Genomic DNA, 115,343 nt, shown 5'->3' on the forward strand with positions numbered 1-115,343 from the left:
GCGGCGTAATCGTCGCCGGGCTCGATGCCGTCGATGTTGAACCGCCGGTAGTCGGACTTGATCGGCCCCTCGGGCCCAAACACCACACAAGAAGCGACCGTGCGCTCGCCGCCGGTGTGCGAGATGTCGAAGCACTCCATGCGCTTCGGGGGATTCTCCAGATTCAGTTCGGCGGTGAGGGCGTCCAGGCGCGCGGTCTGTCCGGCCTGACTGGCAATGCGGGTCTTCAGCGCCAGTTCGGCATTGCGCCGCGCCATATCCAGCCAGCGCGCCCGATCCCCGCGCAGCGACCAGGCGACCTGGACCTTGCGGCCCCCGCGGCGCTCCATCAGGAAGGCCTCCAGCGCCGGCGCGCCTTCCGGCTCGTGCGACAGCAGCACGCGCGCCGGCGGTTCGCGTTCGGCGTAGTACTGCGCCAGCACCGCCGCCATGATCTCCCCGGTGTCAGTGGCCTCCGGCACGTTCGGGAACAGCTCGCGGTTGCCCAGGTTCTGTCCGCCGCGCACGAAGAAGATCTCCACGGCCACCGCGCCCGCCTCCTGCGCCAGCGCAATCACGTCGGCATCGCCCTCGCCGCCGGAGACAAACTGCTGCTCGGAGATCTGGCGCAGCCGCGCGATCTGGTCCCGCAGCCGGGCCGCATGCTCGAAGTCGAGACGCTCGGAGGCCGCCTCCATGCGCTGCATCAGATCGGCGATCACCACCTCGCTCTTGCCCTGCAGGAACTGCACGGAAGACTCGACGTCGCGGGCATACTCCTCGGGCGTGATGTAGCCCACGCAGGGTGCCGTACAGCGCCCGATCTGATACTGCAGGCAGGGCCGGGAGCGGTGCGCGAACACGCTGTCCTCGCACTGACGCACCTGAAACAGCTTCTGCAGCAGCGCCAGGCTCTCGCGCACCGCCCCGGCCGACGGGTACGGACCGAAATAGCGCACGCCCTTCTTTTTCGCGCCCCGGTGAAAACCCAGACGCGGGTACTCCTGACCGGACACGAAGATGTAGGGGTAGCTTTTGTCGTCGCGCAGCAGCACGTTGTAGCGCGGCCGGTGGCGCTTGATCAGGTTGGCCTCGAGCAGCAGGGCCTCGGCCTCGGTGTGCGTGACCGCGACGCGGATGTCCGCGATCTGGCGCACCATCGACCGGATCCGCGGCCCGCGATCATCCGAACCGCGAAAGTAGCTGGCCACACGGCTCCTGAGATTGCGCGCCTTGCCGACGTACAGCACGCCGCCGCTGGCATCCAGCATCTGATAGACGCCGGGCGACTGCGTCAGCGTCTTCAGGAAGGCCTTGGAATCGAAACTGGTGTCGGAGGCACTCATGACAGCTTCAGGATACCGGAACGGCCAAGGGAGTCGGCCAAACCTGCAGGGCAACTGGGCGTGAGAGATGTCAGCAGAGGGCGTTCAATGCCCTTCGCACGTTGGTACCTCGACACCTTTGGGCCCCACGCCATCGCGAGCAGCCGGACCAAACAGGCTTTTCTACTCGAGGTGGGTACGGATGCGGGCGAAGAGTTCGCCGAACATGGCCGGGGTGAGGCGGCGGGTCTGGGTGTTGTAGCGGGAGCAGTGGTAGGAGTCGATCAGCCGCATGCCATCCAGTGCATGCTCGGCGCCGTGGGCAAAGCGCAGGCTGGACAGCGGCAGGCCGCAGGCCCGCAGCACCGCGTCATGGGCGATCTTGCCCAGCGCCAGGATCACCCGGGGCTGCATCGCGTCCATCTCCGCGGCCAGGAAACCGTTGCAGGTGCGGATCTCCTCGGTGGTGGGCTTGTTCTGCGGCGGCAGGCACTTCACCGCATTCGTGATGCGGCAGTCCAGCAACTGCAGCCCGTCGTCCGCGCGCACGCTCTCGGGGCCGGTCGCAAAGCCGTACTGGTGCAGGGTCTCGTAGAGCAGCACCCCGGCGTAGTCCCCGGTGAAGGGCCGCCCCGTCGCGTTGGCCCCGTGCATCCCCGGGGCGAGTCCAACGATCAGCAGGCGGGCATCCAGCGGCCCAAACGAGGGCACCGGAGCGGCATGGTAGTCCGGGTGCTTCGCCCGCACGTCTTCCAGAAAACCGGCCAGGCGCGGGCAGCGCCGGCAGTCCGGATCGAACACGGGAAAGGAATCAGCTTGCATCGGGCCAGTCGCGGTAGGGGTTCCGGGCCAGCTCGGTGTTGTAGTAGCGCGGGTCATGCGAGACCTCCTCGCCCAGCCATTCGGGGCGCGGGAAGTCGGCATCGCTCGCGGGCAATTCCAGCTCGGCGACGATCAGGCCGGCATTGGCGCCCTCGAACACGTCGATCTCGTATTCCCAGCCGTCCACATCCACCCAGTAGCGCGTCTTCTCGACCTGCGGACCCGCGAGGGTGTCGAGAAGGCGATGGGCCTCTTCGACCGGGATCGCGTACTGGTACTCGTCGCGCTCGACCCCCAGGGTCGCGCTCTTGATGTTCAGGTTCGCGCCCTCCTCGTCCACGCGCACGCGGATCGAGGCGCGATCATTGCCGCACAGATAGCCCTGGCGCATGCGCTGCGAGCGCACCACGGCCTCGCGCCAGGTATCACTGGCCAGCAGAAACTTGCGTTCGATCTCGCGACCCATGTCGTCGACTCCCGTCTTTCGGCGAACCGCTTCGTATCAGGCTTTGGCAGGGGCTTCGCCTGCAAGCAGGCTCCCACAGGAATGGAATCGCGAAGCGGCGCGCGCTACATCCGGATCAGCGCGGAGCCCCAGGTAAAGCCGCCGCCAAAGGCCTCAGTCAGGATCAGGTCGCCCTTCTTGATACGCCCGTCGCGCACGGCGGTATCCAGCGCCAGCGGAATCGACGCGGCGGAGGTGTTGCCGTGCCGGTCGACCGTGACCACGACGTTATCCATGGACATGTTCAGCTTCTTGGCCGTGGCCTGGATGATGCGGATGTTGGCCTGGTGCGGGACCAGCCAGTCCAGCTCGGACTTCTCGATCCCGTTGTATTCCAGTGTCTCGTCGACGATCTGGTCCAGGGTGTTGACCGCGACCCGGAAGACCGCGCGGCCTTCCATGCGGATAAACTCGAGATCCGGGTTGTCGCCGGGCTGCGAGACCCCGCCCGGGACCTCCAGCAGGCCCTTGTGGTGGCCATCCGCGTGCAGGTGGGTGGAGATGATGCCCGGGTCCGGCGAGCGCGACAGCACCACCGCGCCCGCGCCATCGCCCCACAGGATGCAGTTGCCGCGGTCGGTGTAGTCGGTGATGCGCGAGAGCGTCTCGGCCCCGACGACCAGCACATGCCGGATCTCGTCGCTCTGCATGAAGCGATCGGCCGTGGCGAGTGCATAGACAAAACCGGAACACACCGCCTGCACGTCGAATGCCGGACAGCCGCCGATACCCAGCTTCGCCTGCAGGATGCAGGCGGTACTGGGGAAAATCTGGTCCGGGGTCGTGGTGGCGACGATGATCAGGTCCAGGTCGGCGGGACGGATGCCCGCGGCATCCAGCGCACGCTCGGCGGCCTTCAGCGCCAGGTCGGAGGTCACCTGGTTTTCGGCCACGATGTGGCGCTCGCGAATCCCGGTGCGCTCCTGAATCCACGCATCCGAGGTATCCACCATGGCCTCGAGATCGGCGTTGGTCAGGATCCGCTCGGGCAGGTAGCTCCCGGTCCCGCTGATGCGTGCATGCTTCACTGCGCGTGCTCCTGCCCCAGTAGCTGACCCAGCTGCTTGTCGATGCGGCTGGAGATGTTCGCCTCCGCCTCGACCCGGGCGATGCGGATCGCGTATTCGAATGCCAGCGCATCGGCACTGCCGTGGCTCTTGATCACCACGCCCTGCAACCCCAGCAGCGAGGCCCCGTTATAGCGTCGGTGGTCAAAGCGGTGGCGCAACCGGCGCAGCACGGGCAGGGCAAACAATCCGGCCAGACGCGAGTACAGCGAGGCACGGAATTCGGCCTTCATGTTCGTCGAGATCATCTTGGCCACGCCCTCGCTGACCTTCAGCGCGACGTTGCCGACAAAGCCGTCGCAGACGACCACATCGACATCACTGCAGTAGACGTCGTTGCCCTCGACGAAGCCGACATAGTTCAGACTGGATTCCTCCAGCATGCGCCCGGCCTCGCGTACCCGATCGTTACCCTTGATGGCCTCCGACCCGATATTGAGCAGTCCCACCTTGGGGGCCTCGAGCCCGTCCACCGCATTCGCCAGCACCGAGCCCATCACCGCGAACTGGTACAGGTGTGCCGCCTCGACGTCCACGTTGGCGCCAAGATCCAGCATGTGGGTATGGCCGTAAAGCGACGGCAGCGCGGTCGCGATCGCCGGACGATCGATCCCCGGCAGGGTCTTCAGCACATAGCGCGCAGTGGCCATCAGCCCGCCGGTGTTACCGGCGGACACACAGGCCTGGGCCGTGCCTTTCTTGACCTGATCGATGGCGACCCGCATCGAGGAATCGCGCTTGGTGCGCAGGGCGACGGCCGGCGACTCCTCCATGCCGACTACCTGGCTGGCATGCACGATTTCCACACGGTCGCGCTCGGCAGGCGTCCAGTCGGCAAGACCGGACTCGATCGTCGCCTCGTCCCCCACCAGCAGCAGGCGGAAGTCGTCCGCCACCTTCAGCGAACGGCGGGCGGCCGGCAATACCACGGGGGCCCCATGGTCGCCACCCATCACGTCCAGGGCGATGGTGAATTCTCGGCTCATGCGCGCGCCCGCGAGACACCCAACGACCGGGCCCGATTAAACGCGGAAAGGCCACGGTGCAGCCGCAGCCGTGGCCCCAGCAAGGTCATCACGCCGAGCTTAGTCTTCGTCGTCTTCGACTTCGACGTCCTGCTGGATCACCTGACGACCACGGTAGAACCCGTCCGGGGTCACGTGATGCCGGCGATGGACCTCTCCGGTGGTCGGATCGGTGGACAGGGTCGCGCCCTTCAGCCCGTCGTGGGAACGGCGCATATCGCGCTTGGAACGGGTCTTGCGGCGTTGTTGCACAGCCATGATGAATCTCCAGATTAATCAAATCCCGCCTGTGCGGGGTTAGCCCGAATCAAAAACGGGCGCAAGTATAGCGTTTCGAGCCGGGCGGCGCCCTGCTCCGCCCGGCCTACCGATCCTCGCCGTCGCTCGAACTGCCCTTTAGCTGCTCGAGCACCGCAAACGGGTTGTCCTCGCGCTGCCCGGGAACAAACTCGGGTTCCACTGCGGGCTCGCAGTCCACGTGGCGCGGCACCAGCGGCCAGGCCAGCAGCACCTCGTCCTCGGCCCAGACCGCCGGGTGCAGCCGTCCGTCGTCCTCGAGTTCGAGGATGTCCTCGTCCGCGCCCAGGCCTTCTACGGAGCCGCCCGCCGGCAGGATCACCGCATCGGTCTCCAGCCGGAATTCCCAGGCCATCGGCTGCAGGCAGCGCTGGCAGGTCTGCCAGAGCTCGCCGGTGATCACACCGGCCAGCCGCACCTCGTCCAGCGCACCGCGCTCCAGCCCGAAACGGACATGGACTCGCAGCGGGTGCTCGGCCAGCGCCTCGTCCCGCAGGCGCGGCAGGTCCTCCGCAGACAAATCGCCTTCGAATTCCTGGTGCCGGGCCCGTGGCTGCCACGGGTCGAGAGATACGGGAATACGACTCATAGAACACTCAAATACAAGGGCGCGGAATATACGCGCGAGAGGGCCGTTCTGTCAAAGCGAAACAGAAACTTGCAGGCCTTCGACTGCATGCCGATACTCGGGCTTTCACTGACCTTCCCAAGGCCTTCCGTTTGATCCGCAAGCTGCTCATAGCCAACCGGGGCGAGATCGCCGTACGCCTGATCCGGGCCTGCGCGGAGATGGGGATTACCTCGGTCGCGGTGCATACCGACGCCGACCGCCACGCCCTGCACGTTAAAAAGGCGGACGAGGCCTACGCGATCGGCCCCGACAGCATGGGTGGCTACCTGAGCATCCACCGGCTGCTCAGTGTGGCCCGCGCGGCCGGATGCGACGCCGTACACCCGGGATACGGCTTTCTCTCGGAGAACGCGGATTTCGCCGCGGCCTGCGACGCGCGCGGGCTCACCTGGGTCGGCCCGGACGCCAGCGTCATCCGCCGCATGGGCGACAAGGTGGCCGCGCGAAAGGCAATGATCGAGGCCGGGGTCCCGGTCACCCCAGGGTCGGAGGGCAACCTGGAAACCCTGGAGGCCGCACTGGAGGCCGCCGAGGCCATCGGCTATCCGGTGATGCTCAAAGCGACCAGTGGCGGCGGCGGGCGTGGCATTCGCCTGTGCGACGACGCGGACGCCCTGCGGCGCAACTTCGACCGCGTGCGTTCGGAGGCGACCCGTGCGTTCGGCAGCACCGAGATCTTCCTGGAAAAGGCCGTGGTCAACCCGCGCCACATCGAGGTACAGATCCTCGCGGATACGCAGGGCAATGCCGTGCACCTGTACGAGCGCGACTGCTCCGTGCAGCGGCGCCACCAGAAACTGGTGGAGATCGCCCCCTCGCCGCAGTTGAGCGAGGCCCAGCGCGAGCACCTGGGCACACTGGCCGTTACCGCCGCCCAGGCCGTCGGCTACCAGAACGCCGGTACCGTCGAGTTCCTGATGGACGGCGATGACACGTTTTATTTCATGGAGATGAATACGCGCCTGCAGGTCGAGCATCCGGTGACCGAGATGATCACCGGCGTGGACATCGTGCAGGAGCAGTTGCGCATCGCCAGTGGCGACCCCCTGCGTTACGACCAGTCGCAGATCACGCGGCGCGGCTTCGCCATGGAGTTCCGCATCAACGCGGAAGACCCGACCAACGACTTCCTGCCAAGCTTCGGTCGCATCACGCGCTACTTCGCCCCCGGTGGCCCGGGCGTGCGCACCGACGGCGCGATCTACACCGGCTACGAGATCCCGCCCCACTACGATTCGATGTGCGCCAAGCTGATCTGCTGGGCGCTGGAGTGGGACGACCTGCTGGCGCGCAGCAACCGGGCCCTGCGCGACATGGGCGTGTTCGGGGTCAAGACCACCATCCCGTATCACCTGGCGATCGTGAACCACCCGGATTTTCGCCGCGCGGATTTCAATACCGGCTTCATCGCCGAGCACCCAGAACTGACCGAGCTACCGGCCAAGCGCTCCGACCGCCAGCTGGCCGTCGCAATCGCCGCCGCAATCGCCGCCCACCACGGGCTTTAGGGAAACACTGCCCCGCCCGAACACCGGACTAGCCATGGATCGAGTTCACATTACGGATGTCACCCTGCGCGACGGCCACCAGAGCCTGATCGCCACGCGCATGCGCACCGAGGACATGCTGCCGATCTGCGAGCAGATGGACGCGATCGGCTTTCACTCCCTCGAGGCCTGGGGCGGGGCCACGTTCGACGCCTGCGTGCGCTTTCTCAAGGAAGACCCGTGGGAACGCCTGCACCAGCTCAAGGCCGCGCTGCCCAACACGCCGCTGCAGATGCTGCTGCGCGGGCAGAACCTGCTCGGTTACCGCCACTATGCCGATGATGTCGTGCGCGCCTTTGTTGAACGGTCCGTGGCCGGCGGCATCGACATCATCCGCATCTTCGATGCGATGAACGATGCCCGGAACCTGCGCACGGCGATCGAGGCCACGCGCGAGGCCGGTGGTCATGCCCAGGGCACGCTGTGCTACACCACCGGGCCGGTACACTCCGCCGCCCAGTTCGTCGCCCTCGCCCGCGAGCTGGTGGCAATGGGGGCGCAGAGCATCGCGATCAAGGACATGGCCGGGCTGCTGACCCCGACGGCCACCCGCGAACTGGTGACCGAGCTGGTCGACGCGCTGGATGTCCCGATCCACCTGCATGCGCATGCCACCTCGGGTCTGTCCGAGCTGTGTCACTGGCAGGCGATCGAGGCCGGCTGCCGCCACATCGAGACGGCGATCTCCGCTTTTGCCGGGGGCACCAGCCACCCCCCCACGGAGAGCCTGGTTGCGGCCTTGTCCGGCACCAAGCACGACACAGGGCTGGACCTCGTGGCCCTGCAGAAGATCGGCCTGTATTTCCACGAGGTGCGCAAGAAGTACCAGCGCTTCGAGAGCGAATACACCGGCGTCGACACCCGCGTGCAGGTGAACCAGGTCCCGGGCGGCATGATCTCCAACCTCGCCAACCAGCTGCGCGACCAGAACGCGCTGGATCGCTTTGATGCCGTGCTGGAGGAGATCCCGCGCGTGCGCGAGGATCTCGGCTACCCGCCCCTGGTCACGCCGACCTCGCAGATCGTCGGGACCCAGGCGGTGATGAACGTCCTCGCCGGGGAGCGCTACAAGACCATCACCAACGAGGTGAAGCAGTACCTGACCGGGCACTACGGCCGCGCACCGGGTCCGATCAATCGCGTGATCCAGCGCAAGGCGATCGGCAACGCCGAGGTCATCGACGTGCGCCCGGCGGACCTGCTGAAGCCGGAGATGGACCATCTGACCCGGGAGATCGGGGACCTCGCGCAGGGGCCGGAGGACGTACTGACCTTCGCGCTGTTTCCCGAGGTGGGACGTTCCTTCCTCGAGCAGCGCCGCGACGGGACACTGGAACCGGAACCATTGAACCTGCCCGAGAACACCCAGGCGGGCTGCCCGGCGCCGGTCGAGTTCAACGTCACTTTCCACGGGGAGTCGTACCATATCCGCGTGAATGGCAGCGGCCACCACCGCGAGGACACGCGGCCGATGTACGTCACCATCGACGGCATGCCGGAAGAGGTCCTGATCGAGACGCTCGACACCATCGACACCGCCGGCGGCGGTAGCGGTGGCGCCGAGTCGCCGCGCACGGGCAAGAAATCCCGCCGCGCCACCCGCCCGGGGGATGTCACCACGTCCATGCCGGGCACGATCATCGACGTCCTGGTGGCCGAGGGCGACACCGTGGAGGCCGGCCAGCCGGTGCTGGTGCTCGAGGCGATGAAGATGGAGTCCGAGATCGCCGCGCCCATCGCCGGCACCGTGCGCGCGGTAAACGTGGCCAAGGGTGCGGCCGCCAACCCGGACGATGCCCTGATCGAGATCGACAGCCCGGATGCGTAAGCCCCATGCGTGAAATCGTCCTCGCCTCGACCTCGCCCTATCGCGCCCAGCTGTTGCAGCGCCTGCATCTGCCGTTCGCGACGGCCGCCCCGCAGGTCGACGAGACGCGGCTCCCGGACGAAGACGCGGCGGCCCTCGTGCAGCGCCTCGCCGAGGCCAAGGCCCGAGCAGTCGCTGGGACCCACCCGGGCGCATTGATCATTGGTTCCGACCAGAGCGCCAGCCATCAGGGCCACATCCTCGGCAAGCCGGGCGATCCCGAGCGCGCCCGCGAACAGCTGGCCTCGCTGTCCGGCGGCACGGTCACCTTTCACACCGGGCTGTGCCTGTTGGATGCCTCCAGCGGCGAGGCGCAGGTGGAGGACGTGGAATACGTCGTCAGCTTCCGCCGGCTGTCGGACGCGGAGATTCGGGCCTATGTCGCGCTGGACAATCCCGTGGACTGCGCCGGAAGTTTCAAGTCGGAAGGCCTGGGCGTCAGCCTGTTCGAGCGCATGGAGGGTTCGGACCCTACCGCCCTGGTGGGTCTGCCGCTGATCCGCCTGTGTCACTGGTTGCGGGAAGCCGGCATTGCCATGCCTCCCACCGAGGAGCGCTGATCAGGTCTCCGACGTGCGCCGGGAAACCGGGAGCCCCAGATCGGCATCGCGCCACATCGCCTGCAGGCGCGCATGATCCTCGCGCAGCGTGCCATCGACGCGCGAAGCCTGGGCCGTCGACGCCAGCACCTCGCGGGCCCACCCCGGCAATTGCGGATGCAGCCGGTAGTAGATCCAGTTGCTTTCGCGCCGGGTCGTCACCACGCCCTGCTGACGCAGCGCGGCCAGATGACGCGAGACCTTCGGCTGCGAGATTTCCAGCGCAGTCATCAACTCGCACACACAGAGCTCGCGCTCCAGGTGAATCAGCAGCAACGAACGCAAGCGGGTGTCGTCCGCCAGCAGGCTGAACAGGACAGTGGGGGTCAGAGACATAGGAAATCCGCTTTGGCCGATCCGGCCTTTATAAGTCGACCATTTCGCACAAGTTTAGCACGCTCGGGAGCGTGGAACCCCCAATGCGTGCAGGCATTCAGCAAAACCGTCAGCGATGGGCTTGGCGGTACACGCTGTCACTGAGCCCGGAAAACGCCTTCCAGCGCGCCGACTATCGTCATTCCGCCCCTTAGAGCCCCCAACCAATACGCCTCGCCCTTCGGGCCGTCACCTGCGGTGACGTTCGGGTACCGCTGCGCCTCACCCGTCGAACCATCATTTTCGATATCTCGGGTTCGAATCCCGATACCGCGGGGGCCAGCTGTGCGAAAGGGGCCACTTGGGGCCCCTTTCTGGATCTGGCGAAGAGTGAGGATTACTCGGCGCGACGCGCGCCTCGCCCTTCGGGCCGTCGCCTGCGGCGACGTTCGGGTGCCGCTACGCGTCACCCGTCGAACCATCATTTTCGATATCTCGGGTTCGAATCCCGATACCTCGGGGGCCAGACGTGCGAAAGGGGCCACTCGGGCCCCTTTCTGGATCTGGCGGAGAGTGAGGGATTCGAACCCTCGATGGGCTTTTGACCCATACTCCCTTAGCAGGGGAGCGCCTTCGACCACTCGGCCAACTCTCCGGAATGCGCGGCACAGGATACGGACTTGTGCCCATAAAGAAAAGGCCCGGCGGCCACTGGGGCCGCCGGGCCTGGCAACCTCTGTCAGTCGTCGCGCGAGGAAGCGGCCACGCTCCCCCCCGGGGCGGACCCACCGCCGGACGAACCCTGATCGTCGCCCGCTACGTTGGATTCGCGCTGGATGCGCTGGAAAATCTCCTCGCGGTGGACAGCAACGTCCTGAGGCGCGTTGATCCCGATACGAACCTGATTGCCCTTGACCCCCAGGACGGTGACGGAAACGTCCTCGCCGATCATGAGGGTCTCGCCCACACGTCGAGTCAAAATGAGCATGCTCTTCTCCGCAGTGCCTGTGTCGGACGCAGTCGGTCGTCCGGTAACCGTTTTACGGTCTGTCATCCTTAACCGTCCTCCTGTTGACCGACAGGTTCCTGCTCAAGTTCAAAGGCATCGTGCAGAGCGCGTACTGCAAGTTCGAGGTACTTCTCATCCACGACCACCGAGATCTTGATCTCGGAGGTCGAAATCATCCGAATGTTGATCGTCTCACGCGAGAGCGCCTCAAACATCTTGCTGGCAATCCCCGCGTGCGAGCGCATACCGACGCCGACCACCGAGATCTTCACGATGTGGGTGTCCCCGGAGACCTCACGCGCACTCAGCGCCCTGCAGGCATCCTGCAGAATCGCCAGCGCCTTGTCGTAGTCGTTGCGATGAACCGTAAAGGTGAAGTCGGTGGTCTGATCCGCGCCCACGTTCTGCACGATCATGTCCACCTCGATGTTGGCGTCCGCGATCGGGCCGAGGATGCGATGCGCGACCCCCGGTTGATCGGGGACGCCCTGAACCGTCAGCTGGGCCTCGTTCTGATTGAACGCGATACCCGCAACCAGCGCCTGTTCCACCTGCGCATCCTCCTCCGTGGTAATCAGGGTCCCCGGTCCTTCCTCGAACGAGGACAGCACTCTGAGAGGGACGTTGTACTTGCCCGCAAATTCCACCGCGCGGATCTGCAGCACCTTGGACCCGAGGCTCGCCATCTCCAGCATCTCCTCGAAGGTGATGCTGTGCAGGCGTCGCGCATTCGGCACCAGGCGCGGGTCGGTGGTGTACACACCATCGACATCCGTATAAATCCGGCACTCGTCGGCCTTCAGCGCGGCCGCGAGCGCGACCGCCGTGGTATCCGATCCGCCGCGGCCCAGCGTGGTGATCGCGCCGTGCTCGTCCACGCCCTGGAAACCGGCCACAACGACGATACGGCCGGCCTCCAGATCCGCGCGCACACGGGCATCGTCAATACTGCGGATACGCGCCTTGTTATGCGCGCTGTCGGTGCGAATCGTGACCTGGGCGCCGGTATAGGATCGCGCCGGGCAACCATGCGCCTCCAGCGCCATCGACAGGAGGGCAATCGTCACCTGCTCGCCGGTGGATAGGAGTACATCCAGCTCGCGGCCATCGGCCCGCGGGTTCAGCGCATGCGCGAGCCCCAGCAGACGATCCGTCTCGCCACTCATCGCGGAGACGACGATCACCACCTGGTGGCCCTCCTCGCGCAGCTTCAGCGCCCGCTCCGCGACCGCCTGGATGCGCTCGGTGGTGCCCACCGAGGTGCCCCCGAATTTCAGTACCAGCAACGCCATTGCACGATTCCATTCACCGCCACCCGGAAAGGCGGCGCATTAAACATCATTCAGTTCTTCATTGCGAGAACCCACGGGCACGCGCGTAAAGCGCCCCGAGGGTGGCGGACAGACATCCCCGCGGCGCTGGCCCCGCGGTGACGGATGGTCTTCAGGCGCGCTCGCGTACCCAGTCGGCGACCGAGGCCAGCGCGGCCTCCAGCTTGTCCGGGCTCTGGCCGCCGGCCATCGCCATGTCCGGACGGCCACCGCCCTTGCCGTCCACCTGCGCGGCGACGTGACCGACCAGATCGCCGGCCTTGAACTGGCCGGTCTCGGCCTTGGTGACACCCGCCACCAGGCTGACCTTGCCCTCGCCGGTCGCGGTACCCAGGACCACAACCGCCTTACCGAGTTTCTGCTTGAGCTGATCGACCATGTCGCGCAGGGCCTTGGGCTCCACGCCCTCGACCTTCGCGGCCAGCACCTGCACGCCGCCGACCTCCTGCGCCTGCGAGGCCAGATCGCTGCCGGCCTGGCTGGCCAGCTTGCCCTTGAGCTGATCGATCTGTTTTTCCAGTTCGCGCGAACGCTCCTGTAGCTGGGCGACCTTGTCGGCCGCCTCGCCGCGCCCGGCGCGCAGGCGATCGGCGATCGCATCCAGGTACCCCAGCTGCCGGTCGACCCAGCGCAGCGCCACCTCACCGGCCACCGCCTCGATGCGGCGGATACCGGCGGCCACCCCGCCTTCGGAGGTGATGCGGAACAGGCCGATGTCGCCCGTGCGGTGCACATGCGTCCCGCCGCACAGCTCCACGGAGGTGCCGATCTTCAGCACCCGCACGCGGTCGCCGTACTTCTCGCCGAACAGCGCGACCGCGCCGGACTCCATCGCCGACTCGATGTCCATCACGCGGGTATCGGTGGCCTCGTTGGCCAGAATCTCGGCGTTCACCTGGGCCTCAATGGAGCGCAGCTGCTCGTCGGTCAGCGGCTCCATGTGGGTGAAGTCGAAGCGCAGCCGATCGGGGTCCACCAGCGAGCCCTTCTGCTGGACGTGGTCGCCCAGCTGGTCGCGCAAGGCCTTGTGCAGCAGGTGGGTCGCCGAGTGATGGCGGCGGATGTTCTCGCGACGCGGGCCTTCGACTGCGGCCTGCAGCGTCTGGCCGACCTCCAGCGTGCCGGCACGCACCTGGCCCACGTGGATATGTGCCGCGCCCTGCTTGCGGGTGTCGGCGACCTGGAAGCGCACGCCGGAGCCACTGAGCGTGCCGACATCGCCCACCTGGCCGCCGGACTCGCCGTAGAACGGCGTGCGGTCCAGTACCACCAGGCCTTCGGCGCCGACCTCGAGTCGTTCGACCGGCTCGCCGTTCTGGTACAGCGCGACCACGCGACCCTCGTCGTCGACGGTCTCGTAGCCGGAGAATGTGGTTTCGACGTCGACTTGCGGCAGGCCGCCGTCGTCCATGGAGAAGTGACTGGCCGCGCGGGCGCGGGCGCGCTGATCCGCCATCGCGGACTCGAAGCCCGCCATGTCCAGCTCCAGACCGCGCTCGCGGGCGATGTCACCGGTCAGGTCCACCGGGAAGCCGTAGGTGTCATACAGCAGGAAGATGGTCTCGCCCGGGATCACCGTGCCCTTCAGGTCACGCAGATCGTCTTCCAGGATCTTCATGCCCTTGTCGAGCGTCTCCAGGAACTTGCGCTCTTCCTTCTCCAGCACCTGCTCGACCCGGGCCTGTGCCTCTGCCAGCTCCGGGAAGGCCTCGCCCATCGCGCGCACCAAATCGCCGACCATCTGGTAGAGGAAGGCGTCCTGCGCGCCCATCTTGAACCCGTGGCGTGCGGCGCGGCGGATGATGCGGCGCAACACGTAGCCGCGGCCCTCGTTCGACGGCAGCACGCCGTCGGTGATCAGGAAGGCGATAGAACGGATGTGGTCGGCGATCACGCGCAGCGAGGCGGAGTCCTGCTCCTTTGCCCCGGTCACTCGCGCGGCGGCCGCGATCAGGTCCTGGAACAGGTCGATCTCGTAGTTGGAGTGCACGCCCTGCAGCACCGCGGCCAAGCGCTCGAGGCCCATGCCGGTATCCACCGACGGGCGCGGCAGCGGGTTCAGCGTGCCGTCCGCGTCGCGGTCGTACTGCATGAACACGAGGTTCCAGATCTCGATATAGCGGTCGCCGTCCTCGTCCGGGGAACCGGGCGGGCCGCCCTCGACCTCCGGGCCGTGGTCATAGAAGACCTCGGTGCAGGGGCCACAGGGGCCGGTGTCGCCCATCTGCCAGAAGTTGTCGGAACCGCCGCCTGGCTTGTCGCCGATGCGCACGATGCGCTCGGCTGGAACCTGGATCTCGTTCGCCCAGACGTTGTAGGCGTCGTCGTCGGTCTCGTAGACCGTGACCCACAGCTTTTCCGGCGGCAGACCGATGGTCTCGGTCAGAAACTGCCAGGCGTAGTGGATGGCATCGCGCTTGAAGTAGTCGCCGAAGCTGAAGTTGCCCAGCATCTCGAAGAAGGTGTGATGCCGCGCGGTATAGCCGACGTTTTCCAGATCGTTGTGCTTGCCGCCGGCGCGCACGCAGCGCTGGCTGGACACCGCGCGGTTGTACGAACGCTTCTCGCGGCCGAGGAACACATCCTTGAACTGCACCATCCCCGCGTTGGTGAACAGCAGCGTGGGATCGTTGCCCGGTACCAGTGGGCTGGAAGACACGATCGTATGACCATGCCCTTCAAAGAATTCGAGGAAACTCCGGCGAATGTCGGCGCTTTTCATGCGGTTCCGATTGAATATGGGGTCAAAACCGGAATCCTATCACGCAAGCCCCCAACCCGCGTATTGCCGCCCCCGCCTTCGGGCCATGTTGCCTATCATCACCAGGCTCCGAAGAGGGTGTGGCAATCGGCTGGGCCTGGCCAGAATCGGGATCAGGTGGTTCCGTAGAGCGATTGCTTCGCTGCGCTCGCAATGACGGGACAATGACGACGTCATTGCGAGGAGCAACGCGACGAAGCAATCGGCATCCACGGCCACCTGATCCAAGCGCCGAGTGACCCACCAACGACTGCCACGGTCCCTCCAACGCCTCGCAATGACGCACCATGATCGCGGTCATTGCGAGGAGCCCGGCGACGAAGCAATCGGCAAGTACCTCCCCAGCCGCGTTCAACCCACAATGTCGTCGAACAAATCCCGCCACCCGGGATTCACCTGCTCGATCAGCGCAACCTTCCTGCGCCGCGGACCCGCCTTCAACTGCTTTTCGCGTTCGATCGCGGATTCCATCTCCACGCATTGCTCGAACCAGACGAGCCGATGCAGACCGTAGCGGCTGGTGAACCCGGATACCTCTCCCGAACGATGCTGCCAGACCCGCTGCACAAGGTTACTGGTCACACCCACTTAGAGGGTCCCGTCACGACGGTTGCTCATCATGTAGACACAGGGTTGTTTCATCGCTCCCTCCGTGGGCGACTGCACATTGGTACTCAGCGGCCGAGAATCCTTTCGGCCATTCACCACCGGTGACACTCGCGTGTCCTCGATACCAGCACGTCATTGCGATGGCCTGAAGGGGCAGTGGCAACCGCTGGTGGATCACTCGGCGTCTGGGCCGGGTGGTTCTGGACACAGATTGCTTCGTCGCAGGGCTCCTCGCAATGACGGGTTTGGAGGAACGTCATTGCGAGGAGCAACGCGACGAAGCAATCGGTCAGGAACCACCAGCGTCGTCTTTCCAGGCGGCGAGGGCCTGGTGGGCGACACCGCCGGGGAAACCGCGCCCGGCGAGGTGGCGCAGGTAGCGGGCCTCGTCCTCGCGGGTCTCGGGGGGGTGGCGGAAGTGGCGTTCGAGCTGGCCGCGGGCCTGGTCGGTCCAGTCGACCTCCAGGGCGTCGATGGCGGCACTGACGGTCTCGCTGCCGATGCCGTTATGGGCGAGTTCGGCACGGATGCGCTGCTCGCCGTAACCCTGCTCGGTGCGGTGGCGGGCGATGAAGTCCGCGTAGCGGGTGTCGCTCAGGTAATCGAGCTCGCGCGCACGCTCAAGAGCGGCATCCACCGCGTCGCGCTCGAACCCGCGCTCGGCCAGCTTGCGCGCGAGCTCCAGCGCGGAGTGCTCGCGCCGCACCAGCAGCCGGAGCCCGGCCTCCAGTGCGGCGTCCGGATCAGCCGGGTCAGCCCTGCTCCTCGACCGGGGCATCGACCGGCTCGTCCTCCACCGCAGCCTTGTTTCGCTTCGGCAGCAGGCGTTCGCGCAGGGTCTTTTCGACTTCCTCGGCGATGTGCGGGTTGTCCTTCAGGTACTGGCGGGCGTTTTCCTTGCCCTGACCAATCCGCTCGCCGTTGTAGCTGTACCAGGCGCCGGCCTTGTCGATCAGGCCTTCCTTCACGCCCATCTCGATGATCTCGCCGACCCGCGAGATGCCCTCGCCGTAGAGGATCTCGAAGTAGGCCTCGCGGAACGGGGGTGCCATCTTGTTCTTGACGACCTTCACGCGGGTCTCGTTGCCGATCACCTCGTCGCCCTTCTTGATCGCGCCGATGCGGCGGATATCCATGCGCACGGAGGAGTAGAACTTGAGCGCGTTGCCGCCGGTGGTGGTCTCGGGGCTGCCGAACATCACGCCGATCTTCATGCGGATCTGGTTGATGAAGATCACCAGGGTGTTCGACCGCTTGATGTTGGCGGTCAGCTTGCGCAGCGCCTGCGACATCAGGCGTGCCTGCAGGCCGACGTGGGAGTCGCCCATCTCGCCCTCGATCTCCGCCTTGGGCGTCAGCGCGGCCACGGAGTCGACGATCACCACATCCACCGCGCCGGAGCGCACCAGCATGTCGGCGATCTCCAGCGCCTGCTCGCCAGTATCCGGCTGCGAGACCAGCAGGTCGTCGACGTTCACGCCCAGCTTCTCGGCGTAGGTCGGGTCCAGCGCGTGCTCGGCGTCCACGAACGCGGCGGTGCCGCCCAGCTTCTGCGCCTCGGCCACCACCTGCAGGGTCAGGGTCGTCTTGCCCGAGGACTCCGGGCCATAGATCTCGACCACGCGCCCGCGCGGGACGCCGCCAATCCCGAGCGCGATATCCAGCGCCAGGGAGCCCGTGGACACGGCCGGCACATCCACCGCCTGCTGATCGCCCATGCGCATCACCGCGCCCTTGCCGAATTGGCGTTCGATCTGCCCCAGTGCGGCGGTCAGGGCCTTCTTGCGATTCTCGTCCACGGTATGCCTCCCGATACTTGCAGCGATGGTTTCCGATCCGTTGCGGGGCGGATACGGGGCCGCAGTATCCCACAGGGCGGGGAGCGACCCAACCCGGGTTCACGGCTCGAAGGGAATCACCGGGGCGCCATGCCCCGGGGGATGGTCGCGGGGTCAGGCCGCCTCGTGCGCCAGCAACGCACTGAGCGCGTGCAGCATCGCCTGCAGGCGTACATCGTGGCGCTCGCCATCGAAATGGAGGGTCTCGACGCGCGCGTCCCGCCCGCGCTCCTGCCAGCCGAAGCAGACCGTACCCACCGGCTTGTCCGCGCTGCCGCCACCGGGCCCGGCGATGCCGGTCACCGACAGCGCCAGGTCGGCATCGCAGTGGGCAAGCCCGCCCTCGACCATCGCGCGCGCCACGGCCTCGCTGACCGCGCCATGCTGCTCGATCAGTTCGGCCGGCACCCCGACCATCCGCGTCTTGGCCGCGTTGGAGTACGCCACCCAGCCGCACTCGAACCAGCCCGAGCTGCCCGGGACATCGGTAATCGCCTGGGCAATCCCGCCGCCGGTACAGGACTCGATGGTGCACAGCTTGCGTTCGCTGGCGAGCAGCCGCTCGCCCAGGTCGTAGACCAGCGCCGAGAGCCCGGCCAGATCAGCCTCGCGCGGGCTTGCAATCAGAGTCGATTCCGCTTCCATGTCCGGATCATCCCTCGCTGTCAAAGGCTATGGCCACACGCCAGATCACCCGCTCTTCGCCCAGGGGCTCGCTGCGCACCACCTGGCCGGCCCGCTCCAGGGAGGGCAGTCGCCCGTCCGGGCTGTTGACCGCGATGCTCACACGCTCGCCCGCCTGCGGTGCATGCGGCCAGCGAAAGGCACAGCCGCTGGCCGAAAGGTCCTCCAGCCGCACCTCGTCCGCCGCACCAGTCGCCATCCAGGTCACTCGTGCGGGGGTGTCGACCTGCATGCGCCGGAAGCCCCGGCGGTCATCTTCTCCCAGCATGCGCATCCTCCATGACTCCACCCGAGTGTGGCACATCACGTCTCGTGATGGTGCACCTGCCACACGGGCCCGCGCATCCGTATACTGCGCGGCAGGGAAACACTGATTAATGTACACGCTCGCGTTGGTACCCCAGGTTTTCCGAGACAAGGCGCGTCGTGCAGCGGGTAGTGGTTCTACCCGCAAGCGGCGCAACGCAGAATCGGGGAACCTGGGGTGCCAACCCCAAGGGGCTCGGCCGCTTTTGCGTGGGAACGGCGTTGCGGTTCCCTTGTGCAGAATGACTGCACGACAGTCACCGCGCCTTGTTCGCACGCAAAAGCGACTCGAGCGCGAACGTGTACATTAATCAGTGTTTCCCCAAGCCCGGATCGACCGCAGCCGAACCGATGAGCACCGCCGAGCCCCTCTCCGCCCATACCCCGATGATGCAGCAGTACCTGGCCATCAAGGCCGAGTACCCGGATACGTTGCTGCTCTACCGCATGGGGGATTTCTACGAGCTGTTCTACGACGACGCCGAGCGCGCCGCGGGGCTGCTCGACATTACCCTGACCCGGCGCGGCGAATCAGCCGGGGCGCCCATCCCGATGGCCGGGATCCCCGTGCACACGCTGGAGAGCTACCTGGCCCGCCTGCTGAAGATGGGCGAGAGCGTGGCGATCTGCGAGCAGACCGGTGCGGTGGGCGCGCAAAAGGGCCCGGTCAAGCGCGAAGTCGTGCGCATCGTGACTCCGGGCACGGTTACCGAGGAGGCCCTGCTGGATGCCCGCCAGGTGAACCGCCTGGTCGCCGTCTGCCCGGCCGCCTCCGCCGCCGTAAAGGGCCGCAAGACCGGCTACGGCATCGCCAGCCTGGAGTTCGCCAGCGGCCAGTTCCGCGTACTGGAGGTCGGCGACGAAACCGAGCTGGCCGCCGAACTGGCGCGGCTCGACCCGGTGGAGCTGCTGATGCCGGATCAGGCGGGCGCGATCCCGGGCACCGAGTCCTTCGCCCCCCAGCGCCACGCCGACTGGCATTTCGACGCCGTGTCCGCCCATCGCCTGCTGATCACCCATTTCGGCACCCGCGACCTGTCCGGCTTTGGCTGCGAGGGGCTGGCCCTGGGCATCGCTGCCGCCGGGGCCCTGCTCGCCTACGTGCAGAACCGCCATCGCGGCGATCTCGCCCACATCACCAGCCTGGCGCACGAGCAGCGCAGCCAGATGCTGGTGTTGGACCCGGCCACCCGCCGCAATCTGGAACTCACGCGCACCCTGACGGGCGAACGCCGCGGCTCCCTGCTCGCCCTGCTGGACACGACCCAGTCCGCGATGGGCGCCCGCCGCCTGATGCAGTGGCTGCACCAGCCGCTGCGCGAGCGCGCGATCATCCGCGAGCGCCAGACCGCGATCACCGCCCTGCTGGAGCAGGAGGCCGTCACCCCGATCCGCGACGCCCTGGCCGGCAGCGCCGACAGCGAGCGCATCCTCTCGCGCATCGTGCTGGGCAGCGCGCGCCCGCGCGACCTGACCGCCCTGCTCGCCAGCCTGGAGCGCCTGCCGGCCCTGCACACCGCCCTGGCGCCGCTGGCCGATGCCGCCGAGCGCCTGTCCGCGCTGCATGCCGCGCTCGCGCCGGAGGATGAGCTGACCGCGCGGCTCGCCGCGGCCCTGGTGGAGGAACCACCGCTGCGGGTGACCGACGGCGGCATGATCCGCGCGGGCTACGACCCCGAGCTGGATCGCCTGCGCGCGCTGGAAAGCGACGGCGACACCTTCCTGCGCGAGATCGAGGCCCGCGAGCGCGAGGCCACCGGCATCCCCACGCTGAAGGTCGCCTACAATCGCGTGCACGGGTACTACATCGAGGTCTCGCGCAGCCGCTCGGCCGAGCTCCCCGGCCGCTTCATGCGCCGCCAGACGCTGAAGAACACCGAGCGCTATACCACCGAGGAGCTCAAGCGCTTCGAGGACGAGATCCTCTCCGCCCGCGAACAGGCCATGCTCCGCGAGCGCGCGCTGTTTGACGACCTGATCGCCGACCTGCAGGCGCGTGCGCCGCGTCTGCGTACGATCGCGGACGCCGTGGCCGAACTGGACGTGCTCGCCTGCCTGGCCGAGCGTGCGGCCCGCCTCGACTGGCACTGCCCGGAGCTGGTCGGCGAACCCGGCATCCAGATCGAGCAGGGCCGGCATCCGGTGGTCGAGTCCGGGCTCGACACCCCGTTCGTCGCCAACGACACCGAGCTGGACCCGGAGACGCGGCGGCTGCTGGTGATCACCGGCCCCAACATGGGCGGCAAGTCCACCTACATGCGCCAGACGGCGCTGATCGTGCTGCTCGCCTGCATGGGCAGCTTCGTGCCGGCCGCGCGTGCGCAGATCGGCCCCGTGGACCGCATCTTCACCCGCATCGGCGCCTCCGACGACCTGACCTCCGGACGCTCGACCTTCATGGTGGAGATGACCGAGGCCGCGAACATCCTGCACAACGCGGGCCCCGAGAGCCTGGTGCTGATGGACGAGATCGGCCGCGGCACCAGCACCTTCGACGGGCTGGCGCTCGCCCTGGCCTGCGCCGAGCGCCTGACGCGCCACAACCGCGCGCTGACCCTGTTCGCCACGCATTACTTCGAACTGACCGCGCTGGCCGAGCGCGAGCCGGCCGTGGCCAACGTGCACACGGACGCCATGGAGCACGAACACAGCATCGTGTTCCTGCACCAGGTCCGCGAGGGCCCGGCGAATCAGAGTTACGGGTTGCAGGTCGCGCAGCTGGCCGGCGTCCCGGCCGACGTACTCAAGCTCGCGCGGGAACACCTGCGCGAACTGGAGGATCGGGCGGCCGCGACGGACTCGCCGCAACTGGGGCTGTTCGCCGCCGCCCCGGACACCGCGACCGCGGCCCCCGAGTCGGTTGCCGAAGACTGGCCCTCGGAAGAACGAGCCCTGAAGGCCCTGTTCGACACCCTGGAGCCGGACGAGATGAGCCCGCGCGAGGCCCTGGACGCCCTCTACCGCATGAAGGATGCCCTGCGCGATCGGCAATAGGCGTCCTGGCGGTCAGTCTTCCGAATCGGCCGGAACGATGATTTGTTCCTCGGCCTCCGCCTCGGCGACATCCGGATCGCCGTCCTCCAGCACATCATGCGGAATGGCGGCGCTATCCCAGCCACCGCCCAGGGCGCGGAACAGTGTCGCGGTGGCCGCCAGGCGATCGCGCGAGGCCTCGGTCAGCGTCAGGCGCGCATCCAGCAGGGCCCGCCGCGCATCCAGCACCTCCAGATACCCCACGAACCCGCCCAGATAGCGGCGCTCCGCGAGATCCAGGACCTCGACCCGCGCCCCGACCTCGCGCTGGCGCACCTCCACCCGTTCGTGCGCTGCATTCAGCACGCTCCAGGTGTTGGCGACCTCCTCCAGGGCCTCCTGAATCGCCGCGCGGTATTCCAGCTCGGCGATATCGCGCTCGGCCTCCACGCCTTCAATGGTGGCGCGCCGACGGCCGAAATCGAGAATCGGCACCGTGGACTCCGCCAGGAACTCCCAGAAGAACGAATCACTGGAGGAAAACTGACTGACCCGGCTGACCTCCTGCCCGAACAGCGCGGCCAGGTTCAGGCTGGGCAGCCATTCCGCGCGGGCCACACCGATATCGGCATTGGCCGCAATCAAGCTGGCTTCCGCCGCGCGGATATCCGGCCGGCGGATCATCAGGTCCGACGGCACCGAGTGCGGAAGCCCGGAGATCGTATCCGGCAGATCCTCCAGACCCTCGTCACCGAGCCCTTCCAGGCCCTCGACCACGGCCTCGGTATCCCCCACCAGGACTGCCAGCGCCCGGCGCTGCTGTGCGGCATCGGCGCGCAGGTCGGGCAGGCCCGCGCGGCTGGTCTCCAGCTCGGCCTGAGCCTGGCGCACGGTCAGATCCGTCGTGGCACCGCTCTCGAGGCGCGAGCGCTCCAGCTCCAGGGCCTCGATCTGGGACAGGATCGTCGCCTCGGTGGTCTCGATCTGCTCCTGCGTGGCGCGATAATCGAAATAGGTGCTGACCACATCGCTCACGACCGCCAAACGGGTGGCATCACGGGTAAACGCGGTGTTCAGCAGCTGCGCGCGGGCCGCTTCTTCCGAACGCGACAGCCGGCCCCAGAGATCGACCTCGTAGCTTAGCAGGGCCCCAATCGTCATCTCGGTCTCCGGGTCGGCATCCCCCGCGGGGTAGTCGCGCTCGACCGACGCCATGCCTTCCAGTTGGGGAAACTGCTCGGCACGGCTCAGGCCCAGCACCGCGCGTGCCTGTACCACCCGCGCCGCGGCGATCTCGGCATCCACGTTGTTCTCCAGCGCCTCGCGCACCAGACGATCCAGCAGCGGGTCCTCGAACATCTCCCACCAGAACTCGGCATCGGCGTAGTCGGCATCCATCTGGTCACCGATCTCCTCCGGCCACTCGTCCGGGAGCGTGACCTCCGGGCGCTCGTAATCCGGCCCGACTGCACAGCCCGCCAGCAGCGCGGCCGCAGAAACCCCCAACAACGTCCTACGCATGCGTTCCGGCCTCCTTCGAGTCGTCCGTGTCGCGCGGGCGCTTGTGCAGGCGCTCCAGGCCACTGGAAATGACGAAATAGAACAGGGGTACGAACAGCAGCGCGAGGAAGGTCGCGCTCAGCATGCCGCCGATGATGCCGATACCGATCGCGTGCTGGCTGTTCGCCCCCGCCCCGGAGGCCAGCGCCAGCGGCACCGCGCCAAGGATGAACGACATCGCCGTCATCATGATCGGCCGGAAACGCAGCCGGGCCGCCTCCACCGAGGCATCGAACAGGCTCAGTCCCTCTTCGCGCTTGTTCTGCGCAAACTCGACGATCAGGATCGCGTTCTTGGCCGCCAGCGAGATCAGCACCAGCAGGCCGATCTGGAAGTAGATCCCGTTCTCCTGCCCGGTCAGCCAGATCGCCACCAGGGCCCCGAAGACCGCAAAGGGCACGGCCATCAAGACCGCCAGCGGCAGGCTCCACCGCTCGTACTGTGCGGCAAGGATCAACACCACGAAGACCACGCCCAGCACGAAGGCCAGCACCGAGGTCCCGGCCGCCTGCTGCTCCAGATATTCCGCGCCAGTCCAGCTCAGCAGGTAGTCGTCCGACAGGGTCTCGTCGACCACCTCCTCCAGCGCCTGTATCGCATCGCCCGAGCTGTAGCCGGGTCCCGGATCGCCCATGATCCGCGCGGCCGGGAACACGTTGAAGCGCTCCACCTCGTCCGGCCCCTGTACCCGCTCGACCGACACCAGGCTGGACAGCGGCACCAGGTCGCCGGCATCCGAGCGCACAAAGATGCGGTCCAGGTCATCCGGGCTGCGGCGATAATCGGCCTCGGCCTGCATCTGCACCTGCATCACCCGGCCGAACAGCGAGAAGTCGTTGATGTAGACCGCACCAAAGGTGCTCTGCATCGCATCGAACACGTCTCCGAGTGGCACTCCGGCCGCAAAGGCGCGTTCGCGATCCACATCGGCGTCGTAACGAGGCACCTCGACATTAAGCGAGGTACGCACATCCGCCAGCTCCGGGCGCTCCGCGGCTGCCTCAATGATCTCTTCGGCCCGCGCCCGCATGGTCTCCGAGTCATCCCCGACCCGGCTTTGCAGGTAGGCCTCGAATCCGCCGGTAGTGGAGATCCCGGAAATCGGCGGCGGATTGAACGCGCGGATCGTCGCCTCCGGCTGGCGCTCGCCATCGGCGACCAGACGGTCGATCACCGCATCGCTGCTCTGATCATCGCCGCGACGCTCGGACCAGTCATTGAGCGTCACATAGGCCGCACCGGCATAGGTCTTCATGCCGTCCGACAGCAGGTCCATCCCGGAGAAGGCCACGACATCCGCGGTGTCGTCGTACTCCAGTGCCTCCTCGCCCAGGCGATCCATCACGCCACGGGTACGCTGCAGCGAGGCCGCAGCGGGCAGTTCGGCGGCCGCGAACACATAGCCCTGGTCCTCCTGCGGCACCAGCCCGCCAGGCACGATCCGGAACAGCACCACGATCGCCACCAGCAGCAGCGCGAACAGCCCCATGCCCACAAAATTGCGTCTCAGCAGGAAGCGCACCCCCACCATGTAGGCGGCGGTGAAGCGGTCGAACGCGCTGTTGAACCAGCGAAACGGAAAGGCCGGGCGGCGTGGCTTATCGGACAACAGCCGCGCGCACATCGCCGGGCTCAAGGTCAGCGCGACGATCCCCGAGATCCCCACCGACACGGCGATGGTGATCGCGAACTGCTGATACATCTGCCCGCTGAATCCACCAATAAAGGCCACCGGCACGAACACGGCGATGGTGACCAGTGTCATCGCGATAATCGGCGTGGCCACCTCGTCCACGGTCTGGTAGGCCGCATCGACGGCCTTCATCCCCTGCTCGCGCATCAGCCGCTCGGTGTTCTCGAGCACAATGATCGCGTTGTCCACCACAATCCCGATCGCCAGCACCAGCCCGAACAGCGTCAGCATGTTCGCGGAGAAGCCGAGCACGTACATCCCGGCCAGCGTCCCGATCAGCGACACCGGTACCGCGATAATCGGGACGGCCGTGGCCCGGAACGTCTGCAGGAACAGATACACCACCGCGACCACCAGGATCAGCGCCTGCACCAGGGTCAGCAGTACGCGCTGCACCGACTGATCGATGAAGATCGTGGTATCGAACGGGATCGAGTATTCCAGCGAGTCCGGGAAACGTGGCTCCAGCTCCTCCAGGATCTCGCGCACCCCGCGCGCCGTCTCCAGCGCGTTGGCGCCGGGCTCCAGGTAGATCCCCACCGGCACCGTGGACTGGCCGTTGTGCTTGGCCTCGAAGTTGTAGAAGTGCGCGCCCAGCTCCACGCGCGCCACATCCCCTAGCCGCAACGCGGAGCCGTCCGGTGCGCTGCGCAGGATCACCTGCTCGAACTCCTCCTCCTCGGAGAACCGTTCGGGGGTCGTCACCGCGTAGGTAAAGTCGATCGCGTTGTCCATCGGCTCGGCCCCGAACTGGCCGGCCGCGTACTGCTCGTTCTGCTCCTGGATCGCGGAACGGATGTCACTGGCGGTCAGGTCGTACTCCGCCATCTGGTCCGGCTGCAGCCAGATCCGCATCGAATAGATCTGCGCGCCAAAGAAGGTCTGGTCGCCAACCCCCGGCGCGCGACGCAGCTCCGCATAGACGTTGCGCCAGACGTAGTCACTGATAAAACGGTTGTCGAGGCTGCCGTCGGACGAGGTGAACGTGATCATCTGCAGCATCGACGGGGCACGTTTCTCCACCGCGATCCCGGCGCCGGTCACCGTCTCCGGCAGGCGCCCCATCGCGCCCTCGACTTCGTTACTGACGTTGATCGCGGCGATATCAGGGTCGGTCCCCACCTCGAAGGTGACGATCAGCTCCATGTCGCCATCATCGGTGGACTTCGAGCGCATGTACGCCATGTTGTCCACGCCATCGACCGTCGCCTCGATCGGGGCGGCCACCGTCTCCGCCACCGCCTCGGCGCTCGCGCCCGGATAACTGGCGGTCACGATCACCTTCGGCGGCAGGATGTCCGGATACTGATCCACCGGCAGCAGCAGGGCCGAAGACAGCCCGGCCAGCACGAACAGGATCGAGATGACCGAGGCCAGTACCGGCCGGCCGATGAAGAAGCGCAGCATTAGTCGGACGCCTCGTCGGCGTCAGAATCATCCAGACCCGGCTCGGCGCCATTGCCCAGCCCATCCAGGATGTCCTCGACCGCATCGGCCTCGGTCTCCGGATCCATCACCTCATCCAGCAGATCCGGCGCCACCTCCGGCAGCACGCCCGGCGACACGGGTTCTTCCGTCTCGCGCGGGGCGTCCCGGGGATCGATCCGTTCGCCCTCCTCGACGCCCTCAACGCCCCGGACCACAATCCGGTCGCCATCGCTCAACCCGGCGGTGACCAGAAAGTCCTCGTCGAGGTCCATGCCAATCTGGATCGGCCGCACATGCGGGATGTCATCGGCGTCGACGACATACACCGCGGCCCCGTCAGAGCCCTCGATGACCGCGGCATGCGGCACGCGCATGCCATGCCCCGCCATCAGCCCGCTCAGGGTCACGCGCACGAACTGCCCCGGCAGCAACTGGACCTCGCGGTTGGGGAACAGCGCGCGTACCTCGACCATGCCCGTGGCCTCGTCCACCGCGGCCTCGGTCACGTCGATCTGCCCCTGATGCGGGTACAACGAGCCATCCGGCAGGGTCAGCACTACGGTCAGGCCAACGCCGGAACGGATCTGCGGGCCATAGGCCGTCAGATGGCCCTCGGGGATCGCGAAGTCGGTACGGATGGGGTCGAGTTGGGTCACGGTGGTCAGCAGGTCACCCGCCTGCAACAGGCTGCCTTCCGGGCGCTCCTCCAGCCCCGCAACCCCTTCCAGCGGCGCCGTCACGGAGGTGTAGTCGAGATCCAGCTGGGCCTCCGCCAGCGCCGCCTCGGCCTCCGCGACCGCGGCGTCACCCAGCTCCAGTTGCGAGCGGGCCTCATCGCGCTCACGGCCACTGGCGGCGTTGTCCTCGTACAGGTCCAGCACGCGCTCCCACTCGCGCTCGGCCTGGCGCTTCTCGGCCTCGGCGCGTTCAAGGCTGGCCTGCGCGCTGCGCACCTGGACGGCATAGGGCGAGGGGTCGATGCGGAACAGCTCGGTACCGCGCTCCACCATCTCGCCCTCTTCGTAGCGCCGGCTCTCCAGCACGCCCGCGACCCGCGCGCGCACCTCCACCTCGCGCGGGCTGCGGGTGCGCGCCGTATAGGTTCGGGAGATCGAGACCAGTTCGCTCTCCATCTCCCGTACCGGCACCTCGACCGCCTCGGGTTCAGCATCGTCTTCGTCGTCGGATTCCGCCGCGCAACCGGGCAGGACAAGGGCCAGCAAAAGGGCCAGTAGAGGAATGCTCAGGGCCGAAAGGGGGGCGGCCAGTCGCAGGTGGTGCATGAATGCTTCTCCCGCTGATCCGGGCGCGCCCGGAGTCCACCCCCGTCAGGGGCGCAAAACTGTGATTTCCGTCACGCCAAAAAGTCGCAGTCGTCGAAAATATGGGCCGGCATACGATCGTTACCCGGCCGAAACGGCGCCATGACGGTGCTTGGAACCACGGTAGCGTGCCCCGATGTCGCACGTAAACAACCCTTGTTATTGCGCACCCACTCCAGAAAGGGCCGCTACAGCCAGGTCAGCAAGCCGCCACTGCGCCGGGTCGGTTGCCGGCTCGCCTGCTGCAGCCCCCCCGCCTGTGGCTCGAACAGGCTCAGCCAGCCGCTCGCGCGCGTGATCGCGGTGTAGGCCAGCTCGCGCGTCAGCAGCGGGCTCTCCGGCGGGGGCAGCAGGAAGGCCACATGCTCGAACTCCGAGCCCTGGGACTTGTGCACCGTCAGCGCGAACGCCGTCTCCACGGACTCCAGGCGCTGCGGGATCATCCAGCGCACATGCCCGTCCGCCGCGACAAAGGCGACCCGCAGGGCGGTTTCCGCCGCATCGTCCGCGCCCGGTTCGGCATCACCCCGGGCCAGCCAGGCGGGCACGCGCAGGGTCAAGCCGATGTCGCCGTTGATCAGTCCCAGCGCGTAGTCGTTGCGCGTGACGATCACCGGGCGCCCCTCGTACCAGACGCCCTCCGCCTGCAATACACCCCTCGCCGTCAGCGCCCCGGCAACGCGGCGGTTCATCCGGTCCACACCCCAGGGCCCCTCGCGCACGGCGCACAGCAACTGGAAGCGCCCGTGCTCGCGCAGCGTGCCGCGCGCCCATTCCTCCCACGTGCCGCGCGCATCGCGGGATGCCGGGCGTCCGGCCGTCAAATGCTCCAGATAGCGGACGACCCCGAACGGTGCCGCGTCGGCATGCCCGGCCCCGTCCAGCACGCGCCGCAGCAGGGCCGGATCGTCCGGGCCCTGCAGCACCGCCGCGTGGACATCCTCGCCCGGGTGGCCCGCCACCTCGGCCGTGCCGTCGTTCACCGCCGCGGCCAGACGACCGATCCCGCTGTCCGCGCCGAATCGCCGGCTGCGGCGCAGCATCGCCACGTGCTGGTCCAGTGCCCGCCCGTCCTCGTCCACGTAGCCGGCCGGCAGCGCCAGCCCGGCTACCTCGCGCAGCCAGGCGACCGTCTGCGGTGTGTATTGCCCGCCGTCCGCCCGCGCGCACAGCTCGCCCAGCACCGCCCCGGCCTCTACCGAGGCGAGCTGGTCGCGATCCCCCAGCAACACCAGCCGCGCATGCGCCGGCACCGCGGCCATCAGGCTGGCCATCAGCTCCAGATCCACCATCGAGGCCTCGTCCACCACCAGCACATCCACCGGCAGCGGATTGCGCGCATCGTGGCGGAAGCGCCGGGTATCCGGTCGCGCGCCCAGCAGGCGGTGGAGCGTAACCACCTCGCGCGGGATCGCGGCGCGCAGGCGCTCACCACCGGGGAAGCGTTCCAGCCCCAGCGCATCCACCGCCCCCGCGACCGAGGCATTCAGCCGCGCGGCGGCCTTGCCGGTCGGCGCCGCCAGGCGGATGCGCAGCGGCTCGCCCTCCCCCTGCAGGCCCTGCAACAGCGCGAGCAGTTGCAACACCGTGTAGGTCTTGCCGGTACCCGGCCCGCCGGTGATCACGCTGAACGCGGACCCGGCCGCCAGTACGCAGGCCAGACGCTGCCAGTCCGGTTCGCCGTCGCCCTCCTCGGCCGGACCGAACAGCCGATCGAGCCAGGTGCGCAGCGCATCCGTATCCAGCCCGTCGCGCCAGGCGGGCTGCTCGCGCAGGCGTCCGGCCACCGCCTCCCCGATCCGGCGTTCGGCCTCGCGGTAGCGGCGCAGGTACAGCCGGTCCTGTGCCCGCACGAGGGGGGTCCCCGTGTCCGCGTCGACGCCGCAGATTCGATGGCCTTCCAGCGCGGTGTCGAGTGCCGCACGGTCCAGGCCGCGCAGGACATCCGAGGGCCGCGGCAGTCCCCGCTCCGCGCCCTCCGGCGGCAACGACAGCATCCGGTCCGGGGCCTCCAGCAGGCCGTCGAGGTCCAGACAGACATGCCCGCGCCCGGCCTGATGGCTGGTCAGCGCCGCCAGCAGCAGTGTCAGTGGCGGTGCGGCGGGCACCTGTTCGCGCAGAAAACGCACCAGCACGCGGTCGACGCCGCGCAGCCAGCCCGCATGCTCCCACTCCTCGAGCAGATCCAGCAGCGCCCCGGTGTCCTGCAATGCGCGATCGGCCGTCATGCCCGCGCCTCCTGCGGCCGGTCCGGCCCCTCGGCAAACCAGCCGTCCAGCTGCTCGATCAGCGCCCGTGGCGGGCAGTCATGGAACACGCCGCGCCCCGGCGCATCGATCCCGCGCAGGAACAGGTATACCCCGCCGCCCATGTGGCGGTCGTAGTCGTACCCCGGCATCCGCGCCTTCAACTGGCGATGCAGGGCCAGGGTGTAGATCACCAGCTGCAGGTCGTAGCGGTGTTCCAGCACGGCGTCGCGCAGGCGCTCGGGCACATAGGCCTCGGGGCCGGGCCCCAGCCAGTTGGACTTGTAGTCGGCGACGTAATAGCGGCCCTCGTGCTCGAAGACGAGATCGACAAAGCCCTTGAGCATCCCGTTCAGCAGCCGGTCGCCCGCCGGCGGCCGGGGCTGTCCGGGCAGCAACTGCTCGCACACGGCGGCATCCAGCCGGCGGCTCTGCAGCCAGCGCGTCCCGAACAGGAACTCGAGCTCCGGCTGATACACGCCCAGCCCATCCAGGCGGAACGCGCCACCGGAGGCGAGCGCGTACTCGGCCGTGATCAGCCGGCGCATCCAGTCCTGCACGACGGGGGTCCAGTCGCCCCAGTCGCGTTGTTCGCAGCGCTTTTGCACCTCGTCGTCCAGCCGGGCGCGATCGGCGACGACCGCCGACCAGCCCTGCTCGGCCGCCCACTCCAGCAGGCCGTGCAGGAAGGTCCCCGGCGCCGGGCCGCGCGGGAAGTCGTGCAGCCCGCCGGCCACCGGGACCTCGGGCAGCGGCAGCGCCCGCGACGGGTCGTGCCCGGTCCGGGAGTCAGCAGCGGGGCCGGCCGCGCTCTCGCGCAGCATGTCCTCCAGCGCGGAATCCGGGGCCACCGGGTCGGCGGCCAGCGGCGCCGGCGCATCCGCCTCGTCCGGGTGCGCAATGGCGCTGTAGCTGGCCACCCACCAGGGCTCGCGTACCGGGCGTGTCGGGGTACGCGCCCGCCCGGGGGCGGCCGTGTGCTGTGCCAGTCGCACGCCCGCGCCCGTGATCTCGGGCAGGGGTTCGATCGCAATCGCGGCCTCGTCGCCACGGGCCGCCTGCAGCCGGTCCTCCAGCTCGCCGTTCGGCATCGGCTCCGGGCCATTCAGCAGATAGCCGACCGCACTGCGGTGCAGCTCGTTCTCCTTGCTTCGCCCCGACACGATCGGCACCAGCCCCATCCAGCAGGCGTGGCGCGCACGGGTCATGCCCACATACAGCAGGCGCAGGTCCTCGGCCAGGCGCTCGCGATCGGCGCGCTCCTGGGCACGTGTATCCATACGAAAGATCCAGCGCGGCCTGCCGCCCGGCGGGCGATCGATACGCGGCACATCCTTCTTCGGGTCGACCGCGCGAAACGCGCAGACAAACGGCAGGAACACCAGCGGGTACTCCAGCCCCTTGGACTTGTGCAGCGTGACCACCTTGACCAGGTCCTCGTCACTCTCCAGGCGCAGCACCTGCTCCTCCGCGGTCGCGCGCTCGCCCTCGCGGTGCTCCACCAGATGCCGGATCAGGGCCTGCTCGCCATCCAGCTCCGCGGCCGCACGCTGCAGGAGTTCGCTCAGGTGCAGCAGGTTGGTCAGCGCGCGCTCGCCGTCGGCACTGGCCAGCAGCCGGCGCGGCACGTCGAAGTCATGCAGCAGGCGGCGCAGCATCGGCAGCACACCACGCGTCTGCCACAGGCGGCGATACTCGCGGAACTGCTCGACGCGGTGCTCCCAGCGCAGTTCGTCGGTGGTCAGCCGGTGCAAGTCGGCCAGCGACTGCCCCAGTGTCGGGGTCGCCAGCGCCGCGCGCAGCAGGCGCTCGCTGGTCGGCTCGGCACAGGCCCGCAGCCAGCGCAGCAGGTCGCCCGCCTCCGGGGTCACGAACACCGATTCGCCCTCGGACAGGTACACGCTGCGCACCCCCCGCGCGCGCAGCGCCTCCTGCATGATGCGGGCCTCCACCTTGCTGCGCACCAGCACGGCGATATCCCGCGGACGCACCGGCCGCAGCGCGTCTGAATCCCGAAAGCCGCAGGTCCCGTCCGTCCCGCCAGTGAGCAGGCGCACCATCTGCTCGGCCGCGGCCGTGGCCATCTGTTCGCGATAGACACCGGTGCCGACCGGTGTGCCCGGGTCCATGCACCACAGGGTCAGCGCCGTCACCTCGGCGCCGTCCTGTTCCAGGCGCTCGCCGCGATCCTGGGCATCCACCGCGTGGAACGGCAGCTCGCCGTCATCGCCCTGGCCAAACAGGAACGCCCCCTCCGACCAGCCGTCGGCATGGGCAAACAGGCGGTTCACCGCGCCGACCAGGCGCGCGGTCGAGCGGAAGTTGCACGGCAGCGTGTAGTGACGCCCGGCGGTCGCGCGACGCGCCTTCAGGTAGCTGTGGATGTCCGCGCCGCGAAAGCCGTAGATCGCCTGCTTCGGATCGCCGATCAGCAGCAGGCCCTGCTCGGACGGGTTGTCCTCGATGCGGTAGACGCGTTCGAGGATGCGGTACTGCACCGGGTCGGTGTCCTGGAATTCGTCCACCAGGGCGACCGGGAACTGGCGCCGCAGGGTCTCGGCCAGCGCCTCGCCGCCGGGCCCCTCCAGGGCATCGCGCAGGCGCAGCAGCAGGTCGTTGAACCCCATCTGCACCCGCACGCGCTGGGCCTGGCGGAACTGGAGATCGATCTCCACCGCCGCCGCCTGCAGCAGGCGTTCGCTGTCGTCCGCGCAGACCTCGGCGGCCGCATTGAGCGCGGTAAACGCCGGGTGCAGGTCGTCCGGCAGGGACTTGCCCTTCTTCAGCCGCTCGGCCATCCCCGCCGCGCACATGCGCTCCAGCACAGGCGTCGTGCCGACCTTGTCCGGCAGCAGTGCGGCCGGGTCCTCGGCCCAGGCGCGCATCACTTCGATCAACTCGTCCGGCTTCTGGTACTTCGTGCCGAGCAGCACGTTCGCCAGCAATTCGCGGAACTGTCGCTCCACCTCGGCGGCATCCTCGCGCCAGACGGCCTTCAGCTCGGCCAGACGTGCGAGGCGCGTGGCCAGCTCCGCATACAGCCCGTCCGGCGTGCGGTAGGGCTCCAGCCCCGCCGTGTCTGTCAGATGGCCGAGAAGCGGCCGCACCCGGGCCTGCAGTTCGTCGGGTCCTTCGCCAAAGGCCTGGCGCAGCAGCTTCAGGTGATCCGCCGGCTGCGGGTAGACAAAGCGGCGCCAGTAGTCGCGTGCCGCCTCGGCCTGTAGCTCGCTCTGGTCCGCCTCCAGGCGCTGGTTGAACAGGCTTCCGCTGTCGAACGCATGCTCGCGCAGCATGCGATAGCACCACGAGTGGATGGTCGAGACCGCCGCCTCGTCCATCCACTCGGCGGCCAGCTCCAGCCGCCGCGCGGCCCCGGCGCGTGCGGCCGGATCCGGGTAGGCGGCCAGCAGCGCCGGCCACAACGCCTCGTGGGCCGGGGCCGGTTCGCCGCGCAGGATGCGCGCCCCGCGCGCCAGCACCGCGCGGATGCGCTCGCGCAGCTCGCGGGTGGCCGCCTCGGTAAAGGTCATCACCAGGATCTGCGGCGGGGTCAGCTCGCAGGTACCCTCCGGCAGCTCGCCGTGGCCCAGCACCAGCCGCAGATACAGCGCGGCGATGGTGTAGGTCTTGCCGGTGCCGGCACTGGCCTCGATCAGGCGGCTGCCGTGCAACGGCAGTTCCATCAGCTCCAGCGGCTGCGCGCCTGCACTCATTCCATCTCCTCCCCGGCGGCCAGCGCCTCGAACAGCGGCCGGTACAGCCGGTCGCGCCAGTGCCCGAACGCCGGATCCTGCAGCAGCGCCTCCGGGTCCGGCCAGGCACGCGCCAGGGCCGGGCTGCGCGCCCATTCTCCGGGGCTGAAGTCGTCCCCGACCAGCACCTTGCGCGCCCGCGCCAGTGGGTCGGGGTCGTCCTTCGCCTCGGCCTGCAGCCAGGCGAAGGCAGTGGCGCAGGCCACCGGCAGCGGCCGCTCCAGCCCGGCCACCCAGCCCTCGACCAGGGCCCCGAGGTGCTCGCGGGCCTGCTCCGGCCCCACGCCCGGCAGGCGCATCCCGGTATCCAGCCCGATCACCTCGGTGGCAACCCGGCCGCCTGCGCCCGTGCCCTGGTTCGCCAGCAGGTGTTCGAGCCAGGGCTTGGCCACCTTGTCCACGCGCCAGTCCTTTTTCTGTTTCAGCCGGCTCACGGTGTAGTCCAGCAGCACGGCCTGCCCGGCCCCGCCGCGCAGGGGCGGGGCGGCACCCTCCAGCATCCAGCCACCCTGCCCCAGACGCACGGCGGGCGATGGCGGCAGCCGTTCCGGCCAGGCGGCCAGGCGCAGGCCGATGCGCTCCACCAGACGTGCGGCCTCGGCGATCATCGCCTCGCGTTCCAGCTCGCCAGCCGCGCCGAGCGGCAGCGCACCGGCGCGTTGCAGCCGCGCGGCCTCGGCCTCCAGCACCGGGCCCCAGGCCTCGGGGTCCTCGCCGTGGTCCAGCGCGGCCGCGACCAGGGCCTCGCGCACCTGCCACTGTTCCAGCCCGGCCAGGGTGAACGGCTCCAGGTCCTCGCTCGGGGCCTCCTCGCGATCGAACACCACGCCCAGCCGGTGGCGGAAGAACGCCTCCGCCGGATCGCGCAGGAAGCGCATCAGCGTATCCGGGCCCAGCACGCGTTCATCGTCGGCTTCGTCCGGCGGCGGCAGTTCGAGCGCGTCCGGCGCCGGGGTCTCGTCGGCGTGGTGGACCGCCTCCCACTCACGCGCGTAGGTGTAGTGCCGGGCGTGTGACGGGTCGGGCGGGAAATTGGCCGGCGAGAACGGCTGCAGAGTGTGCACGGTGGTCAGGTGATCCAGCAGCGGGTCGTCCTTGGTCGGCTCATCGACCTCCTCCGCACCCTGGAGCCGCCAGCCGGCGGCCAGATGATCGCGCAGCTGCGCGACCAGCACCGAGGGCGGCTGCGACTCGTTGTCGCGCGCGCTGTGGCCGACCCAGCTGACATGCAGCTGTCGCCGCGCGGACAGCAATGCCTCCAGGAACAAGTAGCGATCGTCCTCGCGCCGCGAGCGATCGCCGGGGCGGTAGTCGCGGCGCATCAGGTCGAAGTCCACCGGCGTCGGGCTGCGCGGATAGTCGCCGTCGTTCATGCCCAGCAGGCAGACGATGCGAAACGGGATCGCGCGCATCGGCATCAACGTGCCGAAGTTGACCGAACCGGCCAGGAAGCGCTGGCCCAGCCCGCTGTCCTCCTGGCTGGCCAGCCACTGCTCGCGCACGACACCCAGCGGCAGGGGGTCGTCCAGTTCCGCGTCTGCGCAGTCGGCCTGCCACTGGTCCAGCGCCTCGCGCAGGCGGCCCAGGGTGAACAGCTCGGCGTCGGTCTCGCCGGCGAAGAAGGTATCCAGCAGCTCGCGCAGCCGGGTGTTCCATTCGCCGGGGGTATGGGCGTGGCGCAGCCAGCCCCAGGCCTCCGCCAGCGCGGTAATCAGGTCATCCATCGGGCCCAGCAGCACGGCATCCAGCCCGCCGATCTCGCCGAACGGCTCCAGCCCCTGCCAGGCCCCGGCGCCCCCGGACGCATAGCCCAGCAGCATCCGCCGCAGGCCGAAGCGCCAGGTGTTCTGCTCCAGCCCGTCCGGCAGGCCGAGGCCCGCGCGCTGCTCGGCATCCAGGCCCCAGCGCACGCCCGAGCCCTCGGCCCAGCGGTGCAGCGTGGTCAGGTCCTCTTCCGCGATCCCGAATCGCCGGCGCAGCGCGGGCACATCCAGCAGGTCCAGCACCTCGGCCACGCCCATCCGGCTCTCCGGCAGCGACAGCAAGCGCTCCAGCGCGATCAGCACCGGGTCGCGCCCGCGCGGCCCCTGGTCGGACAGGGTGTAGGGGATGTAGCGCGGGTCGTCCGGCGGGAGCTGGCCGAACACGGCCTCGATATGCGGGGCGTAGGCGTCGATGTCCGGCACCATCACGATCACGTCGCGCGGGCGCAGGCCCGGGTCGGCGTCGAAGTGCGCGAGCAGGCGGTCGTGCAGGATCTCCACCTCGCGCAGCGGGCCATGGGCGACATGGAACTGGATGGAGTCGTCGTCCGCCGCCACCGCCGGCCAGGCCTCGCGGGTCTCGCCCAGCGGGCGCAGCTCGCGGATGTCCTCCTGCAACTGGTGCAGCAGGCAGCCGCCGCCGTGCGGCTCGAAGTAGTCGACTCGCTTCCAGGCGAGGGTCTGCAGCACCGCGTCGTAGGCGGTGGGGTCGTCGTGTTCGTCCAGCAGGCCGATGTAGTCGCGGCCCTGCTTGCCCCAGGCGGCCAGCAGCGGGTGCGCGTGCTGGTGCAGCTCGGCGTCGTCCAGCACGCTGGGCATGCCGGCCTTGCGCGCCTGGCGCTGACGCGTCGCGCGCAGCAGGTCCTTGTCGGCGACGATGTCGGCCCAGTAGTGCTCGCAAGGGTTGTGCACGCAGACGAGGATCTGGCACACGCCGGCCAGCCCCTCCAGGGCCTCCAGGATCTGCCCGGGCATGGAGGAGATGCCGAACACGATCAGCCGCCGCGGCAGCCCCGCCGGGCGCTCGCTCAGGCCCTGCACGGCCTCGCGGTAGCGGGCGTGGACCGTGGCCCGGCTGGTGTCGGCCGCGCCCTCGCCGATGTCCTCGCGCAGCAGGCGCCACAGCGCGGCCTGCCAGCGGTCGTCCTCCGAAAGCGGGGTCTCGCGGCCACGCGCGTCGCGCAGGACATCGCGCCCGGCGGCCCAAGAGGTCAGCCAGTCGGCGCGATAGACCTGATACTGGTCGAACAGGTCGGCCAGGCGCTCGGCGAGCTGGTGGCGCTTGCGCAGGTCGCCGCCGTCGCGCGGGTCGTCATCGGCGAGAAAGCGCGCCAGCGGGGCGAACTCGGGGTGCGTCAGGCACTCCGGCAGCAGACGCATCAGGCGCCAGATCAGCGGGCGCTTGGCGTACGGGGATTCCAGCGGCACGGCCTCGAGCCCGAGCACCGCGCGGTAGGCCGACCAGACAAAGCGCGACGGCAACTGCATGTCCAGCGCGGCGGCGATGCCACAGCCGGGCGGGTCGGCATCCGGGTGCGCGGCCAGGGCGTAGCGCAGCCACTGCGCCATGCCGTTGCTCTGCACCAGCAGGGTCTCGTTCTCCAGCGGGCCGAGCGGCGCACGCTGCATCCAATCGACCACCAGGGCACGCAGCGACTCCAGATGGTTGCCGTGCAGCACCACCATCCCTGGCTGCAAATCGCCGGACTGCGTCACCCCTGCTCCTTGTGCCCCATGTGAGCGCCGTGTAATGGGCCTACCCTACCAATGTGCACGCCCCTGCGCCCGCCCCCATTGGCATCCGGCCCAAAGCCGGTATCCTGTGCGGTTTTTGAACGCCGTCACAGAATAAAGGAAGGCGCATGCTCGCACTGCAAGCCGGGCTGGGACTGCTCGTATTCGTGGCCATCGCCTGGCTGCTGAGCGAACACAAGACACGCTTCCCCTGGCGCGAGGTGCTGGCCGGGCTGGCGCTGCAGTTCGGTATTGCCGTACTGCTGTTGAGCGTCCCCGGCGCACAGCATGCGTTCCTGTGGCTGAACCAGGTCGTGATCGCGCTAACCGATGCCACCCAGGCCGGCACCTCATTCGTCTTCGGCTATATCGGCGGGGACGACCCGCCGTTCGCGGTCGACGACCCGGCCAACAACTTCATCCTCGCGTTCCAGGCGCTGCCGCTGGTGCTGGTGCTCTCGGCCCTGTCGGCGTTGCTGTTCTACTGGCGCGTGCTGCCGGTGCTGATCCGCGGGGCCTCGCTGGTGCTGCAGCGGGCGTTCGGCATTGGCGGTGCCCTGGGCGTGGGCACGGCGTCGAACGTGTTCCTCTCCATGGTCGAATCCCCGCTGGTAATCCGCCCGTATCTGCGCCAGATGAACCGCAGCGAGCTGTTCGCGCTGATGAGCGTGGGCATGGCGACGCTCGCCGGCACGATGCTGGTGCTGTACTCGACCATCATCGGCACGGTGCTGGACGATGCGCTGGGCCACCTGATCGTCGCCTCGCTGATCAGCCTGCCGGCCGCGCTGCTGATCGCCACCGTGATGATCCCGCCGACCGCGCCCTCCACCGCCGGCGATCTGCTCCCCGAGACCGAGAGCGCGACCAGCGCCATGGACGCGATCACCCGCGGCACCCTGCGCGGGCTGGAACTGCTGCTGCAGATCATCGCGCTGCTAATCGTGGTGATCGCCCTGGTCGCGCTGGTCAACGTGATGCTGGGGGCGCTGCCCGAGGTCGCCGGGGCCGCGCTGAGTCTGGAGCGCATCCTGGGCTGGGTCTTCGCCCCGCTGGCCTGGCTGATGGGCATCCCCTGGGCCGAGGCCACCACCGCCGGCTCGCTGCTGGGGGTCAAGACGATCCTCAACGAGATGGTCGCCTTCCTGCAGATGGCGGAGCTGGGGGACGATGCGCTGTCCGCGCGCAGCGAGCTGATCCTGATCTATGCGCTGAGCGGCTTCGCCAACCTGGGCAGCCTCGGCATCCTGATCGGCGGCCTCGGCGCGCTGGTGCCGGAGCGGCGCAGCGAGATCGTGAGCCTGGGCATCCGCGCCATCGTCGCCGGCACGCTGGCCACGCTGATGACCGGCGCCGTGGTCGGCATCGTGCATATCGCCTGACACGCGGCGGGGTCCGCCAAACCGTTGGCAGCCGGAGGCCGTTCCGGTGTAGGCTTCTGTCTGGCGATATGCAAACTGAAATATAACGACCCGCATATCCCCAGCCTCACCGTCACTGCGAGGAGCACCGCGACGAAGCACAAAAGCAGCGAAGCTGCGTTGAACGGCCGAAGGCCGGCCCGAAGGGCGAGCGCAGCGAGTAATCGCGAATGGAACCACCCGAACCCACCTGGACCCAACCACCGGGAAGCCCCCACAGCATGCACCTGCGCGCCCTCCTCCTGACCCTCGTCCTGCTGCTGCCCGGCCTGGCGCACGCCTCCGGCCCGCTGACCATCGCCGCCGCCTCCGACCTGCGCTTCGCCCTGGACGAGATCGTGGAGGCCTACCGCGAGGCCTATCCGGACGACCGCGTGCGCGTGACCTACGGCTCCTCCGGGCGCATGACCACACAGATCCTGAACGGCGCGCCCTACGACATCTTCTTCTCCGCCGACATCGCCTACCCGAAGCGGCTCCACGCGGAGGGTGCCGCCGTCACCGAGCCGTCCGTCTACGCAATCGGCCGCATCGTGCTGTGGAGCAACCGCATGGATGCCTCGGAGCTGACGCTGGAGGACCTGACGCGCGACGACATCCGCCGCGTGGCCATCGCCTCGCCCACCCACGCCCCCTACGGCGTGCGCGCGCAGGAGGCGCTAAAGGCCGCCGGCGTCTGGGACGCGCTGCAGCCGAAGATCGTCAACGGCGACAACATTGCCCAGACCGCGCGCATGGTGCAGGCCGGCGGCGCGGACATCGGGATCATCGCCTTATCGCTCGCCAAGTTTCCCGATCTGGCCGAGCACCCGCACCACCTGATAGACGATGCCCTGCACGAACCCCTGACCCAGGGCTTCGTGATCACCCGCCGCGGCGCGGACAAGGACTCGGCCCACCGCTTCGCCGAGTACATGAATCGCGACACCGCACGGGACATCATGCGCCGCTACGGCTTTGTCATGCCCGACGATGAAGCCGCCGAGAACGCCTCCAAAGGCGCCGACCGCGAGGCTATGTAGAGCTGTATGTTCGACCTGAGCCCCACGGACTGGATGGCGATCGAGGTCACCCTCAAGCTCGCGCTCTACACCACGCTGATCCTGCTGGTGATCGCCACGCCGATCGCCTGGTGGCTGGCCAACGGGCGCGGCTCGCCCGGCGTGCGCACCGCGGTGCAGGCCCTCGTCGCCCTGCCGCTGGTGCTGCCGCCCACCGTGCTCGGCTTCTACCTGCTGGTGCTGCTTGGCCCGGCCGGGCCAGTCGGCAGCACGCTGGAGAACTGGGGCCTGAACCACCTGGCCTTTACCTTCCAGGGCATCCTGATCGGCTCGGTGATCTACTCCCTGCCGTTCGCCGTGCAGCCGCTGCAGCAGGCCTTCGCCAACCTCGGCCGCCGCCCGGTGGAGATCGCCGGTTCACTGGGCGCCGGGCGCATCGACCGCTTCGTCACCGTGATCCTGCCGATGACCCGCGGCGGCTTCATCGTCGCCGCCACGCTCGCCTTCGCCCACACCCTCGGCGAGTTCGGCGTGATCCTGATGCTGGGCGGCGCGATCCCCGGCGAGACCCAGGTGCTGTCCATCCTGATCTACGACCACGCCGAGGCGATGGACTTCGACTCCGCCCACCGCCTGTCCTTCGGGCTGCTGGTGTTCGCCTTCGCCGTGCTGTTCATCGTCTACGCGATCAACCGCCGCTTCGACACGGTGCGCCTGTGACCCGGCCCGATCCCGACACGCTGCGCATCAAGGCCCGGCTGGAACGCCCCGGCTTCGCGCTGAACGTGGACACCGCCTTCCCGCTGGAGGGCGTCACCGCACTGTTCGGCCGCTCCGGCTGCGGCAAGACCACGCTGCTGCGCATCATCGCCGGGCTGGAACATCCACCCGGCGGCGAGGTGCACTTTCGCGATGCCGCCTGGCAGTCCGGCAAGACCTTCGTCCCGCTGCACCGCCGCCGCGTCGGCCTCGTGTTCCAGGAATCCACCCTGCTCCCGCACCTGTCCGTACGCGGCAACCTGCTCTACGGCTACAAGCGCACGCCGGAGCCCCAGCGCCGCCTGCACCTGGACGAGGTCGCCCGCCTGCTCGGCATCGACGACCTGCTCGAGCGCCGCGCCGACCAGCTCTCCGGCGGCCAGCGCCAGCGCGTCGCCCTCGGCCGCGCCCTGCTCACCAGCCCCGACCTGCTGCTGCTCGACGAACCGCTGAACGCCCTGGACACCCAGACCAAGCGCGAGATCATGCCCTTCCTCGCCCGCCTGTCCGAGGAGACCGGCATCCCCAGCCTGCTCGTCACCCACGCCCCGGACGAGGTCGAACGCCTCGCCACCCGCGTCGCCTTCATGCAAGACGGCCAACTCGAACGCCTGGAACCCCTGCGCGAGGCACTGGCCCGCGCCGACTCCCCCCTATTCCGCGACGAAGGCGCCGTCTCCGTCCTGCAAGGCACACTGGGCCCGGCCGACGCCCACGGCCTGCACCCCTTCGGCCCGCCCGAGGCCCGCTACCGCGTACCGTCCACCCCCGGCTCCACCAACGGCGCCGGCCGCCCCGCCCGCCTGCGCATCGATGCCCGCGACGTATCCATCGCCCTGACCCCGCCTCAGGACGTCTCCATCCTCAACATCATCCCCGCCACCATCGAATCGCTGGACGAGGCGCCTGGGCACCACGGACCCGCACGGGTCCTTGCCGTGTGCCGGCAGGACGATGGGCAGACGTTGATGGCGGAGTTGACGCGGTTATCTACCGAGCGGCTTGGTCTCAGGCCCGGCGCTCGCGCCCACGCACTCGTCAAATCCGTCGCCTTTCTCGACTGAACGTCCCGGCCACGCCCAACACCACTACACCGTCCAACCACTTCGCAAACCCACACCATCCATGCCAGAATCAGCCTAAAAACAACCCAAAGCTGACCTACCGCCGACACCATTACGCCAACCAGCACTGCCGAAACTCGCCACGGCGCACTCATCAGTCATACGCCATAACCACCTCATAACAACGCACAATATGACGCCCCATCATCCAGAAAATATACGTCAGACGCTCACCCTACATCAACGCCCGAAACCTAATCACTTTAGTTCGAACACCTCTGCAACCCAAACTGACAACCCCATGGACGAAATAGATGACTAGACTTTCTCAAAAAGAAAGGGTGGTCTCGCTAGGGATAGACCTTCTACTACTTTTAGTAATATGCCTTTTGGCGTTCGGCACCCCTTACCCTCCGGTTGGCGATACAGGGTTCTGGTTTTATACGGCACTCTTGAGCATCTTGGTCGGATCGAAAATTGTCACCCCATTTTACGTTAAACCCGTGGACGCAGTCGCATACTCCGTCCCTGCGTTTGTATCTCTCATGGTCGTAAACGATTGGAACCTATGGCCAACAGCGACAAAGTCTGCATTTCTAGCTGTCACGGCTCTCCCCGCCTCCGTTCTTGCTCTTGCATTAATCACCATTACTCTAAATAACTGGAGAGACGACCGCCTAAAACAAGTCTCCAATAGAATTCGCATTCTTCTTGAAGTATTCGCAAAGCCCCAGGTTATCTACACCCCGATAGTCATTTTTGCTATGTACGCCTACCACATAGGTAGCCCACACGAACTCATTCTCATCTCCATCGCTGTGTTGCTCACCGTCGCGATGTCGTCTGGCGATGTCATGATCAAGGCATATAACCGAATGCAGCGAGCCGCCAGCACCGACTGGAAACTATCAAATGTCGCGGAGGTCGCCGCTTATCAAGACCCAAAAGTCATTCTCCTACGGAAAATGAATGATGGCGATATCCCCCCGAAATCTATTGTTTACATAAAAGACCGGGACTCAAGGTCGAAGTTAGCCCTGACCCTTGACTTCGTCGGCAGGGACAATGGTTTATTGATACGGTCTGTCGAGATCGCGGGAGCCGATTCCACCACATTCAATGAGATTGAATCGTCGATACCCAATAACTCGGTCGCAACAATCGAACCAACACACCTCAAAAAGATCTGCGATTCGGGGAACATTAATCTTCCGCAGAAAGATTCCGTGGTCGGTATTGTAGCCCCAGACACGTCAATACAACGGCTGTTCTTTGAGGTCGTCGATAACACCAACCTCGAAGAAGGTCGCTTAGTCAGCGTATACATACAAAACCAGCAAGTTCTATATCAGATCGTTGGCGGCTTAACAAAAGAAGAAATCGTCCATCAAAAGAATACGTATGGGTACCTCCGCGCTCAAGCCCAGCAAATCGGGCTCTGGGATCAAGACCGGAAGAAGTTCGCTCAGTTTAGCTGGCTACCGAACATTAACGAACCGGTATACCTAGAGAGACAAGACATTTATACACCAGAACCCGACACCATTGGGCACTTCCCAAGTAGCAATTACCAGATAAGAATTGGCAACCTCAACCATCTGGTAACTCACAATACCGCTATCCTGGGAATCCTTGGCGTGGGAAAATCAATGCTAGCCATTGAACTGCTCGAGAGAATGATGGCTGAAGGCATTAAAGTTGTATGCTTAGACCTCACCAACCAATATTCTACGGAGCTATCGGAATACTATGACTCACCCCATGAAAAAACTTGCATAGATAAGCTTCGTGCAGCAACCGAAAAGGACAGGAATGCATGGCAAGAAAACCCAGAACAAGGAGGAAGCCTGCCTAACCTTAAGAGCGCATTCTATCGAGATCTTCACGAGTTCATTAACAATACGAGAGGCCATGTTCTAAAAATTTACAATCCAGCAGAGTTTGTGGCTACTCGGCAAGAACGCGCTCCTGGTAGCTATCAGTCCGGCGGGCAGTGGCAACGAGGGGCGGCACTATTTAGTGTTACGCCTGTAGAGGTCACACAAATAGTGTCCGAATCTGTCCTGGAGATACTGTCTTCAGAAATGTCTGACAATGCTAGAGTCTGCCTAGTCTATGAAGAAGCTCACTCTTTGGTTCCGGAGTGGAACTCCGTTGTTGCAGACCGTGACAAGCACGCAACGAGTGGTACAGCTAGGGCGATACTTCAGGGCAGAAAGTATGGGTTGGGTTGCATGCTTATCACCCAAAGAACAGCCAACGTCACCAAAACCATACTCAATCAATGCAATACGATATTTGCGATGCGGACATTTGACGATACGGGTAAGGACTTTCTTGGAAACTATATTGGAAAAGATTATGCAGAATCGCTCTCAGCAATAAGGGAGCGGCATGCTGTCTTTTTTGGTAGGGGTTCAAGTTGTGAGAATCCCGTATTGCTGAGATTGAATGACAGGGACGAATTCCTACGATCCTTCCGGCCCCTCCATCGCCCGCCTCAGTTTCCGCAGGAACACGAAGGCACACCTGAGAGCCACGAATTGCAGGCAGACAACCAATCAGAAGATGAGATTCCGTTCTAAGGAAAAGTCGGGACACGAGTAGAGGACACCCACTATTCTGCGCGAAAAATGGGGACAGATTTATTTTCTCACGCCCCGAGTAGAGGACACCCACTTTCTGCGGGCTTGCCCGTACGCAGCACGTAGGGGACACCCACTTTCTGGCCGCCTACCCGAAAACGAACTCGGCGCCCGGAGGCGCCGATCGATGTGAGTGGGAAAGTGCCGGGCCCTAGCTAGCCCCAGATGTCCTGGGTGATCCCAGCGTACCAGGCGCGGGTGTGTTCGGCCTCCTGGCGGCGGAAGGTTGAAGACTGGCCGAGCGGGCTTACGCCACCGGAGCCTTCGACCGCCGCCTGGGCGCCGTTCTGGTACTGGTATACGGCGGCGATGCTGATGCCGTAGTCCGGGGTGATCAGGCCGTAGCAGGTGCTGGCCGATGACGGCTCCAGGGGCTCCTGGCCCGATAGCTCGCGCAGGATGGCCGCCGCGACGATCTTGCCCTGGTTGTTGGCCGCGTGGCCGGACTTGGGCATGGCACCCGCCACGCTGGCATCCCCGATCACATAGATGTTGTCGTCCATGACGGACTTGAAGGTCCGCTGATCGACCGAGGCCCAGCCTTGTTCGTTGGTGAGGCCTGCATCGTGGGCAATCTGTCCGGCGCGCTGGGCGGGGACAAAGTTCATCACGTCCGCGCGGACACGCTCCTGACCACCATCCGCGTGGGCGGTCTTCCCGCTGACGTCGATCTCCTCGACGCGCCCACCGTTGGAGCCGCCCCGCCATTCGATCATGTCTCCGTAGTGCTCGGCCCATCCCTCCTCGAACAGGCCCTGCTTGGCGAAGTTCTCCTTGGGGTCGAGGACGATGACCTTGGAGCGTGGTTTGTGCGTCTTGAGGTAGTACGCCACCATCGAGACGCGCTCGTACGGCCCCGGCGGACAGCGGTACGGGTTGGGTGGGGCGACCATGACGTAGACCCCGCCGTTGGGCATGGCCTGTAGCTGCGCGCGCAGCAGCTCGGTTTGCGACCCGGCCTTCCAGGCGTGCGGGATCGTCTCCGCATCGGCCTCTTCGATGCCGGGCATGTCGTCGTACTTGAAGTCGATCCCCGGAGACATGACCAGCTTGTCGTACTGCAGGCTGTCGCCGCTTTCGAGCCGGACGGTGCGGCTGTCGGCGTCCACGCCAATGACCTTGTCCTGTATGACATCCACACCGTCGCGATCGCGCAGGTTGTCGTAGCCGTGCGTGATCGCCTCGATGCTCTCGAAGCCGCCAAGCACCCAGTTACTGCCGTAGCACGTGACGTAGGAGGCGTTGGGCTCGATCAGCGTGACCGCCATGCTTGGCGAGAGTTGTTTCAGGTAGCGCGCCGCGGTGGCACCGCCAGTGCCGCCCCCGACCACGACTACATGGGCCTTGCCAGCGCTATGCGCAGCATGAGGCGTTAAACCGATTCCGGTCAGGGCAGCCGCGCTGGTGATCCCGAAGGCCTTGAGGAAGTGACGTCGCGTAAAGTTATGCATTGTTGTTATCCCCCGTGATCAGAAGCGCGCGAAGTAGACCGACATGGCTTCGATCTCCTCGTCGGTGTAGCCCCTGGCGTGACGATCCATGATGGTCGCCTCACGCTCGCCATCGCGGAATGCGCGCATCTGGCTCTGGATGACACCCGCCGAGACACGGCCGAGATCGGGAACGCCGTTTTCGGCCGCGGCCGCGTTATGGCAGGCCATGCAGGACGCGGCCATTAGCTGGCCACGGGTGATTTCGTCATTGTCGGCGATGGCCTGGGATGCGGTGCCGACCATCGCCAGCGAGGCGACCAGCCCCGCCGCGAACAAGCGTGAGTGCTTCATGCGAACGAACTCCTGACGGTTGGGGTTCATGGTTCCCCGGCATTCAGCCGGGCCACTCAACCCCAGTGCAGAAAGCGCGCCAAGAGCCCCGCCGCCCCTTGCTACGGCTGTTTTCGCCGCATACAGGCCAGAACCGTCGGGGTAGCGAACGGACAATTCAGCACTTTGTCGGCCAAAGTGACCGGTTTGGCCGCTTTGTCAGCACAGGACAAACGAGGGACGGCCCTTGCATCTGATCCGAGCGCATGGCGCCAAACCGGTTGGTAACGGGCAACGAACCGCTCCATGGGCTTTCTATTGGGTCTCGTGAGCCTGCACTAGACTCACAGTAGGCCCCCACATCGGGAGAAGAGGACATGCTGCTCGAAGGGTCCTGTCACTGCGGCGCGGTGCGCTTTCGTGTGGAATCGCCGCATCCGTATCCCTACCAGCGCTGCTACTGCTCGATATGCCGCAAGACGGCTGGGGGTGGCGGCTATGCCATCAACCTGAGCGGACGCGCCGAGACGCTGGAGGTCGAGGGTGCCGAGCACACGGGTATCTACCATGCAGTGATCGACGGCGAGCCGAGCGTCGGCGAACGCCACTTCTGCCGCCACTGCGCCAGCGCCCTCTGGGTCTATGATCCGCGCTGGCCCGCCCTCGTCCACCCCTTTGCCTCCGCCATCGACAGCGAACTGCCGACCCCGCCCGAGCACGTCCATATCCTGCTCGACAGCAAGGCCAACTGGGTGGAGGTGGAGGCAGACGACACCAGTCAATGTTTCTCCGGTTTCCCGGAGGAGAGCATCGCCGAGTGGCATCAGCGGTTGGGGCTAGAGATGAACAACGAGAGCAATAATGAAAACTGAAGCGGCTAGGCTGTATCGGACATTACTGCTCAGCGGCAGGAGACCCATCTTCCTTCGCGCTTAACACGGCTGCCGTAGGCTTCGAGGATTACCACTGATGACCATACACAAGCCTCCGCATCCGGGCGCGTTCATTCGCGAGGTCTATCTGGCACCGTTTGGACTGAGTGCCCGCCAACTGGCCAGCAAGCTCGATGTCTCGCCTTCCACCCTGGGGCGCGTCCTGCAGGGACGTAGCGGGGTGAGCGCCGAAATGGCACTGCGTCTGTCTAGAACGCTCGGCCGATCGCCGGAAAGCTGGCTGGCCATGCAGGATCAGCACGACCTCTGGTGTGCACGGAAGAGCGTGAAGCTGGACGCCGTGCAGCCGATGCGGTTCGACGGGCACAGAGAGAACGGGCAGCCAGCCGCGTAGCTGCAGAAAACGCGCACTAACGGCTTAGGACCAAGTAGGAACAAGAGGACACCCATCTTCTTGATACGCTGCTTACCGGGCCGCCTCGGCTTCCAGCATATCCACGAGTTCGGCGGCGGAGACAAGGCCGTACCTGATCCGGCCCTGGGGGGTGATGATGGTGGGGGTGCCCCGGAACCGCTGCTCCCGGGCGATGGCCAGATGGTCGGCCACGGGATGCGGGCAGTCTTCCGCCTTTATGGTCTCGCCCAGCTTGGCCCGGGTGATGGCATTCTGCCGGTCGTCGCTGCACCACACCGCTTCCATCTGCTCGAAGGCGTTGCCGATGACGGGGAACGCCGCATAGCGAATGCGGATGTCCCATAAGAGGTAGTCGTCGATTTGCTGATGGAACTCGCGGCAATAAGGGCAGTTGACGTCGGTAAAGACCGTCACGGTGTACTGGGCATCGTCCGGCTCAAAGACGATGAGCTCGTCCTCGTCCAGGCCTTCCACCAGTTGCACGATCTCGGCCTCCCGTTCCCCGGCGGCCGCGTTGCCGCTCAGGCCGAACACGAGAAGCGCCACGGCCACCAGAACCATGGGGCATGCGCAGATCCTGTTCCGTATCACGTCCACCGTCCTTCCGGCTTGATGCGCTGACAGCCGGTGTTTGTCGGCCTGCCGGATCCCCTGCCCCGATACTTATACCGATGGACCATTGCGAGAAATCCGGGTTCCGCCTGACCGGAAGGCGAAAACCAGCGGGAAACGGGCTCGGACCTCGATAGCATCATTTTATTGCCCGTTAGGGCGAGGCCCCGGGGGGCGTGGCAATCTCCGAACGCAACTCCTGACGTTTGCCTCTGCCAGTGGTGATAGAGAGGACACCCAGTTTTTTCTGGCCGTCATGGCGAGGTCCCGCAGGGGCCGTGGCCATCTCCGAACGCTACCTCCCGCGTCCGCGCTGGCCAGCGCTGGGGACAAACCCTCGGAGATCGCCACGGCGCTGCGCGCCTCGCGATGACGGTGTTTGGTTGCGAAGACGGGTTGAGAAGGCGACGAAGATAGAGAGGACACCCAGTTTTTTCTGGCCGTCATGGCGAGGTCCCGCAGGGGCCGTGGCCATCTCCGAACGCTACCTCCCGCGTCCGCCCTGGCCAGCGCTGGGGACACACCCTCGGAGATCGCCACGGCGCTGCGCGCCTCGCGATGACGGTGTTTGGTTGCGAAGACGGGTTGAGAAGGCGACGAAAAAGAGGACACGCACCTTGTTGAGGTTTGCCCGCTTCGCTAGACGTAGCTGCTGCCCGCCTGGGCGCAGACGCTGGAAGAAGAATTGACCGGCGGCCCGCTCAGTCCGACAGCAGCCGCGAGAAGATGGACGGCGCCGGCCCGTCCACGGCGACCTCGTCCCCCACGAAGGCGGGCCGGATCACGGCACGGTAGTTGCGGATGCGCTGCACGTAGTACACCGGCTGGTAACCGCGCGCGTAGCCGAACCGCAGATCGCGGTAATAGCGTTCCTCGGTCAGCAGCGGCAGCACCTCGCGCATGTCCGCCCAGCGGTCTGGGTCGCGATCCAGTTCTCTCGCCAGGCGCCGTGCATCCAGCAGGTGCCCGCGGCCGATGTTGTAGGCCGCCAGCGCGAGATACGTACGGTCCGGTTCCGGGATGTCCTCGTCCAGGCGCTCGTGCATCTGGTGCAGGTAGCGCGCGCCACCACGAATGCTCTGCTCCGGATCCAGGCGGTCCTCGATCCCCAGCTCCTGCGCGGTGCGCTGGGTCAACATCATCATCCCGCGCACCCCGGTGGGACTGCGCGCCTGCGGATCCCAGTGCGACTCCTGGTAGGCCAGCGCGGCCAGCAGGTCGGCTGGCAGTTCGTACTCGTCAGCGGCCTCCTCGAACACCGGGCGGAAATCCGGCAGCCGCTGGTCGATGCGCCGCGTCAGTGCACGCAGGTCCACGAAGTCGAATTCCGGGACGTAGGCATAGTACTGCTCGTCCACCCGGGCACGCACCTGCGTCCCCTCGTCGGTGTCCATCCACGCACCCGCCTGCGCCGCAAGTTCCTCGAAATCGGGGTGCAGATACCAGCCGATCGCGCGTTCATCACTCACGTCGAAGGCCACTTCCAGGTGCGGGAAGATCCGCTGGTTGAGGTCGACGATATGCGAGTCGGCCACTGTACAGTCGAGTTCGCCCTCTTCCACGGCCGCCAACAGCCGCTCGGTGCCCTCCGGCTCGGCGCGATGGGCCACCGGCTCGTCCAGCGCCTGCAGGGTTTCGACGTAGGCGCTGCCGGCGCTGACTGCCAGCTCCAGCCCGTCCAGATCGGCGGCCGACTCCGGCAGCGAGCCGCGATCGCGGTGACACACGACCTGCTCGGTCACCTCGGTATGCTGCGGCCCGCGGAGGAAATCCGCATCGCGCGATTCCAGATGCGTGAGACCGGCCGCCGCCATATGGACCTCGCCGGAGGCCAGGCTCTTCAGCACCTCGCCCACCGAGTCCACCACCTTCCATTGGACCTCCCAGCCACGCGCGGCTGCGAAGGCTTCCACCAGGTCGTGTTCCGGGCCTGCGGTCTCGGTGTGGCGGTCGTAGAACCAGGCGGTGGGGGCATTGCGGGTCACCACCACCAGTTCACCGGTGCCCTCCGGATGTTCCAGCGACGAGCCCGACACCCCCGGCACTTCCGACTGCCCATCCCCGGGACCACAGGCCATCAGCACGACCGCCGACGCGGTCACCAGACCTGAACGCCGCCAGCGACGCGGATGCAGCAAATGGATGTACGAATCAGTGGACATGAGATCCCTCCCCGAGCGGCGTCTCCTGACAGCCGGCTGGCCCGAACGGCCCGAAAGCTACCCTAGACCTTCGGTAGATGCGGTCCGCCCCACAACCAACCCCGATTTCATGAGGGTTGTGACGCGGAACCCCGCCGCGCCCCCTAGGGGTATCTACCAGGCAAACACCGACCGCCCGAAGGGAGACATTCGATGCAAGAAGTAGAGAAGGAAGAAGAGGACACCCACCCTCTTGATGCTGCAGCTACTCGTCGTTCAGCGCCAGTTGTCCCCCCACCTGACGGCGGACGAACCAGAAAGCCCAGCGGCGACAGGCTGGCGCGGACGGTTTACCCTCAAGGGGCATTGATCGAGTAAGGGCCTGCCCATGCCGTTTCCCGCACAGAAGACAAAGATAGTGGCCACCATCGGGCCGGCGTCCGACTCCCCGGACACGCTGCGGCGGATGATGCAGGCCGGGCTCAATGTGACACGGCTGAACTTCTCGCACGGCGATGCCGCCTACCACACCGAGCTAATCAGCCGTATCCGCGAGGCGGCGCAGGAGACCGGCGCCCGCGTCGCGATACTCGGCGACCTGCCGGGGCCCAAGATGCGGATCGGCGAGCTGGCCGAGGAGCCGATCGAACTGGAGCCCGGCGCGACGATCACGCTGACCACGGAGGACTGCGTCGGCGATGCTTCTCGTGTCAACGTGTCGTTCTCCGAGCTGCCGGAGGCGGTACAGCCCGGTGATGCGCTGTTTCTGAATGACGGCTACATCGAACTGGAGGTGGTATCGGTCGAGGGCCGCGAGGTCGCCTGCCGCGTGCTGACCGGCGGCGAGCTGCGCTCGCGTAAGGGCCTGAACCTGCCGGGTATCGACCTGGGCATCCGTGCCTTTACCCTGGACGATCACGACTGGCTGCGGTTTGCGGCGGAACATGGCGTGGATGCCGTGAGCCAGAGCTTCGTCGTCGACGGCGACGACATCCTGGCCGTGCGCAAGGCGGCGGAGGCGCTGGGCTACAACCCCTTCATCATCGCCAAGATCGAACGGGCCGCGGCGCTGGAGCAGCTCGACGGCATCCTCGAGGCGGCGGACGGCATCATGGTGGCGCGCGGGGATCTGGGGGTGGAGATCCCGATCGCGAGCATCGCCCGCGCCCAGCGCCGCATCACCCGGCGCGCCAACCAGCACAACCGTCCGGTGATCACCGCCACCCAGATGCTGGAGTCCATGGTCACCTCACGCCGGCCCACGCGCGCCGAGGCCACCGACGTGGCGAATGCCATCCTCGGCGGTACGGACTGCGTAATGCTCTCCGGCGAATCGGCCATGGGGCGTTATCCGGTGGAATCCGTGGCGATGCTGGCCGCTATCGCCCGCTCGATCGAACCGGAGCGTGACAGCGGCATGGCCCCGGATAGTCCAGACGAGCCCGAAGAAGCCGGGCACGATCGCGCGGTCGACCTGATCGCGCGCAGCGTATTCCACACCGCGCAACGGCGCCTGCCGCGCGTCACCCTGGCGCCCACGCTCAGTGGCGCGACCGCCCGGCGCATCGCGCGCCTGCGCCTGCCCTGCTGGGTCGCCGCCTTCACCCCGGATCCGGAAACCGCCCAGAACCTGCAGTTCTCCTACGGCGTCCAGCCGGTGGCAGTCGCCGAGGACCGCAGCGACTGGAACGACTTTGCGCGCCAGTGGCTCGCCGAGAACGCCATCCACGACGGTCTCGCCCTCCTCGTTCAGGGCCCCTCGGGCCCCAACCCCACCGGCAATCATCGCCTGGAGCTGCTCGAACTCGACAGCCCCCGCCAGGGACACGCACCAGGGCATACCTGAGCAAAGGTCAACAAGAACACATCCTTCTTCCCTGCCGCGTCATGGCGAGGTCCCGCAGGGGCCGTGGCCATCTCCGAATCCAACCCAAACGTCCGCCTCGATCAACGCCGGGGACATCCACAGAGATCGCCACGGCGCTGCGCGCCTCGCGATGACGGTGTTTGCTTCTCCGCCGTGATGAAACCTCAAAGGGGCGACGAAGACGAGGACACCCACCTTCTCTGCCGCGTCATGGCGAGGTCCCGCAGGGGCCGTGGCCATCTCCGAATCCAACCCAGACGTCCGCCTCGATCAGCGCCGAGGACATCCGCAGAGACCGCCACGGCGCTGCGCGCCTCGCGATGACGGTGTTTGCTTCTCCGTGTGGTGAAGCCTCACGGGGGCAACGAAGACGAGGACACCCATCGTTTCCGCTCCGCAACGGGGTGGTCAGCGCCCGGGGTTGCTTGCGGCCGAGTGCCCAGGCTGTATGCTCGGGCGCTCCGCAAACACTGCCAGCGAGAACCACCACCATGGGTACGCCTGCCGACTCCCCGGACCCGGAACAGCCCGAAGGTCCGAGCATTGCCGATCAGGACGGCTTTGCCGCGTTTGAACGCGGCGACTATCGGACCGCCGGGGAACTGTGGGCGGCCAGCGCCGAGGCCGGCTCGGCCTGGGCCCAGTTGGGTATGGGGATTCTGTATGCCGACGGCCTGGGGCTGGAGGCCGATGCCGAGCGTGCGCGCGGGTACTGGGAACAGGCCGCGGAGCAGGGGCTGAGCGATGCCAGCTTCAACCTCGGCGTGATGGCGGAGAAGGCCGACCCCGCCGATGCCGACGCGGCCCGACACTGGTACCGCCATGCGGCCGAGGCGGGTCACGTCGTGGCGCAGAACAACCTGGCCGTGCTGCTGCAGAACGCGGGCGACGAGGCCGCCGCCACCGAAGCCGTCCAGTGGTGGAAACGCTCTGCGGAACACGGCGACCCCGATGCCCTGAACAGTCTCGGTGTCGCGCACCAGCAAGGCAGCGGATGCGCGCGCGATCGGGCCGCGGCAGCCGAGTACTACGCCCAGGCCGCCGAGGCGGGACACCGCGACGCGGCCTTCAACCTCGCCCTGGCCCTGGAACAGGGCGACGGCGTGGCGACGGACATGGCCGGGGCCGCCCACTGGTATCGGCAAGCCGCCGAGGCCGGGGACCCGGACGCCGCCGCCCGCCTGGGGAACCTCTGCCGCGACGGCAACGGCACGCAGGAAGACCTGACGGCGGCGGCCCGCTGGTATCGCGCCGCGGCCGATGCCGGCCATCCCCTGGCTCAGGCGAATCTGGGCGTCCTCCTGGAACGGGGGCTAGGGGTGGCTCAGGACGAGGCGGCCGCGGCCGCCTGGTACCTGGCCTCGGCGCGGCAGGGGCTGGCCCCGGCGCAGTACAACATGGGCATCGTGCTCGCCGAGGGCCGTGGCGTGGAGGCCGACCTGCCCGGTGCCTGGGTCTGGTTCGCGCGCGCAGCCGATCAGGGCCACAAGCCGGCCGCGGAAGCCCGCGACTACGTCCACCAGCAGCTCACCCCGGAGCAACGCAGCGAGGCCGAGGCGCGCAAGACCGAGACCTCCCGCTAGTCCACCAGCGCGGCAACCAAAGGGCAGCAAGCCCAATCCCCGCCTCGTCATGGCGAGGCCCGGAGGGGCCGTGGCCATCTCCAAACGCAACCCCGGACCTCCGCCTCGATCAGCGGCCGGGCATCCCTTCAGCGATCGCCACGGCGCAGCGCGCCTCGCGATGAAGGAGCCGGCCCGTGAAGGCGACCGCCACCCTCGGCCGACGCCGCGCGACGCGGCGCGACGCGGTAACCGCAACATCCGCTCCCCCGCCGCAAGATTGTGGAAGCGACCCCGACCGGCCCAAGCCAGAATCCTGGATACAGGCCGCGCACACCAATCTCTGTGGCGGGGCCGCCATGCCAAAGCCAAGGTCACGCCCGGCCCGCGGCCGCGCAAGCCATGGACCACAGGAGGTGCATCATGTACGACCACTCGACCCGGCCCGCGGGAGCGCTTCGCCACCTGGCCACGGCTGCCGCCGCGCTCGCCCTGGCCGCCCCCTTGGCGAGCCTGGGGGCCGACGACGGCCAGGCCTTCATCTGGGATCCGGACTCCCCCGACCTCGAATGGAACCCCTGCCCGGCGTTTATGCCCGACGACTGCCGCCTGGCCGTCCTCCAGGGCGACCCGGCCGAACCCAACGCCGATGTGTTCTTCCTGCTGCCGGGCAACAGCACCGCGCCCCACCACTGGCACACCAGCGCCGAACGCATGGTGCTCGTTCAGGGCGAGATGCAAGTGGATTACGACGACCAGGAGCCGGTTGTACTCCGACCGGGGACCTACGCCTACGGCCCGCCGCGCCTGGCGCACACCACCCACTGCATCTCGGACGAGGACTGCATCCTGTTCATCGCGTTCGAAGACCCGGTGGATGCGCACGAGACCCACGACCACTAAGCCTGCCGCCCTCAACGGTTGTTGCCGGATGCGGTGCCCCCGCACCCGGCTCCTCCACCCGGATGGTGCAGCCGGTTGCTGAAGCAGAGGACCTTCGCATTTTCGAGAACTGCGAAGGGACACCCACTTTCGAAAAGTGCGTAGGGAAACCAATTTCGAAGGTGCGTGCTTTGTATGGCCCCAGCCTTGCGAGTAGCCCTTGCCCTATCCATTAGCATGTGCTTATCTTGTGATTCGCTCATACGAAGACCGAAGGAGATTCTATGCGAACCCTCAAGACGCTCGCCGCTTCCGCCGTTCTCGCCATTGCCGGTGCCAGTGGTGCAGCTCAGGCTGCCGAACCCAACAAGCTGTTCGTAAGCCTGACCTCGGCCGACGACCACACCCAGTTCATGTCCATGGTGCTGGCGAACCAGACCATGAGTCAGGGTCAGGAGATCCGCGTGCTGCTGTGCGGCCCGGCCGCTACCATGGCCACCGAAGACTTCGACGGCCCGACCATGGAGCCCGCCGGTCGCAACGCCCAGCAGCTGCTGATGAACCTCATCAACAACGGTGCCAAGGTGGAAACCTGCGCGATCTTCCTGCCCAACACTGACTACACCGAGGCGGACCTGCTGGACGGCATCACCCCCGCCGATCCGGAAGAAGTCGGCGCCTACATGGCCGACCCGAGCGTGCGCTTCTTCTCCAACTGATCCCCCGCGCAGGATCACGTCAGGGCCCTCTTCGGAGGGCCCTGTTGTTTTCGACTCCAAACCTGGCGAGCAACCGGCTGGGCATTACGGCCCTCCACTTCGGGTCCCTTCTCGGCGTCTGCGGAATGGATCCATCTGCGTAACCCGGTGAAACGAGCCCGGCAGGGAAATCCCAGCGTCACACAGCTCGAGCTTGTCTTTTCGCTGGTACCCTGAAAGCATCTGCGAAGAACCACACAGCGCCTTCGCCGCCACGAGAACAATGCCATGAACAGCGGTCGAGACCTGCTGGACGGACTAGCCCAACTGACGGGCATACGTGATGCCCAGCGACTGGAACACAGTCTGCTCAAGACCCTGGACGACATCTACGAGTCCGCCTGCACCCGGACCATCCGGTTCGATGCCGAAGGCCGCCCCCGGAGCCTGCATTTCTACGATCGCAAGCGCGACGCGGTGATGAGCGTGCCCTTCGACCCCGAACATCCCTTTGTACCTGCGGGGCTGCTGGATCAGGCACTGGCCAGCGGACACTGGGTCGCGGATCAGGACGAAGCGGGTCGCGCGATATCGATCTTCCCGATGTCGGGACTCAAAGAATTCAGCATCTGCCTGGTATTCGCCTTTGACCGGCACCTGGGCAGCAAGCGAGTGGACCAGCGCCTAGTGGAAAGCTTTCTCCTGGTCTATCGCAATTTCGTCAATCTGATTGATGATGCCCAGACCGACGCGCTCACCGGGCTGCTCAACCGCAAGACCTTCGATGACAATTTCCATGATCTGACAACGCTCGAGCGGATCAGCCCGATGCCGGGATTGCCGGAAGACCGCCGCCAGCTGCAAGAGCCGGGGCAGACCGGCGTCTGGCTGGGCGTGATCGACGCCGACGACTTCAAGAAGATCAACGACGGTTTCGGCCATGTGTATGGCGATGAAGTACTGATCCTGCTCGCGCGCCTGCTGAAACAAAGCTTCCGCGAGAACGACCTGGTCTACCGCTTCGGCGGCGAGGAATTCGTGGTACTGGCCGAGTTCGCCGACGCCAGCCAGGCCCTTGCCACCTTTGACCGGCTGCGCCGCGCTGTAGCCGAGTACCCACTTCCACGGGTAGGGCGGCTCACCACCAGTATCGGCGTGACGCGGCTGGCACCCTACAAGACCGCCAGCGCGGCACTCGACGAGGCCGACCAGGCCCTGTACCACGCCAAGGCGCACGGCAAGAACCGAGTCTGCCTGTATGACCGGCTGGTCGAGGAAGGTGCAATCAAGCCCACGCCAATCGAGGCGGGCGAGATCGAACTGTTCTGACCCCGCAGCCGTGCGGGACACTGCACGGCCTGCCGGAATACTGGGCGACCTACATCGCCCGTGGACAGCGGGGAAGTCGAGCGCCGCCTGGCCGCGCTGGCGCATAACGTAGTCGCGCACAACCTCCTCTGAATGCAGCTTGAGCTTGCCGACCCACAGCACATCGCTGTTTCACCTTCACCGAAGTTGCACGCATCCTCCTCGGGCAGGGCGCGCTAGACCCTTACGGAGCCTCCACCTCGTCGACGTCCTGGCGCAGCAGGTCCAGGCGCTCCTGCACGGCCTCGGGGTAGTCCGCCTGGTGGCGGCCGCCCAGGTGTTCGGCCAGGAAGGTCTCCAGCCCGGCGAAGAAGGCGAGCCGGTTGGTCTGGTCGACCAGGCCGTGGCCCTCGTCCGGGGCCAGCAGGTATTCGACCGGGTGCCCGGCCTCGCGCAGCGCCGCGACGATCTGGTCGGATTCCTGCTGCTTCACGCGTGGGTCATTCGCGCCCTGCCCGACCATCAGCGGGACCTGGATGTTCTCGACGTGGAACAGCGGCGACTGGGCCTTGAGGCGCTCGCGGTCTTCGGCGTCTTCCGGGTCACCGACGCGGCCGTGCATGCGGCGGATGCCGGCCTCCCAGTACGGCGGGATGGACTCCATCAGCGTAATCAGGTTGGACGGCCCCACCATGGAGACGCCGGCGGCGTACAGCTCGGGCGTCCAGGTGAGCCCGGCCAGGGCCGAGTAGCCCCCATAGGAGGCCCCGAAGATCGCGACCCGGTCGGGATCGGCGATGCCCTGGTCGATCAGGTATTTCACGCCGTCGGTGACGTCGTGCTGCATCACGCCCGTGCCCCACTCCTGGTTGCCGGCGTTGAGGAATTCCTTGCCGAAACCGGAGGAGCCACGGAAGTTGGGCTGAAATACCGCATAGCCGCGGTTGGCGAGGAACTGCACGGTGCCGCTGTAGCCCCAGGTATCGCGAATCCACGGGCCGCCGTGCGGCATCACCACCAGCGGCAGGCCTTCCGGCTCCACGCCATGTGGCAGCGTCAGGTAGCCGGGGATCTCCTGGCCGTCGCGCGCGGTGTAGCGGATCGGCTCCATCGGCGCGAGGTGCTCGCGCGGCAGATCCGGGCGCCCCTCGTACAGTAGTTCGATCTCGCGCGCCTCGACGTTCGCGAGATACACGCTGCCCGGGTCGGTGTCCCGGATGACCCCGACCGTCCAGAGGGACTCGTCACGGGTGCGCGAGGTGATCTCCAGCTCGCCCTCGCCCAGCTCTTCGCGCAGCCACTCCAGGTGCGACTCGAAGTCCTCGTCATGGGCATAGATGCGCTGGCGATCCCCGGTGTACACGGTGGCCAGTAGGCGATGGTCCCGGTCGGAGAACTTCGCGCCACCGAGGTCGACTTCGCCCTCCGGGTCGCGGTGCACCAGCTCTTCTTTGCCGGTGGCCGGGTCAAACAGGACCAGCTCGACCAAGTCACGCTCGTCCCCCGCGTTGGTGCGCATATAGAGCCGCTCGCCGTCGGGGTGGAAGTTGGCAATGGAGCAGGTCTCGCCGAACGCGCAGGTGTAGATGGACTCGAACTCGTCCTGCGACTTCACGCGCAGGATCTCGGTGCCCGCGTCGTCCGTGGTGCGCACCGCCTTGCGCAGTTCGCCTTCGTGGAAGCCCCAGCCCTCGATCTCGGCGGTGTTCTTCGCCACAAGCGTCTTCTCGCCGGTCTCCAGCGATACGCGATAGACATCGTGCAGGCGCGGGTCGCGTTCGTTCAGCCCGACGAAGATGTACTCCGGGGTCGAGCGCGGGACATGCTGCACCCGCGCCTGCACGCCATCACCCCCGGCGAGCCGGCGTGACTCGGGGATGCCATCCTGCCCGGCGGCGTCCTCCAGCGCGATCACGCGCAGCTCCAGGTTCTCGTCGCCGTCGCGATCGCGCACGAAAATCAGGTGCCGCCCGTCGCGCGACCAGAAAAAGCCCATGATCGAACGCGGCTCCTCGGTCAGCGGACGCGCCGACTCCAGGGGCTCGCCCCGCTCCATCAGGTGCAGGTTCATCGCACCCTCGTGGGCGCTCACCAGTGCCACGTAGTCGCCATCCGGCGAGATGCGCCCGGCGGCATGCTGCGGATCGCGGAAGAACTGCTCCAGCTCGAGCAGCGGCGGCGCCTCGCCCTCGGCCCACGGGCCTTCGTTACCCTCCACGAGTTCGGCCTCGACCTCGGTCTCGGCAGCGCCAACGGCCGGTACGGCGAACAACGCCAGCGACACGCTCAACGCGATGGCCGCAGGCGACCTGCGCCGCTTCGTGATCCAGTGATTCGCCAACCGCTCACCCGTGGACTGCATGCCTGTCTCCCGTTACGTGCTGCACCAGCGACAGCCACGCACGCCCACGGGTTCCCGACAAGGCCCGGAATCGCCGGACAGTCAACGAATCGCCAAAATACGACAGGCCCCTAGTCCTTCCAGCCGCGAAAGCCCTCACGTACCGAGAGACAGCGTGCATAGCCCAGCTCCCGCAGCAGTTCGGCGGCGCGCAGGCTGCGCCGACCGCTGTTGCACAGGCACAGCAGGATCTGATCCTGCGTCACGTGGTAGCGATTGATCAGCGAGAGGAAGTGCTGAAAGTCGCGATCATCCGGCTCGTCCGCGTCCAGCAGTTCCTGCTCCTCCTCCGAGATCTCGCGCCCCAGCAGCTGTTTCAGCCGGAACAGCGGCACCGACACCGCGCCTTCCACCTCACCCTCCAGCTCCAGCTCGAAGGGCTGGCGGATATCCAGCAACACGGCCAGGCCGATATCGACCAGTTCGCGCGCCGAACTGACGCTGATTTCCAGTTGCGGGTCGTTCGTCTCGTTCGCCATGAAGGCTCCTTTGCACTCGGGATCGAAAAAATCGGGATTAGGCACACTAAAAATGCCACGATTCACATGGATTTGCCTTTTTCGGGGTGCCTGGGTAGCATCCTTATTTCTTTAATTCTAACAGACACTTATCAAACGATGGAGCTCACGATGACGGGAACCCTCACTTAGGCCGGGCGCCGAATGTTCCGCGCCCGGCCCATGCCTTCTTCTAACACCTGAACAGGAGATGCGACCGTGGCGCGCAAGAATTCGTCTTACCTTCGTCAAGCCTACGATTCCCAGGTCAATCGCTGGGTCCGCCAGGACTACTGGGGCGCGATTGGCACACCAGTCGACCTGGCCTCGCTACTCGAGAAGATCGAGAGCGAGACACCCCATACGGACACAGCTCCCCAGTGCGGGAAAGTCATCCAGGCTGGCTGCTGCGTCCGGTTACTGGACCTGCAGACCGAGGAAACCTATCTGGTCGAGCTTTGCGAGCCGGAGCATGCCCAGCCCGAGCGCGGCAAGATATCGATCCTGTCCCCTCTGGGCTCGCGTCTGCTGGGGCTGCGCAAGAACTCGCTGGCCGAGATCACGCTGCTCCGTAGCCGACTGCGATTCCTGGTGATCGAGATAGTGGCACCGGGGCACAATCCCGACCAATAATCCATACATGCCTGCCGGAGGTTCACGCCCCGGCAGGCAGAATACCGTGTCCGTGTGCTGCCTCTTCATCTTCGCGAGAGGCTTTGGGCACAATCATTCCATAGCGGGGCCGCCACCAATTCCTTGCACCCTGCCCGAGGAGGATGCGTGAGGCTTTGGTCGAAGTGGAAAAAAGGCGGTGCGCTGCTGGCCGACGTGCTCAAGCGCAACGGGATCGACCCTACGGCCGCCGCTGCCCAGGAGGTGTTCAGCAAGATCCTGAACGAGGCCGAGGCGGCAGCCGATACACGCCTGAAGAACGAGCCGGCCGACGGAAGCCTCTCGCCCGACGAGCACAACACACGCTGGGAGGCGCTGTTCTTCGAGGAGATCCGCGCCCGGGCCAAGGGCTACGCCCAGTCGGTGCGCAACCCGCGCAAGGATTAAACCGGCCACATTGCCTGGTCCATTTCGTGGCGCCCGTCGCACTTCGTGCTACCCTCCGCCGCGTTTCCCGTTCCTCCGGTCCCTCCCATGAAATTTTTCCGCCTGATCAGCGTTCTCGAGGGTTTGTCGCTCATTACCCTGCTGTTTATCGCGATGCCTCTACGCACCTATGCGGATATGCCGCTGGCCGTCACCTATGTCGGCTGGGTGCACGGCATCCTGTTCATCATCTACGGCGCGACTTCCCTGATCGCCAGCCACCTTAGCGGCTGGCCGGTGTGGAAGTGGCTACTGGTCCTGTTCCTCGGCGTCGTGCCGTTCGGCTTCCTCTACGTGGATTACCTGATCCGCCGCGAGGCTTCCCCCAGCGGGGAGGCCGAGACGGCCTGAACCCGCCTGTCATCGCTCGGGGCCCTGCCTCGAGCGGCGGTCGCCACACCTGGTCATCCCGGCCGAAGCGAAGCGTAGAGCCGGGATCTCATGCACCGGCAAGCCCCACCGACCGCACCCGTCCCGCGAGCGGAGATCCCGGATAACCGCTGCGCGGTTTCCGGGATGACTAGCGGGTGCTGGGTGACGGGTGCGCCGTGGGTCACAGGTGCGCCGCGGCTTCCGCACAATGGGCTTTGGCGTGCTTTAATCGGCGCCTCATCCCGCCGATAGCGAAGCCGCCATGATTGCCGTGATCTTTGAAGTGGAACCGCATGCCGAGCGCAAACAGGACTACCTGGATGCGGCCGCGCGCCTGCGCGAGCACCTGAAGGACGTGGACGGCTTCATCTCCATCGAACGTTTCGAGAGCCTGAGCCAGCCGGGCAAGGTGCTGTCGCTGTCGTTCTGGCGCGACGAGCACGCGGTGCGCCAGTGGCGCAACCTGGAGGCGCACCGTCAGGTGCAGGCGGCCGGGCGCGGCGACATCTTTGTCGACTATCGCCTGCGCGTGGCCGAGGTCGTGCGCGACTACGGCATGCACGACCGCGACCAGGCACCATCCGACTCCCGCGCCGCCCACGGCTCCTGAAGCCTGCCTGCGGCGCGGCGATCATCGCCGCCTGTTGCGGGCGCTGTCCCGCTCGGGCCGGAGTCAGTCGCTGTCGCGCACGATGATGCGGCCCTGCATGTAGGGGTGCGGGGCGCAGATGTAGTCGTAGGTGCCCGGCTCGGTCAGGGTGACGCTGTCGCTCTCGGCGTGTGCCAGCAACTCAGTGGCGAACGACTGCGGACCGCTCAGGGCCACCGCGTTGTGCGCACCGGAGGTCTCGCCGTGTCCGTAGGTGAAGACATCCTCGTTAACCCAGGTGATCTTGGTGCCGGGCGCCACCTCGACGATCTTCGGGTAGAAGGCATTGCCCTTCATCTCGATCACGACTTCCTCGATATCCGAGCTGAACCGAACCGGCCGATCGGCCCGCGCGGGTACCGGGTTGGCATCGGCGTCCGGGATGCCGAATGGCGAAAGAATTCGCCGCGCTTCGCCAATCCGCTCTTCCAGTTCCGCCGGCTCGTAGCTCGGGCCCTCGGCCAGGATCTCGGAAGGCGTATCGGCGTCCGCACGGGCATCCAGCAGCCCAATGGCACCGCGACTGGTGCCCCCCACGCCATGATCCAGCATGGTGTAGACGCCCTCCTCCGGCGGTATCCGGAACTCGATCACCCAGGAGTCCGAGGGACCCGCGGTGACCGTCTGCCCGCCGGGCCACATGGCCTCGGGGTGGCCCTGCCAGTACACGTAGTCCCAGACGATGCCGACGATATGGAAGGTCGAGAGCAGGTTGGGCCCCACGTTCAGGAAGTACATGCGCACGTAATCACCGGGGCGCACCGGGATGGGGTTTTCCACGTAGCGGAACAGCTCGCCATTGAAGGCGGTGTAGCTGGGATCCCCTTCCACCGCCTCCTTGCCGCTGGCGTACAGCTCGTGCTGCAGCATGTAGAGCTTCAGATCGGGTTCCTGGCCCAGGTCCTCTTCCAGCTGGTACGGCTTGTCGCGCGGCTCGACCACCATCATCCCGTACTGGCCGAACATCACGTGCATGGGGATCGCATGGCCGCCCGGCGCACAGTGATACATGAAGACCCCCGGCGTGGTGGCGCGGAAGGTGATCGACTTGGTCTGCCCGGGCATGATGGAACCGACATGCTTGGAGGTCTGGGTGTAGGCGGCATGGAACGACGCCCCATGCATCACCGCCCCGCTATTGGTGATCTCCATGCGCACGATGTCGCCCTCGGTCACGCGCAGGGTCGGGCCCGGCAATTGGCCGTCGATCAGAAAGCCGTCGTAGACCACGCCCTGCCCGATCGGCACCTGGCCCTCGTTGAGGTCGATCCGGAGCACGTGGTCCGGTTCGACATCCTGCGAGACGTACCCGGTCGGCCGCGTCTCCAGCCCCTCGTCGCGTTCGATGATCTCGATAAAGTCGCTGTCACCAAAGAGCTCGCTGAAATCCGGGCCCGGCGACGCCTGCGCCGCGGAGGCCACCCACCAGAACAGTCCGATCACGCACCAGAGCACGAGGTGCATATCCCGATGGCGGTGACCCATGGTCGAAGATGCTGCTTCTGTGTGTTTCATGGCGCTTTCCCCCGGGCCGCGTGCACGGCACCCCATACAAACCTGTATTGCCTATATACCTATTTCTAGACGCACGGAACGAAGTTGCGCAAGTCACGCGCCCATGGGGCTACCGATAATTGCCTTGAATACGGCCCGTCACCGCCCATGGAAACGGCCTTAGCGCTGGCCTATAGGAACTTCTTTACCTCCGGGAATGGAGAACGGTCATGGGCATCGTCGAGGAGTTCAAACAGTTTGTAGCGCGCGGCAATGTCATCGACATGGCCGTAGGCGTGATCGTGGGGCTGGCATTCGGGCAGATCGTGTCGTCGCTGGTGTCGGACGTGCTGATGCCGCCCATCGGCCTGCTGGTCGGCGGGGTCGATTTCTCGGAGCTGGTGATCGTGCTGCGCGAGGCGGAGAACGGCGTCGCCGCGGTGACGATCAATTACGGCATCTTCATCAAGCGCGTGGTGGATTTTCTGATCATCGCGATGGTGGTGTTCGCCGCGATCAAGATGATTGGCCGGCTGCAGCGCAAAAAAGATGCCGCGCCCGCCGAGCCGCCCGCCCCCAGCAACGAGGAAAAGCTGCTCGCGGAGATCCGCGACCTGCTGAAGTCGAAGTAGCGGCGAGGGAGGCCCCCGCCGCCAGTTGGCATCAGAAGTCCTCGAACTCCATGGTGCGGAAGACGCGGCCGGCGTTTTGCCGGTGGAGCTCGTCGTAGGTGTCCAGGTGGCGGTAGGCCGACTGATCGATGTTGTAGGCGTCGTTCAGCGTGCCACCGGTATCGAGAATCTCCTGCACCTCCTCGCGCAGGAAGACGAGGTAGTCGCGGGTGTACTTGCGCAGCTGCTCGAAGTCGGTCACCGGACCGCCGTGGCCGGGGATGATGTAGTCGGCCTCGATCGCCTCCAGCTTGTCCCAGGTCTCGATCCAGCCGGCGGTGTCGGTGTACTCGAAGATCGGCAGCATGCGCTCGTGGAAGGCGAGGTCGCCGGTGATCAGCGTCTTGCGTTCCGGGGCCCACAGGGCGATGTCCCCCGGGGCATGCGCGGGACCGAGGTAGAGCACCTCGATAATCTCGCCCCCCATGTCCAGCTCGACGCGATCCTCGAAGATCTTGTCCGGCGTGCCGAGCTCGGTCAGAAACGCCTTGTCGCGGGTGCGGTTCGGGGCACCCTCCAGGCTGCGCTGGCCGTTCTGCTCGATCTCGCGCGCGGCGTCCTCGTGTGCGATCACCGTTGCGCCCTGCTCCTGCCAGTAGGTCATGCCGAGCATCGCGTGCCCCTGGGCGTTCTCCAGCACCACATACTTCACCGGCTGATCGGTGCGCTTCTTGATCTCCTCGTGCAGGGACTGAGCCAGCAGATAGTTGTCGCCGGCGTTCATCACCACCACGCCATCGTCGGTGATGATGAACGACAGGTTGTTGTTGTGGCCCGAGTTCTCGTAGGTGGAGGGCTGGGTGGCACCGATCGCGGACCACACGCCATCGGTCACTTCCTGCGGCATGTCGTAGAGGAAGGAATCCAGCGCCTTGTCGAGCACGTACAGCGGCAACTCGGCCTCCTTCCACTCGGGGAAGCCGCCGGCGTAGTTGTGCACGTTGGTATACCCCATGCGCTCGAGCGTCTGCGCCGCGAGGGCGGAGCGGCGGTTCTCGTCGCTGTAGACGACGATCGCCGTGCCCTTGTCAGACACCGCACCCGGGATGCGAAACTCCAGCTCGCCCCGCGGGATGTTGAGCGTGAGGTGCGAGCGGATCTGCCCGCCGCCCAGCTCGATCTCCTGGTGCGAGCGCACGTCGATCAGGACATGGTCCGGCTCGTTCGCGATCAGCTCGCGCAGGCCCTCCCGGTCGATATCGGTGACCTCGGACCGGGCATCCTCGACCAAGGAATCCGCGGTGATCTCGTCCCCCTGCGCGACGGTTGCCGCCGCGAACAGGGCCAAAGCCAGCCATGATGTACGCATCGGGGTGTCCTGTTGTTGCCGGATGTGATTCCCTGAACATAGACAGCCACGGCGCGAGCTTCCATAACAGCGCCCGGCAACGGAACGCCCAGCCCAAGGGGTACAGGAGAAACCACCATGACAGACGCCGCCGAGCTGGCGCGACTCAAGGAACGGATCGATCAACTGGCCGGGATGGCCGCCGATGAACATGCGGCTGCGGCACGCACGCTCGCCGACGAGCTGAAGGGAGAGCTGGCGGCACGGTCAAGTGGCGATAAACCCGCCTCGGGAACCAGCCAGGCGGACCATTCAGGGGAGTTGCGGGCACCCCGGGAGACGAATCTGAGATGCCCGCGCTGCACGCTGCATTCGTTCAACTTCCAGCCCGGCTCGATGCGCACACGCGATGACGGCGCGGGCTACGAGGCGCGCTTTCACTGCATGAGCTGCGGCTTCGAGGACTACGCGCCGGTCAAGCCCCGCTGAGGGAAACGCTGAGCGGGCCTGGGGCCGCGTGATCAGCGTGGATGCGTGTGCAGCCAGGTGCGCAGGCGGCGGGTCTTCTCGACCATGCGCCAGAGGGAACGGCTGTTGTTGTAGCGCGAGACGTGCTGCAGCGGTACCCAGAGGATGTCGTGCGATTCGTGGCTGCCGGGGACCGGAAGGCGGTCGTCGATCTCCAGCAGAAAACGCACGTCGATGTGCTCGTGCATCGGGAAATGCGGGCTCGCCGGGATCGTGTGGATGTCGAGGTCGAAGACGTCCTCGGCCACCAGGTGGATATGTTCCCGCGCCAGGCCCGTTTCCTCGTGGATCTCGCGCAGGGCGACCTGCAGGATGTCCGACTGGCCATCGGCATGCCCGCCCGGCTGGAACCACCGGTGGTGCTTGCCATGCAGCAGGAGCAGCGCGCGCTCGCGATCCGGGCTGACCACCCAGGCCGAGCCGGTCACGTGCGCCGGCAGGAGATCGCAGTGGAAGCAGTCCGGATGGGCCTGCACGAAGTCCAGTGCGCGGCGCACAAAGCCGGCTTCCTCGATGAACGGGGTCTGGTGATGGGCGAGCAGCTCGAGCAGTTGCGCGCGATGCATCTTATGTTCCGGCGGGGTTGTGCAGGGCGTGGATCGCCGCCCGCGCCGCCTCGTCGATGTCCGCCTCGGAGCCGGCCAGCGTCAGGCGGCCAAACGCGCCCACCGCGCGCACGTCGATCAGCGAGACATGGGAGGCCTTCAGCGCCTGATTGGCCGCATAGATGATGTAGCCGGCCGGCTCCGCCTCGAGGATGAACATGCTCTGGTCGGGCAGGATCATGTTGCCGCGCCGGTTCTGGCGGTTGATCAGCACCGTGTGGTCCGGCGTCATGCCGCGGATCGTCTCCTGCCACGGGATACGGCAGGGCTGGCGATCGGACTGATCCGCCCCCAGGCGCTGCAACAGCACGCGACCGGCCTCCTGCACATCGCTCTGGTCGCGATGGTGGATCACCATGGAACCGAACTCGCGCTCCACCACCTGCTGCGCGAGGTGCACCCGGGTGGCCTTCAGCGCGACGTCGGTCAGCCGGTGCACGGCCATGCCCGGCGACACCTCCACCCACAGGCACGCGTCCCCCGGCACGGGCAGAAAGCCCTGGGAGACGGTGGCCATGTATTCCGCCAGCTGGGGCTGGAGGGAATCCATGTAGACGTAGGTGCGCAGTTTGATCATCGATTCGCTCAGGGCCGGGGCAACGCCCCGTTAGCCCCCGCGCGGCGCGGCCCGGGCCCGCGCGGGAATCCGCACACACGAATTTGAGCCGCCAGAAAACCGCCGGCTTGTTCGCGCACACGGGAGATATAGAGGGGCGTATTGTGAACGCAGCGGCCCCGAACCTCAACGCCAGACGCTCCTGCGCTGCGCGAAACGGCGCATTTTTGTGACACGGCGGAACGACAGTGAGGGTGGCTGACTCTACTCTCGAGACAGGACATCCATGGTTTTGCGCCCTGCCCGGGAGCCTGTATGAGCATCAACCAGGAAACGGACCTGAGTCGCCATCACGAACCGCGCGATTTCTCCGACCGTGTCGCACGCGCCTTCACATCGCTGATGCGCCTGTTCGCCGACACCTTCTTTGCCCGCCGCTACGGGCACCGCGCCGTGGTGCTGGAAACCGTCGCGGGGGTCCCCGGCATGGTCGGCGCCACACTGCAGCATCTGCGCTCGCTGCGCCGCATGGAGGACGACCACGGCTGGATCCGCACGCTGATGGACGAGGCCGAAAACGAGCGCATGCACCTGCTCACCTTCATCGAGATCGCCTCGCCCAACTGGCTGGAGCGGCTCCTGATCATCGTGGCGCAGGGGTTCTTCTACACGCTGTATTTCCTGATTTACGTGGTCTCCTCGCGCACCGCGCACCGGATCGTCGGCTACTTCGAGGAGGAGGCCGTGATCAGCTATACCGATTACCTGGAGGAAGTGGAGACCGGTGCGATCGAGAACATCCCGGCACCGGATCGCGCCATCCAGTACTGGGACCTGCCGGAGGGCGCACGCCTGTCCGATGTTATTCGCGCCGTACGCGAAGACGAGGCCGGCCATCGCGACGTCAACCACGGCTTCGCCGACCTGCTCAACAACAAAACCTGAAGCTGCGACACACACCCGCATGCCCTTCCGCCCGCCACATGCGGATCGCCCCCTTCCCTGACCACTCCCTAAAAACGGGCTTGACCCTGCCGTTAAACTCTCTGCCCCGAGCACAATCGCCCGGGATCGAAGTACTAACGAAAGGACTTGCCCATGCCCCGTTCGCTGAATATCCGCTCCCGACTGGCGATCACCATCATCGTCCCTGTGCTGGCACTGCTCGTGGTCGCGCTGATGGCAGGACGCGGCATCGCGACCATCGAGGATGGGGTGCAGAGCATCTACGACGACCGCGTAGTGCCGCTGCAGCAGCTCAAGACGATCGCGGACAACTACGCGATTCTAGTGATCGACGCGGTGAACAAGGCCGACAACGGCCTGATGTCGGCCGAGGAAGCCCTCGACGGGGTCCAGACCGCCCGCGCCGAGATCGACGAAATCTGGGAGCGCTACATGGCCACGACGCTCACCCCCCGAGAGGAAGAGCTGGCCACCGCCGCCATCGAGGAATTCCAGGCAGCCAATGCCGATCTCGACCGCCTGGAACAGGCCCTGTCCGGGATGACCGGCAACGTCGAGGGCGAGCTGGGCGCGTTCAACGGCCCGCTGTACGACACCATCGACCCAATCAGCGACCGCATAACCGAACTGGTCGACCTGCAGATCGAGGTTGCCGGCGTGGAGGCGGAGCGTGTATCGGAGGTCTACGGCCAGGTACTCCTGCGCACCGGCATCGTGCTGCTGATCGTGCTGATTGCGGTCGTCGTGATCGGCACATGGACCTACCGCGCGATCGCCACCCCGGTGTCGCGGATGCGCGAGACCCTTTCTGCAATCGTAGAGAATCACGACTTGTCACAACGGGTCGAGATCGGGAACGACGACGAGATCGGGGCCACTGCCCGAGCCCTGAACGGCATGCTCGAGCAGTTCGAGGGATCGATCCGGGAACTGCGGGGCCTGACCGACCAGATGGCCTCTGCCGCGGAGCAGCTCTCTGCCGTCAGCAGCCAGACCAACAGCAACGTCGACCAGCAGCAGTCGCAGACCGAACAGGTCTCCACGGCGATGAACGAGATGGCCGCCACCGTGCAGGAGGTCGCACGCAATGCCTCCGATGCCGCCTCGTCCAGCCAGGAAGCGGATCAGGAATCCCGGGACGGGGGCGAGGTCGTGCGCTCGGTGGTCAAGGAGATCGGCCGACTGTCCGGCGAGGTCGCGACCATCGAGGGCACCGTCCGCAGCCTCGACGAAAAGGGCCAGCAGATCGGCTCGGTGCTGGATGTAATCCGCGGGATTGCCGAGCAGACCAACCTGCTGGCGCTGAACGCCGCGATCGAGGCCGCCCGCGCGGGTGAACAGGGTCGCGGCTTCGCGGTGGTCGCCGACGAGGTGCGTACCCTCGCCTCCCGCACCCAGGACTCCACCGCGGACATCCAGGCCATGATCGAGGCCCTGCAGGCCGGCACACGGGAGGCCGTCAACGCGATGGGGCGCGGGCGCGAAATGGCGGAATCGACCAGCCACGACGCGGAACGGGCCGGCGAGGCACTGGAATCGATCGTTCAGGCGGTGGGACGCATCAGTGACATGACGACCCAAATCGCCAGCGCGGCCGAGGAACAGAATGCGGTGGCCGAGGAGATTAACCGCAATATCGCCACCATCAACGACCTCACCGGCGATACCTCCCGTGGCGCGCAACAGACCTCCACGGCCAGCCAGGACGTCGCCGGCATCGCCGCCCGCGTGCGGGACCTGGCCTCGGCCTACCGCATCGCCTGACGCGGCATGGGCACAAAAAAGGCCGTCACATCCCTGTGACGGCCGGAAAAGGGACCGTGTGAGAGGTCCCGGAGGTGCTCAGTAGACCGGAACCAGCGCGTAGCCCTGATTCTGGTAGCCCATCACGGCGATGAAGCCGCTGCGGACCGGCTTGATCGCATCGAGGACCTTGTCGTTGTCCACTCCATAGGCACGCGTGGCCGCGGCACAGACCTCCATGCGCACGCCCAGCTCGTCCAGGCGTTCGACGGCCTTCGCGATCTCCTCCAGCGTGTCGCCGTGGTCCATCGCGATCTCGGGCTCGGGGTCGGTGGTGATGAACTTGACCGCCTCGGCGATGAACACCATGCGCAGGTCCGGTTCCACGCCTTCCTTCACCAGATTCTCGTGATTGGTGGCGATGCCACGGAGGTAGGCGAGCATCACGTCGGGGTCGGACTTGCGCATGTCGTAGACCGCGCGCATGGTCTCGATGCCCTGGGTGGCCTCGCGGTTGTCCAGGCCTTCTGCATTCGCCTTCGAGATCAACCCGAGAGGCAGCAAGGCGGCCAGCAGCAGGATCAGGATTCGGTTTCGCATGAGCTATGTCTCCTTTGGGGTTGGGGCCCGCTTGTCTTGTTTTCGGGCCCGGTGTGGCCGCATTAGGCGGCTCAGTAGATCGGGATCACTGCGTAGCCCTGGGCCTGGTAGCCGGTCAGCGAGACGAAGGTGTTGCGCACTGGCTCGATGCCCGGCAGCAGTTCGCCGTGATCCACCCCGAACAGGCGGGTGGCAACGGCGCACGACTCCATCCGCACGCCCTTCTCCTTCAGCGCGGCAATGTGTTCCTCGATCGCATCCAGATGGTCGAACTCGGTCAGCTCGAAGCGCTCGCGATCCTCGCTGACCATCGTCACCGCCCGACCACGAAAGGCGAGGATCATGTCCGGCTCGACGCCCTGATCGGTCAGGTCGTTGAAGGTCTCGCGGATTACCATCAGATACAGCGCAAGCAGCTCTGGGTCATTGTTGTTCAGGTCAAACACGACCCGGCCCTGGTCGACACCCTCCAGGGCCCGGGTATCCGTCGGTTCCGCATGCGCGGACAGTGACACCACGGACAGCGTCAAGATCAGGGAAAGAACAGCCAGCATTTTCATTCTTCGGTCTCCTAGGTAGGGTGGTTTGTGGCCGCAGGCGGATCACTCGCAATCGCCCGCCAGGCCGCGTCCTGCATCGACGCGAGGTAGCACGACAGGGGCTCTTCGAGGACGCCGTCCAGATGAAGGTGGAGCAGGCGGATCGCCCCGCCAAACGCCACGGTGGCAGCGACCGGGACTTCGATAGGGCGAACCTCGCCGGAGGCAATGCCCTGCTCGATGCACTCGCGCATCCGCAGGAAGGGCCGCGACGAACAAACGGGCGGCTCGTTTGGCAGAAACTCCCGATGGCGCGCCTCGAGCACGAAGCGCATGGTGCGGGGATCGTCGGTCGCCGCCCGGAACATGAAGGCGATGATGCCGTCGCAGCGCGCGCGGCACGTCCGCTGCTGCTCCATCACCTCGCGCAGCCCACTATCCATCCGCTCCAGCAGGTCGTCGTACAGGGCCTTGGCCAGCGACTCCTTGTTGCCGAAGTGGTGGTAGATCGAGCCGATCGAGACCCCGGCCTCGCGCCGAATGTCGTGAATCGAGGTGTTGAAATACCCGGCCGTGCCGAACAGCTCCAGCGCCGTTTCCAGCACACGCTGGCGCAGCGCATCCCCGCGCAGATTCTCCTGTACCGCAGCCGACATGTCGCACCCTAGAACGAACGTTCGTTCTACCCTATGACAGAAACACGGCGATTGCCATCCCCAACGCGGCACGCGCGAAAACGTGTCGCTTCTGCCAACATCAGGGCTCAGGGGGAATCAATGACCGATTCAGATAATCCGCACACCCAGGCCATGACGCCTGGATCCGGCCGACGCCAATGGCTTGTGTGGCTGGCGATCGGGCTTGTGGCCACCATTGCCTATGTGGCCATGCCTTACGGCCACACTGCCGCGGCCTTGTATGTAGCGGCAAGCCTTGGCGCCGCCGCCGTGGTTGCGGCCTCGCTGTTTCGTGACCGGGGCCCCTGGTGCCGTTCGGCCTGGATCCTGATCGCGACCGCCCTGCTCCTCGGAGGTACCGGGCACCTGATCTGGTATGTCCTGGATCTGCAGGGCCTTGAGCCGTTTCCGGCGGCGCCGGACTTCCTGTACCTGGCGGTGTATCCGCTATTCATTGTCGCCCTGTGGCGACTGGGCGGCCCCACGGACCGGCACGATGGTGCCCTGGGCGACGCCCTGATCGTCGGCATCTCCGCGGCGGTGCTCGCCTGGGCGCTGCTGATCCAGCCCTATGTGTACGATCCGGAACTGACCAGCCTCCAGCTGCTGGTGTCGGCCGGCTACCCAGTGTTCGACCTGATGCTGCTGCCACTGGTACTGCGCCTGGTGTTTCGCTACAACACGCACATTGATGGCCAGCTGTTGCTGCTGCTCGGCGTTCTGGCCTATCTGAGCGCCGACCTGCTCTACGCCCATGGGAACTCCACCGGCTGGTATCAGCCCGGCGGACTGACCGATGCCGGCTGGCTGATCGCCTATACCCTGTTCGCCGCAGCCGCCTGGCACCCCTCGACCCAGGTAAATCCGGAGGACCGCACCGGCAGCCATGAGCTCTCCCGCCGCAGGCTCTACATCCTGGGTTCTGCGGCGGTACTGGTGCCGGGGATCATCCTGTTCACCGCCGGGGTGGATACCGACACGGTGCGCGTCGCCGCCGGTGCCTCCATCCTGATCTTCCTGCTGGTTCTGGTTCGCATGAGCGGCCTGATCCGGGAGACCCAACGCCAGGCCCAGGCGCTGGAGCAACTCTCGCGCACCGATCCTCTCACCGGCGCGGCGAACCGCCGACAGCTGGAAACCGTTCTCGAGGAAGAACTTGCGCGTGCCCGGCGTCTGGACACACCGCTCACCCTAGCCTTCATCGATCTGGATTACTTCAAGCAGTACAACGACCAGCACGGCCACGCGCAGGGTGATCGCCTGTTGCGCGACCTGGTCGCCGCCTGGCATCAGGAACTGCGCCCCAGCGACACGGTCGCCCGCTACGGGGGCGAGGAGTTTGTGGTGGTGCTCCCTCACACCGGTCCGGATCAGGCGCGCACGGTCATCGAGCGCCTCCGTCAGCGCACCCCGAACCAGCAGACCTGCTCCGCTGGTATCGCCTTCGCCGAGCCGATGGAAACAGCGGAAGGCCTGCTCCGGCGCGCGGACCGGGCCTTGTACCGGGCCAAGGACGAGGGCCGCAACCAGTCGCGGTTCGCCACGCCGGACGACGCTGCGCCGGCCCCATCCTGAACGTCGCCCGCCGCGCCAATCCCGCAAGGGCAACGTCCGCCAAGAACACGATAGACAGACCCTAAACGCATTGGTTATAGTTCGCGCACCCTCAGGGGAGTAGTCGCTCCGGCAGCGCCGGAGGCATGCGTCAACATCCTTGGCCCTCGGGCCATGGCGTATGCAGCCCGTCCGAAGGCGCCCCGGTGCGCCTCCGACAAGCGGCCTGACGAGACCTGTGGCATCGATATCCGCCTCGCGTGATCGCGAGGACAGCCCGTGGGCGGGCGGCGGATGGCGATGTCACCGGCTCTGCGTTGCGCCGCCCGCCCCGGAATTGCATTCATGGAACTCTTTCTGCTGTCCATCGTGGCCGTGGCCATCGCGGAGATCGGCGACCGCTCGATGTTCCTGGCGGCCGTGTTCGGCATGCGCTGCCGCAGTGCCTGGGCCGTATTCTGGGGTATGGCCACCGGCCTCTTCCTGAACCAGTTGTTGTCCGCCGTGGTCGGGATCTGGCTGTTCGCGGTGATTGCCACCGACTGGCACCTGTGGGTGGTCGGCGCGGCCTTCCTGATCATGGCGATCTGGGTCCTGTTCCCGGAGGACGAGGAAGACGAGCAGGCGCCCAAGGCGCGCAGCGCCTTCTTCGCCGCCGCGGTCGCCTTCTTCCTGTTCGAGATGCTGGACAAGACCCAGCTGGCGGTCGTCACCCTGGCCGGGGCCTCCGGCGCCCTGCTGCCCGTCGTACTGGGCGCCACCGTGGGCATTCTGCTGATCACCACCCCGGCCCTGATCCTGGGCAAGCGCTTTGCCGCGCGCATCCCCGCCGCGCCGATGCGCTTTGTCGCCTCCGGCATGTTCCTGCTGATCGGTCTGTGGACCTGGGCCGAGGCCGGTAACTGGATCCCCGATCTTGGCCTTCCGGACCTCTCGGGCTTCCTGATGCAGGCGGTCGAGAACCACCAGCAGGGGCAATAACGCAAGGCTGCGCTCGCGGGAGGCCGAAATCTCCTGATCCCGCGGGTGCGCTCCGTTCGCCGCGTTATTGCATCAACTCGCGTACCGTGTCGATGACCTCCGGATCATCCCACTCAATGGCGCTGTTAACCGAATAGCGGATGCGCCCCTCGCGGTCGAGGATGAACGAGCTGGGGAAGGCGAATACCCGCCAGCCCGCCGCCACCCGGCCGTCGAAATCCATCAGCACCGGAAAGTCGACCTGCACCTCGTCCATGAACTCGGCGATGTGTTCCGCGCTTTCCTGGTAGTTGACCGAGACGATCTCGAAGCCCTCGCCCAGCTTCTCCGCCATGCGGTTCATCGACGGGATCTCGTGTACGCAGGGCGGACACCAGGTCGCCCAGAAGTTCAGCAGGATCACGTCCCCGGCATAGTCGCTCAGGGACTGCTCGTCCCCCAGGTGATCCGTCAGCGTGAAGTCCTCCATCGGCGGGGTGTGATCGCGTTCCACCAGACCGCGGCGGGCCTCCACGGTCGACTCGCGCTCCGGGAGCGGACTTGCCGCGAGCGGGCGCGGCATGGTCGCCAGCAGGTTGCCCGCCCGACGTAGCTGACGCGCCAGCTGATCGGTAGCGGCGCGCTCCTCGGCACTGGGGTCGCCGCGACGCAGGTAGTAGAAGTCGCGCACCTCGGGGACCATCTGCACGAACACCGGGCTGCTGCCCCCGCGCAGGGCGCCGAGGATCTCGTCGAGATACCAGCGATAGACCCCCAGTTCCGGCTGCAGGATGAAGACCGGCAGGTTGGTGGCACGTGCCACGTCCACGTACTCGGCCGGCGCCCCGGCCACGGGTGTGTCGACCATCAAGTTGGGGAAGCCCAGCGTCGCGCCTATCAGGTAGGCGCTGCCGGGTTCGCCGAGCTGCCAGTGGCGCATGCCGCGCAGCGCGACGATCGACGGGCGTCCGGAGGCCACCACCATCACCTCCTTGCCCGTCTCGTGGTGCGCCTCCCGGATCAGTGCGGCCACGCCCTCACCATCCAGGCTGCGCATGCTCTCATTGGTACGGGGCAGGAAATACGCGTCCAGCAGGTCAACCATCCACACCTCGATACCCGAGGCGACCAGTTCGCGCGCCAGCCGATCATGGTTCTCGTGTTGCCCTGCCTGAGGCAGCAGCCACAGATACAGACGCTGGCCCTCGGCCGGATACAACGTCACGTCGAAGGCGGCGCCGGAGTCGTCCGTGACCACCCGTGATTCGGGGTCGGCCTGGGCGGCTGCCGACCCCATAAGCAACAACCAGCAGACCCATACCCAGAGGCTCGCACTCCGGAACCCACCCATCCTGCTTACTGTTGCCTTCATGCAGCCACTGCCCTCATCAACAGCACCGGCCGAGCCGGCACCTGCTATGTTCAATATATCGCGCGCGTCGACCCGCATTGCCGCAACGGGAGGTGCGCATGCGCCGAGATCGGCCCTTGCTACACGGGATTTGTTCGTTTCTCGTATTCGGCCTGACCACGGTTCCGGGCGAACCCGGGGGCCGCTGACCGGGCACCGGCTATCCGTATAATGGGCGCTTTCCGATTGCGCAGGGAGCGTTATGCAGACCCCGGACGATGCCGCACAGTTGCTGGACGCCCTGCAGGATGACAGTCAGTGCGATCTCGCCGAGACCCTGCGCCGCATCGTGGACTGGCTGCGCCCGGACAACCCCCGCAACATCGCGCCGGTCATTGCCCGGATCGAGAGCCTGACGCTGGCCCTCCAGGAACAGCCCGAGGTTCGCGAACGCCTGCGCGAGCGTCTGGAGGCCGGCCTGGAGGACGCCCGCCACCTGACGTTGTATACCGGCGTGGGCCTGTTCTCCCGCAAGGGTTTCTTCCGCGAGGCCGCGGAACTCCTGTACGAGCGCATCAATCCGCACCCGATGGACCGCGCGGATCTCCGGGACGTGCTCTACCACGTCTTCCACAACCCCGATGACGCGATCTGGGTATCGGCGCTGCCGGACGATGCCTGGTCCCGGCTGCTCGGGGCGCTGGGCTGCCTGTCCGGCGAACACCCCGGCGTGCTGGACCGCGCCCGCAGCGAGACGCTCTACGCCCTGGAGATGCTCTCGATCTGGATCGCCGCCGAGGAACTGGAACCGGAACTGCTGCGGCTGGATCCGTCGATTGCCGAGCGCAATTCCGCCTTCGTCGCGCAGGAGCGCGAGATCTCCGCCTATGTGCGCGACTACCGTGCCTGGCTGCAGGACCCCGGCCACGAGCGCATGGACGACGCCCATGCCCGCGTGCTGCTGGAACAGTGCGGGGATCAGATCCTGCGCCTGCGCCGGCGGGCGATCACGCATGGCAGCAGCCTGTCACTGACCCATCTGCTGGAGCGCCTGGACCAGACGCTGTCGCGCATCCACAAGCTGCTGGACCTGCTCGAGCCGCGCGAGGAGGCACACACACGCACCACCGCGGTGGGCGTGTTCCGCGAGCTGGTCACGGCCAGTGCCCGCCGCCACGGGCTGCGCGCGCTGTGGCAGGACAACATCCGGCTGGTCTCGCGCAGCATCACGCAGCATGTCTCCGACACCGGCGAGCACTACATCACCCGTGATCGCGGCGAGTACCTGACGATGCTGCGCTCGGGCGCCGGTGCGGGCCTGATCATCGCCTTCATGGCGCTGATCAAGATCCAGGTGGAATCCCTGGGCCTGTCCGAGGGCTGGAACGCCTTGTGGGTCAGCCTGAACTACGGTCTGGGCTTTGTGCTGATCCACATCCTGCACTTCACCGTGGCGACCAAGCAGCCGGCGATGACCGCCGCGCGCCTCGCGGCCGCGATCGAGGAGAACGAACGCGGCACGGCCGATGCCTCGAAGCTTGCGGAACTGCTGGTACGGGTTGGCCGTTCCCAGTTTGCGGCCGTGCTGGGCAATGTCGGCGTGGCACTCCCCACGGCGCTACTGATCGGGGCCCTCGCGGCCTGGGGTTTCGGCACACCGATCCTTTCGGGCACCGAGACGGATTACCTGCTGGACGGCCTGCGCCCGATCCTGGGCCTGGCGCTGTTTTTCGCGGCCATCGCCGGGGTCTGGCTGTTCGTCTCTGGCCTGATCGCCGGGTTCTTCGACAACCGCTGCGCCTATCTCGACCTGCCCGGGCGCCTGCGCGAGCACCCGCTGCTGCAGCGGCTGCTGCCAACCACCACCCGTCACCGTCTCGCCGACTGGGTCGGATACAACTACGGCGCGGTGCTGGGCAATTTCCTGTTCGGCATGCTGCTCGGCATGACCGGCTTTGTCGGCTACCTGCTGAACCTGCCGCTGGACATCCAGCATGTGGCCTTCGCCTCCGCCAACCTCGGCTACGTGACCGCCAGCGAGTCGATCGGCGTGTTCACCTTCCTGCTGTTCCTGGTGTTCGTGCTGCTGATCGGCGCGGTGAACCTGTGGGTCAGCTTCGGCCTGGCCCTGTACGTCGCCCTGCGTGCCCGCGGCGTCCGCATCGGGGCCTTCGACCGCGTGCTGAAGGCCTACGGCCGACACCTGCGCCGACACCCGACGCAATTCCTGCTCCCACCACGAGGTGGCGAGGCACAGGAAGGTGACGAGGCGCCGCCCAGGTGAAGCCGGCATGATGCGCGTCTGGTGGGTCGTCCTCGCCGCCTTCTGGCTGGCCTCCTGTGCCGGCAGTCCGCCGCAGCCGGCCGTGGACGATGCCCCGGATGAACGCCCGGACGCCGAGGTGCTGGAAGCCGCGGACGGGACCCGCCTCCCGCTACACCGCTGGGGACCGGAAGAGCCCCGCCGGGTCGCCCTGGCCCTGCACGGCTTCAACGACCACGGCGGCAGCATGGCGGCCCTGGGCGAGGCCCTTGCCGAGCACGAGATCGCCGTCTACGCGTTTGATCAGCGCGGCTTTGGCGCCAACCGCGATATCGGCCGCTGGGCGGGCTATCAGACGATGGCCGAGGACGCACGCACCGGGCTGCGCATCCTCGCCGAGCGCTATCCCGACAACCCGCCCTACCTGATCGGCAAGAGCATGGGCGGCGCCGTGGCCCTGGTGGCCGCCACCGGCGAAGACCCGCCGCCCATGCGCGGGACGGCGCTGATCAGCCCGGCCGTCTGGAGCCGCGATCAAATGCCCTGGTACCAGCGCTTCGGCCTCTGGGTTGGCGCCCGCATTGCCCCCGGCATGCGCCTGACCGGCGAGATGGCGGCGGAATTCGATATCCAGCCCACCGACGACCCGGCGGTCCTGGAGCAGATGCGCGATGATCCGCTGGTCCTGCGCGATGCCCGCATCGACGCCCTGGACGGACTGACCACGCTGATGGGCCGCGCGCTGAGCGCCGGAGGCACGCTACCCGCCCCAAGCCTGCTGCTCTACGGCGCGAAAGACGACCTCGTGCCACCCGGGCCTACGGCGGTGCTGGCCGAACACCTGGCCGCGACCGGCGACCCCGGCCACCGCATGGTGCTCTATCCCGCGGGCTACCACATGCTCACGCGCTATACCCGTTCCGCGGACACCTTTGGCGATCTCGTTGCCTGGATGCTGGACCCCGAGCCCAACTTGCCCTCCGGCCACGAACGCGCGCCCGAGACCATGGTGCAGAACCTGCAAGAACTCGACACGCAACGCTGATTCGCGCCGACCGGCCCACGCCGGCGAAAGGGCCACAAAAGTTGCATCGCTTGCGCATGTGATCCAGATCAAGATCCCGGGGCATGAGGTATCTAATACTCAGAGGCCTTTTGCCTGGACCCGCGAGGTCTTCATGTCCGCTGAACGCCCCGCATCCCCGCGCCGGGCCCTGCGACTGCGGCTGTTCATCGTCGCCGCGATCATGGGCGTGGCCCTGCTCGTGTTCCTGACAGTCCATATCACCTCCACGCTGATCTACGAACGGACGATGGCGCGCCAGGCAGAACAGACGGCCAGCGGCATCGCCCACCAGACCTTCGCCTCGATGTTCCAGATCATGCGCGAGGGCTGGACTCGCGAGCAGCTGGAGGCGTTCTCGGCGGGGATCGAGGAATCGCTGGCGGATACGCCGCTGCAGCTGGATTTCTATCGCGGCGAGAAGGTCTCGGCACTGTACGGCGACGTGGATCAGCCCGCGTGGCACGAGCGCATCGAGCATGCGTTCGAGACCGGCGCCATCGAAAGCCGCCAGGACAACGGCGAGCTGCGCTACACCTTCCCTCTGCGCGCCCGCAACGAATGCCTCGCCTGTCATGGCAACGCGTCCAGCGGCGATGTGCTCGGGGTGATGGAGGTGCGCCAGGACCTGGGCACGGCCATCAGCGAGGCGCGTAACCAGCAGGTCTGGACCTTCCTCGGGACCGGGCTGGGCACGCTCTTGCTGGGCTCCCTGATCGCAGCCTGGGCAACGGCGCCCATCACCCGCTCGGTGCGCCGTTTCCAGGACCAGGTAACCCGCGTCAATGCGATCAAGGACCTCAACCACGTCGAGACGCAGGCGATCGACACCGGGTTCGTGGAGCTCAACCAGGTGGTCGACCAGGTGGATGACCTGGTGCGCAAGCTGCGCGCGGTCGCGGTCGACAAGGACATCCTCGAGTTCGAATTGAAGCTACTGGACAAGTTCATCATCACGTCGGATGTGGTGCGTGACTGGCGCGAATACATCGGGGTACTGCTGACCGAGATCAACACGATCATCGACGCCTACACCCTGTTCACCCTGTTCAAGGCCAACGACGACGTCTACGAGCTGGAGATCTTCTGGCGCGCGGAGCCCACGGAGGCCACCCGGCGCACTGTGGAACGCCTGGCCACGCATCGCATCCGGGCGTCCGAGGAGTTCGTGCGGGACGCCAACATCAGCGTGCGGCACAACGTCGCCGACGCCTCCAGTCATCTGCCGGAACTCTCGCCCCGCCAGATCGAGCTGGCGACCAAGTCACTGGTACTGGACACCCCGCGCATTGGCGGTGTGGTCGGCATCGGCGTGCAGTCCGATCTGGTGCGCGACCCGGTACGCCATGTCGTGATCGAGAGCATCCTGTCGACCCTGCTGAACCTGGTCGGCTCGGTGAAGGCGATCTACAAGTACACCCAGGACCTCGAGTACTACGCGACGCGTGACCCGCTGACCAATCTTTACAACCAGCGGGTGTTCTGGGAGCTGTTCAACTACGAGATCAAGCGCGCCGAGGGGCATGGCTATTCCTTTGCGGTGATGGTCGTGGATCTGGACAACTTCAAGACCATCAACGACCGCTACGGCCATGCCTTTGGGGACCGCTTCCTGCAGGCCTATGCGGAGACGATCCAGGGCGCGATCCGCAACGAGGACATCCTGGCGCGCTACGGCGGCGACGAGTTCGCGTTAATCCTGCCCGAGACCGACCAGCACTCCGCCTGGCAGCTCGCGGCGCACATGGCCGAGGCCACCGATGGCCTGTCGCTCCCGGCCCCGGACGGCTCGCGGGTCAAGGCCACCACCTGCATTGGCATCGCCGCCTATCCACGCCACGGCAAGGACACGCGCGACCTGTTCCTGGTGGCCGACAACATGATGTACAAGGCCAAGCGCGAGGGGAAAAACGCGGTCTGCGTGCCGAGTGACGAAGAAGTGGCCGCAGTGTTCCGCGAGGCGGGCGAGACCGGCATCATGATCATGGAGGCGCTGGAGGACCGCCGCATCGTCCCCTACTTCCAACCGATCATGGACACCGCCACCGGCGAGGCCCATATCCACGAGCTGCTGATGCGCATCCGTGTGGGCGACGAGTTGATCCCGGCGGGCCAGTTCGTCGAGGTCGCCGAGACCATGGGGGTGATGCACCAGCTCGACTACGTGCTGATCGAGCAGGCCTTTATCGAGGTCAGCCGCTCCGGCTACTCGGGGCTGTTGTTCATCAACCTCTCGCCGCGCGCCCTGATCATCGGCGAGTTCATCGGCAAGGTCCGCCAGTTGGCGCACGACCACGGCATCGAGCCGGCCAAGGTGGTCTTCGAGATCACCGAGCGCGACACGGTGAAGAACATGGCCGTGCTGGAACAGTTCGTACTCGACCTGAAGCAGCAGGGATTCCAGTTCGCAGTCGACGACTTCGGCTCGGGCTTCTCCTCGTTCCACTACCTCAAGCGCTTCCCCATCGACTTCGTGAAGATCGAGGGCGACTTTGTGCGCAACATGGTCCACGACGCGCGCGACCAGGCATTTGTCCGCTCGATCGCGGCGCTGGCGCGCGACCTGAACGTGCGCACCATCGCCGAGTACGTGGAGGACGCCGAGATCCTGGAAGCGGTCAAGTCCATCGGCATCCACTACGCCCAGGGCTTTCATGTGGGCCACCCCGGCCCCGGACCGCTGCCCGGTCCCGGGAATGGCGAGACCCGCCACTGAACGGCCTCGCCTGACGGCCCACGCTGTTTTATCGTGGGATACCGCTACGCTGTGGCTGACAAAGCGGCCGGAGGCACGATGGGACAAAAGGGCAAGGGGTCTTCCGAACGGCTGGACGCGCTGGTCGCGCAAAGCCATCAATCCAGGACCGAACGCGAGCGGGGCTATCGCGAACAGGCGCTGAAGATGTACCCGTGGGTCTGCGGGCGCTGCGGGCGCGAGTTCACGCGCGCCAACCTGCAGGAACTGACGGTGCACCACCGCGACCACAACCACGACAACAACCCCCCCGATGGTAGCAACTGGGAGCTGCTGTGCCTGTACTGCCACGACAACGAACACCAGCGCTATACCGACGCGACCCCAGGGAGCGGCAAGAGCGCCGAAACCACGGCGACCCATAACCCCTTTGCCGGGCTCGCCGATCTGCTGAACCGGGACGAAGACTCGAAGTAAGGCCTGCGGGGCAGGCGTCCCGAGGACTTGCTTACAGTGACCGCCACCAGAACTGGAGCGGCTTCCAGGTCTCCCCGTCCTCGCCCAGATCCGGCCAGTGGTAGTGGCACACGAGCCCGTCGGCGGGCTCGTAGCCGCGCTTGCGCCAGAAACCGTCCAGCGGGCGATAGTCCGCCGGGCGTGCCGGATGTTTGTCCGGACGGATGACGGCACAGAAGGTCGCCTGCGTATAGCCCGACTCGCGCGCTGCGGCCTCGCGGGCATCAAAGAAGCGATGGCCGGCCCCCTGTCCCCGATAAGGCCGCTGCAGGACCGACTCCGCGAGATAGAAATACCGCTCGGGGTCCAGTCCGTTCTGAGCGAAAGGGGCCTGAAAATCGGCGTCGGCCGCCGCCAGCGGCAGCGAGGTCGACGCCCCCACGAGTTCTCCTCTATCCCAGGCGAGCACCACCGCGCTTTGCGGACAGCGGACATAGTCGGCCAGGTAGTCCCGCTCGTACTCGACGGAGCCTTCGTACAGGTAGGGCCACTCGCGAAAGACCTCGATACGCAGGCGCGCGATGGCCTCCAGGTGCGGCTCAAGGCCCGTGCCACGTTCCACCGTGAAATTCACTCCCGCCTCCTTTATTTGTACGTCCTGTGACACAGATCAAAGGGGCCGATTCGATGCCCCTGGAACCAGGAAACTCAGCCACAACGATCTACACTCAAGAAGAAAGGATGCAACATCCCGCGCGGACCCGATCGCAGTACCGGGCCCGCTCGTGGATCGCGCGTTCATTTCGCCCTTCGGGGCATTCACGCCTGTCCAACAGGAGGCACTGTATGGATACCGTATGGATCGTTGTGGCCGATGCCGCCCGCGCGCGCATCCTCAGTTGTGAAGGTCGTGCCTGCCAGGGTCTGCACGAAATCGAAACCCTGACGCACACCGAGTCCCGCGTACATCCCCGGGATCTGGTCACGGACCGCCCCGGCCGCAGCTGGAGCAGCGCCGGAGGTGACGGCCGCCACGCCATGCAGGAGACCACCGACCCAAGTGTCAATGAACGCAACCGTTTCGCCCGCGAAGTCGCCGACCGTCTCCGGGGGGGCTATCACAGCGGCAGCTATCAGCGGCTGGTCATCCTTGCCGCGCCACAATTCCTGGGGGCCCTGCGCGAACTGCTGGACCCGCAGGTCGCGCAGATCGTAACCGCCCAGATTGCCAAGAACGTTTCCAAGATCCAGGACCCGGCCGCCCTGCGCAGTCACCTGCCGGACTTCCTCTACTAAGCCACTGACCTTGCTCGACAAGGGCCCGCCCAGCGCGGGCCCCTTTTTTGATCGGGCCCGTTTTTACTCGAACCGCACTTCGACTTCCGGGGCCTGGCCCGGAACCAGGCCCTCGTAACGCACCAGGAAGGCGTCGTGTTCATCCACCGAAAACAAGGGCCCGAAACTCCCCAGGCTCAGCAGTTCGCCGGCCTCGAGGGTCTCGCCGCGGGCCGCCAGTTCATCCACCAGCCAGAGTACGGCGTCCAGTGGGTGTCCGAGGATGGCGCTACCCGGATACTCGCCCAGCACCTCGCCATCCTCGTTCTCGATGACCACCGTCATCGCGGCCAGCGTCTCACCCATCTCCGGGTTCACGGGCAACGGCTCGCCCAGGACACCTCCCCGAGCGCCCACGTTGATCGCGGTAATGCTCCGGGCATCCAGGGTGGAGGGGTCCGCGACCATCAGATCCACGAGCTCAATGAATGGCAGCACCCAGTCGATGGCCGCGAGCACCTCGGCATGGTCCGATGCCTGCATGATGGCCGGGTCCGCCACGCGCACGGCCAGATCGGCCTCGACCATGGGGCGCGCGCCGAAATCCCGTTCGACCGGAACCTCCGACGGCCAGATCATCCCGACCAGCATGGGGCCCGCCACCGGGGCATCGGCGCCGAAGCGCTCTTGCATGCTCTCGGAGGTCAGACCGACCTTCCACCCCACATGCGGCCCCACCGCCGCATCCAGATCCGCCACCAAGGCGCCCTGAATGCACAGGGCATCGGCCATGTCCTCCGGTTGGACCCGAGCTACGGGCTCCCGATCCAGCCAGGCGGCTGCGAGAGCCTCGCCCTCATGGGCACTGCCCTCCGGGCAGGCCGCGAATGCAGGACCCGCGATCCATAACCCGAGCAACAGCCCTGCCAGGCCAACACCCCTGCAAGGACGCATGCGGATTCTCCCCAAAACGGCCATTGTACCCGGGGACCGCCCAGGTGACGTCGCTAGTGCGGATCGGATGCCTCGCGTTCGGGAGTCCCGGGGACGGGTGCGATACGGTCGGCATCGGGCTCGGGGAAGTCACTCGGGGCGAGCACCCCGAGGAGCTTGGGGCCGTCGTGTGCGGGCACGAAGATCGCCAGTTCGGCCTCCTGGATTTCCAGATCCACCGCCTGGCGCAGGTTCAGGTCGTGGCCCACGACCACGATGTTGGAAGACGGATCCTCCGGGGGCGTATGGAGGTGGCGCGCTAGGCCATCGATCAGATGGGCACGGCGGTCCTCGTCCCGCACCCAGGGGAGATTGAAGAGGTCATAGCGGATCTCGTATTCCTCGAAGGCCAGCGAGGCGGTCTCCCAGTTTCGGCAGAAGGGACTGGTCAACACTTGTTCGACCGGGATCTCCAGCGCGCGGAAGCCGTCACCCACCCGCCGCGAGTGATTGCGCCCAAGGGTGCTGAGATTGCGCTGCCCCGCGCAGTCATCCATGTCGCTGATGTCGTAGTCATCGTGCGAGCGGTCGGTCTCCGCATGGCGCCAGAAGACGACCAGCCCGCCGCCCTGCAGGCGTTCGATCAATTGTTCCGCACTCAGCTCATCAGCCCCAAGCCCCAAGGGGACGAGGCCGATCAGCAGCGCCCCAAAGAACCCAAACATCCGCCTCGCCATCGCCTCTGCTCCCCATGCTTCGTCTATCCAACACTATAATGCGTAGACGAAATATCGAGGGCGCGCCCGGGCGGACCGGCTCAGAAGTCGTCGGGCGTCAGCACCCCCAATAGCCGCGGGCGTTCCTCTCCGGGTTCGAACACCGCGATCTCGCCCTCGTCGATCTGCACCCGGGCCGCCCGCTGCAGGTTGATATTGTGCCCCACGATTACGACGTTCTGGTCGGCATCTTCGGGGAGTGTATTCAGATAACGCTGCAAGGCGCGAACCAGCTCGTCCTGACGCCCGCGATCGCGTACCGGCGGCACGTTGAACAGATCCTCGCGGATCTCGTAGGCGCCCTCGCCAAAAGCGATCCGGGCGCTATCCACGTTGCGGCAGAACGCCGAACTCAGGATCGACTCGACCGGAATGGCGTGACGCTCGAAACCCTCGCCTACCTTGCGCGCCTCGTCCTTGCCCTGATCATTGAGGTTGCGCTGCAGCTCGCAGCGGGACATGTCCGACAGGTCGCGGTCACGCTGGCTGCGGTCGGTCGCCGCGTGGCGCCAGTAGATCACCAGCCCACCCTCCTGCATGCGCTCGATCAGCGCCTCGGGAGCCAACTCGGCATCGGCGTGGCCCACCGCCGGTACGAGAAGAGTCGCAATCAGAATAAAAGCCATGCGCCACATGCGTTATGCCCTCACGTTTCCCACCCGACATCCAGTCGGTTCAGACCAACCGTACCACCCGAGGTTCGCCATACCCGATCGTTGACGCCCCCCCATCTCGGCCCTAGTATTCCGTTCTCCCCAGCCCGGAATCCCGCTCCCGCATGACCTACTGTGTCGCCATCGATCTGGACGACGGCCTCGTGTTCGCCTCCGACTCGCGTACCAATGCCGGTGTCGACCAGGTCAGCACCTACAGCAAGATGCACACCTTCGAGGTCGAGGGTCAGCGCATGTTTGTCGTGCTGACCGCCGGCAACCTGGCCACCACGCAGGCCGTGGTGCACCGGCTCAAGCGCGACATGGAGGACAACGCCGAGGAGAGCCTGGCGACCGTGGAGCGCATGTCGGACGCCGCCGAGTACCTGGGGCGCCTGAATCGCGAGGAGACCGAGAAACACTCGGAGGCCCTGTCCCGTTCCGGCATGCAGGCCGAGGCAACGATGATCATCGGCGGCCAGATCGGGGAGGCCCCCCCTGGCGTCTACCTGATCTACCCCCAGGGTAACTACATCACCACGTCGCAGCAGACGCGGTTCCTGCAGATCGGCGAGAGCAAGTACGGCAAACCGATCCTGGATCGCATCATCGAGCACGACACTGGGCTCGGCGATGCGGCCCGCTGTGCGCTGGTGTCGATCGATTCCACCATCCGCTCCAACCTGACCGTCGGGCCGCCGATCGAGGTCCTCGTCTACGAGCGCGGCACCCTCGACTTCGACCACTACCTGTGCATGGAGGCCGACGACGAATACCTGCGTTCCCTCACTCAGGCCTGGGACGAAAACATCAAGCGTGCCTTTACCGACCTCCCCCGCTTCGACTGGGAAGGCACGCACGGGCGCAAGCAGCGCGGGACGCGGGTCAGCCGTGGATCCAGCAAAACCACCGGCGGCAGCAAGGCCGGCACCACCAAGGCAAGCACCAGCAAGCCCAAAAAGCCCCGCCGCTGACCACGGCGCCGTAGGAGCCGGCTTGCCGGCGAAGCCCCTGCCCGTGCCGAACGCTGGCAGGGGCGTTCGCTTGCAAGCAAGCTCCCAGAGGGGCGGGTTACGCGGCTTGTGCAGGGGCGGCCAGGAACCAGGTCTCGGCATTGGCGCCGTGGATATCCGCGATGTCCTGCTGCAGGCGGTCGACAAAGTCGTGCAGACCGTCTTCGGCCAGCAGTTCGTCCACGTTGGCGTTCATTGCATGGCGCCGGGCCTGGATGACCAGCCGTAGTGGAACTTCGTTGTTCGGCAGGCTTTCCAGCGCATCCTGCACCTGCTTCAGGGCGTGGGTGACCGAACGCGGAAAGGCGCTGTCCTGCAACAGAAAGCGCACGACATCCACGCCATTGATCCGCCGCTTCACGTGCTGGCGGTACATCTGAAAGCCACTCTCGGAACGCAGGATGCTGGTCCACAGCAGGCCCTCGTAGGGCTCCGGGTCGTCGTGGTCCTTCTTCAGGAGCTTCAGCGCGCCGACATCCACCTGACGCGTGCCCATGTCCGCGCGTTCCAGATTGCGCCCGAGGCGGATGAAGTCATAGGCGGCATCGTGACTCATCGTCCCCGCCAGCAGCCCGGTCAGGGTCTGGCAGCGCTGAACGATGCTCGACAGGAATTCGAAGCGACCGCGCTTGCCGATGCCCTGGTCGATCTCGTCACGCGCAAACAGGTAGAGCTCGTTCATCACCTCCCAGGCCTCGGATGGCACCAGGTCCCGGGTGGTCCGCACGTTCTCGCGCGCCGAGCGCAGGGAGTTGAGCACCGAGCTGGGGTTGTCGGCATCGGCCAGCAGGAACTTCACGCAATTGCGCTCGTCCTCGCGCTGGTAGTGGTTGTCGAACAGCTCGTCGTTCCCGGTCACCTCGACCAGGCCCTTCCAGGAGAGCTGTACCGACTTCGGCATGTCCAGCGCCAGCAGATGGAAGGCCGTGACCATGCGCGCGGTGTTCTCCGCCCGCTCGACATAACGCGCCATCCAGTACACGCGTTCCGCGACTCTCGAGAGCATCTTAGTTCTCCTCGTCCACGATCCAGGTGTCTTTACTGCCCCCGCCCTGCGAGGAATTCACCACCAATGAGCCCTTGCGCATCGCCACCCGGGTCAGCCCGCCCGCGGTCACGTCCGTGCGCACGCCCTGCAGGATGAAGGGCCGCAGATCCAGGTGGCGCGGCTCGATATCGTCGCCGCACAGCGTCGGCGCGACGGACAGGTCCAGGGTTGGCTGCGCGATGTAGTTGCGCGGGTCCTTCTGGATCAGCTGGGCGAACTCCGCGCGCTGCTTCTTGGTGGCGTGCGGGCCGACCAGCATCCCGTAGCCCCCGGACTCGTTGGCCGGCTTCACCACCAGCTCGTCCAGGTGATCGAGCACGTACTCGCGGTCCTTGTCGTCCACGCACAGGTAGGTCGGCACATTGGGCAGGATCGGCTCCTCGTCGAGGTAGTAGCGGATCACCTCGGGTACAAAGGCGTACATCACCTTGTCGTCGGCGACCCCGGCCCCGGGGGCATTGGCGAGCCCGACATTGCCCTTGCGCCAGGCGCGCATCAGGCCGGGCACGCCGAGCATCGAGTCCGGATTGAACACCTCCGGATCGATGAACTCGTCGTCGATCCGGCGGTAGATCACGTCCACCCGTTCCAGACCGTCGATGGTGCGCATGTACACGCAGTCGTCATCACCGACCACCAGGTCCGCGCCCTCGACCAGTTCGGCCCCCATGCGCTGGGCCAGGAACGAGTGCTCGAAATAGGCCGAGTTGTAGATCCCCGGGGTCAGTACCGCGATCTCCGGGTAGTCCTGTGGGCGGGGCGAGATCGAGGCCAGCATGTCGAACAGCTGGGTCGGGTACTCGTCCACCGGGAGGATGCTCGAGTTCTCGAACAGCTCCGGGAACACGCGCTTGGTCACCTGCCGATTTTCCAGCATGTAGGAGACGCCAGAGGGCACACGCAGGTTGTCCTCCAGCACGTAGAAGTCGCCCTTGCCGTCGCGTACCAGGTCGGTGCCGCAGATGTGCGCCCAGACGCCGTGCGGTGGGGTGATCCCCACGCACTGCTCGCGGAAGTTCTTCGACTGTTTCAGTACGTAGCGCGGGATGATCTTGTCTTTGAAGATCTGCTGCTTGTTGTAGATATCGTTGATGAACATGTTGAGCGCCGTCAGGCGCTGCTCCAGCCCCTTCGACACCCGCTCCCATTCGGCTTTGGTGATCACCCGCGGGATGATGTCGAACGGCCAGGCGCGGTCGATGTTCTCGCCTTCGGTGTAGACCGTGAAGCTGATACCCATTTCCAGGATCGCGCTGTCGGCCGCGGCCTTGCGGCTCTGGATCTCGGCGTCGTCCAGGCTGCTGAGGTAATCGGTCAGGGGTTTCGCCGGCTTGCGCGGCTTGCCAGGCTTGGCAATCAGTTCATCAAAGAAGGGCTTGGGGTCGTATTGCTTCCAGTCAATCGCCATACGTCGGGTCCTCTGACGCGGGGAACGGTTTGCACTACAGTAGCGCCTTTTCCGGCACCACGGGCAATAGCCGAAATGGGGTGGTGTACGTTTTTCGTCCCCCTGACCCGCCAGAGGTTCCCATGAGCGACACCCTCGAACAGCGCCTGATCGCGCTCTACGAGCATCCGAAGATCCAGGGCTGCAACTGGCAGCCGCGTCTTTTCTGGTATCCGGCCACCGATGGCGGACCCTATGGAGAGCTACGCGTGGACGGCCGCGAGCTGGAGGTGTTTCTTGCCACGATTCTGGGCGAGGCGTCGACCGAACGCGCCGGTCTGGACACGGAACAGGGGGGCCGCGGGACCTTCATCGCGGCCAATGCGCGGCGCCATGAACTGCCTCTTTTCACCCGGAGTCAGGGATGATGGGATTCGCGTTGCTCATCCCATCCTACGGCGCGCCACCAACCTCGTAGGATGGGATGAGCAACGCGAATCCCATCAAAGGGCTCTAACAACCGAAAGCCGGCTACTGCACGAAGAACTGCTGGAACAGCGCCGCGAGAATCACCAGCGCAAACCCGGCGTAGAGCCCCGCGACCACGTCATCCATCATGATCCCGTGCCCGTCCTTCCACTTGGCGTCAAAGTAGTTGGCCGGCCACGGCTTGAGGATGTCGAACAGCCGGAACAGCAGGAAGCCGATCACGATCCAGACGAGCCCCGCAGGTGCGAACGCCAGGGTAATCAGCATGCCCGCCCATTCGTCCCAGACGATCCCGGGATGGTCGTGCACGCCCAGACGGCGTGCGCTCTCCCCGCAGATGTGGAACCCGGCCATCACCACGAGCACGGTGACGGCCAGATAAGCCCACTCCGGGAAGTTCATGATCGCGAAGTAGAGCACCAGCGCCCCGAGCGATCCGGTGGTCCCCGGTGCCCAGCGCGACAGGCCACTCCCGAACCCGAAGGCCAGCAGGTGGATCGGATCAGTGAACACCGTCTTCGCCGACGGCATCTTCGGCTTTGCGCTTTGGGCGGGCGCCGCACCGGCGCCGGTCTTCTTCCTGGCCATGACGTCCCTTGGCTTTGTTCTTTTGTTTTTGTGTTTCTGGCTAGCCCGCGAAATGATCGTGGCCCCGGCGCGCGACGTCCAGCCGCGCGCCATGGGCGTCCACCACCTCGATATCGCGGCCGCTGGTGAACTCGCCGATCACGGTCAGCGAGGTGCGCACGCTCAGGCTCAGCAGCTCCAGCGGCTCGGTGGGCGGCAAGGCAAACAGCAGTTCGTAGTCCTCGCCACCGGCGAGCACACAATCGCGAACCATTTCCTCGGGCTGCCCTTCCAGCAACGGATCGACCGGCAGCTGCGACCAGTCGACCCGGGCACCGCAGCCGCATGCCGCGGCCAGATGGCCGAGGTCCGCCAACAGCCCGTCCGAGATATCGATGACGGCGCGCGCCCGATTGCGCAAGCCACGCCCCAGTGCCAGGCGCGCACTCGGCCAGAACAGGCGGGCGCAGTCCGGGGACTCCTCGTCCGGTGGCCGGCCCTGCGCCCGGCGCTGCTTCTCAAAGGCGAGGCCCGCGGCCGCCCCGCCCAGTGCGCCGCTGACTACCAGGCGGTCACCGGGGCGGGCACCGGCGCGCCGCAGGGCCTGCCCGGCCGGGACCTGACCCAGCACAGTCACGCTGATTGCCCCGGGGCCACGCGTCGTATCGCCACCGACCAGCGGAACCGAGGCCTGTTCGGCCAATGCCAGAAAGCCGCGGCTGAAGGCCGCCAGCCAGTCATGGTCGACGGAAGGCAGGGTCAGGGACAGGACCGCCCCAAGCGGATCGGCCCCCATCGCAGCAAGATCGCTCAGGTTGGCGGCCAGGGCCTTGTGCCCCAGGCTGGCCGGCGGGTGGTCGGGGAAGTAGTGCGTCCCCTCGACCATCGTATCCACGCTGACGACCAGCTCGTGGCCGGCCTGCACCCCAAGCAGCGCGGCGTCATCGCCAATGCCCAGGCGCACGTCCGGGCTGGTCCCGGCAGGTTCGGCAAAGTAGCGCCGGATCAGATCGAATTCGGAGTCGGGACCGGTCATGGCGAGAGGCGGCCCATCGGAATCAGCGTTGAACGGAACGCTCGGGGCCGCGCAGGTCGGCAGAGAGCCGATCCAGCACCCCGTTGATGTAGCGGTGCGACTGCTCGGCGCCGAAACGCTTGGCCAGGTCCACCGCCTCGTTGATCACTACGCGATAGGGCACATCGATGCGCTCGGCGAGCTCCCACTGGCCGAGCCACAGCAGGGCCCGCTCGACCGGGTCGAGCTGATCCAGCGGACGGCCCAGGTACGGCTCCATACGGGCATCCAGGGCCTCGCGGTTGCGTGTCACACCGATCAGGATCTCGCGGAAGTATTCGGCGTCGGCCTTGGCGTGTTCCTCGTCGTCGCGAAACTCGGCCAGGATGTCCTTGGGCTCGGCCGCCGTCATCTGCCAGGAATACAGGGCCTGCATGGCACGGCGGCGCGCAACCGAGCGTGCGTGGCGGGCACGCTGCTCGGGCGTACTGTGCGGGCGTTTGCCCCGCCCGCCCTGGCGCGGGTTCTTGCCTGCGGGCTGCGAAGGGTTATGGGATTCACTCACGGCGTGTACGGCACCCACTCGTTCAGGAGTCGGCGCGCAGCTTGCGCATCAGGCTGACCATCTCGATCGCGCCCATTGCGGCATCCGCGCCCTTGTTGCCGGCCTTGGTGCCGGCGCGTTCGATCGCCTGCTCGATCGAGTCGGTCGTCAGCACGCCGAAGCTGATCGGAAGGTCCTCGGTCATCTGCACCTGGGCCAGGCCCTTGGCGGCCTCGCCCGCGACATAGTCAAAGTGCGGGGTCGAGCCCCGGATCACGCAGCCCAGCGCGATCACCGCGTCATAACGGCCGGAGCGCGCCATCGCCTGCGCCGCCAGCGGCAGCTCGTAGGCGCCGGGCACGCGTGCGATGGTCAGGTTCTTCTCGGCGACGCCGTGGCGCTTCAGGGTGTCGACCGCGCCTTCCAGCAGGCGCTCGACGATCAGGCTGTTGAAGCGCGCCAGCAGCAGGCCGTAGCGATGGTTGGCGGCATCCGTGAACTCGCCTTCCAGGGTCTCGATCTCGTGCATGATGTGGTTCCGGTCGGAATGGGGCGGACACGCGGCCCGCAAATCCTGCGTAGTGTAGCATCGCGGCGCGCCTAGGGAGACGCTTATGGACGGGGCCTCAGGAAGCGGTGGCGGCCCTGCGTGCCCGCACCCTTCGCGCCCAGATCCAGGAATGGACCGCCCGCCAGCCGAGCAGGAAGGCCAGGATCGCGGCGTACAGCGCGACCTCGCCATAGTCCGCCCGCGCCAGCCAGAGAAAATGCAGGATCGCCAGCACCCCGGCCACGTACACCCCGCGGTGCAGCCAGACCCATTTCTTGCGGAGCCAGCGCTGTGCCCCGTCGGTGGAGGTTACCGCCAGGGCGAGCAGGATCACCCAGGCGGCAAAGCCGACCATCACGAACGGCCGCTCGGTCAGGTCGTAGAGCACCAGCTCCCAGTCGAAGAACAGGTCCAGCCCCAGCCAGGTCAGGGCATGCGCGGTTACGTAGCCGAACGCCACCAGCCCCAGCATCCGGCGCAACCGGGTAATCCAGGCCAGCCCCGTCATCTGCCGCAGCGGGGTCACGGCCAGCGCGATCAGCAGCGCGATCATCGCGTGGGTGCCGGAGAGCTCCAGCAGCTTCTCGATGGGGTTCGCTCCCAGCCCGCCGAACCATCCGAGCGCGCGCAGGCCAATCCAGACCGCGGGCACGAGCGAGAGCAGCAGCACGCCCGTCCAGACGCCTCGCGGGGGCTGCCCTCTGCGGCGTTGGGTCGTCGCCACGCCGAACCCGTCAGAAATACTCGGTCAGGTCCATCCCCTCGTACATCGAGGCGACTTCATCCCCATACCCGTTGAACATCTCCGTGCGCCGACGGCGAAACTCGCCAATGCGCCGCTCGGTGCGCTGCGACCAGCGCGGGTGATCCACGTCCGGGTTCACATTGCTGTAGAAGCCGTATTCATCGGGCTGCGCCTGATTCCACAGGGTCGGCGGCTCGTCCTCGACGAAGCGGATGTGTTTGATGGACTTGATGCTCTTGAAACCATACTTCCAGGGCACGACCAGACGGATCGGCGCCCCGTTCTGGTTCGGCAGCACCTCGTCGTACAGCCCTACGGCGAGGATCGTCAGCGGGTGCATCGCCTCGTCCATGCGCAGGCCCTCGGTATAAGGCCACTGCAGCCCGCCACTGCCGCGGCGGCGGCGCTGGCCGCGCAGGTTGTCCGGGTCGTAGATACTCTCGAAGGCCACATAGCGGGCATCGCCCCGGGGCTCGGCCTTTTCGATGATGCGGTTCAGCTCGAAGCCGATCCACGGGATCACCATCGACCAGCCCTCTACACAACGCATGCGGTAGATCCGCTCCTCCAGCGACCAGGGACTGATGAAGTCCTCCACCGCGTACTCACCCGGGTTGTCGCACAGCCCGTCCACCTTGATGGTCCAGGGATCCGTCTTCAGCTGGTCGGCATAGGTCTTGGGATCGCCCTTGCCCGGCCCCATCTCGAAGAAGTTGTTGTAGCTGGTGATCTCCTCGTACGGCGTCTTCGACTCGTCGGTGGAGTAATCACTGGGCTCGAAGTCGAGCTCAAAGCCGCGCAAAGCAGCCGTCGCCGGGACCGCCATGCCCAGCCCGCCCAGGGCCAGACCGGCACCCAGCCCAACACCCGCGCGCAGGAATTCCCGCCGTCGCTGGTAGATTGCCTTCGGGGTAATTTCGCTGCGGGCGGGATCGGAACGCCGCCGCGTACGAATCAGCATGAACAACCTCGCATCTCGACCATTCGGGACCAACCGGACCGCCAGCCCATTCCCTGCAGGGCGGCACCGCAGGTGCCTGTCCAAGTGTCTCCTTCGGGATGGACCGGTAACCCGTCGCCAAGTTCGAAAACCCTGGCACTTTTGCCGCTGTCATGCTCCGACTGTGGACAATAAGGAAACGCGACAAGGCATAAGAATTTTCTGCTTGCGCGCGGCCGCCGCCGCTATATAAGGCTTTCCTGATGCCGCAGTACCGGGGTGGCCCGGCCGGCATACCTGGAGACCCCGCATGGACCTCAATCTCGATACCGGTTTCGACAGCACCGAAGACCTCACCGGCCTGTTCGAGAACCCGCTCGTCAACGACCGCGGCCCGAGCAAACACGCCGCCCGCCGTGCCCTCGAACGCATGATGGAAGAACGCGCCCTGCGCGCCCACCTGCAGGACGACTTCGACCTCGACCACGCCAGCGACCCACTGGACTGGTAGCCAAAAGAAGGGTGGCCCATATGGGCCACCCTGCGTTTCTCAACGATGCGTTTCGCGGGGCTCAACGCATCCTACGAGGGGCGGCAGGGGTAGCCTCGTAGGATGCGATGAGCAAAGCGAATCGCATCAATCCCTGAATCTCCAATCCCTCTCCCCCAAAGGCCAATCCTCCATCTCGGGCACCCCGCCCCAGTCCGCCGGATACACCCCGGCCCGCACGAACCGGTGGAAGCTGGAATATGGCCAATCCGCCACGGCCCGAACCCAGCCGTGCTTGACCGGGTTGTAATGGATGTAATCGACGTGCCGCGCCCAATCCCGCTCGTCACGTATGCAACGTTCCCAGAACCGGCGCTGCCAGATGCCGCGCTCGCCTCGCTGAGCCCGGCTGTATGTTCGGGTTTCGATCGGCGCAATCGAACGCGAAAAGCGTGCCTTGATCAGTCGCCATCTCCGACTGAAATCGGTATCGCCCTCCGGCAACCGCCAGATGCAGTGCAGGTGCTCGGGCAGCACCACCATTGCGTCTATGACGAACGGGTGCCGTCGCCGTACCTCGCGAAATGCGTCCCTCAGGGCATCAATATGATCGGTCAGCAGGGTGGTGTTGCGACGCCAGGCGGCGTTCACGGTAAAAAAATACGTGCCGCCGGGCACGTATACGCGGCGATAGTCCGTCATCCATAGCCCCCTTCCCTGGGTTCATGGTCTTCAACGTTGTTGCGGAATGATGCGATTCGCTTCGCTCATCACATCCTACAGCTATCCCCTCCCCTTCGTAGGATGCGTTGAGCCCCGCGAAACGCATCAACGCAGGATGTGCCGCCCAAGCCCCCCGGCCTACTCGTCGTCGTAGCCGGTCAGCTCCACGAAGCCGCGCCCAACGGGTTGCCCTTCGCTATCCAGGATGTCCACCGCGCCTTCCCAGTAGCGGATTACGGTATCCATCTCCTGGTCGTCGCGGATCGCACGCACGGTGAACTTGCGCGGGGCCGAGCCGTCCGGCGGCGCGATGCGCATCGCCCATTCCACTGGGTAGCGGTTGCCGGAGGGCTGCGTGGCCCAGCGCCGGGGCTCCAGTTCGACCTGGTCGGGTTCCAGCAATCGGTCGTCGGCATCCGCCGGCATCCAGCGGCCCTTGGACAGCGGGTGCGGCTCGCCGTCTTCCTTGCGCAGCTGGTAGTACATGACGTCCAGCCCGTCGTCGAACTGCAGCGCGAACCAGTCCCAGCCCACCTGATCCTCGGACAGCGCACTGGTGCTCCACTCGCGGTCCATCCAGGCCTGACCGGTGACCGCCAGGGGCCCGCGCTCCGCCCGCTCGACCTCACCGCTCACTTTGAGGCGGGGCATGGAGTAGTAATAGGAGGCATTGCCAGGCTCCGGACCCTTCTGGCTGAGCCCCGCCTCGCCCTGGAGCACCGGGCCGCGCAGGGGCTCCAGTTCCAGCGCCAGCCGGTAGTCGTCCACGCTGAAGTCCAGCGTCCAGCGGTCCCGGTCCAGATCCGCCAGCTGCCAGTCCTCGGCCCAGACCCGGCCGACCGGCTCCGTTGCCCCGGCCAGCCCCGCCCCGTCGCGCACGAAGCGCTCCTCGGAGGCGTGGTACCCGGCCTCGCGGTCGACCACCGCCGTATGCGCCATCCAGATATCCGGGCTGGCCCACGCCGAATCGTGCCAGTTGGCGTCCCCCGCCAGCTCCGGCGCCAGCCCGACGCGGAAGAAGGTGATGTGAAAGCCCAGCCGTTCGCCCTCCGGCCCATCGAGGTTGCCGGTCACATACCACCACTCGTTGCGAAACCCCGGGTGCGGCCCGTGGTCACGCGGAAACTCGAATACCCGCGGCGCATCCGCGCGCCGGAACCCCTCCGTCTCCTCCCCGCCCAGGGCCTCGCCCACCCGCAGCCCCGACACCTCGGCCTCGCGCGCATCCGGCGGCTCCGACCCGCCACAGGCCGCCAGCAACACCACGAGCCCAACCAGCACCAACAGGCGCAGGACCTGGCATAAGAGTGCCTGTGGGAGCGGGCTTGCCCGCGAAAGGACCTTGCCAGGGCCTGACGCAGGCAGGGGCTTCGCGGGCAAGCCCGCTCCCACAATGCCCGCTCCCACAGCCTTCAACCAGGTCATCACGGCACCTCCCGCAAAGCGGGCACCAGCCGCATGCGTGCCATGCGCCAGGCCGGGATCAGCGCCGCCAGCAGCGCGGCCCCCACGCCCAGGGCGACGGCCTCGGCAATCTCGCGGCCTGCCCAGCGCAGGTCCATGCCCCAACCGAACGCCTCGCGGTTGATCACCTCGATCAGCAGCCAGCCCATGCCCAGACCCAGTGGTATCGCGGCCAGCGCGGCGAAAGCGCCCAGCACCGCGCCCTGAAACACCACCAGTCCGCGCACCCCGCCGGGCAGAAGGCCCAGGCTGCGCAGCGTGGCGAATTCGCGCGCGCGTTCCATCTGCAGGGCCATCAGCGCCCCGAGGATCGCGATGAACGCGACCAGCAGCGTGATCACCCGCAGCAGATGCGTGATCGCAAAGGTACGATCGAAGATCGCCATCGACTCCTGCTCGATATCCCCGGGGCGCGTGACCATGGCCGCCGTCTCGCGCTCGGCCAGCCATTCTTCCAGGCGCTGGATCACCGCGTCGGCATCCGCGCCGTCGGGCAGGCGCAGTCCAAACGACCCCACCTCCTCGGCGCCGGGCGTGCCCGCGTAGAACCGGTCGCCCAGCATCAGCACCGTGCCCTGCGGACTGCCGTAATCGCGATACACGCCCGCCACCTCGAACACCCGCCGCCCCTCATCCACGCGGATCTCCAGCCGGTCGCCCACACCCACGTCGTAATGGGCCGCAAAGGGCTCGGTGACCAGCACCGCATCGGTCTCGCGCAGGCGCCGGTCGAGTGCTTCGCCCGTGGCCTCGGCCTCCAGCAGCGGCAGGTAGTCCAGCCAGACCGGGTGCGGCTCGACCACGTAGAGGTCGATCATCCCGACATCGCTCGGCGTGTCCTGGCTGGAGCCGGTGCTGACCGACTCCGCATCCGCGATCCGGGCGAGCGTGTCCCTCCAGTCCGCGGGCAGGCTCGCCCCGCTGCGTGCCGCAGCTGGCGCCGCCGGCACTACGTATACATCCGAGGTCAGCGCCTGGCCCAGCCACTGTTCCACGCTGTCGCGGAAGCTCCCGACCATTACCGACACGCTGATCGCGGCCGCCAGGGCCAGCGTCAGCGCCGATGTGGCCGGCGCGCTGCGCGACAGACTCCGCTCCAGACTGCGCACCCCGATGCGCGGGAGTGTCTGCCCGCGACCCAGCCGCGCCAGACCGCGCAGCACCCCGGCCAGCACCAGCGGCAGCACCAGCACAAAGCCGGTAATCAGCAGAAACAGCGCGACGAAGCTGCCCACCAGCCCGCCGGTACCGAGCAGCAGCATCACGCCACCCGCCGCGAGCAGAACGACCGCCGCCACGGCCAGCCCGCGCAGGCCCCGGCGCGCCCGGCGTTCCAGCCGCCCGCGTCCAAGGCTGCCGGGGCTGGCCGCCCGTGCCGCCTCCCAGGCCGGGGCCAGCGCCGCCAGCAGCGACAGCCCTACCCCCAGCGCGATCACCGCCAGCAGCGCCAGCGGGCGCGGCGTCACCTCCGTCACCGCCACCACAAAGAAATGATCCGTTACCGTCTGCGCGACCTGGCCGACCAGCACCTGCGCCAAACCAATCCCGACCAGCACACCCAGTAGCGTGCCGATCACACCGACCAGCAAGGCCTCCAGCATCACCACGCCGAACAGCGCCCGCCGACCGGCCCCCACCAGGCGCAGACTCGCCAGCACCTCGCGTCGGCGCAGCACCGCAAAGGTCTGGGTGTTGTAGATCAGGAAGGCTGCAATCAGCAGCGCCAGCAGGCTCATCGCCGTCAGGTTGATGCGGAAGGCCTGCGCCAGCTCGCGCGAGGCCTGGTCGCGCGCCGCCACTGGCACGAGTTCCAGACCATTCGGCAATCGCTCCGCGAAGGCGCCGATGTCGGCGTCATCGAGGCGTACGTCGACACGATCGAGCCGTCCCGGCCGGCCGAGCAACGTCTGTGCGGTGGCGATATCCGTGACCCACAGCGAGCCACCCTCGTCGTCTGACTCGGCCGCCGGTTCGTCACGCTCCGCCTCGCGTTCGAGCAGCGTGACCTCGAAGCGCCCGGCGGCGGTCTCGAGCGCCAGGCGGTCCTCATGCGCCATCCCGGAGCCCAACCACCAGCCACTCGGCGGCAGGATCGTGCCCGGCTCGGTCACCAGCCGCTGCACCGGGGCATCCCCGATATCCGAGGCCGCCCCGCGGAACGGGCCCTCGGCCAGCGGATCGACGCCCAGCACATAGATCGTGCGCCCGTCCGGCAGCCGCGCGGGTCCCTCCACGATCGGCGCGGTATCGCGCCAGCCGGCCAGCCGCAGATCACGGTAATGTGTCTCGTCGAAACCCCGGGCCGGCCCCAGAATCTGGTGCGTGGCCGTGCCCGCCACCTCGTCCATCGAACGGTCGAACGCGCGCTGCGCCGACTGGTTGGCCAGATCCACCGCCAGCACCACGGCCACGGCGATCACCACCCCCACCAGCGTCAGCAGCCGCTGCAGGGGGCGCCTGCGCCAATCGCGCAGCCAGGCCTTTACGAGCAGTGAGCTCACGTCGCCGAGGCTTCCGCGGCGAGATCCTGCAAATGACCGTCCTGCATACGCAGCACTCGGTCCAGACGCCCGGCCAGGTCATCGCTATGCGTAACCAGCAACAACGCGCAGCCGGTCGCGCGCACCTGCTCCAGCAGCAGGCCGAACACCGCCTCGCCGGTGCGCGAATCGAGGTTGCCGGTCGGCTCGTCGGCCAGGATCAGCGCCGGCCGATGCACCAGCGCCCGCGCGATCGCCACGCGCTGCTGCTCCCCCCCGGAGAGCTGCTCCGGCTCGCGCCCGCCCTTGTCCGCGAGCCCCACGGCTGCCAGCTGCGCCGCAGCCCGTTCACGGCGCTGCGTGGCATCCAGATCCGTCGCCAGCTCCAGCGGCAGCATCACGTTCTCCAGCGCGGTAAGCGTCGGGATCAGATGAAACGACTGGAACACGATCCCGACCTGCGCGCGGCGCAGCCGCGTACGCGCCGCCTCGTCCAGCCCCGCCAGCGCCTGACCGGCCAGTTCCACCGTGCCGGTGTCGGCCGGCTCCAGCCCGGCCGCCAGGTGCAACAGCGTGGATTTGCCGGTGCCACTCTCGCCGACGATCGCCACGCGCTCGCCGGGTGCCAGCGCCAGCTCCACGTCATGCAGCACGCGACCCTCGCCGGGGTAGCCGAAGGCCACTCCACTCATGGCGAGCACCGGGCTGCCGAGCGGTCGCTGGGGATGCATCGTCTGATCCTGCATCGGGTTTTCCTTGTCGATTACCACTGGTTGCCGGAAGAGCCACCGCACTTCCCACTCAAGGGGCGTTCACACCACCGTAACCACGGCCGTTCATGGTGTCTGCACAGACCCCTGACGGGAGAGGAATGTTTCAAAACAGCCCCCAAGCGGTTGATTGCGGCCCGACATCCGTTAGAATAAGTCGCATCTCCACACACGGGAACGCGCCTTGAAACGCCGATCACGCAGTCGATCTATCTGCGCCTCGCGGTAAGCGCCTCCTTCCCGAACCGGACGCTTCCCGCTGGGCCTCTAAGTACTAGAGTGCCGGGAGCGGCCGGGCCCCAGCCCGATCCCGACCGGACCAAGACACCTCATCCATGCGGCGCCTTGTGAGGCTGTGTATTCAGCCCCCTGGCCCGCGGATGACAGCCGGGAGTAGGGCATGGATTTGCATCTGGAACAATCCATCATCGAGCTGAAGGAGCTGCTGCGTCTGGACGACCGCGACGGCATCCAGGAACTGCTCGACTACACGCGTGTGCAGGACATCGCGCATGCGCTGATGGAGCTGAACGACGACGACCTGTGCGCGGTGTTCAACCTGCTGGAGCCCGGGCGCAAGGCGGATGTCTTCTCCTACCTCGACACCCCGCACCAGATCCGGCTGCTCGAGGCCTCGCCGAAGGACGACGCCCGCTTCATCCTCTCCGAGATGGAGGCCGACGACCTCACCGGCCTGCTCCAGACCCTGGATCCGGAGACTCTGCGTAGCTACCTGCGGTTGCTGCCGTTTCGCGCCATCCGCCGCGCCCTCAAGCAGCTCAACTACCCGGAGGACTCCGCCGGTCGCGTGATGTCCCCGGACGTCGTCGCGGTAGACCCCGACTGGACGCTCAAGCGCGCGCTGGCCTTCATCCGCCGCAACGCGGACGAACACTCGAACAACGTGATCTTCGTGGTCGATCAGGACCGCGTACTGCTCGCCGCAGTGCCGATCCGGCACTTCCTGCGCGCCTCGGCAGACAGCCCGGTGCGCGAACTGCTGGGCGAATCCGATCCGATCACCATCGGGGTATCCGAGTCGGCCGTGGAGGCCGCCCGCAAGATCCAGCACTACGACCTCGAGACCCTCCCAGTGGTCGGGGAGAATGGCGAGCTACTGGGGGTGATCACGGTCGACGACGTGATGGACGTGCTGGAGGCGGAGTCCACCGAGGACTTCCACAAGATCGGGGCGGTCGGGACCCTCCCGCTTTCGCCACAGGATGCGAGCCCGTTCCTTTTGTACCGCAAGCGCGTGGGCTGGCTGATCGGTCTGGTCGCGTTCAACACCATCGGCGCGCTGATGATCTCGCAGTACGAGGAGGCCATTGAGGCGTTGGTGGTGCTGGTGTTCTTCCTGCCGCTGATTATCGACTCCGGCGGCAACGCGGGTGCCCAGAGCGCCACGCTGATGGTGCGCGCCCTGGCCACCGGCGAGGTCACGTCCAAGGACTGGCTGCGGTTGTGGGGCAAGGAGCTCGGCGTGGCCGTCGGGATCGGCGTGACCATGGGCCTGGCGGTATCGCTCCTCGGCCTGTGGCGCGGCGGGGCCGATATCGCCCTGCTGGTGGCGATCGCGATGACGCTGATCGTCGCGTTCGCCAGCATGGTGGGCATGCTGCTGCCGTTCATCCTCAGCCGCCTGAAGCTGGACCCGGCCACCGCCAGCGTGCCGCTGATCACCGCCATCGCGGACCTCGGCGGCATCATGATCTATTTCTCCCTGGCCGTGGCGATGCTCGGCCTGGCGACTCCGTAGGGGACTGACCGATGAGCCCGACCGACGACGACATCCAGACCCTGCCGCAGACGCTCAAGACCGCGCTGGACCAGCCCACGGAAGATGCGCTCCAGGGGCTTTGCGACGCCCATGCGGGCGCCGACCTCTCGGACGCGCTGGAGGCGCTGCCGGAAGACCGCATGCTGGACTTCTTCCGGCGTCTCGACGTGGCTTGCACCGCCGATGTCTACGCGCACCTGGAGCCCGACCACCAGACGCGCGTGCTGCACGCCCTCGACGAGGATCATGCCAGCCAGCTGATGTCGGCGCTGTCCTACGACGACGCCGCCTCGGTCCTGGAAGGCCTGCACGACGACCACGCCGAATCCCTGCTCGAGACCATGCCGGACGACGACCAGGAGGCGCTGGAGACCCTGCTCGGCTATCCGGAGGAAAGCGCCGGGCGCCTGATGACGCCCGAATACGCCACGGTGCAGCCGGACTGGTCCGTGGGCGAGGCGATGGACCACCTGCGCGAACACCACGAACTGGCGGAGACGGTGAACACCATCTTCGTGACCACGCCGGAGGGCGAACTGCTGGGCTGGGTACGCCTGAAGGAACTGCTGCTGTCGCGCCCCACCACCAGCGTGCGCGAACGCATGCACACCGATGTCGTCAGCATCGCGGCCGAGGAAGACCGCGAAGAGGCCGCTCATCGCATCGGGCATTACGACCTCGACGTCCTCCCCGTGGTCGACGACAACGGCCATCTGCTCGGCATCATCACCGTCGACGACGTGATGGACGTGCTGCGCGCGGAGACCACCGAGGACTTCCACCGCATGGCGGCGGTCGGCGACATGGTGCTCTCCCTGCGCGACGCCAGCATGAGCCTGCTCTACCGCAAGCGCATCGGCTGGCTGCTGATCCTGGTCGCGGTCAACATCTTCGCCGGCATCGCCATCGCGTACTACGAGGCGGCGATCGAGGCCGTGGTCGCGCTGGTCTTCTTCCTGCCCATGGTCATCGCCTCCGGCGGCAACGCCGGGGCCCAGGCCGCCACACTGGTCGTGCGATCACTCGCGGTGAACGACATACAGCTACGCGACTGGTGGCGCCTCGGCGGCAAGGAAGTGCTGGTCGCCACCGCGCTAGGCGTCACCCTCGCCGCGGCCATCTGGGTCTCCGGTAACTGGCTGGGCACCGTCGAGGTCGCCAACGCGATCGCCCTGGGCATGTTCTTCGTGATCGTCTTCGGCTCGCTGTTCGGCATGCTCCTGCCGTTCGCCCTGACCCGCTTCGGCATCGACCCGGCCGTGGCCAGCGCCCCGCTAATCACCTCCGTAATCGACATCGTCGGCATCCTCATCTACTTCGGCGTCGCCGTCGCCGTCCTCGGCCTCTGACCCCAGCAACCGAAGGCACGACACCCCACCACCGCCCCCGTAGGATGCGATGAGCGCAGCGAATCGCATCAGGGTTAACCCCGACGTGGTGATGGTGCGTTTCGCCCGGCTCAACGCACCCTACGAATCGGTTTGCATTCCCGAGGACAGCACCACGCTCCCCGCCCCGTCATGGCGAGGCCCCACAGGGGCCGCGGCCATCTCCGAACGGAACCCCGGCCCCAGTCATCCCGTCCGCAGCGAAGCGAAGAGCCGGGATCTCCGCCCCCAGCCGAAGCTCAGGGCCTATCCGCCCGCCACAACACACCGCAACCCCCAACACTGACAATGTGCGTCAGTTCACATGACAAAAATGGTCACATGCGCCCTGTCACACAGTGACCAAACCCGTCATACTCGAAGCATCAGGCGAGCCAAACCCGCCTGGCTACAGGGCTTTTCGCGAAATCGGACGAGTTGGCACCCGCCTTGCATCGGCTTGGACGGATGCCGCTGGGCGGCGCTCCGTCTTCCGTCACACACCAGGGAGTAACAAGATGCAGAAGAAAACCACCCAACAGGGTTTTACGCTTATCGAGCTGATGATCGTTGTGGCGATCATCGGGATTTTGGCGGCGATTGCGATTCCGGCTTATCAGGATTACACCGCGCGGGCTCAGATGTCTGAGGCGCTGAACCTATCCGGTGGGCTCCGTACAGCAATGGTCGAAGATTTCACTTCCACGGGCTCGTGGCCGGCCGATGACGATTATGCCATCGGCACAGGCGGTGATGACGGCGAAGCTGCTGGACGCTATGTCAGCACCGTAACGCATTCGGGCGCAGTTGTGACCGTGACTATGATTGACGATGCGCCAGTCAACAATGCGATCCGAGGTGGCCAAATGCTACTGACGGCGCAAACAACTGATGCTGGCGATCGAGTTACCGGCTGGACTTGCTCCTCTGGTGACGACATGGAAGATAAGTATCTTCCTAGCAGCTGCCGTGATGACTAAGTAACTGAACGTCAAGCTTAAAGGGGACAGATTTATTTTCCCCTCCCCGGACCCCGGCCTCGAGCCGGGGTTTTCTTTGGACCTGTGGGACACTCGGACCTGTGGGACACCCACTTTCCTCCCAGTTGTCATAAGCCCGATTCGCCGACACCAGCGAAACAACTAACTGGCGGCAGACTCCACACTCCCACTCCGCTCTTTCCCCCCAGGGCCACTAGCCTTCCGCCGGTGTGTTCGCCGTGGCGTGTTATGCCTTGCCAGACGACCGGGATAGCCCGAGGGTCCGCGGCTAATCCGCCTCGCCAAATGCACTCGCAAGTTAATGTACATACAATAATTTGATAGGGATCGAGTTTGACGCAGACAAGGACGCTGCGAACCTGGCGAAACACGGGGTCTCACTCGGCGATGCCCTCGGGCTCGAATGGGATACGCTCCTGGCCATGGAAGACCGACGGAAAAGCTACGGCGAACGGCGAACGTTCGGGTACGCCTTGATGGGCGAACGCTTGTATTGCGTCGTATTCACCGATCGATCATCCGTGCGGCGGATCATCAGCCTGCGCAAAGCCAACAACCGGGAGATTGTGCGTTATGTCCAAATCACTAACGCTACGTAGCGGTCGTCGGGTCGTCTTGAACGACGCCGACGAAGAGTCGTCCATTCAGGCCGGAATCGATGCGGACCCAGAGACCCGGGAACCTTCCGAAGACGAGACGAAAGCCCTGCGACGCGTGGGTCGCCCGCCTCTACCTGTGACTAAAGAGCGCATCACGATCCGTCTGTCGCCCGACGTCGTGGAGGCATTCCGCGCTACAGGAAAGGGCTGGCAAACGCGAATGGACTCGGCTTTGAAGGACTGGCTCAAGGACCATAGCGCGACGTCTAATAGTCGTTAGTGCCCGGCTGCGGCGGCGGCCGCGGTATGGCATGACCAACTGACATCGCGGTGGCATCTGCGGCACACCCACTTTCCTCCACGCTACACGGCCCCTCGGTCAGGCCCCGGATAACCGCTGCGCGCTTTCCGGGATGGCTACTGGATGCAGCGCCTTCAGGAAATGATCAGAGACGACCGCTCGCGGGGCACCGAGACTACGACGACACCGCTTTGCGGCGCCCCCAGGGGCTCCAGGCTTGTGACCAGATATTGCCGGGGCACAGAACGCAAAAGGGCCGCCCGCGGATTCCCTTCCCGGACGACCCTCTAGGGGCTTCCTTGCCCCAGGGCACAATCTAGCACGAGCCTCGTGGATTTCCAGCTGCACACCGAAGAGGCCGCCGAACGGTCGTTTTTGCGCCATAGGCGGTACTTTTGGATGGAATAAACTGCGGCATCGTAGGACACCCACTTTCTCAAGACAGGCCCTTGCTATCGCGGCTGATCGCATCTAGGTTCTGAATCGTCCGATTCCATGGAAGGAGTCCACAATGACCCAACCCCGCTCGTCCCTCGTCTCCGTCGAGGACACGCCCTGGTACCACGTCGTTTCACGCTGCGTTCGGCGCGCGTTTCTCTGCGGCGAGGATCGCGTGTCCGGACACAACTTCGAGCATCGCCGCGAATGGATCGAGACGCGGATCCTGGAGCTGGCCGCGATCTTCGCCATCGATGTGGCTGCCTATGCCGTGATGAGCAATCACTACCATGTGGTGGTACGGCTGGGCCCTGAACGCGCAGCCTCACTGGACACCGAGTCCGTCCTGCTTCGCTGGACGCGGCTGTTCTCGGGCCCCGAATTGGTCAGGCAGTATCTGTCTCCACGTCGGAAAGCGATGTGCGACGCACAGTTACGCCGGGTCGAGGAGTACGCCCAAACGTATCGGAACCGGCTGGCAGATCTGTCGTGGTTCATGCGTGTGCTGAATGAATCCATCGCACGACAGGCCAACGAGGAGGAAGGCGTCAAGGGACGATTCTGGGAGGGGCGCTTCAAGAGTCAGGCCCTGCTGGATGACGCAGCCGTGCTGGCGGCCATGAGCTACGTGGACTTGAATCCGGTCCGTGCCGGGATGGCCGAAGCCTTGCACGAGTGTGACCACACTTCGCTGAAACGGCGTATCCGCCCGGAGGCCGAGGATGATTCGGCGTGCGCGCCCAGCAACATTTCCCACCGTCCCGGGGCATGCAGTGCACCGGGGACGTTACGCCCCGAAATTGAGCTGCGATCGCTTCCCCGCGCGCCACTGATGCCGTTTGATGCAAGCGGCCAGTTCGAACCGGCGATCCCATTTGCGTTCGAGGATTACCTGGAGCTGACGGACACATTGGGGCGCTGCGTACATCCGACGAAACGAGGATCGATTCCCGCGCACCGCCCTCGCCTGCTCGACCAGCTGGGCATGGATGCCGAAGCCTTTATCCGGCGATCCAGCCGTCTATTGCGCGCGTTCGGCTCGGCCATTGGCGCACCGGAGCAGTTGGTGAGCCTCGCCGAACGTCGACAGTGCCGCTACCTCCGAGGAATCTCCATGGCGCGGGCGCTGTTCGCCCGCCCTGCTGCTTGAACCCGAGCGCAGGACGTCGACTTGGCATGGATGAATTTCGGTTGTTTGGGCCGCTCGCGGCCGGTTCGATCCACGTTGTTCCGCGGCACTGTTGGCGAGTTAGGCCTTAGTGGGGCTCACGTGGGCCCCAAAAGAAAGAGCCACCCGGGCTTCCGTTCCTGGGCGGCTCTAGCGAAGGCATCCCTGCCTTCGCGGTTGAAAGTAGCACATCGTTTGCCAATTTCTAGATGTATTTCCCGTTTTTCGTCGAACGGCCCTATGCGCCGACTGAGCGGTACTTCCTCCAACAGAGCAACGATTGTTTTATCTTTCGATTGCAGGCTGAACACCAGGCAATGCGCTTAGCCTAGCTCTGCTGAAGAATCAGGGGAGAGTGCGGCGACGGACATGGCAGCGACGTCCCTGGCGCATTGCCCCGGAAGCCGTTGCCCCCGAGATGTGGATAGACACTAAACCGGAGTCACCGTCACTGAAAGGGCGTCAGCAGTTGCACAGGGACTTTGCGGGGCACCCAACCCAAGGCCCAGGCCTCCGCGGTGGATCAACCGGACTCGGCGGGCTTGCATGCGTGAATCTGCACGACAGCACCACGGCCCGTATGAAAAACACCTTCAACCACGTCACGCTCGACCTCGACCGCATGAATGAACTCAAGGCCGGTCAGTTCATCACGCAGCTCTGGCAGATTCATCATAAGTGCCTCGGTAGGCGGTCCCCCGGTTCCCAGGGCCAGTTGCGCCGGCGTATACCCCTCCAGAATGAAACGCCCGCCAGGCCTCAAGCCAGCGACCGCCTCCCGATGTAGCCGACGCCGAGTATCGGGCGGCAGATGGCAGAAAATCGAGACGACAAGGTCCCAACGGTTCGGCTGGATACTGTAGTCGGTCAGATCCGCGACTTCCGTCCGGATCGCGACATGACGTTGCGTCGCAAGACGCTCGGCCTTCTCCAGACCTACTGACGAACTATCCACCGCCAGCACACCGAACCCACGTTCGGCCAGAAAGACCGCGTTTCGTCCCTCACCTTCGGCCAGGCAAAGAGCTTTCCCAGGCGGAACCCCCGAGATCTGCTCGGCCAGGAAATCGTTCGGCCGAGTACCGTAGACATACTCATCCGTGGCGTACCGTTCATCCCACATCAATCGACTCCACCCGTTGGTTCCTTGCCCTCAAGTATGTGCAGGACACCCACTTTGTGGGCGAGCACCTGCCCTGCGCAGCTAAGGGACACCCACTTTGTGGGCGGGTTCGCGGCTGCCAGCCAATTGCCGGAAAGCGGAGTTTCGCCTACTCTTGCACGCCTTTCCGGACTGGTCCACGGCGAGCCCGCCGCGCCGCCGAAATGTCGAACCACCAGCGAACCACCAGAGTCCAGAACCGCCATGAGCGCACCGACCTCGCTACGCCAGCGCCTCGAGCATTTTATCGAAGCCCGTCTCACCCAGCGCGCAATCATCGCGCTGATCCTGCTGAACGCCGTGACGCTTGGGTTGGAGACGTCCGATACCGTAATGGGCTGGATGGGCCCGGTGATCCTCACGGCAGACGCCGTCATCCTGTCGATCTTTACGGCCGAGGTACTGGCCAAGCTGTTTGTCTATCGCCTGAGTTTCTGGCGCAACCCCTGGAATGTCTTCGACTTCTTCGTGGTGGGGATCGCACTCATCCCGGCCTCCGGACCGTTCTCGGTATTGCGCGTGCTGCGACTGCTGCGCCTGGTATCGATGGTGCCCAAACTGCGCTTTATCGTGGAGGCGCTCCTGCGGGCCATCCCCGGGATCGTGTCGATCATGGGCCTGCTGGTGCTGATCTTCTACGTGTTCGCGATCATCGCGACCGGGCTGTTCAGCGACTCGTTCCCGCAAAAATTCGGGACGCTCGGGGCCTCGATGTACAGCCTGTTCCAGGTAATGACACTGGAAGGCTGGTCCGAAGACATCGCACGCCCGGTGATGGAGATCTACCCCTGGGCCTGGGCGTTCTTTGTGCCATTCATCCTGATCGCCACGTTCACCGTGCTGAACCTGTTCATCGCGATCATCGTGGACGCGATGCAGCGCATGCATGATCGCGCAATCGAGATCGAGCAGCAGATGATCCATGACAGCGTGCACGAGGAGAACAAGGCGCTGCACTCGGAGATCCACGAGCTGCAGCAGGAGACGGTCAAGCTTCAGGAACGCCTCATCCGCATGCAGAGCATGCTGGAGAAGCGGGTGAAGTGACGGCCTGACGGGGGACGGCGTGCGCACGGTTCGCGTGCGAGCACGCTCCCACACGGTCCGGGATGCCCTTGCCCTCGGGGCCCACGGAAATCCGTAGGATGCAATGAGCGCAGCGAATTGCATCAATGCCGCGTCGCGCCTGCGACCGGTGCGTTTCGCGAGGCTCAACGCACCCTACGCGTCCTCGAACGCGCAGGGGCCGCTGGATCAGGCGCTGGCGGCGGCCGGCTCGGCGGTGCGTTCGCCCAGGCGGCGGCCGGTCGCATTGAGCACGGCCTGCAGCGTAGCGGCGGTCGTGTCCTCGCCCAGCGCGACACCGACGGAGCGCTCGCCGTCGACTTGCACGTCCACCGCGGCCATGGCGCGCGCCTCGGTGCCCGACTCCATCGCGTGCTCGTCAAAGTGGCTCACCTTGACCTCGACCCCCCGGTCGGCCTTCATCGCGGCGGTCAGGGCCTCGACCGCGCCGTGGCCCTCGCCCTGCAGGCGCGACTCGCGCCCGGGCGGGCCCATGGTCGCGTCCAGCCGTACCACCGGGCCTTCCTTCTCGATTTCGTAGCGCACCAGATCCCAGCCGGCGACCGGCGTCAGATAGTGCTGCTCGAACAGCTCGTGGATGCGCTGCGAGGAGACCTCGACCTGCGAGGTCTCGGCGTCTTTCTGCACGATGCGGGCGAACTCGATCGCCAGCCAGCGCGGCAGCTCGATGCCGTAGTCGCGCTCCAGCACGTGGGATACCCCACCCTTGCCGGACTGACTGTTGATGCGCACAACCTCCTCATAGCGCCGGCCCAGATCGCTCGGGTCGATCGGCAGGTACGGCACGTTCCAGTGGCCACCCTTCTCCTTGTAGTGCGCCAGTCCCTTGCGGATCGCATCCTGGTGGCTGCCAGAAAACGCGGTGTACACCAGCTCGCCGGCCCACGGGTGGCGCGGATGGACGGGCATGTCGGTGCACTCCTTGTACACGTCCATCAGCCGTTCCATGTCGGACAGGTCAATGGTCGGGTCGATCCCCTGCGAATACAGGTTCATGCCGACGGTGACCAGGTCCATGTTGCCGGTGCGCTCGCCGTTGCCGAACAGCGTGCCCTCCAGACGGTCGGCCCCGGCCAGCAGGCCCAGCTCGGCCGCGGCCACGCCGGTACCGCGGTCGTTGTGCGTATGCAGCGACACGCAGAAGTGCTCGCGGTACTGCACATGGTCGCAGAACCACTCGACCTGGTCGGCGAACACGTTCGGCGTGGCCGACTCGACCGTGGCCGGCAGGTTGATCACGACCTTCTGGCCCTGGTCCGGGCGCCAGATCGCGTTCACGGCATCCACGACCTCGACCGCGTAGTCCAGCTCGGTGGTAGAGAAGCTCTCCGGCGAATACTGGAAGATCCAGTCCGTCTGCGGATACTTCGCCGCATAGTCACGCACCCAGCGCGCGCCGTTCTCGGCGATGCCGCGGATGCCGGCACGGTCCATGCGGAAGACCTGCTCGCGCTGCGCCGGGTTGGTGGAGTTGTACACGTGCACCACCGCGCGCGGCGCGCCCTCCAGCGCGGCGAAGGTCTTCTGGATCAGATCCTCGCGCGCCTGCGTCAGCACCTGCACGTACACGCCCTCGGGGATCCGGTCCTCCTCGATCAGACGGCGGGTGAAGTCGTAGTCGATCTGCGAGGCGGAGGGGAAGCCGATCTCGATCTCGGTCAGACCGATATCCACCAGCACCTCGAAGAAGCGCATCTTCTGCTCGACGCTCATCGGGTGCACCAGCGCCTGGTTGCCGTCGCGCAGGTCCACCGCGCAGAAACGCGGCGCAACCGTGGTGCGCTGCGCCGGCCAGCGGCGGTCCGCCTTGTCGATCGGCGGGAACGGGGCGTACTTGGTGTGATCGAAGGCCATCTTGATTCTCTCCTGGGGCCGCGGCTTTCCGTCGCGGCGATTGGTCCACTTGCACATTATCCTAACGAATTTGCGCGGACAGAACCTTGCTTTTTTCGCATATAGCGGGAGATAAGAGGCTGTTTATTGCTTTAAATAGCCTATCTGGCGCAATATTCCACCATGGAACCGCGACCGCACAAGCTCGACCGCTTTGACCGTCACATCCTGGAGATCCTGCAGGAGGACGCCAGCCTGTCGAACCAGGCCCTCGCCGAGCGCGTGGGGCTGAGCCCCTCGCCCTGCCTGCGGCGCGTTCGGGCACTCGAGCAGGCCGGCATCCTGATCCGGCGCGTGGCCCTGCTCGACCGGCGCGCCCTGGGGCTGGAACTGACCGCGCTGATCCACATCGGCATGGACCGCCACACCCCGGAGCGCTTCGCACGCTTCGAGGAGGCGATCGCCAGCTACCCCGAGGTGCAGCACCTGTATCTGATCACCGGGCAATCGGCGGACTACATGCTGCAGGTCGTCGTGCCGGACATGGACGCCTATCAGGACTTCCTGCTGCGGCGGGTGACCCGGCTGGAGGGGGTGGATTCGGTGCACTCGAGCTTCGTCCTGCGCCGGGTGGTGGACCGCACCTCGCTGCCGCTGGACTACATCCGCGACTGACGACGGGCCGCGACCCTCCCTCCGAAACGGCTCCGATGGCTCAGCGCTTCCCTCAGCGCCCGCCGAACTGGGGCAGCAGACGCGCGGGCAGCAGGTGAATGAGGATGAAGCCCAGCATCGCAGCGACGACGATCGTCGGCCCGGTCGGGGTGTCGTACTGGAACGAACCCCAGACGCCGACGAGCACCGCCAGCATGCCGATCACACCGGCCAGGAACGCCATTTGCTCCGGCGTCGACGCGAAGCGCCGGGCACTCGCGGCCGGAATGATCATCAACGCCGTAATCAGCAAGACGCCGACCACCTGCATCGCGGCCGCGATCACCAGCGCGATCAGCAGCATCAGCCCCAGGCGCACGGCCAGCACCGGCACACCCTCGACCCGCGCCAGTTCCTCGTGCACCGTCAGCGCCAGCAGCGGTCGCCAGAGCAGCACCAGCAGCAACAGCGCAATGCCGCCGCCTATGGCAATCGCCAGCAGGTCATTCGTCCCCACCGCAAGGATGTCGCCGAACAGATAGGCCATCAGGTCCACCCGCAGGCCCTCGATAAAGGTGACCGCCACAATCCCCAGCGACAGCGCGCTGTGCGCCAGGATCCCCAACAAGGTGTCCGAAGCCAGCTCCTGACGGCGCTGCAGGATCACCAGCAGCACGGCGATCGCGACACAGACGATGGTCACCATCAGGTTGAGATTCGTCCCCAGCAGGAACCCGAGCGCCACCCCCAGCAGGGCGGAATGCGAGATCGTGTCGCCGAAATAGGCCATACGCCGCCAGACCACGAAGGCACCCAGCGGACCGGCCACGGCCGCCACCATCAGCCCTGCCAGCACCGCGCGGAACAGGAAGTCATCCAGCCAGGCTTCGATCATCGTTTCGGCGTTCCCTGTCCGTGATGGTGGGCGTGGCCACAGCCGTGCGACCCGCCCGTTCCGTTGTCGTCCAGATCATGCACCTCGCCGTGCAGGTCGTGGACATGGTTGTGGTCATGTTTGTAGATACCGATGCCTTGCACATCGGCGGTGGGGAACAGGCGCTGGTACTCCGGGTGGCGCGAGACCTCCTCCGGCCGGCCGGTACAGCAGACATGCTGGTTCAGACAGATCACGGCATCTGCACCCGCCATGACCAGATGCAGGTCATGCGAGACCATCAGCACCCCGCAGCCTGTCTCGCGCCGAATGTCATCGATCAGGCGAAAGACCTCGCCCTGCCCGACGATATCCACGCCCTGCGCCGGCTCGTCCAGCACCAGCAGATTGGGCCGGTTGAGCAGCGCCCGCGCCAGCAGCACTCGCTGCATCTCGCCCCCGGACAGGGATTGCACCGGCTTGTCCAGCAGGTGCGGGACACCCACCCTTTCCAGGTGCGCCAGCAGCTCGGCCCTCGGCGCGCGCTGGCGCAGCGTCAGAAACCGCCGCACCGACAACGGCAGCACCGGTTCGATCTGCAGGCGCTGCGGCATGTAGCCGATGCGCAGCCCGCGCCGGCGCTTCACCTGCCCCCGCGTCGGCTGCCACAAGCCCAGCAACACACGCAACAATGAAGTCTTGCCCGCGCCGTTGGGGCCGATCACCACCGCGACCTCGGCCGGCGGGATCTGCACCGAGACCCGGTCGAGAATCAGCTTGCCCCCCCGCTCCAGGGAGATATCACGGGCGTCCAGCAGCGGGCTGTGGTCCGATTCCGGTGCGGACATGGTGGCAGGGCTTCCCTTGTTCATGTTGATATACTATAACGTTCTCTAATTCCGATCCGACACCCTGGAGACCCTGCCATGCACTCGCGCCCGCGCCACCCCTTCGGGATTTCGCTGACGGTCAGCCTGCTGGCCATCCTGGGCCTCCTGCTCCCGGGCATGGCCGCCGCGGACAAGCCGCGCATCGTCGCGACCATTCTACCGATTCACAGCATCGTCGCCGCCCTGGGCGAGGACGCCTTCGACGTGGAACTGCTGGTCCCCGCCACGGCTTCGCCGCACGGATATTCCATGCGGCCATCCGAGGCGCGCCGTCTGCAGAACGCGGACATGGTGGTCTGGGTCGGCCCGGATCTCGAGACCTTTCTGGAGCGCCCGCTCCGCCGTGCCGGCGACCGCGAAATTATCAGCCTGATGAACGACCTCGACCTGGACCTGAAGCCCACGCGCGAAGGGGGCGTCTGGGAGCATCACCACGACCACGGGGACGATGATCACGGCCATGGCAACCATGACCACGATCACAACGGCCATGGCCACAGCCACGACGATGGGCACTCCGACGATAATCATGGCCACAACGGCCATGACCACAACCATGATCACGGCCACCACGACGAGGCCCATGGACACGACCATGATCACCATCACGGCGACTACGATGCCCACATCTGGCTCTCGCCCGCAGTGGTGCGCTCGATCACCGAACAGCTCGCCGACAAGCTCATGCAATGGGATCCGGAACGCGCCGAAATCGTGGAGGCCAACCGTGACGCCCTTCTCGAACGGATCGACGATCTGGACGGACGCCTGGCGGAACAGCTCGAGCCGGTACGCGACCAGGCCTTTATCGTGTTCCACGACGCCTACCAGTACTTCGAGCAGCACTACGGCCTGAATGCCGCCGGTTCGATCAGCATCGACCCCTCGCGCAGCCCGGGACCACGACGCATCAGCGAACTGCGTGAACGGGTCGCAGATGGCGACGTGGTCTGCCTGTTTACCGAGCCGCAATTCCGTCCGGCCCTGGCCGAGACCGTGGCCGAGGGAACCGATACACGGCTCGGCGTGCTGGATCCGGTCGGTGCCGAACTGGAGCCCGGGCCGGATGCCTGGTTCGAACTGATGCAGAACATGGCGGACGGCTTTGCCGGCTGCCTGGGTAAGGAATAGCCCGCGGGACAAGCCAAGGCGGTGCGTTTCGCTGCGCTCAACGCACCCTACGCGGTTGGTTAAACGCCGGGGCTCATCCAATCGCTTCGGCCGAGGCGGCCACGGCTACACGGTTGCGGCCCTCGCCCTTGGCGCGATACAGCGCCTCGTCGACCCGACGCAACAACCCTGTACGTGGCTCGCCCGCGCAGAAGGCCGCCACACCGAGGCTGATCGTGACCCGGCCGGCCTCCGGGAAATCATGCCCCTCCACCCGCGCCCGCATGGTCTCCGCGACCCGCGCGGCATCCGCCTCTTGAGCACCCGGCAGCAGGACCATGAACTCCTCGCCGCCCCAGCGCCCGAGAACGTCGGCATCGCGCAGACGTTCCGCGATCACGCGAGTCACCTCCTGCAGCACGACATCCCCCGCCGCGTGGCCAAAGGTGTCGTTGACCCGCTTGAAGTGATCGAGATCGAGCATCACCAGGGCAAAAGGCGCCCCGTAGCGGTCGGCACGCGCCAACTCGCGATTGAGCAGCGTTTCGAAGTAGTGGCGGTTGGCCACACCGGTCAGGCGATCGTAATAGGCCTGACGCTTCAGCTCCGCATTGGCGCGCTGTAGTTCCAGCTCCACCTGCTTGAGGTCGGTGATATCCACCGCGGTTCCCGCCACTCGGCTCACTCGCCCGTCCTCGTCCAGCACCTGGTAACGATGCACGTGTAGCCAGCGTTCGCTACCGTCCGCACGACGCAGGCGGAAGTTGTCTTCCACATGCGCCGCGCTCAAAGGGTTGTCCAGGAAGCGTCGTTCCACGCGCTCGCGGTCTTCCGGGTGCACGGCCTCCAGCATCGAACGCGGATCGCGATAGAGGAGATCCCGGCTTTGCCCCCAGATCCGCTCGAAGGCCGGATTCACGTACAGGATCCCGTCTTCGTCCTGTAGCCAGAACACCTCGTTCACGCTGCCCGCCAGCTGGCGGAAGCGTGCCTCGCTCTCGCGCAGGGCCTCCTCCACCGCCTTGCGCTGCGAGAGGTCGCGCAGGATGGTCGAGACCTGCCGGATCTCGCCCTGGTCGTCGCGGCGAACAATAATCACCTGTGAAGCCGGGATCTCCCTGCCCTGTCCGTCCAGTATCGCCGTCTCGCCTTCCCAGACCCCGTCGCGCATCGCAATCGGAGCGGCCTCTTTCAGGATGCGCTCGGCCGCCCACGGTGGCTGGAACCGCTGGACGGCACTCTCGATCGAGCGGGTTTCGGGCGGCAGCCCCCAGGTGTTCCAGCCGTTTTCGGGCGTCCACGGTTCGCCCGTCATGGGCGGCAGACCAAACAAGCGGCGACCAGCAGAGTTCAGGAATTTCATGTCGCCAGATGGCCCGTGCATCGCGACCACGTCGGGCGTATGTTCCAGGATCCCCACGAGGCGGCGCTGGTTTTCCTCCAGGGCGCGCCGCTCGGTCACGTCCTGCACGGTCCCCATCAACCGGCGTGGCTTGCCGTTGTCGTCGCACTCGACCGCACCGCGTACATGGACCACTCGTTCCTGTCCATCGGGGCGCAGGGCCCGAAAGTGAATATCGTATTCGCCGCTCTCCAGTGCCGCCTCGACTGTCTTTGCCACCTCGCGCCGGTCCTCGGGATGCACGGCCTGCAGAAACCCCGCGTAGTTGGCTTCCTGCTCACCCCGCCTGAGGCCGAAGATGCGATAGACCTCGTCCGACCAGCGGGTGCGATCCTCACGGATATCCCAGACCCAGCTGCCCATGTGTGCAATGCGCTGTGCAGCGGCCAGCTCCTCGCCACGCTCGCGCAGGGCATCTTCCATCGCCACCTGTTCGGTAATGTCGATCATGACGCCGTGCCAGACGATAACGCCACCGGCGCGCGCCTCGGGCGTCGAACGGCCCTCGACCCAGATCGTCCCGCGCAGCGGGTGGCGAACTCGGAAGCGAGCACGCCAGGGCTCCAAGGACCGCGCCGAATCCTCCATGCTGGCCTGGATGCGAGGCAGGTCATCCGCGTGTACCGTTGCAAAGGCCGCGTCCGCGCTGTCCTGAACCAGCCCCGGGCTGAGCCCGAACACGCGCCGCACCCCATCACTGACGAACGTGAACGCCTGCCGCCCATCCGGATACAGGTGGTACTGGTAGATCGCCCCGGGCAAATGGGCGGT

At 66.3% G+C, this 115,343-nt stretch carries 100 protein-coding genes, 1 tRNA gene and 1 riboswitch (2 of these 102 cut by a window edge); of the genes, 43 read left to right on the plus strand and 58 right to left on the minus strand.

The genetic code is table 11. The annotated features are described in order from the left end of the window. The 7 genes from uvrC to F466_RS0111310 all read right to left on the minus strand — a co-directional run. Positions 1–1,325, minus strand: partial view of an excinuclease ABC subunit UvrC gene (gene uvrC / locus F466_RS0111280; RefSeq protein WP_018994147.1) — the 5' portion only. It extends 505 nt beyond the left edge of the window; only the first 1,325 of its 1,830 coding nucleotides appear in the window; it begins with the start codon at positions 1,323–1,325; its stop codon lies beyond the left edge, outside the window. A gap of 162 nt (positions 1,326–1,487) precedes the next feature. Then, entirely contained in the window at positions 1,488–2,126 is a 639-nt protein-coding gene (locus tag F466_RS0111285) for a uracil-DNA glycosylase (RefSeq protein WP_018994148.1), read from the minus strand. Beyond that, the gene (locus tag F466_RS0111290) at positions 2,116–2,592 is read right to left on the minus strand and encodes a CYTH domain-containing protein (protein ID WP_018138529.1); all 477 of its coding nucleotides are present in this window, start codon (positions 2,590–2,592) and stop codon (positions 2,116–2,118) included. Before F466_RS0111290 ends, F466_RS0111285 begins: the two co-directional genes overlap by 11 nt. Before the next feature lie 104 nt (positions 2,593–2,696). Continuing rightward, positions 2,697–3,659, minus strand: a complete 963-nt coding sequence (locus F466_RS0111295; protein WP_018138528.1) for a beta-ketoacyl-ACP synthase III — start codon at positions 3,657–3,659, stop codon at positions 2,697–2,699. Continuing rightward, complete coding sequence (gene plsX, locus F466_RS0111300) at positions 3,656–4,684, minus strand: phosphate acyltransferase PlsX (RefSeq protein ID WP_018994149.1); 1,029 nt, start codon at positions 4,682–4,684, stop codon at positions 3,656–3,658. The genes F466_RS0111295 and plsX overlap by 4 nt, the downstream gene beginning before the upstream one ends. Before the next feature lie 99 nt (positions 4,685–4,783). Continuing rightward, positions 4,784–4,981, minus strand: a complete 198-nt coding sequence (rpmF, locus tag F466_RS0111305) for a 50S ribosomal protein L32 (protein WP_012982981.1) — start codon at positions 4,979–4,981, stop codon at positions 4,784–4,786. A gap of 106 nt (positions 4,982–5,087) precedes the next feature. Next, positions 5,088–5,609, minus strand: coding sequence for a DUF177 domain-containing protein (locus F466_RS0111310; RefSeq protein WP_026278827.1), 522 nt, complete (start codon positions 5,607–5,609; stop codon positions 5,088–5,090). Between the two features lie 131 nt (positions 5,610–5,740). On the opposite strand from F466_RS0111310, the gene F466_RS0111315 reads away from it, so the two are divergent. Genes F466_RS0111315 through F466_RS0111325 form a run of 3 tightly spaced genes read left to right on the plus strand, consistent with a single transcriptional unit; the run spans position 5,741 to position 9,625 of the window. Further along, positions 5,741–7,159, plus strand: a complete 1,419-nt coding sequence (locus tag F466_RS0111315) for an acetyl-CoA carboxylase biotin carboxylase subunit (protein WP_018994150.1) — start codon at positions 5,741–5,743, stop codon at positions 7,157–7,159. 34 nt (positions 7,160–7,193) lie between these two features. Beyond that, entirely contained in the window at positions 7,194–9,026 is a 1,833-nt protein-coding gene (oadA, locus tag F466_RS0111320; RefSeq protein WP_018994151.1) for a sodium-extruding oxaloacetate decarboxylase subunit alpha, read from the plus strand. Between the two features lie 5 nt (positions 9,027–9,031). Next, a complete protein-coding gene (locus F466_RS0111325; RefSeq protein WP_018994152.1) occupies positions 9,032–9,625 on the plus strand; it encodes a nucleoside triphosphate pyrophosphatase in 594 nt (197 codons plus the stop codon). Here the strand turns inward: F466_RS0111325 and F466_RS0111330 are convergent, their stop codons facing one another. From F466_RS0111330 to F466_RS0111375, 10 genes are all read right to left on the minus strand, one after another. After that, a complete protein-coding gene (locus F466_RS0111330; RefSeq protein ID WP_018994153.1) occupies positions 9,626–10,000 on the minus strand; it encodes a metalloregulator ArsR/SmtB family transcription factor in 375 nt (124 codons plus the stop codon). It lies immediately after the preceding gene. A gap of 543 nt (positions 10,001–10,543) precedes the next feature. Continuing rightward, positions 10,544–10,634: transfer RNA gene (locus tag F466_RS0111335), tRNA-Ser, on the minus strand. 84 nt (positions 10,635–10,718) lie between these two features. Beyond that, positions 10,719–10,967, minus strand: a complete 249-nt coding sequence (gene csrA / locus F466_RS0111340; protein WP_012982990.1) for a carbon storage regulator CsrA — start codon at positions 10,965–10,967, stop codon at positions 10,719–10,721. A gap of 68 nt (positions 10,968–11,035) precedes the next feature. Then, positions 11,036–12,280, minus strand: a complete 1,245-nt coding sequence (locus F466_RS0111345; protein WP_018138521.1) for an aspartate kinase — start codon at positions 12,278–12,280, stop codon at positions 11,036–11,038. 151 nt (positions 12,281–12,431) lie between these two features. Continuing rightward, entirely contained in the window at positions 12,432–15,041 is a 2,610-nt protein-coding gene (alaS, locus tag F466_RS0111350; RefSeq protein WP_018994154.1) for an alanine--tRNA ligase, read from the minus strand. A 390-nt stretch (positions 15,042–15,431) separates the two neighbouring features. Further along, a complete protein-coding gene (locus F466_RS0111355; RefSeq protein ID WP_018994155.1) occupies positions 15,432–15,668 on the minus strand; it encodes a GIY-YIG nuclease family protein in 237 nt (78 codons plus the stop codon). 310 nt (positions 15,669–15,978) lie between these two features. Next, on the minus strand, positions 15,979–16,467 hold the full coding sequence (locus tag F466_RS0111360; protein WP_018994156.1) for a regulatory protein RecX: 489 nt from the start codon (positions 16,465–16,467) through the stop codon (positions 15,979–15,981). Next, on the minus strand, positions 16,442–17,488 hold the full coding sequence (gene recA, locus F466_RS0111365) for a recombinase RecA (protein ID WP_018138517.1): 1,047 nt from the start codon (positions 17,486–17,488) through the stop codon (positions 16,442–16,444). The genes F466_RS0111360 and recA overlap by 26 nt, the downstream gene beginning before the upstream one ends. A gap of 153 nt (positions 17,489–17,641) precedes the next feature. Next, entirely contained in the window at positions 17,642–18,172 is a 531-nt protein-coding gene (locus tag F466_RS0111370) for a CinA family protein (RefSeq protein ID WP_018138516.1), read from the minus strand. A gap of 7 nt (positions 18,173–18,179) precedes the next feature. Beyond that, positions 18,180–18,479: a PilZ domain-containing protein gene (locus F466_RS0111375; RefSeq protein ID WP_018138515.1), complete on the minus strand. Its 300-nt coding sequence runs from the start codon at positions 18,477–18,479 to the stop codon at positions 18,180–18,182. A 389-nt stretch (positions 18,480–18,868) separates the two neighbouring features. Between F466_RS0111375 and mutS the strand changes: the two genes are divergently transcribed. Next, complete coding sequence (mutS, locus tag F466_RS0111380; RefSeq protein WP_018994158.1) at positions 18,869–21,511, plus strand: DNA mismatch repair protein MutS; 2,643 nt, start codon at positions 18,869–18,871, stop codon at positions 21,509–21,511. Between the two features lie 12 nt (positions 21,512–21,523). On the opposite strand, the gene F466_RS0111385 is transcribed toward mutS, so the two are convergent. The 6 genes from F466_RS0111385 to recC form a co-directional block, all read right to left on the minus strand. Further along, positions 21,524–22,996 carry an efflux transporter outer membrane subunit gene (locus F466_RS0111385; RefSeq protein WP_018138513.1) on the minus strand — a complete coding sequence of 491 codons (1,473 nt, stop codon included), beginning with the start codon at positions 22,994–22,996 and terminating at the stop codon, positions 21,524–21,526. A 7-nt stretch (positions 22,997–23,003) separates the two neighbouring features. Further along, the gene (locus F466_RS0111390) at positions 23,004–26,150 is read right to left on the minus strand and encodes an efflux RND transporter permease subunit (RefSeq protein ID WP_018994159.1); all 3,147 of its coding nucleotides are present in this window, start codon (positions 26,148–26,150) and stop codon (positions 23,004–23,006) included. Then, positions 26,150–27,454 (minus strand): efflux RND transporter periplasmic adaptor subunit, encoded by a 1,305-nt coding sequence (locus F466_RS0111395; RefSeq protein ID WP_018174008.1) that lies wholly within the window; start codon positions 27,452–27,454, stop codon positions 26,150–26,152. Before F466_RS0111395 ends, F466_RS0111390 begins: the two co-directional genes overlap by 1 nt. A gap of 227 nt (positions 27,455–27,681) precedes the next feature. Then, complete coding sequence (gene recD, locus F466_RS0111400; RefSeq protein WP_018994160.1) at positions 27,682–29,721, minus strand: exodeoxyribonuclease V subunit alpha; 2,040 nt, start codon at positions 29,719–29,721, stop codon at positions 27,682–27,684. Next, positions 29,718–33,452, minus strand: coding sequence for an exodeoxyribonuclease V subunit beta (gene recB, locus F466_RS0111405; RefSeq protein WP_018994161.1), 3,735 nt, complete (start codon positions 33,450–33,452; stop codon positions 29,718–29,720). The genes recD and recB overlap by 4 nt, the downstream gene beginning before the upstream one ends. Then, positions 33,449–36,940 carry an exodeoxyribonuclease V subunit gamma gene (gene recC, locus F466_RS0111410; protein ID WP_018994162.1) on the minus strand — a complete coding sequence of 1,164 codons (3,492 nt, stop codon included), beginning with the start codon at positions 36,938–36,940 and terminating at the stop codon, positions 33,449–33,451. Before recC ends, recB begins: the two co-directional genes overlap by 4 nt. A gap of 176 nt (positions 36,941–37,116) precedes the next feature. On the opposite strand from recC, the gene F466_RS0111415 reads away from it, so the two are divergent. From F466_RS0111415 to F466_RS13555, 5 genes are all read left to right on the plus strand, one after another. Next, positions 37,117–38,370: a NupC/NupG family nucleoside CNT transporter gene (locus F466_RS0111415; protein ID WP_018994163.1), complete on the plus strand. Its 1,254-nt coding sequence runs from the start codon at positions 37,117–37,119 to the stop codon at positions 38,368–38,370. 260 nt (positions 38,371–38,630) lie between these two features. Further along, entirely contained in the window at positions 38,631–39,431 is an 801-nt protein-coding gene (modA, locus tag F466_RS0111420; RefSeq protein ID WP_018994164.1) for a molybdate ABC transporter substrate-binding protein, read from the plus strand. A gap of 6 nt (positions 39,432–39,437) precedes the next feature. Then, positions 39,438–40,130 (plus strand): molybdate ABC transporter permease subunit, encoded by a 693-nt coding sequence (gene modB, locus F466_RS0111425; RefSeq protein ID WP_018994165.1) that lies wholly within the window; start codon positions 39,438–39,440, stop codon positions 40,128–40,130. After that, positions 40,127–41,233, plus strand: a complete 1,107-nt coding sequence (gene modC, locus F466_RS0111430; RefSeq protein WP_018994166.1) for a molybdenum ABC transporter ATP-binding protein — start codon at positions 40,127–40,129, stop codon at positions 41,231–41,233. Before modB ends, modC begins: the two co-directional genes overlap by 4 nt. Positions 41,234–41,547: 314 nt before the next feature. After that, complete coding sequence (locus F466_RS13555) at positions 41,548–43,818, plus strand: ATP-binding protein (RefSeq protein ID WP_156000520.1); 2,271 nt, start codon at positions 41,548–41,550, stop codon at positions 43,816–43,818. 215 nt (positions 43,819–44,033) lie between these two features. Here F466_RS13555 and F466_RS0111440 read toward each other — a convergent pair whose 3' ends face one another. Continuing rightward, on the minus strand, positions 44,034–45,329 hold the full coding sequence (locus F466_RS0111440; RefSeq protein ID WP_026296456.1) for an NAD(P)/FAD-dependent oxidoreductase: 1,296 nt from the start codon (positions 45,327–45,329) through the stop codon (positions 44,034–44,036). Between the two features lie 18 nt (positions 45,330–45,347). Continuing rightward, positions 45,348–45,662, minus strand: coding sequence for a c-type cytochrome (locus F466_RS0111445; RefSeq protein WP_019592474.1), 315 nt, complete (start codon positions 45,660–45,662; stop codon positions 45,348–45,350). A 356-nt stretch (positions 45,663–46,018) separates the two neighbouring features. Here F466_RS0111445 and F466_RS0111450 point away from each other — a divergent pair, with 356 nt between their 5' ends. Continuing rightward, complete coding sequence (locus F466_RS0111450; RefSeq protein WP_018994170.1) at positions 46,019–46,513, plus strand: GFA family protein; 495 nt, start codon at positions 46,019–46,021, stop codon at positions 46,511–46,513. Positions 46,514–46,610: 97 nt separating this feature from the next. Further along, on the plus strand, positions 46,611–46,928 hold the full coding sequence (locus tag F466_RS0111455) for a HigA family addiction module antitoxin (protein ID WP_018994171.1): 318 nt from the start codon (positions 46,611–46,613) through the stop codon (positions 46,926–46,928). Positions 46,929–47,000: 72 nt separating this feature from the next. On the opposite strand, the gene F466_RS0111460 is transcribed toward F466_RS0111455, so the two are convergent. Then, a complete protein-coding gene (locus F466_RS0111460) occupies positions 47,001–47,510 on the minus strand; it encodes a DsbC family protein (protein WP_018994172.1) in 510 nt (169 codons plus the stop codon). A 752-nt stretch (positions 47,511–48,262) separates the two neighbouring features. Beyond that, on the minus strand, positions 48,263–49,723 hold the full coding sequence (gene mltF, locus F466_RS0111465) for a membrane-bound lytic murein transglycosylase MltF (RefSeq protein ID WP_018994173.1): 1,461 nt from the start codon (positions 49,721–49,723) through the stop codon (positions 48,263–48,265). Positions 49,724–50,090: 367 nt separating this feature from the next. Between mltF and pyk the strand changes: the two genes are divergently transcribed. From pyk to F466_RS0111490, 5 genes are all read left to right on the plus strand, one after another. Then, entirely contained in the window at positions 50,091–51,548 is a 1,458-nt protein-coding gene (gene pyk, locus F466_RS0111470; RefSeq protein ID WP_018994174.1) for a pyruvate kinase, read from the plus strand. A 512-nt stretch (positions 51,549–52,060) separates the two neighbouring features. Then, a complete protein-coding gene (locus tag F466_RS0111475; protein ID WP_018994175.1) occupies positions 52,061–53,152 on the plus strand; it encodes a tetratricopeptide repeat protein in 1,092 nt (363 codons plus the stop codon). A gap of 402 nt (positions 53,153–53,554) precedes the next feature. Beyond that, complete coding sequence (locus F466_RS0111480) at positions 53,555–54,034, plus strand: cupin domain-containing protein (protein WP_018994176.1); 480 nt, start codon at positions 53,555–53,557, stop codon at positions 54,032–54,034. 263 nt (positions 54,035–54,297) lie between these two features. Further along, positions 54,298–54,732, plus strand: a complete 435-nt coding sequence (locus F466_RS0111485) for a DsrE family protein (RefSeq protein WP_018137879.1) — start codon at positions 54,298–54,300, stop codon at positions 54,730–54,732. A gap of 267 nt (positions 54,733–54,999) precedes the next feature. Beyond that, the gene (locus F466_RS0111490; RefSeq protein ID WP_018137878.1) at positions 55,000–56,040 is read left to right on the plus strand and encodes a diguanylate cyclase; all 1,041 of its coding nucleotides are present in this window, start codon (positions 55,000–55,002) and stop codon (positions 56,038–56,040) included. A 223-nt stretch (positions 56,041–56,263) separates the two neighbouring features. Here F466_RS0111490 and F466_RS0111495 read toward each other — a convergent pair whose 3' ends face one another. Beyond that, positions 56,264–58,381: an alpha/beta fold hydrolase gene (locus F466_RS0111495; protein WP_018994177.1), complete on the minus strand. Its 2,118-nt coding sequence runs from the start codon at positions 58,379–58,381 to the stop codon at positions 56,264–56,266. A gap of 110 nt (positions 58,382–58,491) precedes the next feature. Continuing rightward, entirely contained in the window at positions 58,492–58,899 is a 408-nt protein-coding gene (locus tag F466_RS0111500) for a rhodanese-like domain-containing protein (protein WP_018137876.1), read from the minus strand. Between the two features lie 237 nt (positions 58,900–59,136). Between F466_RS0111500 and F466_RS0111505 the strand changes: the two genes are divergently transcribed. The 4 genes from F466_RS0111505 to F466_RS0111520 all read left to right on the plus strand — a co-directional run bounded on the left by F466_RS0111505 (position 59,137) and on the right by F466_RS0111520 (position 60,997). Continuing rightward, the gene (locus tag F466_RS0111505) at positions 59,137–59,550 is read left to right on the plus strand and encodes a GreA/GreB family elongation factor (protein WP_018174828.1); all 414 of its coding nucleotides are present in this window, start codon (positions 59,137–59,139) and stop codon (positions 59,548–59,550) included. A gap of 147 nt (positions 59,551–59,697) precedes the next feature. After that, entirely contained in the window at positions 59,698–59,976 is a 279-nt protein-coding gene (locus tag F466_RS0111510) for a hypothetical protein (RefSeq protein WP_018174827.1), read from the plus strand. A gap of 87 nt (positions 59,977–60,063) precedes the next feature. Then, positions 60,064–60,366, plus strand: coding sequence for a DUF3817 domain-containing protein (locus F466_RS0111515; protein ID WP_018137873.1), 303 nt, complete (start codon positions 60,064–60,066; stop codon positions 60,364–60,366). 283 nt (positions 60,367–60,649) lie between these two features. After that, a complete protein-coding gene (locus tag F466_RS0111520; RefSeq protein WP_018994178.1) occupies positions 60,650–60,997 on the plus strand; it encodes an antibiotic biosynthesis monooxygenase in 348 nt (115 codons plus the stop codon). 63 nt (positions 60,998–61,060) lie between these two features. On the opposite strand, the gene F466_RS0111525 is transcribed toward F466_RS0111520, so the two are convergent. Then, a complete protein-coding gene (locus tag F466_RS0111525) occupies positions 61,061–62,521 on the minus strand; it encodes a plastocyanin/azurin family copper-binding protein (protein ID WP_018994179.1) in 1,461 nt (486 codons plus the stop codon). Positions 62,522–62,760: 239 nt separating this feature from the next. Here F466_RS0111525 and mscL point away from each other — a divergent pair, with 239 nt between their 5' ends. Then, entirely contained in the window at positions 62,761–63,162 is a 402-nt protein-coding gene (mscL, locus tag F466_RS0111530; protein WP_018994180.1) for a large-conductance mechanosensitive channel protein MscL, read from the plus strand. 31 nt (positions 63,163–63,193) lie between these two features. Here the strand turns inward: mscL and F466_RS0111535 are convergent, their stop codons facing one another. Further along, positions 63,194–64,510 (minus strand): rhodanese-like domain-containing protein, encoded by a 1,317-nt coding sequence (locus F466_RS0111535; protein ID WP_018994181.1) that lies wholly within the window; start codon positions 64,508–64,510, stop codon positions 63,194–63,196. Positions 64,511–64,627: 117 nt separating this feature from the next. Here F466_RS0111535 and F466_RS0111540 point away from each other — a divergent pair, with 117 nt between their 5' ends. Continuing rightward, the gene (locus F466_RS0111540) at positions 64,628–64,978 is read left to right on the plus strand and encodes a hypothetical protein (protein WP_018994182.1); all 351 of its coding nucleotides are present in this window, start codon (positions 64,628–64,630) and stop codon (positions 64,976–64,978) included. 32 nt (positions 64,979–65,010) lie between these two features. Here the strand turns inward: F466_RS0111540 and F466_RS0111545 are convergent, their stop codons facing one another. Together F466_RS0111545 and F466_RS0111550 are read right to left on the minus strand one after the other, a co-directional pair. Beyond that, positions 65,011–65,583, minus strand: a complete 573-nt coding sequence (locus F466_RS0111545) for an NUDIX hydrolase (protein WP_018174822.1) — start codon at positions 65,581–65,583, stop codon at positions 65,011–65,013. Between the two features lies 1 nt (position 65,584). Further along, positions 65,585–66,199 (minus strand): microcompartments protein, encoded by a 615-nt coding sequence (locus F466_RS0111550; protein WP_018137866.1) that lies wholly within the window; start codon positions 66,197–66,199, stop codon positions 65,585–65,587. Between the two features lie 294 nt (positions 66,200–66,493). Between F466_RS0111550 and F466_RS0111555 the strand changes: the two genes are divergently transcribed. Then, positions 66,494–67,123 (plus strand): alternative oxidase, encoded by a 630-nt coding sequence (locus F466_RS0111555; protein WP_018994183.1) that lies wholly within the window; start codon positions 66,494–66,496, stop codon positions 67,121–67,123. Positions 67,124–67,276: 153 nt separating this feature from the next. Continuing rightward, positions 67,277–68,908 carry a methyl-accepting chemotaxis protein gene (locus F466_RS0111560; RefSeq protein WP_018174820.1) on the plus strand — a complete coding sequence of 544 codons (1,632 nt, stop codon included), beginning with the start codon at positions 67,277–67,279 and terminating at the stop codon, positions 68,906–68,908. A 78-nt stretch (positions 68,909–68,986) separates the two neighbouring features. On the opposite strand, the gene F466_RS0111565 is transcribed toward F466_RS0111560, so the two are convergent. The 3 genes from F466_RS0111565 to F466_RS0111575 form a co-directional block, all read right to left on the minus strand. Next, entirely contained in the window at positions 68,987–69,487 is a 501-nt protein-coding gene (locus F466_RS0111565) for a DsrE family protein (RefSeq protein WP_018137863.1), read from the minus strand. 71 nt (positions 69,488–69,558) lie between these two features. Further along, a complete protein-coding gene (locus F466_RS0111570) occupies positions 69,559–70,047 on the minus strand; it encodes a DsrE family protein (protein ID WP_018137862.1) in 489 nt (162 codons plus the stop codon). An 11-nt stretch (positions 70,048–70,058) separates the two neighbouring features. Beyond that, positions 70,059–70,682 carry a TetR/AcrR family transcriptional regulator gene (locus tag F466_RS0111575; RefSeq protein ID WP_018174819.1) on the minus strand — a complete coding sequence of 208 codons (624 nt, stop codon included), beginning with the start codon at positions 70,680–70,682 and terminating at the stop codon, positions 70,059–70,061. 186 nt (positions 70,683–70,868) lie between these two features. On the opposite strand from F466_RS0111575, the gene F466_RS0111580 reads away from it, so the two are divergent. Both F466_RS0111580 and F466_RS0111585 read left to right on the plus strand, forming a co-directional pair. Next, positions 70,869–72,278, plus strand: coding sequence for a diguanylate cyclase (locus F466_RS0111580; protein WP_018137860.1), 1,410 nt, complete (start codon positions 70,869–70,871; stop codon positions 72,276–72,278). A gap of 89 nt (positions 72,279–72,367) precedes the next feature. Continuing rightward, positions 72,368–72,485, plus strand: a riboswitch (yybP-ykoY riboswitch). A 117-nt stretch (positions 72,486–72,602) separates the two neighbouring features. Continuing rightward, positions 72,603–73,238 (plus strand): TMEM165/GDT1 family protein, encoded by a 636-nt coding sequence (locus F466_RS0111585; RefSeq protein ID WP_018137859.1) that lies wholly within the window; start codon positions 72,603–72,605, stop codon positions 73,236–73,238. Positions 73,239–73,302: 64 nt separating this feature from the next. Here the strand turns inward: F466_RS0111585 and F466_RS0111590 are convergent, their stop codons facing one another. Further along, entirely contained in the window at positions 73,303–74,475 is a 1,173-nt protein-coding gene (locus F466_RS0111590; protein WP_018994184.1) for a TlpA disulfide reductase family protein, read from the minus strand. Between the two features lie 355 nt (positions 74,476–74,830). Here F466_RS0111590 and F466_RS0111595 point away from each other — a divergent pair, with 355 nt between their 5' ends. The 4 genes from F466_RS0111595 (at position 74,831) to F466_RS0111610 (ending at position 81,066) form a co-directional block, all read left to right on the plus strand. Continuing rightward, a complete protein-coding gene (locus tag F466_RS0111595; protein WP_018994185.1) occupies positions 74,831–76,852 on the plus strand; it encodes a site-specific recombinase in 2,022 nt (673 codons plus the stop codon). Between the two features lie 7 nt (positions 76,853–76,859). Further along, positions 76,860–77,876, plus strand: a complete 1,017-nt coding sequence (locus F466_RS0111600) for an alpha/beta fold hydrolase (protein ID WP_018994186.1) — start codon at positions 76,860–76,862, stop codon at positions 77,874–77,876. A 133-nt stretch (positions 77,877–78,009) separates the two neighbouring features. Next, positions 78,010–80,610 carry a bifunctional diguanylate cyclase/phosphodiesterase gene (locus tag F466_RS0111605; RefSeq protein WP_018994187.1) on the plus strand — a complete coding sequence of 867 codons (2,601 nt, stop codon included), beginning with the start codon at positions 78,010–78,012 and terminating at the stop codon, positions 80,608–80,610. A 78-nt stretch (positions 80,611–80,688) separates the two neighbouring features. After that, complete coding sequence (locus tag F466_RS0111610) at positions 80,689–81,066, plus strand: YajD family HNH nuclease (RefSeq protein ID WP_018994188.1); 378 nt, start codon at positions 80,689–80,691, stop codon at positions 81,064–81,066. Positions 81,067–81,097: 31 nt separating this feature from the next. Here F466_RS0111610 and F466_RS0111615 read toward each other — a convergent pair whose 3' ends face one another. Beyond that, the gene (locus tag F466_RS0111615) at positions 81,098–81,679 is read right to left on the minus strand and encodes a GNAT family N-acetyltransferase (RefSeq protein WP_018994189.1); all 582 of its coding nucleotides are present in this window, start codon (positions 81,677–81,679) and stop codon (positions 81,098–81,100) included. Positions 81,680–81,891: 212 nt separating this feature from the next. Here F466_RS0111615 and F466_RS0111620 point away from each other — a divergent pair, with 212 nt between their 5' ends. Continuing rightward, on the plus strand, positions 81,892–82,341 hold the full coding sequence (locus F466_RS0111620; RefSeq protein ID WP_018137852.1) for a host attachment protein: 450 nt from the start codon (positions 81,892–81,894) through the stop codon (positions 82,339–82,341). A gap of 63 nt (positions 82,342–82,404) precedes the next feature. Here F466_RS0111620 and F466_RS0111625 read toward each other — a convergent pair whose 3' ends face one another. From F466_RS0111625 to F466_RS0111635, 3 genes are all read right to left on the minus strand, one after another. Further along, the gene (locus F466_RS0111625; RefSeq protein ID WP_018994190.1) at positions 82,405–83,112 is read right to left on the minus strand and encodes a 2-keto-4-pentenoate hydratase; all 708 of its coding nucleotides are present in this window, start codon (positions 83,110–83,112) and stop codon (positions 82,405–82,407) included. A 215-nt stretch (positions 83,113–83,327) separates the two neighbouring features. Further along, positions 83,328–83,978: a histidine phosphatase family protein gene (locus tag F466_RS0111630; protein WP_018994191.1), complete on the minus strand. Its 651-nt coding sequence runs from the start codon at positions 83,976–83,978 to the stop codon at positions 83,328–83,330. Positions 83,979–84,070: 92 nt separating this feature from the next. Further along, on the minus strand, positions 84,071–84,664 hold the full coding sequence (locus tag F466_RS0111635) for a histidine phosphatase family protein (protein WP_018994192.1): 594 nt from the start codon (positions 84,662–84,664) through the stop codon (positions 84,071–84,073). A 143-nt stretch (positions 84,665–84,807) separates the two neighbouring features. Here F466_RS0111635 and F466_RS0111640 point away from each other — a divergent pair, with 143 nt between their 5' ends. Continuing rightward, positions 84,808–85,656, plus strand: a complete 849-nt coding sequence (locus tag F466_RS0111640; RefSeq protein ID WP_018137848.1) for a proteasome-type protease — start codon at positions 84,808–84,810, stop codon at positions 85,654–85,656. Positions 85,657–85,753: 97 nt separating this feature from the next. On the opposite strand, the gene F466_RS0111645 is transcribed toward F466_RS0111640, so the two are convergent. After that, positions 85,754–86,701, minus strand: a complete 948-nt coding sequence (locus tag F466_RS0111645; protein WP_018137847.1) for an alpha-E domain-containing protein — start codon at positions 86,699–86,701, stop codon at positions 85,754–85,756. A gap of 1 nt (position 86,702) precedes the next feature. After that, positions 86,703–88,151: a circularly permuted type 2 ATP-grasp protein gene (locus F466_RS0111650; protein WP_018994193.1), complete on the minus strand. Its 1,449-nt coding sequence runs from the start codon at positions 88,149–88,151 to the stop codon at positions 86,703–86,705. A 122-nt stretch (positions 88,152–88,273) separates the two neighbouring features. On the opposite strand from F466_RS0111650, the gene F466_RS0111655 reads away from it, so the two are divergent. After that, on the plus strand, positions 88,274–88,558 hold the full coding sequence (locus F466_RS0111655) for a hypothetical protein (protein WP_018994194.1): 285 nt from the start codon (positions 88,274–88,276) through the stop codon (positions 88,556–88,558). Positions 88,559–88,661: 103 nt separating this feature from the next. Here the strand turns inward: F466_RS0111655 and F466_RS0111660 are convergent, their stop codons facing one another. The 6 genes from F466_RS0111660 to msrP all read right to left on the minus strand — a co-directional run bounded on the left by F466_RS0111660 (position 88,662) and on the right by msrP (position 93,001). After that, a complete protein-coding gene (locus F466_RS0111660; RefSeq protein ID WP_012983052.1) occupies positions 88,662–89,207 on the minus strand; it encodes a phosphatidylglycerophosphatase A in 546 nt (181 codons plus the stop codon). A 40-nt stretch (positions 89,208–89,247) separates the two neighbouring features. Continuing rightward, a complete protein-coding gene (gene thiL / locus F466_RS0111665; RefSeq protein WP_018994195.1) occupies positions 89,248–90,222 on the minus strand; it encodes a thiamine-phosphate kinase in 975 nt (324 codons plus the stop codon). Between the two features lie 22 nt (positions 90,223–90,244). Continuing rightward, positions 90,245–90,766 carry a transcription antitermination factor NusB gene (gene nusB, locus F466_RS0111670; protein WP_018995200.1) on the minus strand — a complete coding sequence of 174 codons (522 nt, stop codon included), beginning with the start codon at positions 90,764–90,766 and terminating at the stop codon, positions 90,245–90,247. A gap of 22 nt (positions 90,767–90,788) precedes the next feature. Further along, positions 90,789–91,274, minus strand: coding sequence for a 6,7-dimethyl-8-ribityllumazine synthase (gene ribE / locus F466_RS0111675; RefSeq protein WP_018994196.1), 486 nt, complete (start codon positions 91,272–91,274; stop codon positions 90,789–90,791). A 97-nt stretch (positions 91,275–91,371) separates the two neighbouring features. After that, positions 91,372–91,965 carry a sulfite oxidase heme-binding subunit YedZ gene (locus tag F466_RS0111680; protein WP_018994197.1) on the minus strand — a complete coding sequence of 198 codons (594 nt, stop codon included), beginning with the start codon at positions 91,963–91,965 and terminating at the stop codon, positions 91,372–91,374. 64 nt (positions 91,966–92,029) lie between these two features. Next, complete coding sequence (gene msrP / locus F466_RS0111685; protein ID WP_019592473.1) at positions 92,030–93,001, minus strand: protein-methionine-sulfoxide reductase catalytic subunit MsrP; 972 nt, start codon at positions 92,999–93,001, stop codon at positions 92,030–92,032. A gap of 289 nt (positions 93,002–93,290) precedes the next feature. Here msrP and F466_RS0111690 point away from each other — a divergent pair, with 289 nt between their 5' ends. After that, on the plus strand, positions 93,291–93,491 hold the full coding sequence (locus F466_RS0111690) for a PA3496 family putative envelope integrity protein (RefSeq protein WP_012983058.1): 201 nt from the start codon (positions 93,291–93,293) through the stop codon (positions 93,489–93,491). Between the two features lie 126 nt (positions 93,492–93,617). Here the strand turns inward: F466_RS0111690 and F466_RS0111695 are convergent, their stop codons facing one another. The 4 genes from F466_RS0111695 to F466_RS0111710 form a co-directional block, all read right to left on the minus strand. Then, the gene (locus F466_RS0111695; RefSeq protein ID WP_012983059.1) at positions 93,618–94,172 is read right to left on the minus strand and encodes a transposase; all 555 of its coding nucleotides are present in this window, start codon (positions 94,170–94,172) and stop codon (positions 93,618–93,620) included. A 159-nt stretch (positions 94,173–94,331) separates the two neighbouring features. Beyond that, positions 94,332–95,477, minus strand: coding sequence for a lipocalin-like domain-containing protein (locus F466_RS0111700; protein WP_018648968.1), 1,146 nt, complete (start codon positions 95,475–95,477; stop codon positions 94,332–94,334). Between the two features lie 140 nt (positions 95,478–95,617). Further along, positions 95,618–98,158: an FtsX-like permease family protein gene (locus F466_RS0111705; protein WP_018174809.1), complete on the minus strand. Its 2,541-nt coding sequence runs from the start codon at positions 98,156–98,158 to the stop codon at positions 95,618–95,620. Further along, complete coding sequence (locus F466_RS0111710; RefSeq protein WP_018174808.1) at positions 98,155–98,883, minus strand: ABC transporter ATP-binding protein; 729 nt, start codon at positions 98,881–98,883, stop codon at positions 98,155–98,157. The genes F466_RS0111705 and F466_RS0111710 overlap by 4 nt, the downstream gene beginning before the upstream one ends. A gap of 424 nt (positions 98,884–99,307) precedes the next feature. Here F466_RS0111710 and mgtE (F466_RS0111715) point away from each other — a divergent pair, with 424 nt between their 5' ends. The 6 genes from mgtE (F466_RS0111715) (at position 99,308) to F466_RS0111735 (ending at position 105,543) form a co-directional block, all read left to right on the plus strand. Then, positions 99,308–100,666 (plus strand): magnesium transporter, encoded by a 1,359-nt coding sequence (mgtE, locus tag F466_RS0111715; protein WP_018137927.1) that lies wholly within the window; start codon positions 99,308–99,310, stop codon positions 100,664–100,666. Between the two features lie 11 nt (positions 100,667–100,677). Further along, positions 100,678–102,036, plus strand: a complete 1,359-nt coding sequence (mgtE, locus tag F466_RS0111720) for a magnesium transporter (protein ID WP_018174807.1) — start codon at positions 100,678–100,680, stop codon at positions 102,034–102,036. Between the two features lie 536 nt (positions 102,037–102,572). Next, positions 102,573–103,034: a pilin gene (locus F466_RS0111725; RefSeq protein ID WP_018994199.1), complete on the plus strand. Its 462-nt coding sequence runs from the start codon at positions 102,573–102,575 to the stop codon at positions 103,032–103,034. Between the two features lie 341 nt (positions 103,035–103,375). Continuing rightward, complete coding sequence (locus tag F466_RS0111730; protein WP_026182176.1) at positions 103,376–103,654, plus strand: BrnT family toxin; 279 nt, start codon at positions 103,376–103,378, stop codon at positions 103,652–103,654. Then, positions 103,629–103,934 (plus strand): BrnA antitoxin family protein, encoded by a 306-nt coding sequence (locus tag F466_RS13560; protein WP_081622311.1) that lies wholly within the window; start codon positions 103,629–103,631, stop codon positions 103,932–103,934. Before F466_RS0111730 ends, F466_RS13560 begins: the two co-directional genes overlap by 26 nt. A 532-nt stretch (positions 103,935–104,466) precedes the next feature. Further along, positions 104,467–105,543, plus strand: coding sequence for a transposase (locus tag F466_RS0111735; RefSeq protein ID WP_018994200.1), 1,077 nt, complete (start codon positions 104,467–104,469; stop codon positions 105,541–105,543). A gap of 541 nt (positions 105,544–106,084) precedes the next feature. On the opposite strand, the gene F466_RS0111740 is transcribed toward F466_RS0111735, so the two are convergent. Then, on the minus strand, positions 106,085–106,684 hold the full coding sequence (locus tag F466_RS0111740; RefSeq protein WP_018174802.1) for a bifunctional 2-polyprenyl-6-hydroxyphenol methylase/3-demethylubiquinol 3-O-methyltransferase UbiG: 600 nt from the start codon (positions 106,682–106,684) through the stop codon (positions 106,085–106,087). A gap of 243 nt (positions 106,685–106,927) precedes the next feature. Between F466_RS0111740 and F466_RS0111745 the strand changes: the two genes are divergently transcribed. Beyond that, the gene (locus F466_RS0111745; RefSeq protein WP_018137932.1) at positions 106,928–107,770 is read left to right on the plus strand and encodes an ion transporter; all 843 of its coding nucleotides are present in this window, start codon (positions 106,928–106,930) and stop codon (positions 107,768–107,770) included. Positions 107,771–107,977: 207 nt separating this feature from the next. On the opposite strand, the gene F466_RS0111750 is transcribed toward F466_RS0111745, so the two are convergent. Further along, the gene (locus tag F466_RS0111750) at positions 107,978–109,663 is read right to left on the minus strand and encodes a 2-isopropylmalate synthase (RefSeq protein ID WP_018174801.1); all 1,686 of its coding nucleotides are present in this window, start codon (positions 109,661–109,663) and stop codon (positions 107,978–107,980) included. Between the two features lie 162 nt (positions 109,664–109,825). On the opposite strand from F466_RS0111750, the gene F466_RS0111755 reads away from it, so the two are divergent. Then, positions 109,826–110,317 carry an Lrp/AsnC family transcriptional regulator gene (locus F466_RS0111755; RefSeq protein WP_018174800.1) on the plus strand — a complete coding sequence of 164 codons (492 nt, stop codon included), beginning with the start codon at positions 109,826–109,828 and terminating at the stop codon, positions 110,315–110,317. A gap of 52 nt (positions 110,318–110,369) precedes the next feature. Here the strand turns inward: F466_RS0111755 and znuB are convergent, their stop codons facing one another. Beyond that, on the minus strand, positions 110,370–111,191 hold the full coding sequence (znuB, locus tag F466_RS0111760; protein WP_012983078.1) for a zinc ABC transporter permease subunit ZnuB: 822 nt from the start codon (positions 111,189–111,191) through the stop codon (positions 110,370–110,372). Next, positions 111,188–112,018 carry a zinc ABC transporter ATP-binding protein ZnuC gene (znuC, locus tag F466_RS0111765; protein ID WP_012983079.1) on the minus strand — a complete coding sequence of 277 codons (831 nt, stop codon included), beginning with the start codon at positions 112,016–112,018 and terminating at the stop codon, positions 111,188–111,190. The genes znuB and znuC overlap by 4 nt, the downstream gene beginning before the upstream one ends. A gap of 78 nt (positions 112,019–112,096) precedes the next feature. Here znuC and F466_RS0111770 point away from each other — a divergent pair, with 78 nt between their 5' ends. Next, positions 112,097–113,191 (plus strand): zinc ABC transporter substrate-binding protein, encoded by a 1,095-nt coding sequence (locus F466_RS0111770; RefSeq protein WP_018174799.1) that lies wholly within the window; start codon positions 112,097–112,099, stop codon positions 113,189–113,191. A 73-nt stretch (positions 113,192–113,264) separates the two neighbouring features. Here F466_RS0111770 and F466_RS0111775 read toward each other — a convergent pair whose 3' ends face one another. Beyond that, positions 113,265–115,343: the 3' portion of a PAS domain S-box protein gene (locus F466_RS0111775; RefSeq protein WP_018174798.1), read on the minus strand. 1,467 nt of this gene lie beyond the right edge of the window; the window shows 2,079 of its 3,546 coding nt (coding positions 1,468–3,546); its start codon lies beyond the right edge, outside the window; the stop codon is at positions 113,265–113,267.

Origin of the sequence: Thioalkalivibrio sp. ALgr1 (assembly GCF_000378285.1) — a bacterium.
Lineage (GTDB): Bacteria > Pseudomonadota > Gammaproteobacteria > Ectothiorhodospirales > Ectothiorhodospiraceae > Thioalkalivibrio.

What these genes read in the sequence shown, in the direction of transcription:
- F466_RS0111625 (WP_018994190.1), bottom strand. Translation starts at nt 83,112, where the DNA reads ATGGCCGATGCCCTGTGCATTCAGGGCGCCTTGGTGGCGGATCTGGAT.
- mgtE (WP_018174807.1), top strand. Translation starts at nt 100,678, where the DNA reads ATGAGCCCGACCGACGACGACATCCAGACCCTGCCGCAGACGCTCAAG.
- F466_RS0111560 (WP_018174820.1), top strand. Translation starts at nt 67,277, where the DNA reads ATGCCCCGTTCGCTGAATATCCGCTCCCGACTGGCGATCACCATCATC.
- mgtE (WP_018137927.1), top strand. Translation starts at nt 99,308, where the DNA reads ATGGATTTGCATCTGGAACAATCCATCATCGAGCTGAAGGAGCTGCTG.
- F466_RS0111290 (WP_018138529.1), bottom strand. Translation starts at nt 2,592, where the DNA reads ATGGGTCGCGAGATCGAACGCAAGTTTCTGCTGGCCAGTGATACCTGG.
- F466_RS0111495 (WP_018994177.1), bottom strand. Translation starts at nt 58,381, where the DNA reads ATGCAGTCCACGGGTGAGCGGTTGGCGAATCACTGGATCACGAAGCGG.
- F466_RS0111690 (WP_012983058.1), top strand. Translation starts at nt 93,291, where the DNA reads ATGGACCTCAATCTCGATACCGGTTTCGACAGCACCGAAGACCTCACC.
- F466_RS0111655 (WP_018994194.1), top strand. Translation starts at nt 88,274, where the DNA reads ATGAGCGACACCCTCGAACAGCGCCTGATCGCGCTCTACGAGCATCCG.
- F466_RS0111535 (WP_018994181.1), bottom strand. Translation starts at nt 64,510, where the DNA reads ATGCGTACATCATGGCTGGCTTTGGCCCTGTTCGCGGCGGCAACCGTC.
- recB (WP_018994161.1), bottom strand. Translation starts at nt 33,452, where the DNA reads ATGAGTGCAGGCGCGCAGCCGCTGGAGCTGATGGAACTGCCGTTGCAC.
- F466_RS0111645 (WP_018137847.1), bottom strand. Translation starts at nt 86,701, where the DNA reads ATGCTCTCGAGAGTCGCGGAACGCGTGTACTGGATGGCGCGTTATGTC.
- csrA (WP_012982990.1), bottom strand. Translation starts at nt 10,967, where the DNA reads ATGCTCATTTTGACTCGACGTGTGGGCGAGACCCTCATGATCGGCGAG.
- F466_RS0111490 (WP_018137878.1), top strand. Translation starts at nt 55,000, where the DNA reads ATGAACAGCGGTCGAGACCTGCTGGACGGACTAGCCCAACTGACGGGC.
- F466_RS0111635 (WP_018994192.1), bottom strand. Translation starts at nt 84,664, where the DNA reads ATGTGGCGCATGGCTTTTATTCTGATTGCGACTCTTCTCGTACCGGCG.
- F466_RS0111610 (WP_018994188.1), top strand. Translation starts at nt 80,689, where the DNA reads ATGGGACAAAAGGGCAAGGGGTCTTCCGAACGGCTGGACGCGCTGGTC.
- F466_RS0111575 (WP_018174819.1), bottom strand. Translation starts at nt 70,682, where the DNA reads ATGTCGGCTGCGGTACAGGAGAATCTGCGCGGGGATGCGCTGCGCCAG.
- recC (WP_018994162.1), bottom strand. Translation starts at nt 36,940, where the DNA reads ATGGTGGTGCTGCACGGCAACCATCTGGAGTCGCTGCGTGCCCTGGTG.
- F466_RS0111750 (WP_018174801.1), bottom strand. Translation starts at nt 109,663, where the DNA reads ATGGCCTTCGATCACACCAAGTACGCCCCGTTCCCGCCGATCGACAAG.
- F466_RS0111650 (WP_018994193.1), bottom strand. Translation starts at nt 88,151, where the DNA reads ATGGCGATTGACTGGAAGCAATACGACCCCAAGCCCTTCTTTGATGAA.
- F466_RS0111285 (WP_018994148.1), bottom strand. Translation starts at nt 2,126, where the DNA reads ATGCAAGCTGATTCCTTTCCCGTGTTCGATCCGGACTGCCGGCGCTGC.
- znuC (WP_012983079.1), bottom strand. Translation starts at nt 112,018, where the DNA reads ATGTCCGCACCGGAATCGGACCACAGCCCGCTGCTGGACGCCCGTGAT.
- F466_RS0111630 (WP_018994191.1), bottom strand. Translation starts at nt 83,978, where the DNA reads ATGTTTGGGTTCTTTGGGGCGCTGCTGATCGGCCTCGTCCCCTTGGGG.
- F466_RS0111735 (WP_018994200.1), top strand. Translation starts at nt 104,467, where the DNA reads ATGACCCAACCCCGCTCGTCCCTCGTCTCCGTCGAGGACACGCCCTGG.
- F466_RS0111710 (WP_018174808.1), bottom strand. Translation starts at nt 98,883, where the DNA reads ATGCAGGATCAGACGATGCATCCCCAGCGACCGCTCGGCAGCCCGGTG.
- F466_RS0111440 (WP_026296456.1), bottom strand. Translation starts at nt 45,329, where the DNA reads ATGCATAACTTTACGCGACGTCACTTCCTCAAGGCCTTCGGGATCACC.
- F466_RS0111480 (WP_018994176.1), top strand. Translation starts at nt 53,555, where the DNA reads ATGTACGACCACTCGACCCGGCCCGCGGGAGCGCTTCGCCACCTGGCC.
- F466_RS0111755 (WP_018174800.1), top strand. Translation starts at nt 109,826, where the DNA reads ATGGAACCGCGACCGCACAAGCTCGACCGCTTTGACCGTCACATCCTG.
- F466_RS0111450 (WP_018994170.1), top strand. Translation starts at nt 46,019, where the DNA reads ATGCTGCTCGAAGGGTCCTGTCACTGCGGCGCGGTGCGCTTTCGTGTG.
- F466_RS0111565 (WP_018137863.1), bottom strand. Translation starts at nt 69,487, where the DNA reads ATGCGAAACCGAATCCTGATCCTGCTGCTGGCCGCCTTGCTGCCTCTC.
- F466_RS0111525 (WP_018994179.1), bottom strand. Translation starts at nt 62,521, where the DNA reads ATGGGTCACCGCCATCGGGATATGCACCTCGTGCTCTGGTGCGTGATC.
- F466_RS0111520 (WP_018994178.1), top strand. Translation starts at nt 60,650, where the DNA reads ATGATTGCCGTGATCTTTGAAGTGGAACCGCATGCCGAGCGCAAACAG.
- recD (WP_018994160.1), bottom strand. Translation starts at nt 29,721, where the DNA reads ATGACGGCCGATCGCGCATTGCAGGACACCGGGGCGCTGCTGGATCTG.
- mscL (WP_018994180.1), top strand. Translation starts at nt 62,761, where the DNA reads ATGGGCATCGTCGAGGAGTTCAAACAGTTTGTAGCGCGCGGCAATGTC.
- F466_RS0111540 (WP_018994182.1), top strand. Translation starts at nt 64,628, where the DNA reads ATGACAGACGCCGCCGAGCTGGCGCGACTCAAGGAACGGATCGATCAA.
- F466_RS0111550 (WP_018137866.1), bottom strand. Translation starts at nt 66,199, where the DNA reads ATGATCAAACTGCGCACCTACGTCTACATGGATTCCCTCCAGCCCCAG.
- modB (WP_018994165.1), top strand. Translation starts at nt 39,438, where the DNA reads ATGTTCGACCTGAGCCCCACGGACTGGATGGCGATCGAGGTCACCCTC.
- F466_RS0111485 (WP_018137879.1), top strand. Translation starts at nt 54,298, where the DNA reads ATGCGAACCCTCAAGACGCTCGCCGCTTCCGCCGTTCTCGCCATTGCC.
- F466_RS0111545 (WP_018174822.1), bottom strand. Translation starts at nt 65,583, where the DNA reads ATGCATCGCGCGCAACTGCTCGAGCTGCTCGCCCATCACCAGACCCCG.
- F466_RS0111375 (WP_018138515.1), bottom strand. Translation starts at nt 18,479, where the DNA reads ATGCTGGGAGAAGATGACCGCCGGGGCTTCCGGCGCATGCAGGTCGAC.
- F466_RS0111445 (WP_019592474.1), bottom strand. Translation starts at nt 45,662, where the DNA reads ATGAAGCACTCACGCTTGTTCGCGGCGGGGCTGGTCGCCTCGCTGGCG.
- mutS (WP_018994158.1), top strand. Translation starts at nt 18,869, where the DNA reads ATGAGCACCGCCGAGCCCCTCTCCGCCCATACCCCGATGATGCAGCAG.
- ribE (WP_018994196.1), bottom strand. Translation starts at nt 91,274, where the DNA reads ATGCACGAGATCGAGACCCTGGAAGGCGAGTTCACGGATGCCGCCAAC.
- F466_RS0111455 (WP_018994171.1), top strand. Translation starts at nt 46,611, where the DNA reads ATGACCATACACAAGCCTCCGCATCCGGGCGCGTTCATTCGCGAGGTC.
- F466_RS0111310 (WP_026278827.1), bottom strand. Translation starts at nt 5,609, where the DNA reads ATGAGTCGTATTCCCGTATCTCTCGACCCGTGGCAGCCACGGGCCCGG.
- oadA (WP_018994151.1), top strand. Translation starts at nt 7,194, where the DNA reads ATGGATCGAGTTCACATTACGGATGTCACCCTGCGCGACGGCCACCAG.
- F466_RS0111740 (WP_018174802.1), bottom strand. Translation starts at nt 106,684, where the DNA reads ATGTGGGATGAACGGTACGCCACGGATGAGTATGTCTACGGTACTCGG.
- F466_RS0111370 (WP_018138516.1), bottom strand. Translation starts at nt 18,172, where the DNA reads ATGGAAGCGGAATCGACTCTGATTGCAAGCCCGCGCGAGGCTGATCTG.
- plsX (WP_018994149.1), bottom strand. Translation starts at nt 4,684, where the DNA reads ATGAGCCGAGAATTCACCATCGCCCTGGACGTGATGGGTGGCGACCAT.
- F466_RS0111390 (WP_018994159.1), bottom strand. Translation starts at nt 26,150, where the DNA reads ATGCTGCGCTTCTTCATCGGCCGGCCGGTACTGGCCTCGGTCATCTCG.
- F466_RS0111325 (WP_018994152.1), top strand. Translation starts at nt 9,032, where the DNA reads ATGCGTGAAATCGTCCTCGCCTCGACCTCGCCCTATCGCGCCCAGCTG.
- F466_RS0111460 (WP_018994172.1), bottom strand. Translation starts at nt 47,510, where the DNA reads ATGGTTCTGGTGGCCGTGGCGCTTCTCGTGTTCGGCCTGAGCGGCAAC.
- F466_RS0111695 (WP_012983059.1), bottom strand. Translation starts at nt 94,172, where the DNA reads ATGACGGACTATCGCCGCGTATACGTGCCCGGCGGCACGTATTTTTTT.
- F466_RS0111600 (WP_018994186.1), top strand. Translation starts at nt 76,860, where the DNA reads ATGATGCGCGTCTGGTGGGTCGTCCTCGCCGCCTTCTGGCTGGCCTCC.
- F466_RS13555 (WP_156000520.1), top strand. Translation starts at nt 41,548, where the DNA reads ATGACTAGACTTTCTCAAAAAGAAAGGGTGGTCTCGCTAGGGATAGAC.
- F466_RS0111500 (WP_018137876.1), bottom strand. Translation starts at nt 58,899, where the DNA reads ATGGCGAACGAGACGAACGACCCGCAACTGGAAATCAGCGTCAGTTCG.
- F466_RS0111515 (WP_018137873.1), top strand. Translation starts at nt 60,064, where the DNA reads ATGAAATTTTTCCGCCTGATCAGCGTTCTCGAGGGTTTGTCGCTCATT.
- F466_RS0111725 (WP_018994199.1), top strand. Translation starts at nt 102,573, where the DNA reads ATGCAGAAGAAAACCACCCAACAGGGTTTTACGCTTATCGAGCTGATG.
- F466_RS0111770 (WP_018174799.1), top strand. Translation starts at nt 112,097, where the DNA reads ATGCACTCGCGCCCGCGCCACCCCTTCGGGATTTCGCTGACGGTCAGC.
- F466_RS0111555 (WP_018994183.1), top strand. Translation starts at nt 66,494, where the DNA reads ATGAGCATCAACCAGGAAACGGACCTGAGTCGCCATCACGAACCGCGC.
- modA (WP_018994164.1), top strand. Translation starts at nt 38,631, where the DNA reads ATGCACCTGCGCGCCCTCCTCCTGACCCTCGTCCTGCTGCTGCCCGGC.
- F466_RS0111660 (WP_012983052.1), bottom strand. Translation starts at nt 89,207, where the DNA reads ATGGCCAGGAAGAAGACCGGCGCCGGTGCGGCGCCCGCCCAAAGCGCA.
- F466_RS0111360 (WP_018994156.1), bottom strand. Translation starts at nt 16,467, where the DNA reads ATGCCCCGGTCGAGGAGCAGGGCTGACCCGGCTGATCCGGACGCCGCA.
- F466_RS13560 (WP_081622311.1), top strand. Translation starts at nt 103,629, where the DNA reads ATGTCCAAATCACTAACGCTACGTAGCGGTCGTCGGGTCGTCTTGAAC.
- alaS (WP_018994154.1), bottom strand. Translation starts at nt 15,041, where the DNA reads ATGAAAAGCGCCGACATTCGCCGGAGTTTCCTCGAATTCTTTGAAGGG.
- znuB (WP_012983078.1), bottom strand. Translation starts at nt 111,191, where the DNA reads ATGATCGAAGCCTGGCTGGATGACTTCCTGTTCCGCGCGGTGCTGGCA.
- F466_RS0111345 (WP_018138521.1), bottom strand. Translation starts at nt 12,280, where the DNA reads ATGGCGTTGCTGGTACTGAAATTCGGGGGCACCTCGGTGGGCACCACC.
- thiL (WP_018994195.1), bottom strand. Translation starts at nt 90,222, where the DNA reads ATGACCGGTCCCGACTCCGAATTCGATCTGATCCGGCGCTACTTTGCC.
- mltF (WP_018994173.1), bottom strand. Translation starts at nt 49,723, where the DNA reads ATGTCCACTGATTCGTACATCCATTTGCTGCATCCGCGTCGCTGGCGG.
- F466_RS0111620 (WP_018137852.1), top strand. Translation starts at nt 81,892, where the DNA reads ATGGATACCGTATGGATCGTTGTGGCCGATGCCGCCCGCGCGCGCATC.
- F466_RS0111570 (WP_018137862.1), bottom strand. Translation starts at nt 70,047, where the DNA reads ATGAAAATGCTGGCTGTTCTTTCCCTGATCTTGACGCTGTCCGTGGTG.
- rpmF (WP_012982981.1), bottom strand. Translation starts at nt 4,981, where the DNA reads ATGGCTGTGCAACAACGCCGCAAGACCCGTTCCAAGCGCGATATGCGC.
- F466_RS0111595 (WP_018994185.1), top strand. Translation starts at nt 74,831, where the DNA reads ATGCAGACCCCGGACGATGCCGCACAGTTGCTGGACGCCCTGCAGGAT.
- F466_RS0111415 (WP_018994163.1), top strand. Translation starts at nt 37,117, where the DNA reads ATGCTCGCACTGCAAGCCGGGCTGGGACTGCTCGTATTCGTGGCCATC.
- F466_RS0111475 (WP_018994175.1), top strand. Translation starts at nt 52,061, where the DNA reads ATGGGTACGCCTGCCGACTCCCCGGACCCGGAACAGCCCGAAGGTCCG.
- F466_RS0111585 (WP_018137859.1), top strand. Translation starts at nt 72,603, where the DNA reads ATGGAACTCTTTCTGCTGTCCATCGTGGCCGTGGCCATCGCGGAGATC.
- F466_RS0111330 (WP_018994153.1), bottom strand. Translation starts at nt 10,000, where the DNA reads ATGTCTCTGACCCCCACTGTCCTGTTCAGCCTGCTGGCGGACGACACC.
- msrP (WP_019592473.1), bottom strand. Translation starts at nt 93,001, where the DNA reads ATGCTGATTCGTACGCGGCGGCGTTCCGATCCCGCCCGCAGCGAAATT.
- F466_RS0111745 (WP_018137932.1), top strand. Translation starts at nt 106,928, where the DNA reads ATGAGCGCACCGACCTCGCTACGCCAGCGCCTCGAGCATTTTATCGAA.
- F466_RS0111605 (WP_018994187.1), top strand. Translation starts at nt 78,010, where the DNA reads ATGTCCGCTGAACGCCCCGCATCCCCGCGCCGGGCCCTGCGACTGCGG.
- F466_RS0111395 (WP_018174008.1), bottom strand. Translation starts at nt 27,454, where the DNA reads ATGCACCACCTGCGACTGGCCGCCCCCCTTTCGGCCCTGAGCATTCCT.
- F466_RS0111640 (WP_018137848.1), top strand. Translation starts at nt 84,808, where the DNA reads ATGACCTACTGTGTCGCCATCGATCTGGACGACGGCCTCGTGTTCGCC.
- pyk (WP_018994174.1), top strand. Translation starts at nt 50,091, where the DNA reads ATGCCGTTTCCCGCACAGAAGACAAAGATAGTGGCCACCATCGGGCCG.